Origin of the sequence: Lysinibacillus fusiformis (genome assembly GCF_016925635.1) — a bacterium.
Taxonomy (GTDB): Bacteria; Bacillota; Bacilli; order Bacillales_A; family Planococcaceae; genus Lysinibacillus; species Lysinibacillus fusiformis_F.
Genome location: NZ_CP070490.1, coordinates 2,133,843 through 2,249,185 on the forward strand (window position 1 = coordinate 2,133,843; position 115,343 = coordinate 2,249,185).

Here is a 115,343-nt window from a genome sequence, read left to right on the forward strand (position 1 = left end):
TATGCTTAACATTAATCGATCGAAACAATACAGAAGTTGATATTATCTATGATAAAATGTCTCCAATTCAAGATTATGTTTGGTCTTTCCGCTATACTGGAGAAATTCCACGATCTGATTTAGTAGACAAAGTCAATGAAGCCTTGACCCAGGAACAACCTATAAATTCTTCTGCAGAATGGTTTTATAAAATGAGCAATTCAGATTATATAGATTGGTTTGACCAACTCCCGTGGATTGGAAGCAAAGAAATTCCGACCGTTGAACATCATATCTACTGCTATAATGACGGTGTCTTTGACATCATTAGTGACTACGAACCAAGATTTGTAATTAGAAATAACGCTTAAAAAGGCTGCCCTTAGACTGTTAGTTTTTAACTGTCTAGGGGCAGTTAATCGTTTGTCACCAAATGTAGTGGCATTGATTAAACTAGCTATATATTTACAAACATTCTTTTCTAAGATTATTCCTGTGCCAGAGGATGATTGTTACGCCATTTTTCGGGGTATAATCCTTAGCAAGAAAGCATTTTGTTATAGGAATTTATTAATCTTAATAAAACATACTTGAATTATAGGGATTATGGGTATATAATTCGATTACATTATTATAAAACATCTTAGGAGGCATTCCATTGTCGAATTTACAAATCATTCTTAACGTAGCAGTGTTGCTTGTGTTCGTTGGAATTTTATATGTTATGAATAAAAAGCACGTTAAGTTTTCTAATCGTGTTTTTGCCGGCTTAGGCTTAGGGATTGTACTTGGTCTTGGACTTCATTTTATTTATGGTCTTGATTCTGAAGTATTAGCCAAAACAACATCTTGGTACAATATTATCGGTACTGGGTATGTGAAACTGCTCCAAATGGTAGCAATGCCATTGATATTTATCTCCATTTTAATTGCCTTTACAAAAATGAAGATTGGCAAAAATTTCGGGAAAATGGCAGCACTTATTTTAGCCATTTTAATCGGTACAACAGCAGTTTCAGCAGCTGTAGGTATTTTTTCTGCAACAGTCTTTGATTTAGATGCAACACAAATTTTACAAGGTGATGCAGAAACTGCACGAGGTCAATACCTTGAAGAAAAAACTACGGGCTTAGCAGCTCCTGATCTACCAACACAAATTATTGAGTTATTCCCAGCAAATCCATTCCTTGATTTAACGGGTGCTCGTTCTACGTCAACAATTGCGGTTGTCATTTTCTCAGCATTCCTTGGTTTTGCTTATTTACGTGTGGCACGTAAGGATGAGGGAACAGCAGCTACAATTAAAAAAGGCTTAGATGCCATCTATGCCCTTGTAATGGGTGTTGTAACAATTGTATTACGCTTAACGCCATACGGAATTCTAGCGATTATGGCTCGTACTGTAGCAACATCAGATTTTGGAGCTATCTACAATTTAGGTAAGTTTGTCATTGCTTCTTATGTAGCACTATTTATTGTTTTAATCGTACACTTATTAATCATTACATTAAGTGGTTTAAATCCATTTACGTATTTGAAAAAATCGGCAGAAACATTATTATTCGCCTTTACATCTCGTTCTAGTGCGGGTACTTTACCGATGAATATTAAAACGCAAACAGGTCGTCTTGGGGTATCTGAGGGGATTGCAAACTTCTCAGGCTCATTCGGATTATCAATCGGTCAAAATGGTTGTGCAGGTGTATATCCTGCGATGTTAGCCATCATGATCGCACCAACAGTCGGCATTAATCCACTTGACCCTGTGTTCATTATTACAGTTATCGCAGTAGTAGCGGTTAGCTCGTTTGGTGTAGCAGGTGTTGGTGGTGGTGCAACATTTGCAGCTATCCTTGTATTATCCGCACTTGATTTACCGATTGCTCTTGCAGGTGTATTAATCTCTGTTGAACCTTTAATTGATATGGGTCGTACAGCGTTAAATGTAAGTGGTTCAATGACAGCTGGTGTTACAACAGCGCGTATTACTAAAGAATTAGATACAGAAATGTATAATAATAAAGAATTAGGTGCTCAAGTAGCAGACCTATAAGATCAACGAAGCCCCTTTAAAGGTAAAACTTTAAAGGGGCTTCATGTTGTTGAAAAAAGATGATGTCAACGGCAGAAAAAGCAACTTTGCAAGGCGAGGGGTTGATTTCCGTTCCGCCAGCGTCCTTTCCAGGGGGCGTCCGATGAGCCGCTTCACTCACTTACGTTCGCTCCAGGGTCTCCTCTGTGACGCTAAATCCCCTAGGAGTGACGCTGGCTCCACTCCAATCAACCATTCTGCAAAGTGTCTTTACTTTTTTCATACTAGCATAGCGATCAAATAGTCCATTATTTGTATTCTTAGAGGGGATAGGATTTTTATTTTCAATGTGGAAAAGTGATGCGTGACATAAAGAGTAGTAAACACCTTCACTTTATTTGAAAACATTTGCTAAAAAGATTACGTTTTCTGGGTTGGAGTGGAAGGCTACTTGACTCCCGTGGGATAGCGAGACACTAAACGGAGCGGTAGCAGAGGAAGCGGCTCGGCGCTCGCTCACAGGAAAGCAAGTAGCCAGCAACGGAAATCCATTTCTACCTTTCAATTGACTGTTTTGTTTTTTAACACTAAGAAGCCCCTTTAAAGGTAAAACTTTAAAGGGGCTTCAGCATTATACGATTTTTACATAAAAATCTTTACCGTTGATTAATTCGGATATCTCAATATTAAAATTTTGTTTATAGTAATCATAAATATTGTAGGCTAAACCGGAGTGTCCATTCAAATAGGTTCCCTTTTTAATCTCTTTACGTGGATTATGAAAATCAAAATATAAGCGTGAATCATGACTCATTGCGTTTAAAATAGCAAGAAATTCTTGTTCTTCAATATGAATTCCCCGTGTATACCGACATTCTCTACGATACGTATCATGTGATACATTTACGGGAGAAGCTTCAAGAATCATTTCAATATGTTTATTCAAATGATGACAGCTCCTTTCAAATTATAGGAAAAAACCATAAGAACAATCAGCTTTTATTAATTCTAGTATATAATTGTCAGAAAATTATATCAATATTTTTCTACCAGTCTTGCTGTTGAATTTCTTCTGCTACTAGTTGTAAGTCATAGGCGGTCACTATTAAAAGAGCATACTCATGGGATTCCATATATTTTTCTGCAAGCCGTTTGATATACTTCGGAGAACCCTCATTTTCTTCATCGTAAATTAATAAAAGTCCATCTGTATTTTGGATAATAAATTTGTCCTTCTCAATAAATTGCCATGGTGCTTCATACGGTTTTTTGGTCACGCTTGTGACAAAATCAGCTTGGGCAATTAATGCTTGATACTTTTCTTTTTTATGATCTTGCCAATTTTTCTCTTGTTCTAAGAAAGGTGTGATCACGGCGTATTTTAAATGCGGGAATTCTTTTTTTAACATTAAAACAACTTCAGCACTCCAAGATTCTACGCCCTGTTGACCGCTGATAATCACCCATTCGAGTCCTTCATCAAGCAGTGTACGTAGACGAGCTTCCAGTGCTTTTTTTATGATGACAATGCCGGGATGTTTATCATTAAAGATACCAAGCTCATGTGGTTTATAGCCAGTAATCATAATACGCTGTAACAACAAAATACCCCCTAAGCTGTCTAGTTGTACTACTAGTATACAGTAAGGGGGCAAATGAAAACGATATTGTTTATGAAAAGGCAAATAGTGTTAAAATTACTGCTACAGCTGCACAAATACCTAAAAACCACCATGAGTCAGTAAAGTCTTCTTTTGTGTCACTATTCATAAAAAATAATTCCTTTCTATTTTGCTTGTGTGATGGGCTTTACTTTACCTGCCCAGACCAAGACCAATTTGTCCATATGCGTAAGAGTGTTTCAAATGGACCACGTTTAAATTTCTTTAAATAGGCAAGGCTGAAAACACATTGCAAGCTATACACAACGATTCCGAAAAGGATTCCACCAAAGACGCCTAATTTACCGTATAAGCCAAGGCCATAGCCATAAAAAACAGTTGTACAAATGATGGTTTGTAGTAAATAATTGGTTAATGATAGTTTGCCAACGCTCTCAAATGCAGGAGCCAGTAGTTGAACTGGACGGGTGTTATAAAGGTATGCTGCGAGGCAAACATAGCCAATTGCTAGTAACTGGGAGCCGCCCGTTAATAAAATAGAAGAAAATGCACTTTTACTTTCTATAAAACTTACACTTTTACATATGAGTCCTATAGGTACAAGGAGAGCACCTAACTTATACCATTTCATTTCCTTGCTCATCTCCACAAATGCTTGCCTTTTAGCGAGCGCCATGCCAAAGAGGAAGAGAGGTGCATAGAACATCGGTGCAAAAATTAATATAATGAAGATGAAGGAAGATTCATCCACTCCTGGTATTTCGGCATTAGCTCGAAAATCAAAAATTTCTAAGTAGCTTCCGTTTGCATAAACATCGTCCGCTTGCTCGATGTATGTGTGTGTCTCCTTTTGTTCTTTTTTAGACGTTTCCATAGAGCCATATGTTAACGCTGTAGTTAAAACAAATAGGATACCAGCCCAAATAAATAAAGTTTTTGGTTTACGATTAATAAATGGGACTAAAAATAACGTCATACAGCCATAAGAAAATAGAATATCGCCTTCCCACAATAAAATAGAATGTAATAAGCCCAGGGCAATTAAACCTGTTGCACGACGCAAAATAGACCAGCGGCTTTTATTCTTTTTTCTGCGGATGGATTCAATTAATTTAATAAGTGAGAAGCCGAATAAAATAGTGAAGATGGGCATAAATGAGCCTTCAATCACAACTTTTACAAAATATAAAGCCCCGTTATCTAAGGTAGAAAGATTTTTTAATTCATCTTTGCCATACATCCCAAATTGGAAGATCAGCAAATTTGCCATTAAGATGCCAAATAAACTAAATCCACGCATTGTATCAATGAAGGTAACACGATTAGTTGTCATTGCGTTTTATCTCCTTAATTGGTTATCTTATACATATAATAATGAGGGAAGCTTATGGTGAAATAATGACTACCTTAAAGTAATCTTAAAAGTAGGTGAGGAAATGCAGGAAGCATCAATTTTAGTGTTAGAGGATGAACGTGCCATTGCTGAAATGATTGAAATCATTTTAAGAAAAGAAGGAATTACCAATATTACATTATGTAACACGATTGAAGAAGCAAAAGATGAAATGAATACTAAAACATTTGACTTTTATCTATTAGATATCATGCTTCCAGATGGAAGTGGGCTGGATATCGCGAATAGTATTCGGGAAAAAAGTGATGCGCCTATTTTTTATTTAACAGCCAAAAGCAGTGATGCAGATAAGCTTCGCGGTTTTATGAATGGCGCAGATGATTATATTACAAAACCATTTAACCCCTTAGAGCTTGTAGCGAGAGTAAAGGTGCAGTTAGTCCGTTATATGAAGAAAAAGAATGTATCAGAAAATCATGTATTTACTTGCAGCCGTTTTACATTTGACATTGACGCAGCAGAAATCGAGGTAGACGGTGTGAAGGAAATAATCAGTGGTCGCTTGTTTCATTTATTAAAATATTTATGTGACAATGCAGGTCAAGTATTATCTAAAGAACAAATATACGAGCGCGTATGGGGAGATTGCTTATTTGATGATAATACTGTGATGGTACATATACGAAAATTACGAGAAAAAATCGAAAAAAATCCTGGAAAGCCAACATGCATTATCACCGTCAGAGGCATTGGCTATAAGCTTGTTGGGGACATTTCTTCATGAAGCCTGCTGGAAAATTAACACTCCGTTTTGTTTCGTATTTCATCATATTCTATCTATTAATCATTTCAGGTTTTATTATAAGTCTGGTGTTTTTTGCTATCTTTATCAATGACCGTGTTGGTGACAACATTCATGTGATGAGCTCCTTTGAAATTGAAGATGATGCAGTTGTAGAGAAAGGGAAGACAATTAAAATTGCTGATTATTTAGTGGAGAGAGCTGAGGAAAATGTAGGACAGCTCTATTTATTTGATCCATCCATGAGGATCGTTGATTATACGGGAGAGACATGCGGACTATGTGGAAAGTCCGATAACGAAATATTGGCATTGAAGCAACCAGGCATGCATACATGGGAACTGCCGAATTACTACTTATTATTTATTCCGAATACGCCTGTCCAACCACTTTTTGAGGAGGCACTTGATAATTGGACGGCAACAGGGGACATTTCAGCTGTAACCCTGCAACGTCTAAAAGATAATAAAGCCAGTGTTGAAATTTATGATGAGCAATGGAATCGGATTGATGTTATAGGCGAGCGGTATGAGAAGCTAAATAAACCGCAATTACTAGAGGAAAAATACGATATTTTCGAGCATGAGGAGCTCAAGCAAAGCGCAGCCTTAGCCAATGATGTGACATTTGTTGTACGAATGCCTAACCCGTCTTATAAGCCATTTGAAGAGCCTTTTAATAAAGCAATGGTACTGTTTGTTTCTATCTTCTTTGGAGGGCATATTATTTTGCTGTTGGGTGTTATCTTTTTGTCTATTAGTATTTCACGTCAATTCGTGCGTCCACTAGTCTATGTTATATCGCGCATTGAGCGACTAACCCAATTCGATTACAGTGAAATTAGTGACAAAAAAATCCATCATAAAAAAACAGGAAAGTTGAAAAGGAAATTTAAATTATTCCAACCTGTTGAGGAGTCACTCAACCACTTATCGGAGAGACTTGATTCAAATGAAAGGCAAATTAAGCACGGAGAGCAATTACGTGAAGAGTGGATAACAGGTTTATCGCATGATTTAAAGACGCCGTTAAGCTCAATCTATGGCTATTCAACGATGCTAGCATCTGAAGATTATGAGTGGACAAAGGATGAGATGCGTATTTTTGCACAGACCATGCAGGAAAAGGCAACCTATATGGATGCACTTATTCAGGATTTAACGTATACGTATCAGTTAAAAAATAAAGCTATACAGCTTGATAAAGTGTTACTTCCGCTAGCAACATGGTTACCACAATTTGCAGACGAACAGGTATGTGTGAAGGTATATGGTGATGTGTTGCTACAAGCAGATGAGCTTTTACTTAAGCGGATAATGGATAATTTAATTACTAATGCGAAAAAGTATACCCCTGAAGGCACCAAGGTGATTGTAGAAGCGCAACATACAGGTAAAGAAGTGATGCTTACCATTGCTGACCAAGGACCTGGCATTCCTCAGGGGGAGCTCGATAATCTATTCGAACGCTATTATCGAGGTACGAATACGACAGACGATATAACAGGTACAGGGCTAGGACTAGCCATCACGAAGCAGCTCATTGATTTACACAATGGCACAATTAGTGTTCGTTCAGGTCAGGACGGGACAATTTTTGTTCTAAAATTTCAATGTCATTAGTGTGGATCTCCTTGCTTTTTTAAGGACTCTGTCATAGAACTTAATCTCATTCAACATAGTAAAGAGGTATCAAAGTGTTCATTTGATACCTTTTTCTTAGTGTTGAAAAACAAAACAGTCAATTGAAAGGTAGAAATGGATTTCCGTTGCAGGCTACTTGCTTTCCTGTGGGCGAGCGTCGAATCGCTTCCTCCGCTACCGCTCCGTTTAGAGTTTTGCCTGTCTCGCAATCCCACGGGAGTCAAGTAGCCTTCCACTCCAATCAACAAAAGTGTTACCTTTTTAGCAAAGGTTTTCAAATAAAGTGAAGGTGTTCACTACTCCTTATGAAGAGGTGTTGTCACGCATCACTTCCCCAATAAGAGCTTATCCCCTCTAAGAATACAGATAATGGGCTATTTGATCGCTACTATGAAAAAAGTAAAGACACTTTGCAGAATGGTTGATTGGAGTGGAGCCAGCGTTACTCCTAAGGGATTTAGCGTCACAGAGGAGACCCTGGAGCGAACGTAAGTGAGTGAAGCGGCTCATCGGACGCCCCCTGGAAAGGACGCTGGCGGAACGGAAATCAACCCCTCACCTTGCAAAGTTGCTATTTCTGCCGTTGACATCATCTTTTTTCAACAACATGAAAGAGGTATCAAGCTGTTCATTTGATACCTCTTTTTTTATTTATTTTTCGTACAGCGTTCAGTTGGCTGTTCAATTTTTACGTAACGCCATAAGTTATTGGCGATGTCGCGGGCTTCTGCGATATGTTCTGTGCCGACAAATGCCTTACGGAAAGGGGTAAGAAGTGATTCGATGATAAAAAGCTTTGGTTTTTCGTTTTGTAATTCTTCTAATAAGAATTGGGCATATTCCAAACCTTCCATTGATTCATTGTTCGATAATCCCTTTGTAAAGCCTTGTAGTTGTTCAATGACCATTTCTTTTGTAACGGTTTTATAGTTCACGACATTTTGAATGGTATTGATCATTTCAACACTCACGATAATCTCTTTTGACTCAAGCATAGTGGGTATAATTACGCTAATATTGCGCAATGCTACACGTACAATCGCTTCTCGATTGATATATTTATAATCGGCAATAAAGACAGCACGTAGAGTGAGGTTAATCATCCCAAGTGTTTGAACAGCACATTCATAGCTAATAGGGCTAATCTCTTCGCCAAATACTTGTACTAGACGATTGGCGAGCCATTCTAATTCTTGTAAATGGTAATTAATAATAATTTTTTTTAGTTCTTTATCTCTTGATTGGAAGATGGATTCGAATATCTGTACTAAATTATGTTCACGATTAACATACATGAGAACAGCGACTTGCTGTGTCAATACTTCTAAATCTGTAGGGTCTTTACCATAGATGAGCTCATGGCGGCGATTACTAGCTTCTTCGCGCCCTTCATCCAAAATGGCGATTAAGCATTCATTTTTCGAAGGAAAGTGATTATAAAATGTACCTTTTGAAATTTTAGCCGCATTGATGATGTCATTAATCGATGTATCTAGAAAGCCTTTTTCAATAAAAAGTTCACGTGCTGCTGTTATAATTTGTCTTTTTCTTTTGTTCATGACCTCACCTTTTTTATAATATTATACTCTTATTCTACCTTCGAAACGTATTTATATCAACGTTTATAAAAAATATAAACTTATTTGTTGAAAAAAGTAGACTACGAGTATAAAATAAGTTTTATCGTAAAACACAAGAAAGAATTGAGGGATATAAATGAATAGTGAGCAAACAATGAAAAAGCCCCCTTATGGCATGATAGCTATTCTATTTGTGGGTGCTTTTGTTGCTTTTCTAAACAACACATTGTTGAATGTGGCATTACCAACAATCATGAAAGATTTTGGGATTACCTATTCAAAAGTACAATGGTTAGCAACAGGGTATATGCTTGTGAGCGGTATTTTAGTGCCAGCTTCAGCATTCTTTGTGACACGCTTTAAAAATAGACATTTATTTATAACAGCGATGTCCATCTTTACAATCGGTACAATTATGGCAGGCTTTGCACCTAACTTCGGTGTGCTATTAGCAGGTCGTATGGTGCAAGCAGCCGGGGCATCTAGTATGTCACCACTTTTAATGAACGTTATGCTAACAAGCTTCCCAAAAGAGAAGCGTGGAGCGGCGATGGGGATCTTTGGTTTAGTTATGATTATGGCGCCAGCAATCGGTCCTACATTATCAGGATATATTGTGGAACATCATGATTGGCGTATGCTTTTCCAAATGATTATTCCATTTGCTTTAATTAGTTTATTATTTGGTGTTTGGAAACTAAGAAACGTGATGGAGACACGTGAAGTTCACTTAGATTTCCTTTCAGTCCTTTTATCAACAGTTGCATTTGGTGGTATTTTATATGGCTTTAGTACAGCAGGAGATAAAGGTTGGTCAAGTCCATGGGTATATGGCACAATTACGATTGGCTTCATTGCTTTAGTTATTTTCGTTGTTAAACAGCTGAAAATGGATGAGCCATTACTGGAATTACGTATTTATAAGTATCCGATGTTTGCTTTAGGGTCAGTTATCTCAGTTATTGTCTCTATGGCAATGTTCTCAGGGATGATTTTAACACCAGCATATGTACAGTCTATCCGTGGTATCGAACCATTTGAAGCAGGTTTGATGATGCTTCCAGGGGCACTTGTCATGGGGATTATGTCACCAATCACTGGTAAGCTTTTTGATAAATTTGGTCCTCGTGTGTTGGCCATTATTGGATTAACGATTACAACAATCGCAACTTTCGGTTTAACGAAATTAGAAATTGATTCAAGCTACACATATATCGTATCGATGTATACAATTCGTATGTTCGGTATGTCGATGGTCATGATGCCTATTATGACAAACGGTTTAAATCAACTACCACAAATGATGAATCCACATGGTACAGCGATTAACAATACATTACAGCAGGTATCAGGAGCAATCGGTAGTGCGATCCTCGTAACATTTATGAATAACCGTACAAAAGTTAAAGCGGAAGAATTAATTGCAGAAGCAAAAGCGAATGCTGCACAATCAGGAGCAGCGCCTACAGCAGAGCAAATGCAGCAAATGCAAGATCAAATTATGCAAACTGCCTTATTAGATGGTATTACGCATTCCTTCTTAATTGCAGCTGCAATAACAGTGATTGCAGTGGTACTCGCATTCTTCTTGAAACGCGTAAAAGTTGAAAGCGCAGCAGCGTCAATGGATTTAAAAAAGCCAACTAAATAATCAAGTGAATCCCTAGCCAGTAAACATTTACTAGCTAGGGATTTTTTATTGAGCTTATATGAAAAAAAATTTTAGGATTATTGTTATTTTTCATCATTTTATTTTATATGATAATACTAATTTACAGAAAATTTAGATATTTAAGTAATGAGGTGCTTACTTGGTAGATGCATATATAAATGACTTAGTGAAAGAACAAGAAATTCCAGGTGCCGTGTTAATTGTTCAGCAGCAAGAAAGAAGGCTATTTTCAGGCAGCTATGGAGCCTATACAGCTGAGGATGGCAGCGAGCAAGCTATATTAAGCAATACGTTATTTGATTTAGCCTCTTTAACAAAAGTTGTTGCAACACTCCCGGCTATTTTACTACTGATGAGTCGAAATCAAGTTAATGTAACAGATTCAGTTCAAACCTATTTGCCTGATTTTAAATATCCCCTTGTGACAATCCAGCATTTATTGCAGCATTGCTCGGGTTTGCCAGCAGATTTAACACCAGTAGTTAAGAGGCATCATAAGCGTGACATCATGCAGGAAGTATTGGCAAGTGATGTAGTGTGTCAGCCAAATGAACAAGTGCTATATAGTGATTTAGGTATGATTATTCTAGGAAAGGTGATTGAAAAAGTTACTGGCAATTCATTAAAAAGTTTTGTAGAGCAAGAGGTTTTTAAGCCGTGGAGCATGCATCATACATGTTTTCAACTGCCTGAGCATACAAGAAGGCTTACGGCATCTACAGAAATGGTGGCAGATCAATTTGTGCAGGGAATTGTCCATGATGAGAAAGCTTTATTACTAGATGGGATTGCTGGTAGCGCAGGTTTATTTTCATGTGCAGAGGATTTAGCAAAGTATGCGGAAATTTGGTTGGGGATCAAGCAACAAACGGTGATTCCATACGATTGGTTAGAGCTTGCCTATACGAAAACATTTAAAACGAGGGGACTTGGATTTGAAGTATGGGGAGGGGATGACGCATCATTTTGTTTTGGTAGGAGGTGGAGCAAGGGCTCATTTGGTCATACAGGATTTACAGGTACGAGTATTTGGATGGACCCTGTACAAAAGGCATTTGTCATTTTACTAACGAATGCTGTGCATTATGGGAGAAATACAAACATGAGCAAGATTAGAGAGAAGCTTCATACGATGATTTATGAAAAATTACTGATATGAAGGGTGGATCTGCTGGTATGAGACAAAAGAGTAAATGGTTATTGCTGCTTCTTTTATTACTCGTTGTAGGTTTAGTAGGCTGTAACACGAGTGAGAAATCAACGAACTCAACATCACCTGATAAAGAAGAGGAACCGAAAACAGAAGAGGTTTCGCTAACAATAGGGAGTTGGCGTACAGAAGATGTTGCCAAGTATGAAAAAGTGATTGCTTTATTTAATGAACAACATCCTGATATACATGTGTCATTTAACCCAACTAAAAATACAGAATACAATACAGTCCTCAATACGGCATTACAGGCTGGGGAGGGTCCAGATATTTTCCACTTACGTCCTTATGCAGCTGGATTGAAGCTTGCAGAGGCAGGTTTTGTCGAGAAAATAAACGGCTTAAATGGATTGAGTGTATTTCCTGAAGAAGCATTAAAGGCTTCTCGCGATGACCAAGGAAATCAGTACGGTGTACCAATTAACTTAAGCTCTACACAATTTTTCTATAATAAAAAGATTTTTAAAGATAATAATCTTGAAATTCCTACTACATGGGATGAATTCATTGCATTAAACGACCAATTATTAGAAAAGGGCATTACACCAATTGCAATGGGTACAAAAGAAGGCTGGTTATTATCATTGCTGCACGGTATTGTCGGTCCTGCTGTTTATGAAGGCAATGACTTCTATCAAGCGGTGCTTGCGGGGGAAAGAGATTTTACAGATGCAAAGTTTATTGAATCGATACAAGTGATGAATGACTTGAAAAAGTATTTTCCAGCCAATTCTGAAGGCTTAGGAATGGATGATATTCGTACTTTGTTTGCGCTGGAAGATGCGGCTATGTTCCCGTTAGGTAGCTGGGAAATTCCTGTTGTATTAGAAATGAATCCAGACTTAGATTTAGGTTATTTCCCTATTCCATCTAAAGAGGGAAATAAAACAGTGACGACTTGGGTAGATGGCTCATTTGCGATCAATGCTAATTCGAAACATAAAGAAGCAGCTAAAATGTTTTTAGAGTTTTTAACAACAAAGGAGTTTGGTGAGTTATTTGTGAAGGAGTTTTCCATGATCAGCGCCATTCCTGGTATTACTTCTGACGATGCATTGCTCAATGATATTAGTCATTCGACTGCAAATGAAGCAACGCCATATATGTGGGTAACTAATTTTACTGGTGGGGACCCGACAACAAAGAGCTTGCTTGAAAGTGAGCTACAAGGCATGTATTTAGGTCAAGTAACGCCTGAAGAGGTGGCCACAAAAGTACAGGAAAACGCTAAAACTTGGTTTACACCATTTCAAAAATAATGAAAGCATCAAGCCAGCAGACCCCTGAAGCGCTATAAAGGAGTTTAGGGGTCTTGTTGTCTCATTATTAGTAAAGGAGGCTGCTCATGATGAGAGAATCTACAGCTTCATCAGTAAGAAAAAGGAGATTGTGGGCAAGATGGACTATTCATCTTTTCCCTATTCCTGCATTAATCGTATATGGAATGTTTGTGCTTTATCCGATAGTAGCGGCAATGTCCTATAGTTTTTTTGAATGGAAAGGGATGGCTCGTGGCGATTTTATCGGTCTCCAAAATTTTGTGACGCTTTTTACGACAGAACCCTATGGCTCTATGTTTTGGAACGCCTTTAAACATAATGTCCTGTATTTTGTTGTGCAAATGGTAGTTATGAATGGATTAGCCTTCTTTCTTGGCTTTATTATCTATCAAAAAATTAAAGGAGCAGCGTTTTTTAAGGCGGCTTTCTTTCTCCCACGGTTATTATCAGTGATTGTGGTAGGTTTCTTATGGAAGCTCATTCTAAATCCTAATTTTGGTACTTTAAATGTTATTTTAGAGAAATTAGGTCTAGAAACCTTACAAAAAGCTTGGTTGGGGGATCCTGGAACGGCGTTAATCGCCATTATTTTAGTCAATTGTTGGTTTGGACTAGGTTTTGGTGTCTTAATTTTCCTTGCTGGCTTTCAAGGGATTCCAAGTGAGTTAGTTGAAGCTGCAAAGTTAGATGGTGCTAAGGGCTTTACTTTACTGTGTACTATTTATTTGCCCCTAATGGTGCCATCTATTATGATCATGGGCATTTTAACGTTTATCCAGTCCTTTGAGGCATTTGAGCTTGTATATGCGATGCAGGGCTCTATGGGAGAGCCATATTATTCTACGGATACGTTAGCTGTGTTTTTCTATCGCTTGGCATTTGGTAGCTCTACAGCTTCTGGAGCGACAGCTATTGGGCTAGGCTCTGCGTTAGCGACGGTTCTGTTCCTATTTATATTAGTTTGTACCACGCTATTTTTACGCTTTGCCAATAAAAAGGACGTTCAAATGTAAGGGGTGCGTATAGTGAAGCAAGGTGTTATTTGGGTTCGACCATTTTATTATCTAGTGGTATTTACAGTAGCGACCATTAGTTTATATCCTATCGTATTAATGATTTTATCTTCATTTAAAAAGAGCGTGGACATCTACAAAAATCCATTGGGCTTACCGACTAGCTTTAGCTTAGATACTTACCGTACATTATTAGCAAAAATTCCATTTACAACGTATTTTCTAAACAGTTTGTTTGTCAGTATTGTATCTGTTGTACTGATTGTTGTTGTTTGTTCACTGGCTTCATTTTATATTGCCCGCTTTAAATTCTCTTGGAATCATGCATTATTCTTTATTTTTTTACTAGGCATGATGATTCCTATAAAGCTTGGGATTGTACCGCTCTTTATTTTAATGCGTGATTTAGGGCTGATGAACTCCTTATGGTCTTTAATTTTGATGAACACGGCGACAGGGATTCCATTATCCATGCTGATCTTAACGGGCTTTTTTAAAACGATGCCCTATGAGCTGGAGGAAGCGGCCCGTATAGATGGGGCGGGGAACTTAAGAGTCCTTTGGCATGTGGTGTTACCGTTAATGAGACCTGCACTTGGAACAGTGGTGATTATAAATTTTATTGCTGCATGGAATGATTTCTTCTTCCCACTTATTTTTATTACAGAAAAAATGAAACGGACGATACCTGTTGGAATGATGTCACTCTTTGGGGAGCATTCGGCAGATTGGGGCTCTCTTTTTGCAGGTTTAACATTAGCATCATTACCAATGATCCTATTATTCTTTATTGCGTCAAAGCAATTTATGGAGGGGCTGACGGCTGGTGCCATTAAATAGGCAATACATTATTGGGGTCGATGGTGGCGGGACGAGGACTCGTGCAGTGATTGGGACAAGAAAAGGGGAAGTGCTGGCCTTTGTTGAAGGAGCCGGAACGAATATGAAATCAACGCCACCAGACGAGGTAAGGCTACAAATCATTCAGCTACTTGCTCAGTTACTACAAAAGATAGATGCAACAAAGAATGATATTTCTGCGGTGTTCTTATGCGTGGCAGGGGGCGATCGCCAGGTAGATAAAGAACGCTGGGAGCAATGGATTAGCTTTCTTTTCCCTGCTAGCGCCTTTAAGATAACCATCACCAATGATGCGGTAGCGGGGCTTACTAGCGGTACATTTACACAGCAAGGGCTCGTTGTGATAGCAGGAACGGGTTCTATCGTATATGCTGTCGGAAAAAATTATCAAGCTAGTCGTGTTGGAGGATGGGGTTATTTATTAGGCGATGAGGGCAGTGGGTACTATATTGGGCAAGAGGCATTGCGATTTATTACGCGACATTATGATGCTTTTGGCGTGAATGAGGATCTATTTACAGCGACTATTTTAAATCAGCTAGCATTAAAAAATCCTACTGAAATTATTACGCATGTTTATGAGCATTTACAGCCGCGTGTACTCATAGCCTCCTTAGCTCGAGTGGTGTTACGTTTAGCCGAACAAAATAATGATAGGGCAAAGAAAATTATTGGGCAGGCTGCTCATCATTTAGTTCAATTCATCCAAATAATGTTGAAAAAAGAGCCGCAGCTAAAAGGTTACCCTATTGTCCTATGTGGAGGTTTGTTCGAAAATTTATATTTTGTTCAATGCTTTCGAGAAAAATTACACCTCGCTACAATACCTAATCGACTCATACAACCAGAGGTGCCACCTGTTATAGGAGCTTTCGTTAATGGACTTCTCAGTGAAGGAATTCCAATAACAGAGGCTTTACAACGAACGGTAAAAGAAACTTGGATGAGCATCCATGAAAAATAGCGTGGGAGGGATTTGATTTCAATGGAAAGAATGACAAAACTGACGACTGAAGGCTATCATCCAGATACGACAAGTCTAGATTTGATGTCCACTAGTGAAATTGTAAAGCTGATGAATGAAGAGGATAAAAAAGTACCGTTAGCCATAGCAAAGGTTTTACCTGAAATCGAACAAGCTATTACAGCTGTTGTGCATGCGTTAAAGAATGGCGGTAGATTATTTTATGTAGGTGCAGGGACGAGTGGTCGAATTGGTTTGCTAGATGCAGTAGAATGTCCACCTACATTTAGTACGTCACCAAAGCTTGTCCAGGCAATATTGGCTGGAGGGGCAGATGCAGTGATGATCGCCATAGAAGGTGCAGAAGATGATCTTTCATTAGGAGAGGTTGAACTACAGAAACAACAGCTAACAAACCGTGATGTAGTGATAGGGATTGCAGCAAGTGGGCGAACACCTTTTGTCAAAGGGGCATTAATTTATGCTCAACAATTAGGGGCGAAAACAATCAGCTTAGTCAGCAACGCTCATTCTGTCATTAGTCAGCATGCAGATATTGCAATAGAGGTGATTACAGGACCTGAAATTTTAACAGGTTCTACAAGACTAAAGGCTGCCACAGCTCATAAACAAATATTAAATATGATTACAACGACAACCATGATTAAGCTTGGAAAAGTCTATAAAAATTTAATGGTGGACGTTCATGCTAGTAACTTTAAATTGCGAGAGCGAGCCAAACAAATTGTCTGTGAAGTGACGGGTGTTTCTTATAGTCAGGCTGAAAGTGTTTTAGAACAAACTAATTTTCAAGTAAAACTCGCCATTGTGCTGTTACTGACAAATACAACAATAGAAGAAGCGGCAGAATTACTGGCTCAATCCGAAGGGCATGTACGTAGAGCAGTAGAATTAAAAAAGTATTGATAACAGAGATGAATGGAAGACCTTCTTTTAACTAGGGATGGGGATAGAAAAATGGAAAAAATAAATGCTGGCTTAATTATGCTCGCAGAAATGCGAAAAAAGCTACCACCTTCGGAAAAAAAGGTAGCAAGCTATATTTTAGAGAATCCAACACAGGCGATTAAAATGACTGCGGTTGAGTTGGGAGAAGCTAGTCATACAAGTAGTGCCGCGGTTATTCGGCTGTGTAAATCGTTAAATTTTAGTGGTGTTCAAGAGCTGAAATTGCGTATTGCTGGTGATTTACAACATGCTAAAACGGAAGATCGGGATATTGAGGCGAATGAAGCATTGCCATCGATTGTAGAGAAGGTGACGATGCAAAGTAGTGAAATTTTGACACAAACAGCTAATTTAATAGATATTGCTGAATTAGAGCGTGCCGTAACGGCCTTATCACAAGCCCGTAAAATTATATTTTTTGGAGTGGGTGCATCAGGTATAGCAGCAATGGATGCGGATCAAAAATTTTTACGAATCAATAAAAATAGTAGGGCATTTGTGGATTTGCATTTAGGAGCTACAGCCGTTGTCAATGCACAGAAAGGGGATGTGGTAGTAGGTATTTCCTTCTCTGGAGAAACGCATGAAGTGGCTAAAATCCTTGAAATAGCTAGCCAAACACCAGCCACTACAATTAGTTTAACGAGGTATGGAAGTTCACTTGTATCTAGCCTAGCAGACATTTGTTTATATGTATCTCCAAATGTTGAAGCAACCTTTAGAAGTGGTGCAACCTCCTCACGCCTTGCCCAGCTACTTGTCATTGATATTTTATTTATGGGGGTCGTGACGAGTGCCTATGAGCAGACAATAAACTATTTAGATGAAACACGTTCAGTTATTCAAGGATTGCATAAAAAAGTGGCTAAACAAAAAAATAAAATAAAGTAACGAAGACGATTCTATTAGCCATAGCATCGTCTTCGTTTTTTATCTTAATTCAGCAAAGCTTTTTGACGAGCCAGGTACAAAAGGCTCCCTTCTTTCATGTGGGAGCAATGCATGTTTTTTCAAAGACGCTCCTCTGTTTGAGGATTGAAAAAATGGATCTTTTCTTCCTTCATGACTAGGAAAACCTTATCGGATGGATGCAAATTGTTATCAGCCTGTACTCGTGCAATGAAATTTTGATTTGCTAAAGAACAATAGAGGTAAGTTTCTGCTCCTAGTAATTCTGCTACATCGATCGTTGCATTGAACCTATAAGGGGAAATAACATCAGTAATTTGTAAATCCTCAGGACGAATACCCATAACAATCTCTTTCCCTAAATAATTTTTTTCCTTTAACAATGGTAAGTATATGGATGGAATAGGGAAGCTTTGCTCACCTAACAGGATTTCCGTTTCTGTTAGACGACAATGGAAGAGATTCATGGATGGTGAACCAATAAAGCCTGCCACGAACATGTTATGTGGTGTATTGTATACTTCTTTAGGTGTCCCAATTTGTTGGATAAGTCCATCTTTCATCACTACTAGACGAGTAGCCATTGTCATAGCCTCTGTTTGATCATGGGTGACATAAATCGTTGTCGTTTGAATTCGTTGATGGAGCTTCTGAATTTCTGCACGCATTTGCACACGTAATTTTGCATCCAAATTCGAAAGAGGCTCATCCATTAAAAATACCTTAGCTTCTCTGACAATAGCTCGGCCAAGTGCTACACGCTGTCGTTGGCCACCAGATAGAGCTTTTGGCTTTCTTTTTAAATAATCCTCTAATCCTAAAATCTTAGCAGCTTCTTTAACGCGACGATCTATTTCCTTTTTATCGACTTTTCGTAGCTTTAAGCTAAATGCCATATTATCATAAACTGTCATATGCGGATATAATGCATAGCTTTGGAATACCATTGCGATGCTACGATCTTTTGATTCCACATCATTCATGAAGACATCGTCAATATATAGCTCTCCATTTGATATATCCTCTAAGCCAGCAATCATACGTAAAGTTGTTGTCTTACCACAGCCAGAAGGACCTACAAACACAATGAATTCTTTATCATGAATATGCAGATTAAAATCAGTTACGGCTTGTATATTTTTATCGTAAATCTTATAGATATGCTCTAACCGTAATTCCGCCATACACACTACACCCCTTTACAAGTCATATTTTCATTGTAAATGACTTTAGAGTAGAGTGATATGGAAAGCATGCACAGTATTGAGGTCATAAATTGTGCAGTTGGCCTTAAAGTGATTCTAAGAAAATAATTGCGAGATAAACTTCTAGTCGATGGGGAAATTGCCGAATATCCTTTTGCGTTATTTGTTGAAATTTTTCTAAGCGATTTTGTAAGGTATTGCGATGCATATACATTTTTTTAGAGGCTAATGTAATGTTTCCCTCGTATTCAATCAATTTCTTGATTGTATGGAGTAAATCTGGCTGAGAGGTGGCACTTTTTAGAATAGAGGAGATAAAAATCTCTTTCTCTTGATACGCTAGATGCTGCGTTACATATGGCACTAAAAGCTCTTGCTGTGTGAGTACATGCTTTGGTGTATAAGTCCAAATGGATGGTAGAAGGTGAACATACCAGTTAAATCGTTCCTTGGTCGTGGTGATGTCATGTATAACATCAGAAACAAAAATCCTAAAATGAACCTCTAAGTCCGCCATTATGGGATCAAGATAATGAGCCAAATTTAATAATTCATTGCTGTCGATACATTCGATAATGACAAATAATTGTGGATGAAGCGATAGCAGTATAATATCCTTCCCCAGTAAAGCTTCGAAGACGGAACGCAATAATGTAGGTGCTGTAAAGTCTTTGTCAAATTGAAGAAATAACAAACGATGCATAGGAAGGACAGCTGGGGAAACGTCTGTTTTCCCTGTTAGATAATCAAGCCAAACTATATTGTAGTTATGCGACAAGTCAATGGGTCCTGAGAATATCCGCAATAACTCATATTCACTTTGTGTCATTGTGTGTATTGGAATTTCATAAAGCTGGTTGTCAAAATTAAACACATAGTTTCCATCAGTTTTACCTGAAAAGGGGCTTAATAATGGGAAACGTTGCTGTAATTTTTGAAGATCCATGCATGCCACTCCTTTATTTGAATAGAAAGTAATAAGGTCAACTTACTATAATTATATGATGAAATGATTATAGTATTAATATAAAAACACGGATATTAGCGAGTATGACAATCATACTTAGCTAATGTCCGTGTTATCTATTTAGGCATCTTTTTTAAATAACTTACCTGGCCAAAAAGCATATTTACCTAGTACTGTCGTGATAGCTGGCACAAGCAATGGTCTTACAATAAATGTATCGAGCAACACACCAATGGCTGTCACAACACCAAATTGAACAAGCACCTGAATTGGTAATGTTGCCAGCACAGCAAATGTACCTGCTAGGATGAGTCCAGCAGATGTAATAACGCTTCCTGTTCGGACAACACCTTCTTCTACAGCTGTTAAATGGTCAGTGGTTTTACGCTTTTTCCAAATTTCTGAGATCATAAAGATATTATAATCCTCTCCGAGAGCTACTAAGAATACGAAGGCATACAATGGAATAGCTCCAGAAATAGCCTCGGCTCCCATGATGTGATGCAAGATTAACCATCCAGCGCCTAATGCTCCAAAGTAAGAAATAATAACAGTCGCTAATAAATAAACAGTTGCTGTAATAGAACGTAAATAAACAAATAATAATACTGCAATTAAGGCAATCATGGTTGGCATGATCACTGTTTCGTCACGCTTAGTTATTTGCTGTGTATCGTATTGACTAGCTGTTTCCCCGCCAATCCAAACTTGTTTCTCAGCATGATTGAGACCTTTTGCCTCCAGCATTTTTATAACCTCTGTTTGTAGTTCTGGAATATGGGCTAATGATTCTTTCGCATAAGGATTGGCATTGAAAGTGAGTTCGTACAAGTGAATGGACTTATTTTTTTCGCCAATTTGTACATCTGCCACACTATCAATATAAGAGATAGCTTCAAGTTGTTGCTGTAAATTAATATCAGTACCTTTTGTATCTATTACTAATTGAACAGGTGCTAGCTCTCCAGGCGAAAAATTCTCTTCAATTAAAGTAAATCCTTCTCTAGACGGCATATCTTTTGGGAAGGATGAAAGCAAATCAAACGTATATTGAATACGTGGAACAAATGCTGCCAATCCTCCAAGTAAGATAACAGTTACAGCAATTACGACCCAAGGTTTATGGGTAACAAAATGGCCGATTTTATGACTGACCTTATGTGAAGGCTTATGCTGTTTCTTGCCCTTTTTATTTGCCATTTCCTCCGTGCGTGGAGTGAAGGGGAAGAACGCTACACGACCAATAAGGACAAGAATAGCAGGTAGGACAACAAGTGCTGCGATTCCCATGACAAGCACGCCAAAGCTAAATGGCACGGCAAAGCGTTGAAATGCGCCATAATGGGCGAGACTAAGGGTAGCTAAACCTAAGACAACCGTTAGGGCACTCATTAAAATAGCACCACCCGATTCTTTGATAGCTAGCTTCATAGCGACCGCCTTATCTTCAACATTAAAGAGTATTTCTCTATATTTAGAAATTAAAAATAAACAATAGTCAGTACCTGCACCAAAAAGTAAAACAGTCATAATGGAGACTGCCTGTGAATCCTTATCTATCCATCCCTGATCAGCAAAAAAACCAAGTGTTGGACTAATTACACCATAGGCAAGCCCTACAACAATTAAAGGAATAATAGCTAGCAATGGAGAACGATAAATGATAATAAGTAGTACCAAAACGAGTAATACAGTTGCGATCAATAGCTTCACATCTGCTTGTGAAAATAAACTGACAGCATCAGTGGCAATCCCCACTGGTCCAGAATAGCGCACATGGAGTACATCACTAGATAATTTCTCATCTAATTGTACTTGATAGCCTTCCATTATCTTTGTCAAATTATCTAAACTATCCTGTAGCATATCTGTAGCGACACCCTTTTCAAAAAATACAGGTGTAACAATTGTTGTGCCATTTTTGGAAGCGGAAGCCATTAAAGCCTGCGGTGGCATTTGATCAAATGGTGGAACCATAGTTTGATGGGCTAAGGGCTTTGCTTGCAGCTCGCTGTAAACACCTTGTATGGCTGAAAAATCATCCGATGTTAAGCCGTTTTCACGATGCCAAACCAGCAATAGCGGTGTGCCAGCATCATTAGGAAATTGCTCTGCAATAATTGCTGCTGCTTGCTCAGACATTTCAGTGTCAGGTAAGTTTTTGCCTGATTCACTTTCTATGCTATTGATTTGTGGCCAAGCAAACGATAATACAACTACTAATAACACCCAAAAAGCTAGTGCTAATAAACGTCCCTTTTTACTTGCAACCATTGAGCCCCATTGCTCAAGTGGATGTTTTTTCATAAGAAGACCTCCATTCATGTAAGTGATTTAATTATATATACTAGAAGGTTAATTAATCAATCTATAAATATTAATATGTTATAATATGCGTAAAAAGAATGCTTAATTAAGGAGGCGAACTTGTTGAAACAATCACCGCGTGTTCTCGGGAGACCTCGCCATGATGAAAATGCGAAACCTACAAAAGATATTGTCCTTGAAACGGCCACAAGACTTTTTATTAAAGAAGGATACAAAAATATTTCGATGGATGATGTAGCAAAAGCTTGTAGCGTAACAAAGGCGACTATCTATTACTATTACCCAACAAAAGGGGAATTATATACATCTGCTTTAATCGCGATGATGGATCGTATCAAGCTATCGATTCTACAAATTTTAGAGCAGCCTAAACCATTTAAAGAACGACTCGAACAGCTTGTTGAGGTTCATTTATCAGCCACTATCGATATTGATATGAAAAATTTTATGAAAGAGGCGACTATCAATTTATCGGAATCACAGTTGAAACAAGTCCAAGCCTCCGAAAATGATATGTATCAAACAATAGAGCAGGCTATGCAAGTAGAGATGGAAAAGGGAACCATTCGAAAAGGAAATGCAAAGTTTTTCGCTCATAACTTTATGGCATTGATGACTGTAGGGTATTTTAAAGATGGCGATGGTAAAACTTTGCTAGGCTCAATAGATGTGACGGCAAAGGAAGTAACAAATTTCTTCTGGCTTTCTGTTGAAAAACGTTAACACACAATAGGTTTGTAAAAGGAGCTATCTCATTTATTTGGGATACTTCTTTTTTAGTGATGTAAGTCACAGACAATCAGAGCGATTCTTCATTATAGTGGGGGTGTGTCCTAGAAAGTAGTGGAACATCGTAAATCAATAATAGACTATATTAACCCTAAAACTAGGGACAACAGAGTAATGGAGGAATGACAATGACAATTATACCAATCCTAGCAATGCTAGAAGAAAAGACAAAACATATTGGTAAATTAGAGAGTATCGCTGGTGCAGATATTTTAAACATTCAATTGCGTGCAGGTGAAAAAATTCCTGAGCATCATGCGGACAATGAAGTGCTAATTATTGTTCAATTTGGTGAAGTTCGCTTTATTGTTGAAGGTGTGGAGGAAATTTTAACACAAGATACAATTTTAACTTTAAAACCATCCGAAAAGCACAGCTTAGAAGCAATTACAGACGTTCGTGTTATTGTCATTAAATTAAAATAAAGAAAAGCTCCTATATTCTAAAATCTGCTTTGTTGGCCAAGAGTGACACATTTCTATTGACACTAACAAAAAAAGATTTAGCTTCCTTATTGAATACTACAAGAGAAACTTTAAGTCGTCGTTTATCTGTATTCCAAAAAGAAGGGTATATAGAGATGACAGGAAAAAGAATTATCATTAAAAATTATGATGCTTTGGAAAATTTATTATAGCAAGACAGTTAATAGTTGATAAAATCAATGAATTTTGAAAAGATTGTCGAAATTGTGATATAGCTCATTGAAATAATGTACAAACAGTCTTATAATGAAGGTTGTAATGTCACCAAGACAAGATAAGGATGGTATTATGATGCGCTTTTTGCGATTTAAAGTAAACATTGTAATAACAAGTCATACGAATCGCTATCCAGCCCTTGTGACTGGTGATTGTGTAAGATATACGCTGTAACGACTGTTAAGTTTTACCTTAATGGTCTTTTTTACATGTAAGCAATAAAAAATAGTACTAGTGATGGCAAAGGAGAGTTCAAAATGTCAGAAACGAATAACCAAACACAGGCTGAACAAGTAACTGTGAGTAAAGAGCAATTAGATGTACTAGATCAATTATTAAAGCCTGAAGTTCAAGAATCACTTACAACTTTAGTTGAGCAATTACCAAAGTTAACTGAAATGATGACATTATTAACGAAATCATACGAGTTTGCTCAAGCTGTTGCAACAGACGAAGTGCTTAAAAACGATACTGTTGGAGCAGTAACAGAAATGGCTGGTCCTGTAGTTGGTTCTGCGAAAAACCTTGCAGCAACTGCAATTGAAGCGAAAGACCGTGCATCTGAAAGCCATGAAGTAATTGGCTTATTCGGTCTTGTGAAAATGTTAAAAGACCCTCAAGTTCAAAATGTTTTCCGTTTTGTTAATGCTTTCTTACAAGTAAGCTCAGAACGTAAAGCTAAATAAGACTCAAGGTAAATTCAATTCGTAAGGACGGAGGATTAATTAATCATGTCAAAAGAAATCGTCATCTTAGGTGCAGGTTACGCTGGCGTTTTAACTGCATTAACAGCACGTAAGTATCTATCAGCTGATGAAGCAAAAATTACTGTAGTAAACCAATTCCCAACACACCAAATTATCACTGAGCTTCACCGTTTAGCAGGTGGTACAATTGCAGAAGGTGCTGTTGCATTACCACTTAAAAAAATCTTTAAAGGTTTAGATATCGACCTACACATTGCAAAAGTATCAAAATTCAATGTGGATACTAAAAAAGTTGATCTAGATAATGGCTATACATTAACTTACGATACACTTGTAGTATCTTTAGGTAGCCAAACTGGATTCTTTGGTATCCCAGGATTAGAAGAAAACTCTATGGTTCTTAAATCAGTAAATGATGCCAATAAAATTAACAAACATATTGAAGACCGCATTAAAGCATATGCACAATCTAAAGATGAAGCAGATGCAACAATCGTTATTGGCGGTGGCGGTTTAACAGGTGTTGAGCTTGTTGGTGAAATCGTGGACAACTTCCCGAAAATCGCTGCAAAACACGGTGTTAATTTTGCTGATCTTAAAATTAAACTAGTTGAAGCTGGTCCAAAAATCTTGCCAGTGCTTCCGGATACACTTATCCAACGTGCTACTGAAAGCTTAGCAAAACGTGGTGTAGAATTTATTACAGGTACACCAGTAACAGGTGTTGACGGCAACGTTATTTCTTTAAAAGATCGTGAACCAATTGTTGCAAATACACTTGTTTGGACAGGTGGGGTAGCTCCACTTCCAATCGTAGGCGAATCAGGTCTAGCAGCTGATCGTGGTAAAGCAACGATTAATGAATTCTTACAATCTACATCTCACGAAGATGTATTTGTTATTGGTGACGCATCTGTTGCACTACCAGCTGATGGAGGTCGTCCACTATACGCTCCAACAGCACAAGTTGCATGGCAAATGGGTGAATGTGCTGGTTATAATGTATTTGCACAATACAAAAACCAAGACATGAAAGCATTCTCAGCTGTAAACTCTGGCACACTTGCAAGCTTAGGTCGTAAAGATGCTGTTGCTACAATTGGTGCGAGCAACACAGAGCTTAAAGGCCTTCCTGCAACATTAATGAAAGAAGCTTCTAATATTCGTTACTTAACACATATTAAAGCTTTGTTTGGTTTAGCCTATTAAAAAACAAAACACTCACTACTATCACGCTATGTCGTTGTTAGTAGTGAGTGTTTGTTTTTTCTAAAAATGTATATTAATTACTTTAAATCCAGTAAAATAAATACATATTCATATTCTATTTTCTGAGGTGATGGCTGTGTTAACAATGTTTCAATCAAAAAAAGTAGATATAGAGCAATTTAAGGCTAAAATTGATGAACTGAATGCAAAGCTGGATAAGAAAGATCATGAATTTCAAATTTTTTTAAATGAGTTACATAAGGAAATCATTGAAACGATTGAACAACATAACAAGGTAAATGATCAGCATACTATTTTAGGAGAAATGGTCGCCGATATTGTAGGAGAGTTTAATAAAGTTGAGGATAGTACTATTCAATCCAATAAAATTTCTGAAAATGCGCTTGATAAAGGCAATTTATTAATTTCTTCCTCGGATCAAATGATGACATTATCGGTTGAAAGCAAGCAGGCTGTCCAGGAGGTAGAGCAGCTAATTGATGCGTTAGGAGAGCAGTCTCAAAAAACATCTTTAAGCATGAGTAATTTAAGTGAGCGCTCAAAACAAATAGCAGAAATTGTAAATGTTATTGGCGAAATTTCAAATCAAACAAATTTACTAGCTTTGAATGCATCTATTGAGGCAGCAAGAGCAGGGGAGCATGGTAAGGGCTTTTCAGTTGTTGCTGAGGAAGTTCGCAAACTAGCTGAAAACACGAAAACTAGCACAGAAGATATTGCTAATTTAACAAAGAAAATTGAAGAACAAATTGGACTTGCTTACGAGGATAATAAAAATAACATGCAGCTTGTCACGGAAGGTATTGATAAAAGCGCTAAAACCTCAGTAAAAATTGATCAATTACTGCACATTATGACGAATGTTCAAACGGGAATTAATGAGCTATTAGCTTCAATCAAAGATCAAAAGCTATCAAACGAAGATGTTATGCATAAATTTAATACGACTACTGCCTTATTTGATGAAACAAATCGCGTACTAACAAGCCATATTGATGAATCAGAAATTGTGACGAAAAAATTATTAGAGGCAGTCGATCAAGTAAAGCATTTCCCAACAGAAAGATAAATAATCTAACTTCATTCAATGGAAGTTTAAAAAAGCAAGAACCCTGCATAGCACCTCCTCAACTTCTTAGTGACTACTACAGGGTTCATTTAATTATTTCAAATCGCCAACTTCAGTCATTTCATTCCACAATTACATCTTTCATACCGCATCTTTCAAAGGCTTGAACACCAGCCGCGGTCTTCCACAAAACTCTCCTGCGATTAAACCTGTGCTAACGCTGACTCGATGACCAATCCTAAACAAGGATAAGGTAAAGCATTACGCCATATAAAACCTCTTTCAATTCTGTTTTGTTCATCCTAGATTAGTAGGTAACAATTCAGATGGGAGGATGTGAAAGCAATTTTTGCATGAAGCTCCTCTTTACTTAAAATAAACTTTTAATCAATGTATCAATCATAACAGGCATTTCTTTAAACGCACTATCCACATGCAATCGTTCTGTTTTTTGATGGGCATCCTTACCAAATGGACCGACATTTAATACAGGACCTTGTAATGCCGCCATTTCTTTGAATGGAATATGATACGTGTCGCCCCATACTGGTGTGTTCCGCTCAAATGCTAGCCACTCATTGGATGCATCTGAATAGTTGACATAGCTTAAATCACAAATGCCGTTAAAGTAGTGAATCTGCTCCACCTCAATATCGAATGTCCGAGCTGTTTGCTTCATTAATTCAATCGACTGTTTCACTAATGGATGATTGGATGAATTAATGGCTGGGTAGTAAGGTGGCGCATATAACAGAACTGTGGCAGGTGCTAATTCCTGACAGCGAATCATGAGCTGATCCACAATGCGAATGGACTTTTCACGATCATCCCATGCACTATGTTGCAGAACCTGCTGCTTTATCGCTTGTACTTCCTCAGCCCCTAATTTATCGATGGCGTGCTCCAATAATGCCTCATAGCGTAAGACCTTTACTTTGCCCACACCCTGCACATTTTCTCGTGTACAAATGTCCTGATAGTGCGCATTGCAAGCAGCCATAGCCTGTAATGCAACTTCCTCAAAAATAGCCATCACTTCAGCCGCTGTCCGTTTTAACAAGAAGACATTGTAAAGTGCCGCCGCACGATATGGTGTTTGTGTAGAATACTCCATTTTTAAATCTTTTAATTGTAGAGAGACGGGTAGTGGCGTGCTTTCACCTAAATCTGTTTCACGGAAAAGCGGATTCCACTCCATATGCTGTGTCATATAGGAGGCGATAAAGGTAGCCGTCATCCCCTTTAATGGTTCACCCACATGTGTCTCTTTTCCATAGAACAAGGCAGCAGGCATGATTTTACCAATTGTGCCTGAATAAATATATTCATTCGTATCCGATGGTCCTTGTGAAAAGGAAGGCTCACTATTTAAAAATAATTGATAGGATAGACCATGCTGTTCACGCAGTCTCACCAGTTCCACAACAGCGGCTCTCATACCAGCAGAGTTGACTTCCTCATCAGGAACCGTCGTTAAAATCAAATTAATCGGCCATTGCTCAAAGCTTGCCTTTTCAATTAACTGCATGTGTAAGGCAAGACCCATTTTCATATCCATTGTGCCGCGACCAAATAAATAATTCCCTGACTCCAAATCAATGCGAGCTGCCTCTGGTAAGTCTTTTAGGTATTTAGGCTCCAGTAGCTTTTTCGTTAGTTCTTCCGGATAAAAGGCTAACGGCTCTAGTTCACCATATTCCTCCGTATGCACGGTATCAAAGTGGCTAATTAATACAACCGTTTCCGTTGCCGTTGGATGCTTATAGAAGGCTGTAACCGCGTTTCTGCCAAGTCCTGCATCATGTAATTCAATCAATTCCGGATGTTTATCAAAATATGGAAGCGTTAACAATTTATCTTTTAAGCGAAAGGCAAATTCATTTTCACCCTTCGTTAATGTTCTGCTTTCCCAGCTCACAAGTTCACATAAGAGGGCACGTAGTTTTTCGGGTGTATCCCACATAAAAGTATTCATTATTTTTTCTCCTTTTATAGTAAAATGTTTTATTTTCAAGATGATATAAATAGAAAATTAGAAGGGAATTAAATATTTTTATTGTCATTTATTTTTCGCTATATGAAATTAAATCTACATAGTGGAATATAAATTCATCGTAAATGGAAAACAACAAATTGTCAATTTTAATTTTTGTGAATACTCGTAATTTTCCTTACTAATTAAGTGGAACTATGTATATATTTCATGTAGCATCTATTTATATGCATAAAAATTAGTTAAAATAAAATGAAACTACATTCAAAAGTAAGGGCTACATGTAAAAATTTGAGGGTACATAAAAATTTGATAAGTTGCATGAATATTATTTTCATAATGATTCCACTTAGTGCTAACTGGATCTATAAAAACCTTAAGATAGTGATCATATGGGGAAATGAAAGGGAGTAATTGTAATGATTCAATCAATCGAAAGAGCTATGTTAGTTATAAATATACTGGCGAAGCATCCGAAACGTTTTTTTACTGTGCAGGAAATTTTTAATGAAACAGACTTGCCAACGAGCACAATTTACAGATTATTATATACATTAGAAAGTTTTGATTTAGTAGAGAGAAATGAGAATAAAAAGGAATTTCGACTGGGCTATACATGGTTGCAACTTGGCATGAAAATGTATCACGAGACGGATATTAGAGAAAAAGCGCATCCTCTGTTAGAAAACCTTGCATATAATGTTCGCGAAACAATCTATTTAAGTATCGCCAAACAGTTTGCATCCATTATTATTGATCGAATTGATAGTCCTAAAAATGTCCGTATTATTGATATGATTGGCGAAAAAATCCCTTATCCTATCGGAGCTCCTAATAAAGTGTTGCTTGCGTTTTCTAAAAGCGATGTACAGCAACAATTTTTCCAACAACTTGAGGAGCCTGAGAAAGAAAACTTGATAGAGAGCCTCAATGATGTAAGAGAAAAAGGCTTTGCCATAAGCGTTGGAGAAAAAACAAAAGGGACAGTATCCATAGCAGCACCTATATTTGATTCAAATAAACAAATAATTGCAGCCATTAGTGCAGAGTGCTTTGAATATGATACAGATGAGGAAAAATTAGAGAGTATAACACAGGAAGTCATTAAAACGGCACAGCAGCTATCCTATGAATTAGGGTATGTATAATAATTTCTTCCTTAGATAAAAACCATCTAGTGTCAATATTATGTTGACGTTAGATGGTTAATTTTTTTCATGAAAAGGGGTTACTTTAGTTTTTCAATTATTGTTGCCTGCTATTCACAATCCTTTGATAATAGTGACCTTTCGTAGGTTTTACATTTAGCAATAGTAGAATAACAGCTACAACCAACAACATAAAGGATGCACTAACGACAACGGAGCGTATTGTTATCCATTCAGCAAAAATCCCAAAAATAGCAGTAAGTATAATAATAAAAAGTGCTTCAAAAAATCCATAAATACTTCCTATTCGACCCATGCTCTTAGAGGGGATATTATTTTGATAAAATGTATAAAATCCTGTATTCGCAAAGGCGGTTGCAAAGGATAAAACAAAGCAACCTAAAGCAGCTATAAAAAAAGAAAATGATGATGTAAATATTAAATAACCTAATGCTGTTATGAGAGATCCCATGCCTATTAACCAAGAAGTTGGTATTTTTTCAACAATAACGGAATTAGTTAGGGAGCCAATTAATACACCCACTCCCGCAATACTGACTAGAATACCATATTCTCCTTCAGATAAAGCTAATATTTGTGTTGCAAAGGCAGCCTCTAAAGAATCAGTAGCTGTCATCAAGACAATAGTGATGCTAAACAATAAATAAATGACCATTACATAGGAATTTTTTAAGCTAAAGCGTATGACCATTTGCCAATCTTGAAGCAATACGCGATAAAGCGATGTTTTTTCGGTATTACGATCAAACTTTTCAAAGGCTTCAACATTAGGCGTTTTGAACGTTATACAGGCTGATAGAAATAAAGCAATCGCGTTTAAATATATAGCCATATGAGGTGTTCCGACTGTAAATAGCAAGCCTGCAATAGCTGGTCCAGTTAGAAATGCACCAGAGTCGAGCAAGCTGCGTAATGAATTAAAACGTTTCCTTTGTTCGATAGGTATTAACTTAGTGATATAAGTCATAGATGTTGGATGATACATAGAGCTAGCAACTGTAATGATAAAGACAAAGACATACATCCACACTAGGCTAGAAAAGAAGGGGAGTATGACAATGAGTATAGATTGAAAAATATTTAAAATAATCATTAGCTTTTTCTTATTAAAACGATCGATTAGGCTTCCTGACCAAAAATTAGTGAACAAGGATGAGATTGCTCTTACTATATACAAGCCAGAAACAGCCAGAGCAGATTGTGTAAGATTTAATACAAGAAGATTTAAGGCAATAAAATAGATCCATCCACCAATACTGGAAACACCAATACTACATAATAGAATGGCAGGATACCGCCAGCTCTCTAAAGATTTTCTCATATAAATTCCTCCTTAAGCAAAATGATGATTTGCAAAATAAAAAATCCCACCCCCAAGACGATTAGTCTTAGGGACGAGATTGTGGAATTTATATACTCACGTGGTGCCACCCTAGTTCACTATTATGTCACCATAATAGCCTTTCAGTACGGCATAGTGCCTATGCTTATACTGTAACTCTATAACGGGAGTTCCCGTCGCACCATCATTCAAACAAAATCCAATGCGCTACTCCGAGACTTGTTTCAATAATTCGTTCTTACTCGTTTTCAGCAATCCGAGCTCTCTGGGAAGAACAGCCTTATTTACTCTTCTCTTCAATGTATTTTTGCTAGTGTAGCATATGTACATGATTCTGGTAAATAGTACTATAAAAATATTACTAATAATTTTGTAGAAAGATTTTTAATTGTGTCATCAGCGATTGGCAGTGCTGTATGGATAAATCAACATTCAAAGGAATTTCAAGGGAATGATCGAGGTCCTCAAAAACAGCAAGCTGAAGAGTAGTAAGTTGCGCCAGTTTTTCCTGTGAATAATAAGGATCCGCAGTACCAATTGCCAAAAATGCATGTTTGTCTAATAGATTTGCCATTGTATGTTGAAGAGATAGTAATGGGGTGAAGAGAATATAACGAGCAGGAATAAAAGGAGTCTGCTGCATATAAAAGTCGATAATAGGCATAGTACCTAAAGATTTTCCTAGGTAGACGACTTCTCTATAAGGTTTTGATTGCAAGCTGTTTTCTACAATAGGGTTGGCAACATGATAGACCATTTTTGATATGGCTTGTGAGTCCTGTTCGAATTGCTGCTGCTCAAACGTATAATTGATTTGAATGACATCATAGCCAAGTTCTAGCATTAATGCCGTAGAATAATAAAGTATAGGTTTATCATAGGTATAGCCCGTGCCGGAGAACATAAAGCATAACTTATCGCTTTTTCTATCAAAAAAGTTGTAGGATATACCGTTATACATGGCTTGCTTAGGTTTGATTTTCATGAAGATTCCTCCATTTATAGTAACGATAGTTTATAATTGTACTATAGCAAAGGGGGAGAAATTTATGAAGGCTATTATTATCAATGAGTTTGGTGCACCTGATGTTTTAACATCTATTGATTGTCCAAAGCCTACTATTTCTGAGGGTGAAATCTTAATACGGACAACCTATACAAGCGTCAATTTTGCAGATATTAAAAACCGTACAGGTAATAAAGCTAAAGCAAAATTTCCGATGGTTCTTGGTTTAGATGTTGCAGGGGTGATAGAAGAGGTTTTTGATGATAACAGTGGTTTTCAAAAGGGTGATCAAGTTATCGCCTTCCCGAAAAACGGTGCGTATGCAGAATTTGTTGTAGCAAAGGAACAACTGGTTTTTAAAGTTCCTAGTGATGTACCAATCGAGAAGGTGGCAGCTGTACCAACTGTTTCATTTTTATCGTATATGTTAACACATCAAATAGCAGCAATTGGTCAGCAGGATGCCGTCTTAATTCATGCTGCTTCTGGTGGAGTCGGGACAATGCTTATCCAAATGGCAAAAAGGCTAGGAGCTAAACTGATTATTGGTACGGTGAGTAATTTGGAGAAGGCCTCAATCGTATATCAGCTCGGCGCAGATCACGTACTTACATATGATCAATTCAGTACACATGTCAATGAACTAACAAAGGGTCGTGGCGTTGATATCGTGTATGATTCCATTGCAGGAGCTGTCACAGAGGAAAGTTTAACTTGTTTAGTGCCCTATGGCACGCTTGTTCAATTCGGGAATAGTGGAGGCAGAGCAGGCAATATAAAAACATCAGATTTACACAGTAGCTGCCGCAATATAAAAGGATTTAGCTTAGGTACGACAAGAGCATTGAAGCCAGAACTGTTACAGCAGGTTGCACAGGATATTTTTTCTTTATTAAAAAATGATAGTTTCCAGGTGCCAATTGCTAAAATATTTCCCTTAGAGGAAATGCAAAAGGCCCATGAGTTTATGGAAAGTCGCCAGCATCAAGGGAAAATACTTATTAAAATATAAAAATACAAAAAGATGACGCTCCAAAATGGGTGTCATCTTTTCAACGTCTATCAGCGATCTAGTTCAGTAAGCTTTTCATAAATACGTCTTTTTCGGTACAGCATCATACCGGTTTCGGCTACATCCTGAATCATGCCTTTATTGGCATAGGCTCCAAAAACCATCCCTGCAATAGGAATCATTTGAAACAGCTTTTTCCAGCCTAGTTGATCTCGATACGTGTAAAATACTTCCTGCCATCCTTGAAGCTGAGAAATCATGTTATCTGAAGCCTTTTTCGAGCTGTTCATAGTAGAAAGCTCCTGTAAGATTGCTTCTTTACCAACAATATCAGCAGAAGTAAATTGTAGACATTTTACAATAAAAATACGTTCCAATTTATCATTCGGATCATAGCCATGAATGATCGCTATTTCTTGCAATGTTTTGAGTGCAGTTCCTAAAATCATTGGAATATCAATAGCTAAAGTAAAGATGCCACCAAAGCCAGTAGAGGCTCCTTGTACAGTAGCAAATTTTACTCGGTCATCTTGTAATTGATCACTGAGAGTGATCATGTCCTCTAAAGGAATCTGACCAATATCAGATATAGTTAAAATATGCTGTGCGGAAGAATAGTCACGGATTTTTTGTATCATGGCTTGTTCATTGATTAAATACTTTCCACCTGACTGAATATAATTGCCTAGTTCATCGACCAATAAAGCAATTTTATTTTGAAGAAAGGCGGGTGTCACTTTATCTAATAATTTAAATGGTATTCTCCCTAATTTCTCCCAAAACCATAAATCCTTTTGATCTTTTTCCCACACTTGAATCTCTTGTAAATGCTGCTCTAATAACTCTCGGTTCTCCATGATTGTCTTATCCCCTTATGTGTCCATTTAACTTTAAATACGAAAAATACTATATAAAGTTTCGCTTTATTTAAATGAGATTTCGACAAACTAATGAATCACATGCTATTGCCAAACGGACGCAAGGAGTGCAATTCCTTCCTTTATTTGCTGAAGCGTCAGTCCACCATATCCTATAATGACCATCGTTTCATTCGTACCATCCTGATAGGAGGTAGAGCATGGATATACTTGAACTCCTACCTCTTGAGCAAGCTGGATCGCTCTACTCTCGGTGAGATGTTGGGGTAGCTTGATGACAATATGTAGTCCAGATTTTTCACCGATTACTTGAAATTCATTTGAAAAATGTGTAGAGATGGCGGTCAATAATGCTTGCTGCTTTTTACGATAGATTGTTCGCATTTTTGCTAAATGCTTATCGAATAGACCTTGTGCAAGAAAGTCCGCCAAGACAAGCTGGTCTACTTTGGAGACAACTGATTTTTGCTCATCATGAAAAGTCATAAACGGTCCTACTAGAGACTTTGGAAGGATCATATAACTAATGCGTAATGATGGGAGCAATGTTTTTGAGAATGTTCCGAAATAGATGACATGCTGAAGTTGATCCATTTTGGCTAAAGAGGGAATTGGCAGCCCCTTATAACGAAATTCGGAATCATAATCATCTTCTATAATAAGAGCCTCGTTCAAGTTGGCCCATTGTAACAATGCTGCTCTTCTTTCCATGGTCATAATCATGCCTAAAGGAAATTGATGAGCGGGTGTTGTGTATAACATGTGAATTATTTTTCGAGGTAGGGTAATTCCTGAATAATCCACAGGAATCGCCTCTGTGGACAATCCACATTGTTGGAAAACGGCACGTACTCGTTTAAAGCCTGGCTCCTCTAATCCAACACGTGTCGCTGGACCAAGAAAATGACAAAGAGCCTGAAGCTGGCTTTGTGTACCACTATAAACAAATACCTGTGAAGCATCACAACTAACCCCACGAGAACGTTCTACATAGCGAGCAATCTCTGTGCGTAAAATTGTCTCTCCTGCCCAAGGGCTTGTTGATAAGTTGTTACTATTAAAATGCTTTTTTATAAGCTTGTGCCAAGCAGTATAGGGAAAAGCCTCGTTATCCACATGCCCATTAGTAAAATCAAATTGTATATTGTTAGGGATACTATTACTTGTAGCAGACACATGCTGGGGTACTTGCTGTAGCCAATCAAATTCAAAGGGAGCAATAAAATAGCCAGATCGCTCTTTGCTATAAATATAGCCTTCTGCAAGTAATTGCTCATAGGCTTCTTTTATAGTGTGTACACTCACATCCAATGTTAGGGCGAGAGCTCGCTTAGAAGGCAATTGTTCGTGAGCAAGTAATTTTTTAGTGATAATAGCATGCTTTATTTCTTCATAGATTTGAATGTATTTCGCCAAATCTCCTCTAAATATAATGGCTAGCTCCACGTAGATGCCTCCTTTGGTATGGTTGATTTTTTAGTAATTGGTTATATCTATCATATCAATTTTACCGTTAAATAAGTAAAAAAGGAGTGAAGTGTAATGGAATTTATAACATTAGAAAATGAAGTGGTTAAACTAAAACCTTTAGAATTGAGCGATTTACAAGAAATTTTAGAGACAGGGAGTTATCCAGAAATTTGGTCACATATGTCCACAACGATAGAAAAAAAGGAGGATGTGAATAACTTTGTGGAAAACGCATTAAGAGCCAAAGACGGAAAAACAGAATTTCCATTTGTGATTGTGGATAAACAATCAGGGGACATTATTGGTTCTACTCGTTTTATGGATATTGATGACAAGCATCAGCGATTAGAAATTGGCTATACATGGCTAACACCCGCATACTGGCGTACAGCTATTAATACTAACTGTAAGTATTTGCTCTTACAACACTGTTTTGAGCACCTTCATTTACAACGCGTGCAAATAAAAACGGATCATGATAATATCCGTTCCCAAAAGGCAATTGAGCGAATTGGTGCCACAAAAGAGGGGATATTGCGTAATCATATGATTCGCAAGGATGGTACAACAAGGCATACCGTTATGTATAGTATTACAATTGAAGAATGGTCACAGGTGAAAAAACATTTAGAAAAGCTCTTAGTGCAATTTGGATAGTTATAGGTATAAAATGGTACTTATTTAATTCATAAAACCGTTTTTTCTTATAAAAAGTGTCAAAAAATAAAGGGAAGGGTAGAGTAGAGTACCGAAAAATTGAAAGAGGGTAATCTACTTGAAACCAAAATATACTTTAAGACAAATTTATGGTGATAATGCTGTGTATACACCAAGAACACCGTATAGTGATAATCCGTGGATGATGGATGATCCTCATAAGCTGGATGCTTTAACCTCAAGAGAAGTTGCTATTGCTGATATCCCGGTGCTAGTACATCGAGCCACACAAACAGAAAAAGCGCAAGAGCTTCATCAATTAGCAGGATTACCATGGATTGAACAGCCCTATAGCTATGAGACACAGGAGGAATACTTGGCACTGATCCAAGCTTGGTGTGAGGAAGGGAAGACCATTGTATGCCAATATATACATGACCTGGAGCATATGGATCGTCAATGTTATTGGATGGATGCAGAGAAATTTAATGAGTTGAATACAAAAGCATATATCGATCATTTAATCGATAGCAAATTTGTGCCAAGTCGTCTAAATGTGGAGACATATAGACTTTCAGATGCCATTAAAAATTGGCAGCCACCTGTAGTACTAAAGCCTGGCGATGATTCTCCAACATCGGGAGGATATGGCGTAACCATTTGTCATAACAAAGAGGAACTGACAGAAGGTTTACGTCAATTTCGGATGACGGGAACTGAAAGTATAATCATTGAGGAGCTTTTACAGACAAAGGACAACTATAGTTGTCAATTTGTTTACTCGGAGGAGCTTGGCATTCAATACTTAGGAGCTTCCCAGCAAATTACGGATGACAACGGCATTTACGAGGGGAATATCATTGTAGATAAAGTACCCGAAAAAGTAATTGAAGTAGGAAAACATATTATGGAACGCGGTGTTGAGGAGGGCTTTGTTGGTGTGGCAGGCTTTGATTTAATTGTCACTGAAGCTGGTGATGTTCAAGCGATAGACTTAAATTTCCGTCAAAATGGATCAACCTCTATGCTGATGTTTCATGAGGCTTTAGGAAAGCCCATCAATAAATTTAGCTCCTATTCAGCACAAAGCCCACAACAGAATGATTACTTCTATCAAACAATCAAAAAATTTATAGAACAGGGAATGTTATTTCCCTTATCTTTCTATGATGGAGATTATTTTGAGGAGCCCGTAGCTTCTAGATTTGTCGGTGTATGGTACGCAGATACGCTAAAAGAGATTGAAAAGCTGGAAAAGGAGTTATTATAGGAAGAAAAGAATGGTCTTTAATCTTATATGTACTAAATGCAATAGAACCCCTTTGGATAAAGGGTTTAAGTTTTAGTATATATACTAAAACTTTTGCAAAAGTTAGCGTCAGAAAAATGCGGATTTACAACGTTAAGAAATATGCATAATTTTATTTATTAAAGTCGATAGTGCAGCAGTGTTCCAAATACCACTAAAGCATTGCTATGGCCTAATTTAGTAGAACGTGCATAAAAGCATGTATAAATAATGTTCACAAGGAAAGGCACGAACGTTGATGGTACAACATTCGTGGCTTTTTTTGGCGTGTTCAAATTTATATTTGGGAACGTTATTAGGTTAATTTTTGTATGCATTATTAATCATTGTTGCACCAAATTTCTTATACGTTTCCTTCTCAGTTATTTCCTTAATAGTTTTAATAAATGGTTCTTTCTTATATATATGTAGACCTATAGAACTTATATTTAGAAGCAAGGAAACATATTCTTTAGCTAAATTTGGATGTAATCTAAGTTAATCTCGAAATAATAATTTTTCGTACCTTTTCATTGCTGTTAATTTCACAAATATGTAGATAACAAATCTCCTGCCCCTATCCACCAATTAATACTAAAAAAATTTCCCATTTTAAATGAACTTTTCAAATCACTCATTTGTATAGTAAGTGAATATCCAAAAAGGAGGAAATATACAATGAGGGAAATCAATAATTGCAAAGTCTGCGGTAAAGATTTATTCGCTGTAGGTGAGCTAGGTCATGGTTATGCCAATGTAAGGCCTGCTAATAAAATCTTTTCTACGGGAACACCTTTGCTCGTTACGTATTGTCAAGGTTGTGGCGAAGTCGCTTCTCTTAAAGTAAAAGAGCTTGGAAAGCTGAAAGTTTGGTAAGATTTATCATTTCAATTCAAAATAAAAAGGGAGAGAATTTAAATGTTAATTTTACAAGACCTAAAAAAATCGTACACAAATAAGACAATATTAAAAAGTGTTTCTGCTACCTTCCAGCTTGGCCAATGCTATCTAATCCTAGGTGAAAATGGTGCAGGTAAATCTACACTTTTTAGATGTATTACAGGAGATGAAAAATTCGAGCGTGGTACAATTCACTCCAAGCTAGCAGGGGATGTAGCCGATTTATGTGCATTACAGTACCAAAGTTTTGAAAGCTATTCATTTTTAAAAATCAAAGAAGTCATTCAATTATTTTCAACACTCATCAAACAACCAGCCAAGCTCGATTTACTCCATGAGCTACTTGAATTTAAAAAATATGAGAATACGCTCATAAAAAATGCATCTGGTGGACAACGAAAAGCACTTTCGCTCTATTTGACATTTTTGATGAACAAACCATTCATTTTACTAGATGAGCCGTTTGCGGACTTAGATTTAAAGAAAAAAAGCCTTTTACTCGATTTTTTAAAGGATCAGGTACAAAAGTACAAAAAATGCTTAATTATCATTAGCCATGAGGTAAGTGGCGTAGAATCTTTATTTGATTTTGTTTATTTCATGAAAGATGGTGCATTTATTGAAGGGGATACATCAACAGCCTTACAAGAAAAGTATAAAAATCCATTATTTTCAGGATTAGAGGGCGTTTATTTTGAAGTGACTGGACAAATGTTAGGAGGAAACTAATGATGAAAATAGCAGTAACAAAGAGTTTTATACTCGAGACAATTCGCAACTATGGTGTATTTATTGGAAACTTACTACCGGCCTTTCTCTTTATCTTCGTCTCCTGGGTTTGTACCCTAGGTATGAAAAGTGATGCTACATCAGTAGATTTTATCATTAAAGGGCAGTTTTTTCCGATTTCAATTATGCTATTAACCTTCTCTTTTGCTTTTTCAAGTGCTACCATTTATTTGGCAGATTTAAAAACAACAAAGACTTTACAATGGCTTAAGCGTACTGATATTTCGCCCCTGAATTATTTTATCGGCATGGGACTGGGTGTATTTTTATTAATGAATTTGGCACTTTTACTTGTTCTACTCGGTTATCGACTATTAATTGAAATGACATTTGAATCAGCTATTGCAATTATTTTTATTTGTAATTTCGTATTACTCGCACTCTATCCATTATGCTTTATCATTGCAGGTATGGTTAAAAATGGAAAAGTAGCACAAAGCATGCTCGTACCAATTATGCTCATACTCATGTTTTCCATTACGATGCCATCTTTATTTATTACATTAGCTGGCAATGAGCCTCAAGAATATTATGCCTTTCTATCTTGGAATCCAATGCTCTATTTAAATGATACAATGCAATTTCAGCTAAATTTAATTGAGCAAACATGGTTACCGATGTACCAATACTTCATCATTTTAACGTTTGCAGGCCTGTTCTTCATTATGCTAGCGAGAAAAATTTACATGCGATAGGACTGAAAAAAATGGATATCGGTTTTATAATTTCGTTATTTGTTGGAGGAATCATGATGGTACTGCTATTTGCCATCCTCATTCCTTTCTTTCGAAAATATATTGTACGTGAAAATGGCAAAATAAATTATGCAAAAACAGTAATTTATTTACGTTGGAACGTTTTTGATACGATTACGCTTCTTCTAGCGATTTACACAATTGTCTGTGTGCAAGGTTTAAATATTTTATTGTCCTCTGGTGAAACAATCGACAATCCATATGTGCAATTTTTCACGAATCAGGCACAGGCTTGGATCATAGTGATAGTTGTTTATTTTGTTATGCGCATATCTGCAACGATTAAAAGTATTCAAGCACGACTAGATGATATTGATGATGAGTAATGAGGAGATCATGCAAGCCTACTTAGCAGGAGAAAAAGAGGCATTAGGCATTCTTTACGAGCGTCTAAACGAACCTCTTTATTGCTTTCTTTATCGGTATACGCGAGAGGAACAGTTGAGCATCGATATTGTACATGACACTTTCGAAATCATCCAATCAAAAAAGCTGCACTTTGATGCAAATATTGGCACGGTGAAATCTTTTCTCTTTCAAATCGCATATCGTCGTATGCTGAATAAATTAAACCGTCGAAAAAGGTGGCAAACGCTCTTGCCTTTTCTAGTACCTACACCAAATATGACGTTACAAAATGAGGAAACACTCGTTATTCAGCAGGCCGTTTCCAAACTACCTGAAAAACAGCGTGCGGTCATTTTGCTCGCTTATTATGAGGATTTACCACAGGAAGAAATAGCGCAAATTTTAAATATCCCAGTGGGTACGGTGAAATCACGTTTACATAATGCCATGAAAGCTTTAAAGCTCGTACTAAAGGAGGACTTCCAGCATGAAAGAAGAGTTTAGAAAAGAAAAAGCACTTTCAAAGCAACTCGAACAATATAAAATTGAAATACCAACGCATCAATTAAACAAAAAGTTAACGCTGTACGAGCGCTTTATTCGCTACTTAGCATCGCCAACTAAGGACCCTTTAGAACACGTAACTGCCAGCTCCTCTGGCTTACTTTCATTAAAGATACTTCCTTTGCCATTCGTTATTTTACTCGCTTTTTTACAAGGGCTGTTACTTTAGATAAATCGATAGCCTACTCTAGAGATGAGTAGGCTAATTTTAAGTATAAACAATATTCCCAAAGCTTTGTTTGGAGACTTTATTTTGCTTACCGTTGTAAATTCGTATGAACCCGAATAAGTAATTATTTTTTATTATTTAGTTCTAAAGGTATAGGTGCTATCTTTAGTAAGATAGAAAAATTTGTGAAAAAACTATAATGCTCTTTCCATACAAGGTACTACATCTTCTAAAGCTGCCCAATCTTCCACTTATACCCACTGAATGCTGTAAATGATAACCCCATTGCCATCGCAAATTTATAATTTTTACCTGTGGAATACATATAAAGATTTATAAAAGTTGCTACTATTGCAATAAGACCTAATATTAACCATATAATTATACCTCTATTATAGTTTTATTTAATAAGTTTTAGTTTGGTTTCTTACCTGTAATAATTTAATCGACCATTCTTTTTTTATAAATAATTGCTGCGATTAACCAAGAAATAAGGGACCATACTATAAACGTTACCATTGGAATGATTATATCTGTCGTGGAGTGCTTCCCTTCTAATGCCTCTGCTAAAAGTAATAATTGAGAGCTAGGTAGCCACTCCGCTATTTTTAAAATAGGGTAAGTAGATGCAAAAGTCAGGGCAAGAGGACCAAATGAGAAAAGAAAGATTACAGGTAAAACAATTATTGAGCCTTCCATAATAGACTTAGCAAATAATCCACATATTGTTCCAAGTGCAATATAGAATACAGTAGATACTAGTAATGCTACAGATAAGATAGCTAGATTTGCAGGTGTATATCCAACTAGAAAGATAGACAGTGCCAGTACAACAACGGTCACGATGAGCACAAATAAACTTTTACCAATTAGAATATCTCCAAGTGAAGCAGGGGAAAGCATAAGGCTACGTAAAGTATTTTTTTCTTTTTCCTCTGCGATTAAACAGCATTGTATATAAGTTGTTACCATAGAAAACGTTATATTGATGGGTAGGAAATAAGCATTGATAGTAGACGCTCCTGTTTTGTTGTATAAAAATGCCAAAATTAGAGGCAGAAGTATCATCGTTGATACGGCATAGTTACGAGAAAATTCCTTATAATCTTTCACTAATATTGCTTGAATACGTGTCATTGAAATGTTCATACCAAATCACTCCCTGTTATTTGCATAAAAATATCACCCAATGTCGGCTCGTTTGTATTAATTCTTGTCACTTCATTGGAATGCATCCATTGATACAGCTTCTCTGCATCTTGTGCACCGTTTTGTATAATCTCTTGTAAACCATTTTTGAGTTCAACTGTTATGGAATCAGTGCCAAATTCCTTTTTCAAGTCCTTTGGTGCACCTATTGCTCGAATTTTCCCCCTATGAAGGAAGGCTACACGGTCACAAAGTATCTCTGCTTCGCTCATATCATGAGTAGTTAAAAAAATCGTCGTACCCATGTCATTTAATCTTCGTAAGCCATTATAAATATGCTGGGTATTCACAGGGTCCAAAGCAGAAGTAGGCTCATCTAAAAATAATAATTCGGGCTTATGCATAATTGCACGAGCAAGTGTGACACGTTGAATCATTCCCTTTGAAAGCTGACTGATTTTCTTTTTACGTTCTGTATATAAGTTTACAAAGTCCAAAGCTTCTTTTACAGCAGAGTGAGATAGCTGATATAAATTACTATAAAGTAATAAATTCTCTTCAATAGTTAGTCTTGTATACAAGCCACTATTATCTGTTAAAATACCAAAACGTTTACGATTTTGACTTTTCTTCATTTCAGAAGCTGGTTGCCCAAATAACAGAACATTGCCTGCCGATTTATCTGTTTGTGCCGTTAATATTTTAATAGTAGTTGTTTTACCAGAACCACTGGGCCCAAGAAAGCCGAATATTTCCCCTTTCTTAATCATAAAAGAAACATCCTGTAATGCTGTTTCATTATTAAATGTCTTTTTCAAGTTTTGTACATCAATCACTGCATTCATGTGTAAACCTCCTGTTTGTTGTTGATATCTACACTATAAATAACAAGCAAAAGGAACACAGTAAAAAATGGGTGAACAGCAGAAAATTGAGCATAGGAAGAACAATATCGAAGGTGACAGGAGTCGTTTATTTCCTGGGAAATCTACTAAATTCCGAGTATTTCCTTTAAATTAGCAAGTTTATTTTTCGACAGTGGAACCACAGTTTTTTCTGTACTGTTGAGTGCTAGGCTATAGCTATTGCGTGTCCAAGTAATGATCTCTCGAACCTTTTGTAGGTTAACAATATAAGAACGATGGCTTCTAAAAAAGCCGAATGGTGTCAATTTTTGTTCTAGTTCATTTAGCGATAGAGTACACGGATATGCTTCACCCGCTACATAAATAGATACGTCTCCTTCAACACTTTCAATATAATCAATTTCTGGTGGATTAAATAAAATAATCTTATCATTTTTCTTTGTTGGGATTTTATCCAGTCGAATGGGTGCATTTTTAAGGGGCTGAGGCGTTTGCTCTATGTCAACCTCTTTTATGTCTAAAGCATGTAAGTCAGTTCCATCTAATCGATGTATAGATGTACTTGCAACCATTAAATCTTCTAGATTATTTGATAATAAAATGATAATTTTATGCTCTTTCACGAGGTTTTTTAATAACTGTTGGACAGTTTGTTTCGAAAATTCATCTATATTTTGAAAGGGTTCTTCTAAAATTTGAATAGATGCCGGATGTAGGTACGTATTCAATAATTTTAATCGCTGCTTTTCACTATTAGAAAGCTTACTAATTCTATTGTTTTTTTGTTCAGTAAGCTTAAAAAGCTTCAATAAATTCTCTGTTTCATTAGTTGGGCGATTAAAAAGTTTCAAAAAGAACTGGATGTACTCGCGAGCTGTGAGTCGTTCATATAATGCACTTTCACGAAAATAAGTACTAGTATCATTTTGTTTCATAAACCATTGCATTAAAGTATGTATTTTGGAAACGTCTGTGTAGATGCCGATAATCGTGCCAGGTTGTAGAGAAAGATGAAAGCTTGGATAAATAACATTGCCAGCTTCAATATATGGATCAACCTGAATATCAATATTTTGTTCCACGTTCATTCCTCCTAAATTTTGCTAGCTTGTAAAAAGTATTTGATATCAGTGTGTGCTTGTGAGTGGCTCATTTGACAATAATTTGAGTTAGAGGTATCCATAAAGCCATGTAAGCCTTGATATTGTTTGATTTGAACATTCGGTATGCCAGCAAGTGTCTTCTTTAATAATTGAACATCAAAGCTACTTTCATGGCTAGATAAAATGACCAAAGTTGGGCAAGATGGTATGTTATCAAGGTATTGACGGATCCGTGATCCATATACACAAATGACACGGTGTAGGGGGAGTGTAGTTAATCGCCAGGCTAAAGTTGCACCTACACTATAGCCAATTAATATTACCTCATCGTAATTTTCACAAGCCTCCAATAATTTTTGTGAAAGGAACTCAAGAGGAGCATCGAAGCCAACTGTCTGTACGAAAAAATCATAGGCTTGTTTTTCCTGTTCATATGGAAAGGAAAGTCCCTCAGGATAGAGTGGAATAAGGGAAACGGTAGTGTCTTCATCACAATATACTTGCACCTGTTCTTCAATAAAATGATTAACCCCATAGATTTCATGTAATATAAAAACTTTTCTTTTCATTACGACCTCTATTATCTTTTTTCCAATAGTGTATCAAAAAGTAAGTATAACGTATATTTAGCTTTCAAAAAGTGCAACGATGGACATTTTTACGTTTATGCACAAAAAAACACAAATTTGTTGATCAGGTATTATATGTACTCCGAAAAACGGATTTGCTATTATCTTTTTGATAATGATTCTCATTATTGCATTGGAAAACTAAAGGAGGATATACAATGAAGAAGCCATGGATAATGGTATTATTCACTTTGTTACTATCAGTGTTGCTAGTAGCATGTAATAATGCCGAAGAGAAAGTAGCGAATCAACCCGAAAAAGAAAAAGAGGAGATGAAGGGGGAATCTTCCATTTATCCTCTGACATATACAGATGCTCTAGGAAAAGAAGTAATCATTGAGAAAGAGCCGAAGCGTGTTATTTCTTTGATGCATGTATTATACCCAGATGTTTTATTAGCATTAGATACGAAGCCAGTAGGTATTGCAAATGCTGATACTATGTTTAATTTATGGGAATCCTATCAATCTTTTGTGAAAGAACAAAAATTTAAAGATATTGGTGATGTTAGAAGTCCAAGTCTTGAAAAAATAGTAGAACTAAAACCGGATTTAATTTTGGCTGCTTCAGGCGTGCATGATCAGCTATATGACCAATTATCAGCAATAGCACCTGTTGTATATTTAAATCAAAGAGCGATGTCTACTGATCAAGAGTTAGCCGTGACAGAAATTTCAAAGGTATTAGGGAAAGAAGAACAAGGAAAGGCGCTATTAGAAGAAGTCAGCGGAAAAATTACAGACGGCCGTGAAGCTTTAAAGAATTTTACAGCCAAAGGAGAAACGGTAGTTTTTACATCCGTAAATACGAAAGAAGGGTTTTGGATATATGGTAAAAATATTGCGCCAACGAATCCTGAACATGGTTTAGGTATTAAAGTTCCAGAAAATTACCCAGAAGATATAACAAAGGAAGTAAGTATGGAGGGAATGTCGGTCTTAAACCCAGATCACTTATTTATTTTCCTTGATAAGAGTGGTATTACCATGAGTGAAGAGGAATTTTTAAAATCCTATGAAGAGAGTGCAGTTTGGAATAACATCAATGCAGTGAAAAATAAAAATGTTTATATTGTGGATCGTTCCTTATTTGCACAGGATGCCCCAATTGCAACCATGTATGGAATAGATATAGTTGTAGATTTATTAAAAGATAAATAAGATTATGCTAAAAAAGAAATAGTATGCCTAATGCATACTATTTCTTCCTTTATAAAGAAGAATGTTAATAAATGGTGACGGAATATGTATTATTATCATGTTTTGTAATAATTTCATTTGATAATGATTATCATTATCGTATAATGGTATTAAGGAGGAAGTTCAAAGTAATTTATACAAGTAGAAATATACAGTAGGGCTGTCATGCAGTATTAGTCCAATTGTTTAGATAGGTAATGACAAAAAGAAAGGTGTGTTAAGTATTGTTAGAACAAGAATTGTATGATGTAACCATTATTGGTGGTGGACCAGCAGGTTTATATTCTAGCTTTTATTGTGGTTTACGTGAAATGAAAACCAAGCTAATTGAATCACAGCCACAGCTAGGCGGTAAAATTCATGTTTATCCAGAGAAAATGATTTGGGATGTTGGTGGTGTAACGCCTATTTCAGGGGGGCAACTAATTAAACAATTAGTTGAGCAAGCCTTAACCTTTAATCCTTCTATATATACAAATGAAAAAGTGCTGTCCATTGCTAAAAATGAAGATGGTATTTTTGTCATCGCAGCGGAGTCAGGAAATATTCATTATTCCAAAACGGTTATCGTTGCTATTGGTGGTGGCATCCTAAATCCTCAAAAAATTGAGATTGAGGGCGCAGAACGCTTTGAAGTATCTAATTTAAATTACACAATTAAATCCTATGAAAAATTTAAAGATAAGGCAGTTATTATTTCAGGTGGTGGTAATACAGCGGTAGACTGGGCGTTAGAATTAATGGAGATAGCATCCAAGGTCTATTTAACTTATCGAAAAGATACTTTGTCTGCACATGAGGCTCAAATTACAGAGCTTACAAATAGTTCGATTGAATGCCATTTCAATTCTGAAATTACGAAGCTGATTGCAGACGATCAAGCAGGAATGATTAAAGCAATTGCTTTAACAAATCATGAAACAGGTACTGTAACGGAAATTCCTATTGATGAAGTGGTCATCAGTCATGGATATGTACGTGATAAAGAATTGTTAGATAATAGTCCGTTAGCCATTGATCGCAAAAATGATTATTTTATTGCTGGTACGATTAATAGTGAATCATCCATTCCAGGCCTTTATGCTGCTGGTGATATTTTGAGCCATGATGGTAAAATTCATTTAATTGCAGCAGCATTTCATGATGCACTTCATGCAGTGAATAGTGCGAAGAAGTATATTCAACCTGATGCTTCTGAGGGCGGTATCGTTTCCTCCCATAATGATATTTTCAAACAACGTAATCGTAAGCTATTACAGGAAAGTTTAAAATAATCGATTTTAGGAGCACTAATGTATTATTAGTGTTCCTTTCTTTTTGTCTTGATGTAACAATATGAAAAGAAGGGAGGCGTTCAACATAGACACACAAGAAATAATAGAATTCTATACAACTGCTCCATTAACATTTATAGATGTCATTACGGAGAAGATTTCTTCCGAAACAGTCGTTACGAATTACAAGACGATGACCAACGCAGCAGGTTTAATTTTTCCGATCAAGGGAGTAGCTGATGTACAAATTGAAGGTGAAAATTACCACTTAGAAAAAGGGCAGATTGTCCATGTGGGTCCCAATTTACCTATAAATCGTATAATTGCGAGCGATACTAAATTCGAGTATGCAGTCATTCATTTTCAACTAGCAGAAGGAGATAATGCAAAGTTCCCTCTCTATAATCGTCACTTTACTTTACAGGTAGGAGAACAAATCAAATTAATGAATATGCTGCAGCAATTAATACAAAATTATCTTATGCGTAGTCATTTATCTTATCTTCAATCTAAGGCTCTTTTTTTAAACATTTTAGAGGAAATGCTTTTAACCATTAAAATGATGGACTATCAATATAAAAAAGAAAACATAACGTTAATTATGGAGTATATACAAGAAAATTATACAAAGAATATGACTGTCATGGATATCGCAAAACATTTTAATATGGAACGAAGAAAACTGGCCTATCTATTTGAGAAAAAAATGGGTGTTAGTCCAAATGTTTATCTCACTGATTTGCGTATTCAAAAATCTAAAATTTTACTGAGAACTTCCCATTTATCTGTTAAAGAAATTGCAGAAAAAGTGGGCTATACAGACTATTTTTATTTTAGTCGTGTATTTAAAAAAATCACAGGGTTATCGCCAAGTCTGTTCCGTAAATATATGAATTAACAAACACCTAGTGGAAAAATAACTTTCATTAGGTGTTTTTCGTATAGAAAGAACATAGCTTTTCCTTTTTTGGACATCCTAAGATAGAAAAAATGACATGAGGTGATGATCATGAAAATAGAAAGGTCGTCCGAGTGGGAAGAAGGCTTTATCAACAGATTAAATCATCTTGAAAACTGGCATAGCTGGACATTGTATAAGATGAACTATGATATTGTGAAAATGAAATTAATACCTGATTTTACAGGATTGCAGGCTACGAAGTATTTACCTAATTTACAACCTTTGGCGCACCAGCTACAAGCAGCTGAAACAGTTATTGAACGTATGAATGGAAAAGCTATTTTAGCCGATGAAGTAGGACTAGGTAAAACGATTGAAGCAGGGCTAATCTTAAAGGAATACCTTATTAGAGGCCTTGTGAAAAGAGCATTGATTTTGGCTCCAGCTTCTCTAATAAATCAGTGGATTGAAGAGTTAAATATAAAATTTCATATTCCTGCCGTTGCATATAAAAAAAATTGTCCGATAGAGCGCTATGATGTCCTCATTATGAGTATGGATACGGCAAAAAAGAGTCCACATAGAGAGCGCATTTATGAGCAGGATTATGACATGATAATTATTGATGAGGCACATAAATTAAAAAATAATAAAACACAAATTTACGAGTTTGTACAAGGCTTAAAGAAAAAGTTCTGCTTATTATTAACTGCCACACCTATTCAAAATGATATCTTTGAATTGTATTATTTAATCTCCTTATTAAAGCCTGGACATCTAGGTAACTATGACGCCTTCCAATCGGCTTTCTCTGCTAGCAAGCATGATTTAGAGCATGATGATTATTTAAAAGAGTTGGTTAATCAGGTAATGGTCAGAAATCGTAGGGAAGATACGGGGATTGATTGGACAAATCGTCGTGTTCAAATTGTGCCGATTACATTTACGAACGAAGAAAGAGAAGTTTACGAAATGCTTGGCAACCTTCAAAACACAGGGTCATTTTCATTAATTACGTTGCAAAAAGAAATGTGTAGTAGCAAGGAAGCTACAGCCTTAACATTAACGAATATGCTAGAGGATCATGTGCAACCACAAGAAATTGAAGCGATTATTACTAAATTAATGACCTTGGAAGTGAATTCAAAGGCGGAAAAGACATTGGAAATTGTTAAGCAAGCGAATGACAAGGTTATTATTTTTACAGAATATCGTGCTACGCAAATATATTTGCAATGGTACTTACATTCTAATGGCATATCAAGTGTGCTGTTTAATGGGAAATTTAATAAAAGTAAACGAGATTATATGAAGCACCTATTTAAAGAAAGAGCCCAGGTGCTCATCGCTACCGAGGCAGGAGGAGAGGGGATAAACCTTCAATTTTGTCATCATGTAATCAACTATGATTTACCTTGGAATCCAATGAAGCTAGAGCAACGTATTGGCCGTGTCCATCGTTTGGGACAGGAGCATGATGTCCATATTTATAACCTTGCCATTGAACATACAATTGAAGAGAAAATCTTGGAATTGCTTCATACAAAGATTGATGTGTTCGAGAAGGTGGTTGGCGATTTAGATGCTATTTTAACAAACTTTAAAGAATCTGTATAAGGGTAGGGAGGTGCAGCTATGTATCCGCAGCAAGTTCACCACTATTTAAAGGAATTTTTTATGGAGAATGACTGTGCAATTTTAGGAGAAGAGAATCATTATCTAACCGTTCAATTAACGATAGACATAGATAAAAGAATTATGAATAGGCCATTTTATTGGCAATATGTTGAAGCAACAAATAGTGAACCAAACCCAGCGCAAGTAACCTTCATTACAAATCAAACGGCAATGGTTGGTAACCTATTTGGGGAAGCTATTCATTACGGCTCACCACGTTTAAATCAGATATTTTTAGCTACAAGAGAACTAGGAGCCTATGTTCAATTGTTTGAAAAAGTGGATCGTGATATGGGGCAGGTTATTTTAACACCTTGGTTAGGTGTTAACTTTAAAGTTTCTTATTGCTGTGATCGTACAAAAGAAATGCTTTACTCATTTGGCATCAATTTATTCACTGGTGTTATCAAGGAAGATTTTCATGAAACGATTTGTTCATCGGACTTTGACACAGAACCCGAAGAGAATGTATTTCATGTGCAATATATTATTAAGCCTGCCCGAGCAATTGAAAGATTAAAGGCAACAATTGAGTCAATTATTGAGCAGGATGATCATTCTTGGGCAACGGAAGCACAAAAACGATGGCAACGTGATCAACGTGTATTAGATTATTTTTATGAAGATGTAGAGGATAAACCAGAATGTTATGAAATTGAAAGAAAAGCATTAGAAGAGCAATATGAAGCAAAAATTAAAATTGAAGTCATTAATGGTGGATTATTTTATCTCTTTTAAATGAGGAGCTGTCTGAGAAAAAGACAGCTCCTTCTTGCTTTAATGATCTTCAACCAGGCTTTGAAGCTGAGCCAATTTATTGTCCCAAAATAAATGGAAGTATTGGAGCCAATCTTCAATCTCCTTTAGGCGCTCACTATGCAACGTATAGATTTTTTCGCGCCCTTTTTTTTGAGCAGAGATCAGCTCCGCTTGTTCCAATATTTTCAAGTGCTTCACAACAGCCGTTCGACTAATTTCAAAATGCTCAGAAATATTGGAAATGGGTCTATCACTTGCTACAAGGAGCTGTAAAATATTTCTTCTTGTCGGATCAGCAATTGCTTGAAAAACATCATACTTTATTGCTGGTTGTGTCATTAGGATTCAGCAGCCTCTTTTAATTTATGATTAATAATCATTGTCCAGCCGCCATCCATATTAGTACGTACGGCTTCAGTGGTAGTGTTCGCTTTAGGAATAATATGTGAAGCTTCCTTCCAGCCACCATGTGTTAAAGTAAATTCAGTTTGCTCGCCTACTTCTTTTAGCTCAAAAGTTACGAACCAGCCATCTTGATCCCAAGCAAATCGCAAAAAGTGTGGTGCATCTACACGTTCTACCTTACAGGGTGATGGGCCAAACGGTGATTGAATTGTGAATTCGTGGCCTTCAATCGGTTGAAAATCATTTGGCATAAACCAAGAAGCAATTTTGTCAGCCGTAGCGACAGTCTCCCAAACTTTTTCGATAGGGGCATCCAATGTAATTGTTTTGACAATATCCTGTAATTTTTCAGTCATGTTCTATTACTCCTTTTTGATTGATGAGTGATACCTTGGCGTAATGGTGTTCAACGTTATTCGAGTCCACTATAGCAAAGGGGTTGGCAACAAATATAACCATAAGGTGTTATGAATATATAACACCTTATGGTTATATGTCAATGAAAACAATTTGTATCTTTCTGTTAGTCTTTACGTATGTTACAATTACTTTTATAATTTTCTGACAGAAAGAGGGCGTAATATGGTTAATATATCTGTGTTCTTAGTTATGTGCATTTTACTTATTATTTTACCTGGCCCTGATACAGCGATTGCTACAAAGAACACGCTGACTGTAAGCAGAAAGGGCGGTTTACAAACAATCCTAGGTTCTTGCTGCGGTTTATTAATTCATACTTGTGCGGCTGTTATTGGACTTTCGGCGATTATTGTGAAATCTGCCTATATATTCGCTGTTCTAAAATATGTTGGTGCGGTTTATTTATGTTATTTAGGTATCAAAACCTTGTGGACACTTCGAACAATTCGGACACAATCTCCAGTTGTACAAGATGAAGCAAGTATAGAACACAAATATTCTCAACAGTCTTGCTTTAAACAGGGATTTCTCACAAATGTGACAAATCCAAAGGTCGCAGTATTTTTCCTAACATTTCTCCCTCAATTTGTAGATGGAAATAATGGAACATTTCTCCCCTTTTTAATAATGGGTCTCATTTATACAGCATTAACAATGCTATGGTTTATCTTCTACGTTTACCTTTTAGATCGAATTAGTGCATTTATGAAAAAGCCATCAACCAAGGCAGTAATTGAAGGATTAACAGGTGCAATATTAATCGCATTTGGCATTAAATTAGCATTAGAAAAAGCGCACTAAAAAATACACCACCTTATTAGAGTTATTTTTTACTATAAAGGTGGTGTATTTTTTGTTGGCACTTATTAAGATAGGATCGTTTCTCTTTGAAAAAATTCTATTTAGGTTGGCTTATATTTGTCAGTAGAAGATTTTTAAGTCTTTCTTGTAAAAATTTTTTCTTTTCTGCACGCTTTTTATAGAGAGAAAAAGATTTTATAACAAATAAAGCAACTAGTATGATGACAATCAATGAAATAAATGAAAATAACATCGTAAAATCCTCTATCCGATTAGTTACATAGAAAGTTCGTTAGTAACAAAAATTTTATTCGTAATAACAAACGTTAATAATATATTTAAAGCAATTAATTTTGGTCTGCCTTGTTGCTGAATAATAATGTGAGAAAACTTTAAATTAGCTATACGGTTAGCTAATGTATACTCCTCGGCTCCTGTTACCTGTCTACCATCGGGGGTACATCCTAAAACAAAATGCCCAGCGTAAGAATTCTTGAGCACATAGGGATGCATGGATTGATAATGAACTTCCATGATCGTATCTGCTTCAATCATATAATGATGAGTTACTAGAAATTTTTTTAACGCGCCTTTTAGGTCAATGGCGATGGCTGTATCAGCTAGAATTGTGCGGAAATAAACAGGCACGATGTTGGCATGTTTAATATAAGGCTTTACTTCAATGCAAATTTCACCAGAATGTTGTACAAATAGCTGAACAATTGCTTGATGAATTCCATCTGTTAAAGTGACCATGGTATTTCCGAAATGAGCACTTTTAAAGAAAATACTGTCATCAGCAATATAGCCAACAGCAATATGACGATTCTCAATATGTAGCGATTTAGCTTTCACTCCTAAAACTTCCTCACAGTTCTTTAATTCATAAACATGTTGCTGAAATGTAAGACCTAAATAATGCCTATTAACTATTCGATTTTCAAGCAATTGCTTCAACATCTGTTACATCTCCAATCTTTGATAAATTATGACAATATTCATAATTGATTGTAGGTCATATAACTCTCAAAAAACTCTCCAAAAGTCGAAAAGATACGTATAATGGCAGGGGTGAATATATCTAAATTTTATAGTTCAACACATTGCAAAGGATTAAAAAGAAAGGATGGAGAATTTATTGCTAAAGGGTAGTACTTGTAGATGCTTTTATAACAAATACGAATAAATGGAGAAGATAGTGATGGAATTAAGAGATTTAAAAGCCTTTATGGCTGTTGTTGAGCATAGGAGTTTTACAAAGGCTGCACATTATTCCTTTGTATCTCAGCCTTCATTAAGCAAAAGTATTAAAAAATTAGAAGAATCATTACAAGTTGAATTGTTGAACAGATCAACGCGTAATGTAGAACTTACTGATGCAGGTAGCATTGTTTATAATCAAGGACAAAAAATAATGCATGCTGTCCAAGAACTACATATTTTGCTAGACGATTTATTAAATATTAAAACAGGTGCTATCAAGTTAGGGATTCCACCTTTAATTGGAACATTATTTTTCCCTGAAATCGCTAGGGGATTTCATCAGCTATATCCTGAAGTACATTTAGCACTTATCGAACGTGGTGCAAAAATGGTAGAAATGCTAGTTGAAAATGGTGATGTTGATATGGGCATCGTTGTATTACCAGTAGATGAAAGGAAGTTTGCTGTTCAATCCTTTATAGAAGACCAGTTTTATGTCTTTATGAATGAATCTCACCCCTATGCAAACCAGGAATCCATAGCTTTACAAGATTTAAAAAATGAAACGTTCATTATCTTTGCAGAGGAGTTCACGCTTCACGACTATATAATTAAATCCTGTGAAAGTGTTGGTTTTACACCTACAATCGGCTATAAAAGTTCACAGTGGGACCTGATTGTAGAGTTAGTATCCTCCAATTTAGGGGTTACATTGTTACCTCATTCCATTGCAGCTAAGCAAACAAATACTAATGTGAAAATAATTCCATTAGATGATTTTGAAATGCCGTGGCGTTTAGGGATTATTACGAAGAAAAATACCTATCAATCTTATGCATTAAAACAGTTACTTGAAATGATAGGTAGGAATAGGGAAAATAGATTTATTCCTTATAGGAATAAGTAGTATTCTAATTAATTCCTTTACTTGTAAAATAGCAATGATGTAGAATTTTCCTTAATAAACGAGCAATTCAGGGAGGTTTCGAGATGGGGAATGGCAAGGTATGGAGTTCTTTTGAAGAGGCGATTGCGGATATTAAGGATGGAGATACATTAGCTGTAGGAGGCTTCGGGCTATGTGGTATACCCGAAAAATCAATCGCAGCATTAGTGCAACAGGGAACAAAGGATTTAACCGTTGTCAGTAACAACTGTGGTGTAGATGACTGGGGATTGGGTCTACTATTAGCAAACAAGCAAATACAAAAAATGGTTGCTTCATATGTAGGTGAAAATAAGATTTTTGAACAACAATTTTTAAGTGGTGAGCTAGAAGTAGAGTTGACACCGCAAGGAACTCTTGCAGAACGTTTGCGTGCAGGTGGAGCGGGAATTCCTGGTTTTTACACATCTACAGGGGTTGGAACGCCAATTGCTGAAGGAAAAGAAGTGAAGGTTTTTGATGGCAAAGAATATATTTTGGAAGAAGGTATTGTTGCTGACTTTGCTCTGGTCAAAGCATGGAAAGCCGATAAACTAGGAAATTTAGTTTATAGAAAAACATCACGCAATTTTAATCCATTAGCTGCTATGTCAGGGAAAATTACAATAGCTGAAGTGGAGGAAATTGTAGAAGTAGGCGAGCTAGATCCTGATCACATTCATACACCAGGAGTTTTTGTACAACGTGTATTATTAGGTGAAAATTACGAGAAACGTATTGAGCGTTTAACGGTGAAAAAGGGGGAAGCATGATGGATACAAGACAAAAAATTGTTAACCGTGCAGTAAAAGAAATAGCCAACGGTATGAACGTCAATTTAGGCATAGGTATTCCAACACTTGTTGCGAACGCGATCCCAACCGATTATGACGTACTCTTACAATCCGAAAACGGACTTCTCGGTATTGGTCCTTATCCAGTAGAAGATGCAGTAGATCCTGATTTAATCAATGCAGGTAAAGAAACAGTTACGGCAGTTCCAGGGGCATCCTTTTTTGACAGTGCAGAATCATTTGCGATGATTCGAGGTGGACATATTGACCTTGCTATCTTAGGAGGTATGGAGGTATCTGAAACAGGAGACCTTGCTAACTGGATGATTCCGGGGAAAATGGTGAAGGGCATGGGTGGCGCAATGGACCTCGTCGTTGGTGCCAAGAGAGTGATTGTCGTCATGGAGCATGTAAATAAAAATGGTGAATCTAAAATTAAAAAACAATGTGAACTCCCACTAACGGGTAAAGGTGTCGTACATCGATTAATTACAGATTTGGCTGTATTTGATTTTACGAAAGATGGCATGCAACTGATAGAATTAGCAGATGGTGTATCTTTAGAGGAAGTAAAAGAGAAAACAGCTGCTTCTTTTAGCGTTGCTCTTATACAATAACTTCAGACCTAGGACTGTTTCTAGCGTTATGGTCTCATTTTACAATAGTCTAAAAGGAGATTTCATAACAATGGAACAACAATGGACAAATGAATTAGCAGTCGCACAGGTGCGTGTGGCAAGACCAACCGATCAGCTAAAGGAAGTAGAACGGTTTTACTGTGAAGGTGTCGGATTAAAGAAAATTGGTTCGTTTACAGAACATTGTGGCTATAATGGTTTAATGATTGGTCTTCCAAATGCAGGTTATCACTTAGAATTTACTGAGCATATTGACGGTAGCCCTTGTCCAGCACCAAGTAAGGACAATCTTCTCGTACTTTATATTCCAAACAGAGATACGATTCGCCATATTGCTGAACGTCTTGCTGTCATGGGATATCCCGAAGTTGAGCCTGAAAATCCATATTGGGCTGAGAAAGGGGTAACCATTGAAGACCCTGATGGCTGGCGTCTAGTATTCATGAATACGGAAGGTATTTAAATAGAAAATTTTAAGCACGAGCACGTATGTAGTCTCGTGTTTTTTTGTAACCTAAAATACCCCTTGTAGTATATAATCTGTTTAGGGGGTTACTAAATGCAACGAATAACGACATTGAACAAATGGTGCGAGGTTTTGGAGCAATCGAAGCTCAAACCTTGTCTTGTATTAAAAATTAGCATGACATGTATAAGTAGTATTTCAGCATTAAAGGAATACAAAGCATTACAAAGGAAATTGCCTAAATACCTTGTCATCGTACAAATGGATCGTGTGGTTTCCAATGCTATTGCCTGTGATCTTCAAGTGAAGCACGAATCACCACAGCTAATAATCCTGCAGGGTAAGAAAGGCATTTGGCAAGCAACGCACTATAAAATAAAGCAACCTCTTTTAGTAGCCGCTATAGAACAGTATGTAAAAAAAGATACGCCACAATAGGTTGTGGGGTATCTTTGTGTGGTTAATCCTCCAAAGCCTCATCTTCATGATAATTTGTTGCGCTAGACTCGATATCAACTTGTAGATAATTGGCCCAGTCTACTTTGTGAAAATCCTCTTCACTGAAATAAATATTCAAAACCTCAGTCATCGTTTTGTCCCCATCAGGTTCCGTGAGAGGAGCAAACCAAGTAATAGCAGGTGTCTTCACGCTTTTTAATTTGGACAAATCAGCGAAAATTTTAGTAGAATCCTTCAACATCTGACTTTTCGATCCTTCTGTCACATCTGTATCTTGAATGGAAATTGTGACAACACCGTCTTTCGATTCTTCCACAGAGAATTCATTTTTCACAATCGCACCCACAATATCTTCAACATTCGTATTTTGATCGACTGCTACTTCCTTTGGTTCCGCGTTCTTTCCACAAGCTACTAACAGTAGTGAAGTAAAAACCAATAGATAAATTAATTTCTTCAATGTCATAACCTCCCTTGTTACTCCATCTATGTGCAAAATAGAAGGGAATTATACAGAATACAAGAAGGTTGTCCACACTTTTTATGAATGGTTCGGTACTTGATTGGATAGAGAAGAAGGGGAACTAGGAGCGATCAGGTTATGTGAAAATTAATGATATTAATTTTGTAAATACTGAAATTTTTAGGAGGGGAGAACATGTATAAAAAGCACCTTAACCAAAATGGCTAAGGTGCTGTATAAATAATGTAATGTAAAAAGCCGCGTATGCCGTAGTTATTATAGAAAGTTTTAAACCACCACTCCTCAAATGTGGTGACAGCACTTGATTGTAATTGAATGAATTGTGATGAATGTTGATATATCAATGTTTTCGATGTTCTGCTTTTGTTCGTATATAATCTTTTTTAATTGCTTTAATTGAATTTTTGCACACGATTTGCACACGTTTAGCACATGTTAGTTTGAATTGCTTTTCGAAAACAGCATTTCAAACTTATCAGCAGCTGCACGATCTGCTGATTTTAAAGCGTGTCCATAAGTGTTCATTGTAATTGAAATGTCTGAATGTCCTAAACGCTCAGATATAATTTTTGCGTGTACTCCTTGGGCAATTAAAAGACTTGCAGATGTATGGCGTAGATCATGCAGTCGGATATATCGAAATTCATGCTTCTTCACAAACTTACTCCACCAATTGGAAGGGCTAGAAGGGTAGAGGTGCTGTCCATGTTCATTACAGAAAATCCACTCTCTTTCTTTCTCTGTCCATTTATCAGCCAGTCGCAATTTATCTTTTCTCCATTGAAGGTGATACTCTTTCAATTCCTTCATCATGCTCCCAGGTAAGGAAACAACACGTTCTGATGAATCTGATTTCGTACCTTTTATTAGAGGTCCACTTCCTGTTAATACAATCGTTTGTTCTATTAGTATTTGTTGATTATCAAAGTCCACGTGTTTCCACTCAAGACCAAGTAATTCTCCTCTACGTAAGCCGGCAGTTACCGCTAATGTGAATAGAAGTCTCCAGTGTGAAGGCTCACTTTGCACTAGCTGTAATAGTTGAGCTATTTCATCCTCATTATAAACCTGTAACTTTTCCTTCACTGCATCTTTAGGTGGTTTCGGCTTTTTAATGCCGTCCATGGGATTCTTTTCGATTACTTTCCATTCTGTGGCATATTTAAATACGCTTTGAAGCGTGCGGTATATGTCTTGTTTGGAATGGTAAGTTAACTCTCCCTTATTACCATCTTTTCGTGTAAGGTTTTGTATTAGATTCAGTAGCATGAGCTGGTTTATTTTATCCATGTGCATGTGACCGATCACTGGCAAGATATGATTTTTAAGTTTTAATCGATGGTTACTTATTGCTGTTTGTGATAGTTCAGTAAGAGCAAATTTATTCTCCCATTCTTTTGCGAAGTCGGAAAATATCATATTGGATGGCGCAATGTATTCTCCAGATAGTACCTCTTTTTTAAACTTCATGTACTCATTAAGGACATACTCTTCTTTTTGTTTAGGTGTGTATTTACCTTCTACATAAAAAACCTTTGTTGCTCGTTTGTAATTGCCTTGTGCATCTTTTCCTAGACTAACAGTGAATCTGTACTTATTATCATCGTTTTCGTACTTCTTTATATTAGCCATTTTGGTTTATTCCTCCTCATTTTGGTATTCAGGAAATAAGACTTCCAGCAACGTTAGTATTCTTTTGCGATCTTGTTCAGTAAGTAAATGACCTTTGTAGATGGGTTGTACGCTTTCAGATTGTAAGAGGTGTGATTCTTGGCGAAGGAAATTATCGATGTCTATCGCTTCCTCTAATGCTGATAATCGCAGATACGTATCTGTCACATTAATTTCATCTTTAAATTCATCAAAGGTTTGAGCCAGTCGTGCAGCCTTAGATAGATCCCTATAACCAGCTTCATGAAGCAATTCAGAGTAATCCAATTCAAGTGTTTCTGATAATTTCTTTAATACTTCGGGTGAAGGATTTCTATTTCCATTTTCAATATTAGAAAGATATCCCTGCGACACATCTAACACGTTAGCAAGCTGTACAAGTGTTAGATTTTTTATTTTCCTTTGTTCTTTTATTATCATGCCTAATGATTTCAATTATTATCAACTCCATTAAGTTTTATTATGTCTATTATAAAATAAAATATGCCAATTGGATATAATTAATTGACTTTTATTCCTTTTAGTGATAAATTATCCAACAAAATATAAAAATATTAAGAATATATCTTGTTGGATAATATGGATAGGGAGGTATAAGATTATGACAAAAATCACTTTGACGGTTAATGAAGTGGCAGAGATGCTAGGCACTTCTACGGCTACTATCTATTCTGCAGTTAGAAAGTCTGAAATTCCTCACTTTAAAGTACGTGGGAAAATCCTTTTCAATCGTGAAGTTGTTGAAGCTTGGACTAAAGGTGAAGTTAAGCAAGTGCAACATATTTAGCTAAATCACAAGCTTTGGTGGCACGCAGAGGGAGGTGAGTAAGATGAATATTGAAAATGTACAGTCATTAGCAGCGCTCGTTAATATGATTGACTCACTGGCGAAATCAGGTGAGGAAGCCCAGTTTTTATCAGTAAGTATCAACAGGTTTGATTCACCTACAATCCTGTTAACACACAAGGTCTTTATAGAGCTTTTCGATGAGTATGAAATTCAAGAGACACACGATTCTTCGAAAGTTTTTGTTAGCGCATTTGTAAATAGTGTTGAGTTTTATGCTCTGATACCTAAGTCTTTGTGTAATGAATCAACACAGAAAAAATAATATTCGTAGGAGGGATATTTAATGAGTAACACAATCATTCAAAGCAAAATGAAACCTATAGAAAATCTAGTTTGTGAATTTGAAAATACAATTGTTGAGCTTCAAGCCTTACTTGTTGATGCTACACCAATGCTCAAGGCAATTAAGGATATCAATGAGTTATATGAAAGTGAATTGGATGCTGAGGATATTCAGAGATTAAGAATGATGCAGTTTCGTCTTACGTTCGACCACTCACATAATGCTGCTCACATTCTAAATGAGCTAGGCCGTATTACTGCCGAAGGCAGCGCCTTATTATATGTGTTGGATAATCAGACTGCATGAAGGCTATTGAAGGAAAAAACCACTGTCCAGTATTGGGTAGTGGATAGTGGTTTGAGGTGATATAGTCTTGGATTTTAAGTTCAACATACAGAAACGATGTGATAACAATGCTTAATAATCTTATTATAACGGAATTTAAGAAGGGGCGTTTCGATAGTGGCGTGGTAAAAAAAGTCTCATGGGAACAGCTCGCTAAAAAGTTACAAGATGCTGTTATTACGAATGAAAGCGTAGCTGAGTACCATAAGATGTCCAAAACGAAACAGAACGAAATAAAGCACCAGGGTGGCTTGGTAGCCGGGGAATCTAGCAACGGTAACAAAAAGGCTACAGACATAATAAACCGTTCAATTGTTACCTTGGATGCAGACAAGTTAAAAGAGAGCGTAACAGATTTTTGGGACAACCTAACCTTCATGTATCCGGACGTGAGTATGGTACTGCATACAACTCATTCTCACACGAAAAATAGTGCTAGGGTGCGAGTATTCATACCTTTGAATAGGAGCGTGCAACCAGAAGAATATGAAGCTATCTCAAGGAAAGTGGCAGACAACATTACTATAGATGATTTTGACAAAGTGAGTTTCACTGTCAATCAAATGATGTTCTATCCTTCTGTTTCTAAAGATGGTGAATTTATAGCTCTGGAACAAAAAGGTCTTGCACTCGATGCAGATAGAATATTGGCTGAATATACGGATTGGACCGATCGTAGCACTTGGCCAAAACATTTAGGTGACAACGTAGAGAAGCTAAGTAGTAAGAAGGGTCACCCTCATGAAATAGAAGGTCTTGTAGGCGCTTTTAATCGCCAATACGACATTCACAAAGCTATTGAAACATTTCTTCCTGATATCTATGAACCAACAGCGCATGATGAAAGATACACGTACACCCATGGTTCTACTTCAGGTGGGTTAGTGGTTTACGATGATGGATTATTTTGTATATCCAATCACTCAACGGATCCAGCAAGTAACGAAAAATCTTTAAACAGCTTTGACTTGGTGAGGGTTCATAAATTTGGACATTTAGATGCTGCTGCAAAACTAAACACACCAATTCACAAGTTACCTAGTTCTAAGGCATTTTCGGATTGGTTACTAGAAGCCAAACCTTCAAGTAAAAGAGAAGCTGAAGCGCTAGAAGATATTCGCATAGAACTTAAAAAGTCCTCTTTACAATCAGCACTAGAGGATTTTGAGGACATATTAGGGGGTGAAACGGAAAGTGAAATGCCTAACCTTGATAAGGTTCTTTCAGAAGTGACATGCAATAAAAATGGAAGAATTGAACCTACTTCAGCAAATCTTGAAATTATTATCAATGGCCTGTTTGGGCACACATTTAAGTACGATACATTCGCTAAGAAGGATATTCGCGTAGCGAATGTACCTTGGCGTAGACATGAGCAATTAGCGCGCGATGAAACGACACAATGGGAAGATTCGGATACTGACAGGATGCTCCTTGAAATTGAGAAGCTATTTAATATGAACATTCAATTCTCTAAGGCTGTAAAAATAGTTGATAAGGCAATTCAGGACCGTCAGTTTCATCCAGTACAAGATTTTATAAATAGTAAGAAATGGGATGGTGTTGAACGAGCTGAAACGCTTCTGATTGATTTCATGGGGGCTGAAGACACTGATTACACCAGGTTGGCAACTATACATTGGTTAACAGGTGCGGCCGCTCGCATATTTAGTCCTGGTATTAAATTCGATGAATGTTTGACCCTCATAGGTAGTCAAGGGTTAGGGAAATCTCTACTTGCTTCAAGGTTGGCTGGGGACGGAGCTTGGTCCAGTGATTCCCAAGAATCTTTTGAAGCAAAAAAAGGTGCTGAAACGCTTCAAGGTAAGTGGATCATTGAACTTGGAGAATTAGCAGCCATGCGTAGAAGTGAAGTCGAAGACGTAAAACGTTTCTTGTCAGCACAGGAGGACACCTATCGTCCAGCCTATGCAAGAAAGGCAGTGTCGATAAAGCGTAGTTGTGCTTTCATAGGTACAACGAATGAGGTCGAGTTTTTAACGGACGGTACAGGAAACAGGCGGTTTCTTCCAATCGAATGTGATGCTAAAAAGCGTAAGAGGCACCCCAGCGAGCTTTCAAAAGGAGAAGTGCAACAAATATGGGCTGAGATAAAAGAACGCTTCTACGTGAAAGGAAAATCTGTTTTTATGAGCGATAAGCTAAGTGCTTTAGCTCATGACAAACAAAGTGAGCATTTACAGACGGATATTAGATCAGCGATAGTCGCCGAATATCTTAATAAACCTATCCCTTACGATTTTGATAAATGGGAACGAGACAAACGTTTAGCATGGATCAAACACATTAAGCCAGCACCTGACGATTTTATGAAGTGGTCCAGTGGAGAGCGCTACGAATGGTATTCGTTCAATCAAAGTGAAAATTTTATACCTAATATAGATTTTAGTGATGTAACCGAACTCAAGTTACCTACAAAAATTTCTGTAATTGAAGTAGTTTCGGAGGGGCTTCAGTTGGATACGAAAGCTAAATACACAACAGGTGAGATGCGAGCATTCGCCAATATCATTAAACAGTTGGGATGGGAACACGAAGGGACTAAAAAATCAATGGTTGCATACGGCAGACAACGAGCCTTTGAAAGGCCAAATTGATTGGCCCAATACAAGCCTTGTGTGATTTAAGTGGAACGGTGGAAAGTGGAACGAAAAAATCACTGTCTCGATGAGAAATTTTTATCGTACCACACTTAAACATTAGAGCCACAAGGCAATGACCAATAGTATCAATAGGAACAATATAAACTTAAATATATATATATAAGAGGTTAAAGGGGATTTACACCTATATATTCCCCTTTACACACTATATATAGAAAGTTGTAAATATACCGTACTTATTGTCCAGTCGTGACAATTGAAAATAAGGTGAGCATCTAACTAGTGAAGGAGTGAGTCACATGCGAATAAGAAACAACCGATTTGCCCGAGGTTTAGATATTACAAAAGTACAAGTCGAAAAAGTAGAAACGAATCTAAAAGCCAAGGTGTTCCGATATGAGTTTTTTAATGTGTTTAATTGCCCTTATTGCGGAATTGAAATTAAAGAACGATGGGGGTTTGAATATCGGCCTAGATGTGCGCGTAAAACGCCTTGTTGTAAAAAGAACTATGCAATGTTCCCCAAATCAGAAAATTACACACAAGAATCATATGAAAATGATCAATTACATCTTCAAATGAGGGAATTTATATCCTTATACGATCAATCTGTAAAAAGCTTAAAAGATTGGCATAGAAGTGATAGCTAATGAAACGTAGATCAGTGGCCATTAAACCTTTTGAAAGGCAGCTTCATGTATTAGAACGTGAATTTAAGAAGCTGAGCTATGGTAGTCCGTTCTATGAAGCTAAACTATATGAAATTCAGGACTTAGCCGCATTTATTAATAGAATCAAAAAAAAAGAAATTACGTTGAATATTAAGGAGAGATTATAGATGAATTGGGTAGAAGAAGCAAAGAAAATCAGAAAACAATATGATGATGCAAAAGGCATTTATAACGAGAGCATGTTAAAGATAAAGCGTAAGGAGTACCAAAAGAAAGCGAGGAGTCTATTAGATCAATATAACAACAAAGCGAGTCAACGAAAAGCTGAAGTACAAGCACGATTAAAGGAACTGGATGAATTAATCTCAGCAGCTAAACCATTACCGATTTTTAATTTTGAACACTACTTCAAAAATGAAGATATTAAAAGTGAATACGGTACAAAATTAGGCACGAAAAAGGTGATAGATGTTGAATACATCACAGGGATTAAGTATCTAAGTGAATATGTAGAAAATACGCTGTCACGTCTCAATAATTATGACGATTATTTACGTGCTATTACCGAAATTACTGAAAGCGATAATAAACAGGCTATTGAGGTCTTGTACAGTATTACTGCAAATGGTTTCAAACCTTCATTCATAAAAGCTGAAGCCTGGGACAAAAGCCAAATTAGCCTAGGTGCCCATATTTCTGAGGGAAGGAAGTCAACTGATTACACTGTACAAAATGTACGAGCGCTACATGATGTTGTTCATGAGCGATATAAAGATGTGACATATCCAGAAGGGCTACGTGATCTGGAAAAAGAGCAAAAAGCTCTTATTAATGAAAACTTAATGTTGGCAGGTTCTACGCCAGATGCTGATCGAGCATTCTTATACGAAACAGTCACATATATAGACGGCAGTCAAATATTTAACGGACCTGCATCAAAATGGTGGCCTTAATTAACCACGTAAAGTGATGAAACGACACGTTGAGCGCTACAAAATGTAATTATAAAATAGCGCTCAACCTATGGGATATAGCTATTTTTATACAGGGGGTAGGGGTATGAGTAATCTTGAAAAACGTATAGCCCGTATTGAACAAATGATGAAGGAGAAGCGAGAACCTTCTACAGAAACGAAATTAAGAAAGTATTTCACGCATTTAACAGCTTATTTCCAAAATAACGCTTCAGCAACAGACAAAGTGTTTCATATAGGTGAAATCTTTAAATGGAAAAAACGATTAGATGACAGGAAGTGATTTAGATGAATGAAGCAGTAGAAATAAAGAATAAGCGATTAACTACACAAACCCATGTGCGCCAGCTTTTAACGGAAACAATCAACAATTTACGAAGAGTAGAAACGAGGGCGCCGAAAGATGAAATTGAAAAGGCACGTGTTCTCGGTTATCTTGCCAGCCTTATGCAGATGAACCTACGCGACTGTGAGCTGGAGAAGCGTATTGAGAAAGCTGAAAAGTTCATGAAGTATTTGAGCGACAAGGGAGTTGAGGTGTTCGGAGATGAGTAACATTGAAAAACGCCTCAATCGCCTAGAGGAGCTAATAGAAGCCGTAAGTGGAGTGAATACTTTTCAAGTGGCTGTTTACCGCGGATACGCAGCGTATAACAATCGAAGCGATCGCATGAAACGAAATAAGCAATTACACGCCATCATCATAGTGCAAAAGGGGGTATAACTTTGAGCCGTAAAGTAAAGTCAATTGAGATTGAAGTGGTTGAGCGTAAAGGCGAACAGGTGAATGTTATTGTTTTGACTAATGGTGCGCCTATACCGACTGATTTAAGCGAAGACAGTAACCATGTGATTATACGTATTAAATAGAAAACTTAGGTGCTTCCCCACAAATGGAGAAAACAATAATCAGCAAGAAATCAGGTAATCCCCTTTGAATGATTTACTAAAAGAATACAGAGAAACCCGCAAACGTTTGAAGGCCGAACGTGCTGCACTTCATGAAGATGATCCGGAACAAAAAATATATACTGGAATGATATCTGATTTGGAGCTAGCAATTGAATGGATGAGTAAAGGCTTCAACCCAAATGAAACAAGGAAAGGTATCCATAAAAGTGCGAAAAAGCGATACGGCTATGACAAACGCAAAGTGAATATGGATTTACGATGGTTTGGAGTTAATGATGAAATGCCATCTTTGCGAGAACCAGATATAAACCAGCTAGAACGAACATTAGCTGATGACGATAAACGAGCAATCATGTTTGTACTTCAGCACATGGCGCCAATGCAACGTACCTGTTACATGCTGCATTATGGGTATCTACAACCCTATGAATCTATCGGCAAAGAACTTGGGATTACGAAAAGTACTGTACAAAGGCATATCGAAGCTGCACGAAAGAAAGTGGTAAAGCTTAATGCCTAAAAGGTAGTGAGTTTTCAGGTACTTGTAAACTGCAAGGAACTACCATCAAGTTGGAGGTAGAAATAGTTTGGTGGCTGATTAATCAGCTGTGAGAACAATCGAGAAGGGTAGTACTAAAAGGTACGCTGGTTCGATTGCTCTCACACAATGAGGTTTTCATAAATAAAAGGGACGGAATTTTGACCCTCCTTACTCACTATCAGTGCTGCTTTGTGTATTCAAGTTGTGAGTCTGACGGTGCTTTGTATAGAGTCGTACCTGGACCACAAAATAATTCTATTTAAAAAGCATGATAGCGATAATTCCGCTTAGCACTAGAAATTTGAACAGATTCTCCCTAAGAATCGACGTAACCCTAGTAATCTCGTTATCAAACATTTTTAGGAATAAGCCCACCACTAAAGCGAGCACAAGACTAATAATTATTTCTGTTGTTGTCATAGTGTCGACCTCCTTCGATTTAATTGTGGCATATATCGAGGGCAATAGAACTTAAGTTCAATATGCCCTATATTGATTCATTACGCGCCACAAATCGCTATTTAACTAATGTTATCAATTTTTTTAAGATCGAATAAAATGTTTCATGATGTTTCACAATGAAAAATTTTTAGGGAGGTCATAACTTATTGCTTAGATAACTGTTGGGGAAACATACGAATTAGGTAGTTCATCAAGGTATAAAGTTTCGAATACTCTTACGAAGTTTGGAATTATCAAGAAACATACATTTTAAAATAAACTACACATGAAAAGAGGAAATTAACAATGTCAGAGACTATGAATATCCACGAATATAGCGAAATTAGATTAGAGGCAGTTGATGTACAGTTTACAGAATGGAAAGCTTCACAAACACATCCGTGTACTTATGATAAAGCAGCACAATATCTGGACAAAATCTTTTATACTGAAGTGCAAGATGTCATGATTCGTTCTGAGCTTGAAGTGAAACAATTTGTAGAATATTTCAATCTTTATCGTAATGACTGTTTAGCTGATATAGCTATAAAGATGGAGAAAATAGCTGTATGTTTCATAATTCGAGTAAGTGGAGAAATTCTATTCGATAGTGATAACGAGGAAATGTTAATGTTTAAAACAGCAGCAGAAGCTTATGAGCACGTTGAGGTTTTAAAGCTTAATGGGGCTTTAAAGGATTACTTCTTAACTGATGTTGAAGTCGATTATATGGTTTACGCTAATGAATAAATTTAGGGGACTCTCCGTATTTGGAGAGTCCTTTTGTTTGCCGTATTAGCTCTACTCCAAATATATGTCGTATAAACATGCCCTTAAAGAGCAAAATAAAAAAGAGTTAAAAGGAGGCGAGCGCCAGCGTGTTACCTATCGATATGGAAATTGTAATGATAATCGCAAATTTGCCTGAAAAACTTAGTGCATTGTCTAAAGTAGATCCTGATAAAGCGATTCAGCTAATGCAAGCCTGGGGTGATGGTAAAAAAGATGTTGAGACGATTTGGAATGACGCAAACGATCATTTGAGTAAACATGTCTAGCAATAATAGTAAGGGAGAGGAACATCATATTTAAAAAAGACTTAGCAAGAATGTATGCATATCTACCAGTAGCATTGAGTCAACTTGCTAAGGTAAACCCTGAAGCAACGCTTGAGATAATTCAAGATTGGGGAGATGGAAGAAAAGACATTCGAAAACTATGGGAGACAACGATCAATGCTTTGGAGGATGCTGGTACTGATTCTGATAGAGTGAGCGACTTAGATGTAAGAGTAAGGGGGCTGAAGGATGAATAGATGCATAAACAATAGTAAAGGAGTAGGGCTATGCATAAAAAAGAATTGATTCAAATGTATGCTTCCCTTCCTGTAAAGTTGAGTGAGCTTTCTAAAGTAAATCCAGAAGCCGCAATAGAAATATTACAAGATTGGGGCGCAGGGAGAAAGAGTATACGTAAACTATGGGGTGCTACATCGACGCTTTAGTTGAGTCTGATACAAAATCTAATAGTGATCATGAATAAGGTAGAAATTAAAAGGAAGTATTTTAGTTAATCGAGGAAATTGAATAGAGGATGTGAGGAAGTTGCAATTTAAAGAATTAGTTAGAATATATGCTTACCTTCCTGTAAAGTTGAGTGAACTTTCAAAAGTAGATCCTGAAGCAGCAATTAATTTGTTACAGGATTGGGGTGAAGGGAAGGAGACCATTCGTAAGATTTGGGAGGAAACTCATAAAGCGATAGAAGAAAATAATAATAGTTAATACGATTTTTCGTAAAATATCGCTTTTAGAAGGATTCGCCTCTTTTGTGACGAAATATGTCATAAGGAGGATGGTGTATGTCAATTGCTAATTTTGAAGTTAATGAACTTAGTAGAAGTTATCTAATTGATCGTAAAAGTAAAGTAATTTTCATAAACAGTGAAACTTCTAAGCAAGAACCTTTTTTGTATGAATTTGTAGAGAGAAATGTCTATTCAAGTGCTGAAGAGATTGATGGACAGATACAAAATCTTTCAGAAGAACAAATTACAATTATAAACGATTTGCTCCCTGGCGTTCTTAAAATGTGTAAAGATGAATGGAAAGGTGATGAAACCCCAGTAAAGGTTATCCTAGAGGAAGAGGATAGGGTTAATTGTTCTTTGTGTAATGCGAAGAATAGAGATGTTTTCTTTATATTAAACAAGTTAAATGGGACGAAACTTAACGTTGGAAGTACTTGTATACAAGAGTTTAGCACAATTTCCCTACAAGAAGGTAAATCAAGAAAGGCTTTATTAAAAGAGGCAATGAAGGTTGCCTTACTTAAACAATTAACTCTTAAATTCCCAGGGATAAAAAAAGAATTGGAAGATTGGAATGAGAAACTAGAACAATATGAAATCCTAATCCCGAGGAATTTGGAGGAAAGGTATTTAGCATTGGGACTAAAATTCCTGCAGCTATTCAATGAATATCTAAATGGCAATGAATCATCATTTGAAAAATTCGATGAGATTTATAAGGAGAAGGCTAGTATTCTTCATTTAATTAATGGATTTGTTCAAGAAAATAAAAATGAAAAATGGATTGCCACTAAAGCTATTGTAGATTGGCTACGAATAAATAAAAAACTACATGTAATTGAATTGCTAAAAGAAACTGGTTATGTAACATCTGAAACTGCTGGAGAAATTGAAGAAAAGTCGTTTTTAGAGTGCATTAGACTCGAGTTCAATAAGCATCTGGGTACAATAGGTTTTGAAATAACAGAGATTGAAGCAACAAACAACAATGAGTTTATTATTTACTCCAAGCAAAACCATATTATGTTAGAATGTAGAACAAATAAATTTATTGGATATTTTGGGTCAGTTATTTTTAATGATGCGGATCAAAGACTTTTCAAACCAATTAATGTTTTGAAAGTTTCCTCGCTTCATAAGGAAACTGATATTAAAAAGGTATTAGATCAAGTTAATAGTGTACTTATCAGTGCAAAATCTAATTATGAAATTTATGACGAGTTACCAGGTTATGATTACTTTGAAAAAAATGAATTAGACATTTTTGATACACGTACAAAGAAAATTACTGTCATTGAGTTAAAAATGTTCGTTAATTATGTAAAGCACTTACTTTTTGATTTGAAACTACATGAACGACTGATAAAAGATATTAATGAGCTTATGGGAACCTACACTCAAAAAAGAAAGTACACAGTCCAAGAACTTAAAGAAATTAGAAGCACTTATTAAGCATCCTTCGGGATGTTTTTATTTTTTTTTGATAATTTCTCTCCTAATTTTACAATATAGGTTTGAGAGGGTGTAAAACAAATAGATGTGTAGAAGATGGGAAATATAAATTGTAACCCAGTTATGTTAATATATTCAAAAGGAGATGCTGTGATGAATAATTATCTTGTTAGGTCTACTTTATCATTTATAATAATTAATGATCAATATTTTCTATATAAATTGGTAGGTGAAAGAACGAGTGAGTACTGTTGATGTTAGTGAAACAATATTGGATCGAATAAAATCCATAAAGGACGAATATAATAAATACAGTTGGGAAGGGAATTTAGATAAGGATTTAGAGATAAACTATTCAGAAGATCGTATAGACTATATACTACATACTCCTAAAATATTTTTTTCTGAAAATGATGGGTTTCAAATGAAATTAAAAGAAAAAGCGTTTTCAATGTTGAATGACTTCTTAATCACTAAAATATCTGAATATTCATATCATGGTTTTCATATAGAAAACCCAAAAAACTACTTTATCAGATTTGATTTCGAGCCCTTCAAGGAAAACTATGCACCAGTGCATATTAACGCACCTAAACATATTTGGGGAGATCATTTAACTTATCCAGACTCAACAAATTTAGATATCTCAAAAATGAATTGTAAAATTGCTCTAACGGTTTTTTCTAGGTTCTCGGCAGATAAGAATGATTATCCTACAAATCCGTTGACGAATAAACCTTATGTAGAAATATTTGCGAAAGGAGAGTAATAGAGTGAATAATTTAAAAGTAGAGTTGAAGGAAAAAATTGAATACGCTATAGAAAATAAAATAGGCAAAGTGCTAATGTTTATAAAAGATGAACATAATATTTTAGCTGTGAAAGAATATTTAAATGAAAAAGGGGGAGGAATTGAGCTTATAGGAGTAACTTTCCCGGCGAATGAAAAGATGTATGAATATAATAAAGAAGATGATAAAGTTGTACCGTTTGTGCCGGATGCATCTAACGGAGATAAAGTAAGGGATCTATTAGAAAAGAAAAATGTGAAATTGATAAGTGGAACTATGCCATTTGAAGGTATAGTTATACCAGGAGAAAATTATAATCCATATAAAATCGTTGAACAGACATTAAGTTTGGTACATCCTGCTTTACCAAACCTAGTACAAACTGTTTTAACTGCAACGGATTTTGGAGTTGTGTTACCTAAAGAAAGAGTGTTGGTCATTAATGCGGTGCTAGGTATTGAAACCATTGGAACTAATAGTAGACTGTTGTTCCACCCAGAAGAGGGTTTAGAAATACACAATATATTGACATAAAAAACAATGAGCAAGGAATCCAAGATGACTCCTTGCTCATTGTTGTGTATTCGGTTTGATTTGAAGATAGAGTATCCTGCTGCGAAAAAGTATTCTTAGATTTTAAATAAGAATGGTAGAGACCGTTAGAAGTTAAACGGTTTAGTGAAGAAACATCACCGTTGTATTCCAAAAATGTTTGAAAAGCGTCTAACCACTTTTCTTGGACTTCTTGAGGAATGTGACCAATAGCAACGGTCTGATCTAAAAAGTTTTTAGTATTCACCATATAGATGTTCTCAAAACCTAATAATTCCTTTTGGGCAGTTTCTGGCTGTTTCTTATAAGTAGCATTAGGGACCATTTCTTGGAGCTGTTTTAAAATATCGTTGATATTCATATTAAACACCCTTTTTTAATGGATTAAAATAACTACAGTGTTATTTTAATTTATCTTACCCCATTTATTAAATAATTAAAAGCGAAAGACTGTAAAAAAAATCAAGTTTTTTAAAATTAATTTTAGTATTAATTTAAATTCGAATTAATTCAAACAATTAGTTTATTTACAATATATTATTTTAAATTTTTGCACACGATTTGCACACGATAGAAAATTGCATAAAAAAATCACCCTCCAATAATGAAGGATGATTTGCTTCAAAGCCTTGTGGCTGTAAGATCATATTAAAAAGCCGCGTATGCCGTAGTTATTATAGAAAGTTTTAAACCACCACTCCTCAAAGTGGGTGTTCGCAGAAGTTTTCCTGCTTATCCTCATGCACCGTAGTGTGAGGCCCGTCATTCCAACTCCAATAATAAAACTCCCTTTTACAGCTTAAAGGTTAAAACTTAATATTATACGAACAATGCAGCCTTTATGGATATAATAAAGCATGATCAACAAACATGCAAGTAAGATGATAATGGCAAATTAGTCAATGGGCAAGTGTTTCAAATAGCGTGATGAACATCTAGAAATACGTTCAAAAAGATGCTGATGTTTCATATTTTTTTCACAAATGCGAACGGAAAATACGAACAACCTTTGCTAAATAAGGTCGACTATGTAAAGATAGGAGCATAAAGAGGATTTTCCTAGCAAAAATGTAAAAGGAGGAAGTGGAAATGGCAGCTTATCCAAATTGTCCAAAATGTCATTCAGAATATACGTATGAGGATGGAGCAAACTATGTATGTCCAGAATGTGCGCATGAATGGAGTATGGATGCAACTGAACAGGAATCAGATGCATTTATTGTAAAAGATGCAAATGGTAATCTGTTAGCTGACGGCGATTCAGTTACCGTTATTAAAGATTTAAAGGTGAAGGGTAGTTCTTCCACTTTAAAAATTGGTACAAAGGTAAAAAGTATCCGTCTTGTAGAAGGTGATCATAACATCGACTGTAAAATTGATGGCTTTGGTGCTATGAAATTAAAGTCAGAATTTGTGAAAAAGGCCTAATAAACAAAATGCACCTCAACTTTGGTAACAAAGTTTAAGGTGCATTTTTGTTTATTGAAAAATCCTACGTAATAGAATGGCAAAAGCTGCGCCAATTAAGGCAAAAATGGTATGTAAAAGTGCGATGTAGCCAGCCCCAATTACTAGTGCTCCTAGTTCTGTTAAAGAAAAGGTTGTAATATAGAGCTCATTATTAAGATTATTAATGATAGCCCAAACGAATACAGGCACAGAGCTTATGATAAAGACAATCCAGATGTTTTTATAGAAAAGATAAGAAAGACAGCCGAAAAGTGCATACGAGATGACGAAGCCCTTTTGATTGCCGAGTAAGGATGAGTTAATGGCGAACATAAAGGATAAGACAATAAATATGATGTGAAAAAAGGATACTGTTCTTTTCATGGGTAAGTATTCGTTTTGAGTTGATGAATTGGCTGCTAGCTGCTGACATTGCTGACAAGTCGTTAGGTGTTGTTCAACAAATTCGATTGTTGATGCTTGAAGCATTTTTTTTTTATAAAGAGGTATTAAATCTTCTACAATTGAGCATTCCTGTGACAATACTTTCCCTCCATTCAATCTCTCCCTATTATACGACTTTTTGTAGAAAATAAAAAAAGCCTTCCGTGAATTTTTCAATCGGAAAACTTGTACATGCACCCTATTAATTTGCTGTTAGTACTTCATTTGTTAATGCTTGAATATCGATATGTGTTTTTTCCTTTACTGCGTCTTTTAAAATTTCTGTGCGGAAATAATGAACTGTCGCTTCAAGTGGAATGGCCAAAAGTTTTGAAAGGGCTGATTGGTACATATAGACAAATTCTTTGTCAGTATTGCCACGCTTTAATTCTGCGAAAGCTTCATAAAACTGATCGAGTTTATCTGCAAATTCAAGTAGCCGACCCTCTATAGTAGTATCCTTTCCTTCTTTCATCCGTTCAAAGAAAATAGCCTGAAATTCTTGTGGGATTTCATTGATAATAAATTTTTCCATCATCTTTTCTTCCACATGTGCTAGCATTTGCTTCAACTCTGGACTAGCATGTTTCACAGGCGTCTTAATGTCCCCAATAAAAACTTCAGCAAAGTCATGATTGATCGTTTTTTCATATAAAGACTTCCAATCAACTGTTGCACCGTGCATTTCTTCTAACGTTGCAAAGAACATCGCATATTGTGATACTTTCCATGAATGGGCTGCCACGTTGTGCTCTTCAAATTTGAAGCGACCTGGGCAACGAATAATACGCTCTAAATCATTAAGGCTTGTAAAAAATTGATGAATTCCTATAAAAATCACTCCTTTTTGTTCTATAAGTGCATGTTACTATAAACAATACCCTCTTTATACGGTTTTCAAACAATTTAACAATGATTCAAGCTGTGTTTACAAAGGATTCACAATTGCTGATAAAGTAGATTCAGGTTGAATGCTATAATGTAGGGGACTGATGAAAAGGGGCGTACACATCATGTTTTCCATTTATACACTTCTTCTTTATATACATATTTTAAGTGCGATTCTTTCGATTGGGCCTTTGTTCGTTGTGCTAACTATTGTAAAAAAAATGCGCACAGCTTCCAATGATGAAATGCCCCCATATATAGAAGCCTTTAAGGGTGCCATTGCGCTTGTCAAACATTCAGGGCATGTGCTGGTAGTATCGGGTATTTTGTTAATGTGGCATGCAGGCTATCATTGGAGTACTTCGTGGATTGTATTAACCTTCCTCGTGATGCTTGCATCGATCGTATTTTTAGCAAGAGCGTTTAAACCGACGTTGCGCACATTTAACACGCCTGCGTATAATCAACAACAATTTGTTTCACTTTTGCATCGTAAAACATGGATGTATATTTTATTATTGCTCATCATGCTTTGGTTGATGGTAGCAAAGCCCGTTCTTTGGTAAAAAAAGATATGTCACCTGCAGAAAAAGACTTTTTGACAAGGGAAGGTTCCGCCAGCAGGGGCGTCCGAGGAGCCGCTTCACTCACTAGCGTTCGCTCCAGGGTCTCCTCTGTGACGCTAAATCCCCTAGGAGTGACGCTGGCTCCACTCCAATCAAGCAAGTGCATAAGTGTCTTTTTCTTTCATACTAACAGTAGTGAAAAATGTGATGAAGCGATGAGTAACAACACCTCTCCATAAAATGAGCAGTGTAAACCTTTGCTAAAAAGTAAGTAGGTTCAAGTGGAAGGCTACTTGATTCCCGTGAAATCGTGAGACAGGCAAGCCTCTAAACAGAATGATAGCGGAAAAATAGGCTCATCGTTTGCCCACAGAAAAGCAAGTAGCCTGCAACGTAAACCCATTTCTAATTCTATTGATGGACTTGTTTTTCAACACCATAAAAAAATCGCACCCCTTGAGGAGTGCGATTTTTTTAGCTTACTAAACGTTTAAAATAACTTTTACGAATTAATAGATAGCTGATGAGGAAGAGTACAAAGAAACAGAAAGAGCTAGCCATGGAAACTTGTAAAAATGCTGTAGAAACCATTGTTCGCATAGACAAGAGCGTAATTAGTAAGAGTGTAATGGCTATGGAGAATGGTACAAATATAAGAATCGCCAATTCTTTAGCAATAACGGTAGCTAATTCTTTTTTAGATAGACCCAACTTACGGATACCAATATACTTTTCCTTCTCTTGTTGTAATGTTGTTTGTAAATAGAAGTACAGTATACTCATGGCAGCACTTAAGAAAATTAGGCTTAGCATGGAGCCGATAAAAAACATAACGCTTTTGACAAACATCTCTGTGTCATATAAATCAATTTTAGATGTTACATAACGTTCTCCAGGTAAAGACGGTATGTCGCTGGTAATAGTATTCGCCAATACTGTATGGGCTGTCCAATCGTCTAATTCATAGATATAGGTTTTATAAACAGGGTAGTCAATGGCATCGTAAATGTCATCAGGAATAATGAAATAACTTTGTTGAAAACCAGTAGATAGCAGGTTTTGTTCTTGGGTTCTGGCTAGTTTGAAAGAGTTTATATACAGATCGTTGGCAGTGTTTATTATTGGCGCTACATCACGACTGCCAGCAACGGCAATAAACTCATCTTTACCTAGATCAGTTTCCTGCTGTTGTAACAGGTTATAATCCGATAATGCCATATAGCCGATACGTTGGTCCTCGTTTGATTTAAATTCAATATAATACTTGTGAGCTTGAACCGTTGATAAAGTTTTTTCAAGATAATCAAGATCAGCCTTTACCATATTATAATCAGCCTTTGGATCAGCAATATATTGAAAGCTATATGGATAATTTTCTTCACTAGCCTTTTTTACATTGTAATAAGAGCTAAATAAAATACTTGTACATAGAAAGACACCGCTTAATAGGATAGTAATGAGAAACAGCATATTTGCATGCGATTTCATTTTTGCATTTAAATTAGATGCCAAAAGCATATTTGTTTTTTGAAGATAGGCAGGAGACTTTTCATATATTTTCAAAAACAAACGAAATCCTTGTGCAATGACTAAATAAATCGTACTAAGAATGCTAATAAAAAATAACAGATAATAAAGAACACTTAAAGTGTCTACAATAGAATGCTCGATTTTTAGCAAGTAGGCTAATGTGACAGTCATCATAATACTTAGTACTAATAACACATAATGTGGCTTAATGGGTTTTTCGATAACTGTATCACTTTTTAAGAGCTGGATAGAAGCTTCTTTATTAATGAATCTCGTTACGACTGTTGATATCACCACAAATAAAATTAGAAATAAGCCTATGGTTAAGCCCATTGCTTGAAGAGGCATGTACATCCCAAATGTATCTGCCTTTAAAACGACTTTTGCCCCCATTAAGAAAAGAGGCGTAATGACAAGTCCAAGAACGATAGCTGTCAAAATTGCTATGATGCCAATCAATAGATTTTCTCGGAAGACAAGCTTACGAATTTGCTTCATGGAAGCCCCAGTAATCATAAATATCCCTAAAGTTTTAGTCTTCTTACGTAAAAATGCCCTGATTGAATAGATGATGTAGATAAAAGAAAATAAATAAACGAGCATACTAGCTAACATCAAAGAAATTCCAAGTGTTGAGTCTGGATCAAGGCTTTTCAGATTGGGATGAAAGACGATAACAGAAAATAGAAAGAAAATAATAATGGAAAACATACTACTCAAGAAATAAGAAACGTATGTCCATTTGTCACGTAAAATATTTTGGATAACAATATGGTTAAAGCTCATGCTGTCCACCACCTAGAAAAGCAAGCGTGTCCATAATTTCCTGATAAAATTGCTTGCGGTTGTTGCCCCGATGTATTTCGTTATATAACTTACCGTCTTTAATAAAAATAATGCGATTGGCAAAGCTTGCTACATAAGGATCATGTGTCACCATGAGAATAGCTGTTTTAAGCCCTTGATTAATAGCAGAAAATAAATTCATGACATCATTGACTGCCTTGGAATCCAGATTTCCAGTAGGTTCGTCTGCTAACAATAAACTCGGCTCATGAATAACAGCACGAGCGATGGCTACTCGTTGTTTCTGTCCACCTGAAATTTCATAAATACGTTTAGGCAATAGTTCCTCGATACCGAGAAATTGAGCGACATCCTTTAAACGTTGATGCATTTTTGAAGCAGGTAGGCTATCTAACGTTAATGGCAATAAAATATTTTCCTTCACTGTTAATGTATGCACAAGATTAAAATCCTGAAATACAAAACCTAATTCAGAGCGTCTGAATTTGGCGAGCTCTTCATCATTTAATGCATAAGGATTATGATTGTTTATGACAATATCACCAGCGGTAGGACGATCAATAGTGGATACACTATTTAAAAATGTTGTTTTCCCACTACCTGAAGGTCCCATGATAGCTACAAATTCTTGTTGACGTAGCTGAAAATCGATACCGTTTAACGCCTTATAGGTGATCTCTCCGATGTATTCCTTTTGCAAATTGGTTACTTGTAGTATTGTGTTGCCCAAATTGAAACAACTCCTTTATGGTCATTAGATACCTTTAGTATAGAAAAGGAGCGGTACATAACCTATTTCACTTGATGACGTGAAGATGACAAAGTTGTCATCTTCATTTTTTTAGACTATTTGAAAAACGAATAGAAAAAGTAGTGACATGGTCAGAGGATTGTAAAGTGAAGGGATGCTCTAGTGTAGTTAAAATCTTTTTCACTAAATATAATCCGATACCTGTTGCTTCGCCATTCGTTCGTCCCTTCATGCCTGTATAAAATAAATCAAAGACTCGTGCTATTTCGCTAGTAGGGATCGTCTCACCCCGATTTTTTATGTGTAAAGCAGCATTATCATAATGGATATTGATTGTGCTTGCCGTTTCACTATATTTAATGGCGTTATTTAACACTTGATAAAGTACAATTTTTAACCACTTTCGATCAGAATAAATGATTTGGTCTTCAGCAAGCATCAGCTTTGGGAAAACTTCCTTTGTGATAAAGTAATCCTTCAAATCATTGATGACTTCTTGCACGAGTCCTTTTAAAACAATAGGTTCAATTTTTAAATCAGCTACTAAATGAGAGGTGCGTTCATACGTTAATAACTGATTGAGGGTAAATGTCAACTTATCGCACTCTTTATTAATAATATGCCATTGCTGCAATGCGTCAGGGGTCTTGTTGGATGTAGATTGAACAATTAATTGAATAACAGATAAAGGCGTCTTCATTTGATGTGCAAAATGTGATAGAACTAGTTGCTTTTCATGCGCTTGTTCCTCTAATCTTTGTTGTTGGGTTAAAAATAAATACTGCATTTGTCTTAGCTTTTCGCTATAGTATTGCTCAATAGATGCACGTGGTTCAAATAGATGGAGGTCATCCTGTGTGTGGATCTTTTTTTGTAAATGATGATAAAACTTTCTTCTACGATAATAACGACCAAGTAGCCACAGAATAAACAGAAAGCTGACAAGAAAGATAAAGTAGGCATAGTGTGATGATAGGTCATCTAATACATGAATAATCAAAGGTAATAGTAGAAAGCTTATGCTATAGAGAATGATGATACTAAGATGATCCCGAAAGAATAACTTCATTTACCTTCCTCCACCAATTGATAACCAAGACCACGAATGGTTTTAATCTCAAGTTGAGAGTGAACAGCTTCCAATTTTCTACGTAGCCGACCAATATTCACAGACAAAGTATTTTCCTCAACAAACGTTTCATCATCCCAAATAGCACTTAAAAGCTTTTGACGAGGCACTACATTAGGGTAGGCTTCGAATAATAACTTACTAAGCTGCATTTCTTTTAGCGTTAACAGGATCTCATTGCCTTTCGTTTGAAGACGAACTGTATCTGGATTAAGTGTAGTATTGGCTATGGTCATGGTAGTTGTCTCGGTTAAAGCATATTCTCCATAGGTACGTCGAAGTAGCCCATTAACTTTTGCCATAAAGACATCTAATGAAAATGGTTTCGTGATAAAGTCATCCGCACCATTTTCAATTCCATATACTTGATCAATATCATTTACTCTGGCGGAGACAATGATGATGGGACATGTTGAGAGTTGACGGATTTTTCGTGACCAAAAATAGCCATCATAAGTTGGGAGATTAATATCCATAATAACTAGATGTGGTTGTATAGCGCTAAATTCTTCTATAATGTGTGGGAATTGTTGTACAGTATAGCATTCAAACTGATATTTGGAAAAATGCTCGACAATCAGTGAAGCTATATTTGCATCATCTTCTATTATGTAAATTTTGTACATACCTATCGACCCTTCCTTTATCCTATATGTATAATGTACCCTGATTTCCAAAAATCTATAGAAGAATTGTAACTTGAAACTTGGTGGAAGAGCCACTACAAAACAGAATAGAGAATGTTATGACTATTTTTAGTAACAACACTTTTAAATTATAAAAGTAAAGCTGAAATGAGGGGGGATTGTGTAGTAAAAGGTTGTGAGGAAGAGCTTTAAATTGCTGATTGTTCTTCATATAGAAAAAAACTTTAAGACTAAATAAATTGAACTATATGGATATTATAGTTCGATTTATTTTTTTATTGTATTCAGAATAGAGGGAGAATTAATTAGTTTTTAAGTATTCTTTAAGAGATATGACGTATGATGATTGAATAAATATATCGAAGTTTGAGTTGAAACATAGATAAAGTTTAACGAAAAAATCATCTCAATGGGAGAAATGATCTATTGTGGGTAAATTCAAGTTAAAGTTATCGTTTCTTATTGTTAGTATGACGATAATAGTTGTACTTGCGGCATCTAGTATTAGTATTTGGAGTAGCTATCTAAATTTTAATGAAATTTTGCAGGAAAATAAAAAAGATATGAAAGAAACCTATGTAAAGGAAGTTTCAACACTTACAGAAGACTATTTACAAGGCTCTATGACAGATGAACGTTCATTAGAACCATATGTGGAGCAGGTCGTTGATACTTTACTTGATGAAAGAGTTGTTTCTTTTAGTTTGCTTTTTAAGAAAACCATTGTCCCTATCATTATAGTAGTAGTTATTGTATCGGGACTAGCTATATGGTTAGCCCTAAAAATTACGCAACCACTAAAGGATCTTGCAACAAGAATAGAGATAGGGGAGACATTACAGGGAACAGAGGGTATTGCTGATTGGTATTACGAAGTAAAATTATTGAAAAATAATGTGCAAAATATGATGATTTGTTCCGAAAGTAAAATCACTGATTTAACAGAGCAATTGAACCTAGATTCATTGACGGGAATTCCTAATCGAAGAAGAATGGATCAAACTTTACAAGAGTTGATTGTACATAAAGTGCCACATGCAATCATCTTAATTGATTTAGATGATTTTAAAAGTATAAACGATACATATGGTCATACAGTAGGGGATGAGGTTCTAAAGGCTTTTGCTAATCATATGCAAAGTAGTATAAAGGACCCGGGTTTATGCTTTAGATATGGCGGAGAAGAGTTTATGGTCATCTTGCCTTCAATGAACATAGATGCTGCTGTACAATTAGCAGAAAACTTACGGATTAAACAGGCTTTACAGGAAACAGTGTGTGGTAGACCAGTAACCATGTCTGCTGGAATTACGGCTTTTACACCAAATGTCCAGAGTCCAAATCAATTAATAGAAATTGCAGATCATGCTTTGTATAAGGCTAAACAATCAGGAAGAAACTGTTTATGTGTCGTTAGGAATATGAGACAAATGATTATTAAATAATGTAGGAAAGCATGCTAGTGTACGGTACTAGCATGCTTTTTCGTGTCCCCAATTAAAATGAAAGAATTAAAAGCTTGCTGCCCGTTTTGTAAGAATATGGATTTGTAATGGACGTTCTCTATTTTATATACCTAGCTCCAAGAATAGTTCGATGTAGACATACACTCACCATAATAACTTCGAAAATGAATAGCATTTTCATTATAAGAAACGGCAAATTCTCCACAACATCTTATCATAAGTAAATTTTTTGATGAGATTAAGTTCACAGCGGTTTTATCTTAGTTTGGAACTTCTCTTCTATTTTGTTAATCGTCTTCTCTAAATGAGTTTTTGAAATCGGTTTTAATAAATACTCGAAAGGTTGTACATCAACTGCCTGAACAACATAATCTCGATAGGCAGTTACAAAAATAATACAAATATTTTTGTCCCAAGTTTTTAATAATTGAGCAACTTCTATGCCGTTCATTTCTGGCATTTCAATATCTAAAAATGCTACTTGAAAATCCAAAGTTGGCCCTTCTAAAAGTAGGTCTTTAGCTGTAGTAAAAGTTTGAATGACCTCGATATTATCAAATTTGTTTAAATGTTTTTTCATGCTTACAAGAGCTAATGGCTCATCGTCCACCACAATTACCCGAATCACTTAAGGAACCACCTTTCGATAAATATGACTATAGGATCAGATTGAGATGTCTACTTTAGATCCTTTATATGGGTGTGTAGGAGCTTGCTGCTGAGGTAGTTCTTGTAGTAATTCAATAGCTGTAGATGTGTTTAAATTAAGTGCTTTTTGCATGACGCTCATCTGTACGGTTTGTTGAAGCTCCATCAGCTGGGAAGACATAAGTGAATTTATTTCCATTTCTACATTCCCTCCTTTTCTTTTTTATCGGCTAAAAATAGCAAATATCTAATATAAAAAAGTCCTAAATGGCCCTACTAAATTATAGATTTATTAGAAACAAATTGATTAAATTACTAAAAAAATAATTGAAATTGTATATTTTTCCGTTTTTATAGTAATAATTCCTAATATCAGGCAGCTAGTCCTGAGTTATTAATTTGCAAACTTATTGTTGTTTACATATATAGAGCGTTCAACTCTAGTGTGCTAGCAACAGATTTGCAACAAATAATAAAATGATGGAGGTATTACTAAACATGAAGAAAAGAGCATTAGCTTTAGCGGTAGTATTGACATTTGGTGTGAGTCTCTATGCTAGTCCTTCCTTTGCTAAGGACAAATCGCCAGGCAATATACTATGGGCACTCCCGCAAATTTATAATTTAACTGTAGGTGAGTTCCAGCAACTAAATGAGATGGAGTCGTTATGGTTTTATCCAGAGCAAGACTTAGTAAAAGACACGACAAAAGCTGAAGAACCATTGGGTGATGAATATGTCATCAAAGGTGGTGACACATTGTTTTCGATTGCCCGTATTAATAATGTAACAGTAGATGAATTAAAGACATGGAATAACCTAGCTTCAGATTTGATTTTAGCTGGCGAATCATTAGCTATTAAGGCTTCGGCTGCAAAACCGAAACCAAAAGCTTCTGCGGGAATTGCATCTGCAAAGCCTGCAACATCAGCGCAAACAAAACCTGCAAGTGCACCAGCGACAGGTTCTGGTAAAACGTTAACAATGCGTGCTACTGCCTATACAGCCTATTGTGAAGGTTGTTCAGGAATTACAGCAAATGGTACAGATATAAGATCTAATCCTAATTTAAAAGTAATTGCAGTAGATCCACGAGTAATTCCTCTTGGTACGAGGGTTTGGGTGGAAGGCTATGGTGAAGCAGTAGCGGCTGATACAGGTGGAGCTATTAAAGGTAATAAAATCGATGTATTTATTCCTACTGAAGGACAAGCACTTCAATGGGGTGTTAAAACAGTAACGGTAAAAATTTTAAATTAGATATAGAAAGGGGGTTTCTCTAACTTTGAGAAATCCCTTTTCTCTTGATTGAATGGCTATTCAAACAGCCAATGAAATAGAATCATTGCCGAAGCGTAATTGATTAATTGTGCATAAGTACTGGATAAGTTGGAAATCATCAGAAAGAGAGGAGGTATTTTTATGAAAAAACTAAGTTTAATTGGCCTTTCATTACTATTTTTTGTTGCTGGTTGTAGTTTTTTTGATAAGAAAGAAGAAAAGGTAACGGTAAATGCGTCGTCCCCTTTAACAGCTACTGCAAAAGTGATTGGTGCTAATAATGAAAGCTATGGGAATGCATATTTTCAAGAAGAAGATAATGGCGTTATGATGACGCTCGCGTTAACAGGCTTACCACCAGGCACACATGGTATCCATATTCATGAAGTAGGAAAATGTGAACCACCTAAATTTGAATCGGCAGGTGCCCATTTTAATCCAACAAAAAAGGAACATGGTAAATTAAATCCTAATGGCTATCATTTAGGGGACTTACCAAATTTGGAGATTGGTGACGATGGCAATGTGGATCTTAATTTTTTAGCTGAGGGATTAACTTTACAAAAAGATCAACCTAATTCTTTATTAGATAGTGATGGAAGTGCCATTGTTATTCATGAATCAGCGGATGACTATAAAACAGATCCTGCTGGTAATTCTGGTGCGAGAATAGCTTGCGGTGCCATTCAATAGAAAAAAATTTGAAACTGTATCTGAACGACATAAGATGCAGTTTTTTTGTGCTGTTTTCAAAAAAATGGAAAAATAATAAGGTTTGATCTAATTATGCGATAGGTTTTATATTTATAATGCATAATGTGTATAATTTATTGCATTTTGCTAAAATTCTATTGTATAATTCTTTTATCAGAAAATTCAATTAAATAAGGAGTGGTAAAATGGGTAAGTTGTTAAATTCAAAGTTTGAAACGTATTTAATGGATCAAGAGTTTGATTTACGTGAAGAGGAAGTGAAAAATGAGGAGCAAATGGTGAACATTCAGTATGAAGAGTATCCAGAAGGGTTTTTTACAAGTTTATAATGAAAATTTGATGGGCTATGTTGAAAGTATACTAACTTTTAGCATAGCCCATTGTGTTTATACCTCTATTGATAAATGGCTTTTTCAGTGCATATGAATGTAATATATGATTTAAATAAGTGAATTAGGTCTGAAGACGTATGTACTTTTCTGAAAAAGATTCATGTATAATGGGAAACAAAAATGCGTATAGAGGTGTAGTTATGTCGAAAGCTTTAACAGTAGAAGAAACGATTTATCAATGGTTTGATCATTTTCATCAATATCCCGAAGTAAGTTGGAAAGAGTTTGAGACTACTAAAAAAATTGCTTCCATACTGGATGAATTGCATGTTAGTTATCGTTTATTAGGTGATATACCAGGATTAATAGCTGAAATTGGGACTGGTAATGAAATTGTTGCAGTACGTGCTGATATTGATGCTTTATGGCAGGAAGTTGATGGGAAATGGCAAGCTAATCATTCGTGTGGACATGATGCGAATATCTCAATGGTTCTGGGTGCATTATTACTACTAAAAGATCGCGCCTTCCAACATCGTGTTCGTTTCATCTTCCAACCTGCTGAAGAACTAGGAAATGGCGCATGTGCAACGTTTGATAGAGGAGCAGTTGATGGAGTATCACATTTATTTGGTGTTCATTTAAGACCGATAGAAGAACTACCTCTTGGCAAAGTTTCACCTGCGATTCATCATGGTGCTGCTTATTTTTTAGAGGGATCTATTCAAGGTATAGATGCCCATGGTGCTAGACCACATCAAGGTAAAAATGCCATTGATGTTATTATGGCCGTGCAGCAAATGCTACACAGCATTCATTTATCACCATTTGAGCCACATTCTGCTAAATTAACAAAAATTATTGCGGATGGTGGTAGTACAAATATTATTCCTGGTAATGCTAGTTTCTCTATGGATGTTCGCGCACAACATAATCAACAACTTGAATTGCTGCGCAGTAAAATTGAATCTGGCTTGAAATCGATACAGCAACAATTTGAAATTGATATGAGTTGGAATTGGATAGATTTCACACCAGGTGCTGAAGTTTCCCCAACTGCTGCCAACATGGCAAAGAATTCCATTATTGAAGTTTTGGGGGAAGAGCATTTAGCAGATGAAATAACTACACCGGGTAGTGATGATTTCCATTTCTATACAGTTAAAAAGCCGGAATTAAAAGCAGCAATGATTGGAATTGGTGCAAATTTAACACCAGGATTACACCACCCTAAAATGACATTTGATCGTAGTGCCTTAGTTGATGCTGCGAAAGTGCTTGCATGTGTATTAGAAAAAAAGCCTGAATAAAAAAATTTTAAAAGCTATATGAAAAAATGTAACTATTTTTTCATATAGCTTTTTTGCATGAACACTTTTAATAATGTATGGATATTCAAGGGTTTGCATTGTTTTTAATTGCTACTTGAAAGCGTTTTATTACGCTAAAATAAAGGGATTTGCTAGGGAGGCATAAATTTTTTGCGTTGACTTTTAATTTTTTGAATATTAAGCTAAAAAACGTAAAAAATTATTTGCGTCTTGAAAAAACCGATAAGGGATTTGGTGCAAAAAAAGGGGATGGAAAAATGAAAAAGGATATTAATGCGGGCTGGGCACTACTAACTTTTGCAATTATGATTATTACTATGTTGATTACAGTAGTTGTTTTAGAGCAAAGTCCTCACGTACCTCTTCTTGTTGGCACAACTGTAGCAGCAATTGTTGCCAAAATGCATGGATATAAATGGGCAGAAATTGAAGAGATGATGTATAAAGGGATACGTCTGGCATTACCTGCCATTGTTATTATTATTTTAGTAGGTTTGACAATTGGGGCATGGATTGGCGGCGGTGTCGTAGCAACAATGATTTTCTACGGTCTAAAGTTAATTTCTCCAGCGTGGTTTCTAGTGACAATCATGCTGTTATGTTCAATCGTGTCATTAGCTATTGGTAGTTCATGGTCTACAATGGCGACAATTGGTGTCGCAGGTATGGGTATTGGTTTAAGTATGGGTATTCCAGCGGCTATGATTGCTGGTGCTGTTATTTCGGGTTCATACTTTGGAGATAAGATGTCACCCCTATCAGATACAACGAATCTAGCGGCAGGATTAACAGGTACTAATTTATTTGATCATATAAAGCATATGCTTTATACAACAATTCCAGCGTTGATTATTTCACTTGTTGTTTTTGGATTTTTGGGTAGAAAATTTGCAGAAGTTTCAATGCAATCTGAAGAAATTTTAACAACTTTAAAAGTGATGGAAGAAAGCTTTGTTATTTCTCCTTTACTATTACTAGTTCCAGTCGGAGTTATTGTATTAGTAGCTAAGAAAGTGCCAGCAATTCCAGCTTTAATTATAGGGATTGTTTCAGGTTTCTTACTACAAATTTTTGTACAAGGTGGTTCAGCAGCTAGTGCAGTACATGCATTACAGGCTGGCTTTGAAATCTCTACAGGTAATCAAATGGTAGACGAGCTATTTAACCGCGGTGGTTTAGATTCTATGATGAATACGGTTTCAATGACGATTGTAGCGATGACATTTGGTGGTATTTTAGAGTATTCAGGAATGTTAAAGGCATTAATGAATGTAATTGTGAAGTTTGCCAAATCTACAGGAAGTCTTATTGCTTCAACGATTGCAGCTTGTGTAACGACTAACGCAACATGTTCTGAGCAATATATTTCAATTGTTGTTCCTTCACGTATGTTCGCAGGTGTCTATCAACAACGTGGTTTACATTCTAAAAATCTATCACGTGCATTAGAGGATGGGGGAACATTAACATCTGTTTTCTTCCCTTGGAATACTTGTGGTGTGTTTATTTTAGCAACGCTAGGTGTAGGTGCTATGGAATATGCGCCATATGCAATCCTTAATTTTGTAGTACCGATTATATCTATTATTTATGGCTATATTGGATTTGCCATTGTGAAATTAACACCAGAAGAAATAGCAGAAGCTGAGAAGCGTAAAAAGGCGCTAGAAGCAGAAAATACGGATAATATGGTAATTGCTGACTAAAATAAAAATTCTCGTAGATCCATGTGTATCTACGAGAATTCTTTTATAGGGCAGCTTAGTAGGTTGCAAAATTCAATTGATAAATTTTACGAGGACGTCCTTGTTGATGGGTCATTTCTTCGCCCACAATTTTTACATAACCATTATCAACTAATTTTTTAATAATACGCTCTGTAGTACGTCGTGTTACTTGGAGGTATTCAGAAAGATTTTGAGATGTAAATTGAGCTGATTGTCGTTCATTGCTAAAATTAATTAATTTAGAAATATTTAATGGACTTAAACTTGTGAGCTTCGCCATTTGTAAAATATAAGGATCATCTGTTTTTAAAGAAACTTTACCTTCTGTATTGGGGAAAGGTCCTAATAAATTTTTATGTTCATCAAGAATATAAATCTCGAACGGTTTAGTAAATGTTAAAGCATGCTGAGCATTTTGTGTGGCTTCTAAAATGGAATAACCATAGCCGAATGCTAACTTAAATGGTTGTTCAACTTGCTGTATTAGCTGCTCTAAGTTTTCCTTTTCTAGGGCGTTTTGGAGATGTCCAGCCGTTGTATATAACTCATAGGAATGCGCTGAAATTTGCTTATAAGTTGAAAAGGTAGCTTTCACAATTTGATTTAAAACAGTTGATTCAATTGAAGAATCTTTAGGGATTTCTAATAGTCCCACTACAGCCTTAAAAGATTCTGATTTCGTTAATAATGATTTGGATTTTGTTTCTTCAAGACATTGAATAATAGACTTGGTAGCATCTAACATACGCATTGCTGGTATTTGAAGTGCTTGTAATTTGTCAAATACACTATGAATACTTGTAATGACAAAATCAATACTTTTAGAATTCCACAAGGCGATATGGCGTTTTAAGATATTCTCAGTTGGTTCAGTAATCGAAATATGCTGAACATGAGGTTTTTGACCATGATATTCTATTTCTGCTAAAACATGATCAACGAATGCGGGATTCATTACATCAATGGATATCCTGTCGATCGCTACAGCATGCTTGGCTACTAGTGATAACAGTGTTGTAGTAATGGTTGTTTCATCTTGTTTAATATAATTCCAAGGTATTGGTATCTCTGAAAGTAATGATTGAGTGTGCAAATAAGGTAATGTTCCTCCGAATAATATTGCATCACATGGTTTTATTTGCTTCATTAAAGTAGGTGCTTCAGAGGGGTGGCTGTAAAGATAAAATTCTAATTGAATATCAGCTATGTTTTGTGCGATACTAATAATACGAGTCATAAATGCTTTTGAACAAATAATCGCTATTTTGGTAGACATGGGCATCGATCCTTTTCTATTTTTTTAAACATTTAGCGACGTATTAGCGACAACTTTAACGACTAAGGAGACTGATTACGATGAAAATTAAACAAGTAGAAATTTTTGCTATACATTTACCGCTAATTGATCCATTCATCATTAGTTATGCTACATATGATACAATGCCTTCCATTATTTTAAAAGTAACTACCGATACAGGTATTGTGGGGTATGGTGAAGCAGTTCCTGATGAACATGTAACAGGTGAGTCATGGGAAAGCACATATGCTGTGTTAAAACATCAACTTGTCCCGGCGGTTATTGGAGAAAATCCAATGGCCTTTGAAAAACTGCACGATAAAATGAATAAAGTTGTGAAAGATGTACCAGCAGCAAAAGCAGCTATCGATATTGCTTGCTTCGATATTGCTGGGAAAGCGTTAGGGGTTCCTGTATACCAACTTTTAGGTGGACGTTATCATGAAAAATTCCCAATCACACATGTACTCAGTATTGGAACACCTGAAGCAATGGCAGAAGAGGCAGCAAATCGAGTAGAAATGGGCTATCGTTCGTTTAAAATGAAGGTAGGTACAGAGGTTATTCGTGATGTTGCCCGTATTAAAGCGGTACGTGAGCGAGTAGGTGAAAACATTGCCATTCGAGTTGATGTAAATCAAGGATGGGGTAATGCAGCCACTACGTTACAAGGCTTACGTGCCATGAAAGAATTAAATATCGATTGGTTAGAGCAACCTGTTGATAGCGAAGACATTGATGGAATGGTGGAAATTAAATCAAAGTCTGATGTAGCATTAATGATTGATGAAGGACTACGAGGTGTACGTGAAATGCGTGAAATTATAGCTAAGCGTGCAGCAGATAAAGTAAATATTAAATTAATGAAGTGTGGAGGCATCTATCCTGCTATGAAGCTTGCTGTTATGGCGGAAATGGCAGGTATTGAATGTCAAGTTGGTTCCATGGTAGAGTCGTCAGTTGGTTCTGCTGCTGGTTTCCATGTAGCATTCTCTAAGAAGATTATGACGAGTGTAGAACTAACGGGTCCATTAAAATTCTCAAAAGATGTTGGGAACTTACACTATGACGTACCATTTATTTGCTTAAATGAAAAACCAGGATTAGGTGTAGATGTAGATGAAGATGTAATCCAGGAATTATGTAAGTTTTCAACTGTTGTCACAGCCTAAGGAGGCGCAATATGGAAATTATCTATGATGGTATGCTTGGTGAGACACCGTTTTTTGTCATCAAATTAACGCCCCAGCATTTACAGCAAATCGAGGGGCTACAAGTTGAGGTTTATGAAGCATTAGCAGACCAAAGTATCCTACAACCCTTGAGCACAGAGGAATTTGAATATATTTTAACTGGTCATGGAATGATGATAGGTGCTTATGTAGGGGAAGAATTGATTGCCTTTCGTGCACTGTTAAATCCGCCTATTGATGAAGAACATCTTGGTTATGATTGTGGAATTGCAGAAAACGAATTTCACCGTGTTTTATATCAGGAAATATCGAATGTTTCACCGAAATATCGAGGTTACGGATTACAGAGAACATTAGCTACAGTAGTGATGGAAAATATCGATTTAGAAAAATACGATTATGTTTGCTCCACTGTAAAGCCATATAATATTCCGAGCTTAAAGGATAAATTCTCGCAAGATCTCGTTATTAAAGGCTTGAAAATTAAATATGTAGATAAGCTTCGTTATATCTTCTATAAAGACCTAAGGCAAGAGATGCCCTCCATCTTCACTGAAAAACAAGTGATATCAATGGGAGACACGACTGCGCAACAGCAACTTTTAAAACAAGGTTTCCTTGGCACGACTATGTACGAAGAAAACAACGATTGGTTTGTTGTATACGAAAAATAAAGCATAAAGCCTTACCCTTTCACATGAATTTGTGGAGAGTAAGGCTTTTTTATAGGGTTCTATTATTTCTTCATTGGACAAAAACCACAAGCCATTAAACCTGGGATATCTTTAGAGAAACAGCATGATTTTCTTACAGGAACATTGACTAAATTAGTCGGACTAAGGCCACCTGTATATTGTGCCCACCAAGATTTATTGGAGAAGCGTGCCCATGTTTTAGGATCTTCTAAAGCTTCAATATCCTCCATGGCTTGATCGGCTAAGCCAGGATTAGATAATAATATATGATAATGCCATAGCAAATAACCAAAGAAATTTTCCCAAATGGTAAGAGGGGAGATGGATGTTACTTTACGAAGCTGTTGGACAATGATATGGCCATCGTAAAGAATTTTTTCAATAACAGCTTGACGTTCATCTTCATCAACGTAGCGCCAGTCATTAGGGTTAGCGAACATGGCAACAGTAAAGCTGTTAAATTCCTTTGCAGCATCAAAACGCAATTCAAGCGGTTTACCATCCCATACTTCGTCATAAGCGGCAAGCATATAAAACTGCATAGCAAAAAACATACCATAGCGGCGTGCAAAGTGAGAAATAGCGGCCGTTTCTGTTGCTGCATCTGTTATACCCATCATGAGGTTTAAAAAATCAGGATGGTAAAAGTCTTTATGTATATCAGCTAAGGTAAATAAAGTTCGCTTAGGTTCAGTTGTATAAATACTATATGAGTTTAATTGTTGAACTTGATCCATTGTTAAAGCTGGCATGGTCATCCTCTTTTCCTTTGAACTTCTGTTAATTTCATTATAAAGTAATCATTTTTGCTTCACAAATGGAATATCATGTAGTAAAATACATTAAACATATCTGAAAGGTAGGTTTTAGGATGTCACTGCTTCATACAATTCCAAGGCCACTAATTAGACTGAACCAGTGGACTATTCTTTTAAGTGTTATTTTATCATGGATAACAGGGTTGACATGGATATTGGTTATACCACTAGCTGCAAATTTACTAGGTATTTTATGTAACTATAACCCAATACTTCGTGTAGGGAAGCTCTTTTTAACAAAGCCCCCATCAGCGTATATACCAGAGGATGCTCAGCAACAAAAATTTAATTCCAGTATTGCCAGCCTTTGTTTAGCAGCGGGTCTATTAGGTTATCTATTACATTGGCAGGTTGTTGGTCATATCTTTACTGGCATGGTTGCTATTGCATCTTCCATCGCAATAGCAGGCTTTTGTATAGGCTGTTTTCTCCATTTTCAGTTGAAGCAATGGCAGTACCGACGCTCATTAAAAAAATCTTTTTAAAAAAGTAAAAAAATTATTAGATTATGATTGACATTTTAATTGATAATGATTATCATTATCGTATAAAGATTATTCCTCCTCTACAATACAGTGTAGAGAGGATGAACTTTAGCTACTTTTCTCCAGAAGTTTGCTAGTTCATGATTACGCTCCTAAAACCCCCCTCATTTTTTGGGAACGTGAAAATCTCAGACGACTCATTCTAATTTTAGAATAGAGTCGTCTTTTTTGTGCTAGCTAAAAAACAGCCCATAAAATGAGCTGTTAGGAAGTTGTATTTTGTTGTACAGCATTCTTTTTTCCAATGATCATTGTATAGTAGCTATGTAATAGCATACCAACAATGATGACGCCAAGACCTGCAAGTGCGATAGGGCTAGGGAAGGCAATTCCTAATAGTAATACCTCACCAATAATAACAAAAAGAATTTCTGTTGACTGAGTTGCTTCCACAGCAGCTAGTCTACCCTGATGGTCTCTTACGCGATCCGTTGCTATGAAAAATAGAACCGTTGCAATAACGCCTGAACTAATCCCGACAAGTAATGATTGGAACATCTGACTTGCTGAGGGAAGTCCTACTGTAAGGATGGCATAAAAAGCCATGATGATCCATGCTGGCATCGAAGCGATCGTCATACCTAATACTCGCTGAAAAGTATCGATTCGTCCTCCGCAAACTTCCATCATTTTGCGATTGCCAAGAGGGTAAGCAAAGGCTGCTACGATAACAGGTAAAATACCAAGCATTAAACTTCTAAACGACACTGATTGTGCATGAGGTATTTGTATAAGCAGAATACCTACTAAGATGACACATGAAATAAGAAGAGATATGAAAGGTATTTTTTGACGAACTGTTTTACCAGCAATGACCGAAACAAAAAGGGGAGCTAATAATACACCAGCAACAATTGTAAATTGCCATGTACCAGAAACCAACCAACCTGGACCAAAAGCTGCAGCAAATGTTAATGGTGCATAAAATAAAACAAATCCAACAAAGCTCCACAGCAGCCACGAAATGGGTTGTGCTTTTATTTCACCAGAAAGCTGTGAAAAGCCTTTACGATAAAAGACAATGATGAGCAAGAAGGGGAGCATAAAAAAATAGCGTAATGATGCACTCCATAGCCAACTACCACCTTGCATTTCCATTGCGTGATTTAAAATAAATGTCACGGCAAAGAAAAGTGAAGCTAAAATACCTAATGCAATTTCTTTCATAAAGATCACCTCAATTTGAGTTTATAACCTCAAACCCTTTATGTAATTTGAAAATTCAGTAATTATTACTGAAAAAGTTACGAAGAGAGAAAAAAGCCTCTCTTCGTAACTATGAAAATTTTCATTATTCCTTACGTGAATGCTTATCGAAATAAACGAGTTCACTCCAAAAAACTATTTTGCTTGCTGTTCAAAAAGCTGAACGATTTCAATAATTACCTGAGTTGCCTTTTCCATTGTTTCAGCAGATACATATTCAAATTTACCATGCATGTTTTCGCCACCAGCGAAAATATTTGGTGTTGGTAAGCCCATATATGATAATTGTGAGCCATCTGTACCACCACGAATTGGCAGGGTATTCGGCGTAATATCTAATTTTTCCATTGCAGTACGTGCAATGTCAACAATTTCTTTTACAGGCTCAATTTTTTCACCCATATTGTAGTATTGATCTTCAATGGTAATACTCAGTGCATGCTCGCCAAATTGTGCTTGAATTTTAGCTGCAGCATCACGCATTAATTGTTTTTTCTCTTCAAATTTTGGGCGATCATGGTCACGCACGATATAAGATAGCTCAGTATGCTCAAGAGCCCCTTTGAAGCCCATTAAATGAATGAAACCTTCATAACCTTCAGTCTTTTCAGGAACTGCGTCAGCAGGCATTTCATTTTGGAAAGCGATAGCCATTGTAATAGCATTCACCATTTTATTTTTCGCAGAACCAGGATGGACGCTCGTTCCTTTTGTAACTACTTTTACGCCAGCAGCATTGAAGCTCTCGTATTGCAGCTCACCGAGTGGTCCACCATCCATTGTATAGGCATAGTCTGCTCCAAAAGCAGCAACATCAAATTTATGTGGCCCACGACCAATTTCTTCATCTGGTGTGAAAGCTACACGAATTTTACCATGCTTAATAGTAGGGTTTTTAATGAGGTATTCCATTGCCGTCATAATTTCAGCAATTCCAGCCTTATCATCAGCCCCTAATAATGTAGTGCCATCTGTTGTGATAAGTGTTTGGCCCACATAATTTTTAAGCTCAGGGAAGTCAGTTGGAGACATAACTAAGTTTTCATTTAACTGAATATCTCCGCCATCATAATTATCTACGCGCTGTGGCTTTACATTTGTGCCCGTGTAGTCAGTGGCTGTATCAACGTGGGCTAAAAAGCCGATAGTTGGTACTTCTTTATCTGTATTAGCTTCTAATGAAGCAAATAAATAGCCATTTTCATCTAATGTAATGTCTGTTAAACCAATTTCGACAAGTTCGTCTTTTAAAACATGCAATAGGTCAAATTGTTTTTGTGTAGAAGGAGTTGTTTCGCTTGTGAAGTCTGATTGTGTATCAATTTTTGCATAGCGTATTAATCGCTCAATTACTTGTTCTTTCATAAGTATGGCCTCCTAATGTGTATATGTTAAAATTCTTTGTGCATTCACAAAGCCGATTCCAGACGCAATTATGCCTTGGCATAATTGATATTATTGTAACACTTTACTTCGGATTTCGGAATATTGAAGGATACTTAAAGCAATAAGTAATTGGGCGCTATAATAAGTTAGCATGATAACTTCATGTGACAATGCTAGTGGCATGACAAATTTATTAATAGCTAAATAGGAGTCAGATGCAATAAATAATAGTGCGCCACTTGTTGCCAAAGTAGAACCGGTTTTAATAGCCGTCCATCCCATCGTGAGAATCACCGAGATATAGGCGATCACTGCGATACCGAGTATGATTTCACCTGTTTTAAAGACGGACCCTGCAATCCAGATGGTCATGCTTGCTCCGTAAAGCAGTAAGAGTATTTTTGCCCACGTGGGTATTTGCCGCTCGTTTGCGGTAGAAAAAGCAAAAATATAAAAGATATGCCCGATAAGAAAGCTAGTTAGACCAATTAAAAACCACTGCAATGTATAGTCTCCAATCATGCAAAATAGAAGCCCAGCAATAATTAAAAGTTGGTATTTTTTAATATGTAATGGCTTCTGAATCGCAGCTAGAATAATGATGAGCAACATGGGAATCACTTTAAAAATGAGTTTTAAACTTTCCGCAATATGGGAAAAGAAAAAAATATAATAAAGACCAGATAAAATAATGACACCTATTAATATTTTTTTTAACAAAATTTTCAGCTCCTTTCCTTTTGAAATTCAATATTTATGGTAGAATTCCTTTCTGTACAACGTATGTATGAAACTTTTTTAGTATGTAACCGTAAAGTAAGTAGAGAGAAAGATGAAGAGAGGATGAACCAAATGACTAAGCTACTGATAGCTTCTGCAGTCATTGCATTGATCGCGAGTGTGTTAGTGACGCCGCTTATTACGAAGAAGCGAGAAGATGGACAATCGAAAAAGGTAATTGGATACTTTTTTATTGGTGTCTTTGTATTAGGATTTCTAGCCACAGGAATCACGTTATATGTAACAAAAATTGATGTAAACTGGCTTGTTTTTTGGCCTGCTATTATTTTATTAACGTTAGCTGGTGCCCTGCTTGCAAGTGGTATCGAACGGAAAATAAAAGGTGTTTTATTTTTAGCTAGTTTAGGTGTAGCTGTGTATGTATTATCAGCACCTTTATGGAATGCTAATGAAAAATTTAAGTCATCGGAAATGAAGGAAGAAGTTGAGATAAAACCATTCGATGAGACACAAACACCTGCAAGTGTTCCACCGAAATTTGCTCGCAATAAAATGAAAAAGGCTTTCGGACAAGTGCCAAACACGAGCTACTATGAATTAGGGCGCTTACAAATCCAAAAAGTGAAAGGCGAATATGTTTATATCGCACCAGTTGAATTTTCAGGATTCTTTAAATGGATGAATGGTGGTACAACACCTGGTTACTTCATAATGAGTGCTACCGATTCAGCAGATAATCCTAAATTTATCAAAGAGGAAATGAAGTATGTTCCTTCGGCATATTTAAATGCTAATTTAGAACGTCATATGCGTTTACAAAATCCATTCCTTATTTTTTATGGTGACGTACAGCTTGAGGTAGATGATGAAGGAAAGCCATATTACATTCGCTCATATGGGGAATTTATTTCTGCACGAAATGGCTTTGATGTGAAAGGAATTGTCTTGGTTGATGCGCTGACGGGGAAATCAGAGGTAATTAAACTGGATCAAATACCTGAATTTATTGATGGTGCTGTATCACCAGAGACAGTAAGTTTACAAAACAGTTATTTCGGTAATTATGTACATGGTTTTTGGAATAGTATGTTTGGTAAAAAGGATGTAAAGATTCCTTCTGATGAAGGAACAGAATCGAATGTTAGCCCAATTTTCGATGAGAAGGGTGATATGTATTACTTTACGGATTTTACAAGTCCTAAAGAAGGTGTCGATTCAATGTTAGGCTATTCTCTAACTAACGCACGAACAGGGAATGCAACATACTATACAGGGAATCAAGATTCAAGCTATATGGATTCCCAAGGTAATTTACAAATAATCGAGAAGAAATTTATTGAGAAAAAGTGGAATGGTGAAATGCCAGTGTTGTATAACTTTTATGGAGAGGCAAGCTGGCTGACAGCGGTGCTAGATTCCAATGGTTTCTTACAAAACTATTTTATCGTGTCTGCAGCCAATCCTGAAATTTCCGTTTACGCTACTACTCCTAAGGAGGCATTGAAATTATATAAAACTGCCTTAAGTCGAGGAGGAAACACAGTAGATGGTAGCTCAAACGCGGAAGAGAAACAAGTAAGTGGTAAGGTATTGCGCGTATATAAAGAACGTCTAGGCGATTTTACAACTGTATCTTTCTTATTAAACAATGGCGAAAATTATTTAGTGAGTGCTGAAACAGAACCTTTGGTAATTTATTTACAAGAGGGTGATGAGGTAATTCTCACTTATGGAGATACAGGAGAGCAGTTCCTACCAGTTCGCTCTCTCATTATTAAAGGACTACAATAACAGAACAAAAGACGATCTTGAAATAATTAAGATCGTCTTTTTTATGTAGATTGTTCTTGAACATAGGTAAGCATTTTTTCTTTATGGTTCATAAATAGTTTTTTTGCATGATCATTTAGTGTGAAAATTTCCTGTAAATATCCTTTTAGCAATCTATCTTCGTATTCAAAAGTATGGCCAGGATTGGTTTCTAAAATATAGGATAATAAAAGAGCATGCAAGACAACTACTTCTAAATTTTGCGTATTCGTAACGAATTTTAAATTGAGAATAGTAGTATGGGAGACGAACTGATTGACATAATCAATGGATTTTTTATATACATTCATATCAATATGTGGTTCTAGTCGTTTTCTTAATTGGGTGCATTCATTATTTAAGTCTTCTATTTTTAAAAATAAACCTCTTACACTTCTCTTATGCTGTTGTTCTAAGGTACGAGCAAGATGTTTATTGATATTGGACATTGTCTGTATGACTCCTTTCTTTGTTAGGTATCATTTATTAATATGAATGGAATAGCTGGAAAAGGGAAGAGTCTTTTCGTTTAATTTAGGGTTATAGTTAAACTAGGTAATATGGCGATATACCTAGAATGAATATAAATAGGTAATATTTTTATGTAAAAAATGGGATTAGTATCATACGATAGTAACCCCATTTTCATTAAGCTATTGCCAATTAAATCCTTTGGTTGCTAAAAACTCTTTAATATGAGGGCGGCGTTGTTCGATTAAAAAATCAGCCATCTGTTTTGTCCAGTTATCAATTTTTCTGTTTGATGAACGACTATTATAATATATTTCCATTGTCTCATTATAAGCTGGTAAAAGCTCTTCATATTTTTCAACATTGTATTCATTTTCATGTAATACAGCAGACACAGGTAAACGTGGTTTTACATCATTGCGACGTGCAGGAACGCCGATTGTTAGCCCGAATAATGGGAAAACGTAATCGGGTAGATTGAATAATTCACTGATTTCAGAAGTTTTATTGCGGACTCCTCCAATATAGCAAATGCCATAACCCATTGATTCTGCTGCAATAACAAAATTCTGTGCAAACAATGATACATCAGCTACGCCGACAAGGACATTTTCAGCTGAATCAGCCACAATATCTACTCCTTCTAGCTTCCCAGCCATTTGAAGTCGCTTGAAATCTACGCAAAAAACAAATGCTCCGCCTGAAGTTTCATATTGGCGTGGATTACCAGAGAGTAAGCCTAATTTTTCTTTTTTATCTGCATCTGTTACCCAGATCACACTATAGGCTTGCACAAAATGTGATGTTGCAGCCATTTGTGCTGTTCCAATTAAATCTTCGATGATTTCTTTTGAAATCGGTTCTCCATCATAGATGCGTACCGAGGAATGGTTGCGTAATAATTCTTTAACCATTAAAACTCTCTCCTTTGTGTCTGTTCTATACCATGAGCATAGCACGCTTTTCCGTCAAAATCGAATAGTGAGGTATAAAAAGTTATATATACATAATTTAAAAATGTAGAAATTATCTCGCAAAGTAAAATATTTCATTTGATATAGATTAAATATTCTAAATAGTATAAAATTATAGAAGCGACTGTTTATTTGGTTGTACTACCAAAAATTACATTATCTTTATTCGCAAATGTTTATACAGCATTAGCTATTAGGTGATGAAATCCTCCTAGAATAAAGATATAGCCTCTGATGGACGTCACAGATTTACTGGAACCAAATATGCGAGTTGAACAAAATGAAGTGGAATGGAGGAATAGGGAATGGAAGAAAAATTGGCGAAAAAGCTTCGCCATGAACAATTGCGAAGCAAGGTTGTAACAGCAGAAGAAGCAGCATCTTGGATTAAGGATGGCATGGTATTAGGGATGAGCGGATTCACACGTGCTGGCGATGTAAAGGTTGTACCTCTTGCACTTGTAGAGAAAGCGAAAAAAGAGGATTTCCAAGTAGATGTCTTTACAGGTGCATCACTTGGCCCTGAGGTAGACCAATACTTAGCAGAAGCAGGGGTCATTCGTAAACGCGGTCCTTTCCAAGCAGATGCTGGCATTCGTAATAAAATCAATAGTGGTGACATCACATTTGTGGATGCCCATCTTTCTCATAATGCTGAGCTTGTCCGCCAAGGTATTATAGGACCAATTGATTTTGCGATTATTGAAGCGGCTGCAATTACAGAAGAAGGCTTATTAATTCCTACAACTTCAGTTGGTAACTCTCCGATTTTTGTGCAAGAAGCAGACCAAGTCATCATTGAATTAAACGTAGCACAACTTGATGCATTAGAAGGTATACATGATATTTACGTACCTGCACCACAAGGAAAACGTGATCCAATTCCTTTACAGAATGTTTCTGATCGTCTTGGTATAGTTGGAATTCCACTAGATTTAGATAAAGTAAAAGGCATCGTTATTTCGGATATATTAGATGCACCATCAACGATTGTCCCAGCTGATGAAGAGACAGATGTTATGGCTAATCACTTATTAAATTTCCTACGTGAAGAGATTAAAGTAGGTCGCTTAACAACAAGTTTACGACCAATTCAATCTGGGGTAGGCTCAGTAGCGAATGCTGTATTGCTCGGCTTTAAAGATTCTGAGTTCGAGAACTTAGAAGTTTATTCAGAAGTTCTCCAGGATGCAGTATTTGAATTAATTGATGCAGGGAAAGTAAAATTTGCATCTGCTACTTCTATTACCCTTTCTGAGCAAGTAGGAAACCGTGTTTATGGGAATTTTGAAAAATATGCGGATAAATTAGTGCTGCGCCCTCAAGAAATTTCAAATCAGCCTGAAATTATTCGTCGACTCGGATTAATTTCAGTGAATACGGCGTTGGAATTAGATATTTACGGCAATGTGAATTCCACACACGTTTCTGGTACAAAGATGATGAATGGTATCGGAGGGTCTGGTGACTTTGCTCGTAATGCACGTTTAGGAATTTTTGTGACAAAGTCTTATGCTAAGGGTGGAGATATTTCAAGTATTGTCCCAATGGTCTCACATGTGGATCATACGGAGCATGATGTTGATGTCATTGTAACTGAACAGGGCGTAGCAGATTTACGAGGACTTGCTCCAAAAGAACGAGTGGGACTTATCATTGATAATTGTGCACATCCTGATTATAGGGAGCAGCTGTGGCAGTACTTTAATGATGCCAATGAGGCAACGGGTGGACATCACACACCACATGACCTAGAAAAAGCACTATCATGGCACGTTAACTATGCGAAAAACGGTACGATGAAAGACCCTGCTTTTACGAAACAATAGTCTTATCTTAAAAGCCTTGAAGGACAGATAGTCTGTTTCTTCAAGGCTTTTACGTTTTAATTTAATGAAAGTCTATAATAATCCAATCCATTTCCAATAAGTTGCAGAGAACAAAAGTACGAGAAGGAAACCGATAATGGTTAATGGAATTCCAGATTTCAAGAAATCCTTTGTTGTAAAGGAGCCTGTACCATAGGCAAGCATGTTTTGTGGTGCACTAATTGGTAATAAGAAGCCAAAGCTTATGACGAATTGTTGCACAATAACAAAACCAACTTGATCAACATTAGCCGTTAATGTGGAGGCTAAAACGATAAACACAGGTATAAGTGCTGAGGCTAAGCTAGTTGCGCTTGCAAAGCCTAAATGAATCAAAATGTTAAATAAAGTTACGAGTGCGATGGTTGCTAGTAAAGGCATAGTATCTAGCCCGAGTGAACCAAAAACTTTATCTGATAACCATGCAGCACCTTGCGTATTTAGTAAAATGGTTCCTAACATAATGCCTACCGCAAAGACGATAATTGTTCCCCATGGAATATGAGGCTCAACTTCCTTCCACGAATACACACCGATTTTAGGCATTAATAGAATAGCGATAGCAATAATTGTGACTGTTGTCGTATCAAATGGATGTAGCTTTCCTTCAGTTGCCCAGAAAAATAGTAAAACTACGGATGTAATGATTAAACGAATTTCAGGAGCCTTTAATGGGCCAAGCTCTGCAAGCTGTTTTTTGATGACCTCTTTACCACCTTCGATATTGCTAGTCTCAGGTTTAATTAAAGCAATCATAATGAAAAATAAAAAGATAGACATAATAATTGAGAAGGGGGCGGCATAAAGTAGCCAAGCACCCCATGAAATATCCACATTAAATTGCTCTTGGATAAAGTTTAAAGCCACCATATTTTGAGCTGCTGCAGTCTTAATACCGATATTCCAAATGGAAACTGCTTGTACCGAAGTAATAACTAATAAGGCAGCAAGCCGACTATCACGTGGTAAACCAAAAGCTGCCACCATTCCAAGCAATATCGGTACTACTGCGCCAGCACGTGCTGTAGCAGAAGGTACAAAAAATGCGAGGACGATAGAGACTAAAATAGCGCCAAATACGATAGCTTTTGTTTTCGTTCCTACCAATGAAAGAATCCAAAGAGCAAGTCGTTTATGTAGATTAGTAATTTGCATTGCTGCCGCTAGAAAAAGAGCTGCTGCTACTAAAGCAACGGCAGAATTACTAAAGCCGCTTAAAGATAATTTTAATGCGCTAGCTGTTCCTAGCTCTGTAGTTGGATCCTCCATTGACGGAGCGAGTCCTAGTAAAACAGTTACTAGCGCAATGATCATGGCCGAGCTCACAGGATATGAAACGGCCTCTGTAACCCAAAGGATGACTGCAAAAGCTAAAATGGCTAAAGCTCGTTGCCCAGCTATAGGTAAATCACCGTTATTAGGTAAAAAAGTAATAATAATCAGTAAAGCGAAGGCCAAGCCAATCCATAGTGGCTTTAAATTACGTTTTGAAGCTTCTTGATTTGGTGAAGACATATTTTCTCATCCTTTCTACGATAAAAATGACGATTATTATCCATAACATCGGCCTAGATAATGTTTTATTAAGATAAGAATATATCTTTTTTATTGTAGAAAAAAAACTACGCAGAATAGGTGTTTTTTACAGCAATATGAGTAGATAAAGAGAAAATACATGATCACAAAAAATACAAAAATATCCATAAAAATATTATTTCTTTTTCTTAAAGGCAGAAGTTACTTTAGGCTCTGTACCATTGACTAAACGTTTAATATTTTCTATGTGCAGGATGATGGCTATGCCAAAAAGAAGAACAGCTATAATGGTTGGGCCAATGCCAGGAATCCATAAATAAGTGGCTGTACAAAAAACGAGATAAAACTCTAGAACACCAACAATTAAATAATTTGTTGCAAAGGATAAAATAACAAATAAAATAAGTGCAAATAAACCAATCTTCCAATCGACAGCAAGTAAAATTCCGATAATGGAGGCAGTTCCTTTTCCGCCATTGAAGCCCATATAGAAAGGGAAATTATGACCTAAAATGACCCCAGCAGCCATAATGTAGGTAAGCAGCCATATTTGTTCTTCTGTTAAATGAGTGAAGTCCGCTAGATAAAAATGTGCACCGATAATAGCTACAACGCCTTTGCCAATATCGATGAGGGCTACTAAAACGCCATATTTCCAGCCGAGGGAAAGAGTAGCATTAGAGGCACCGGCATTGCCGTGGCCCGCTTTTTTTAAATCAACCCCCGATAAAAACTGTGCCACTTTAGAGCCGTGAATACAGCCAATTAAATAGCCAATAATAAGAAAAGTGATCACGGCCTTTACCATAAAAATCCTCCTCTCAAAATTTTTTCTAAAATAGTGTATGCGTTCATATTACGTATAAGAGCAGACAGAAGTTTCGGAAAAAATAAAATTTACATGTTGACAGAAAAAAACTCTATGTTTATACTGTGTAACAACGATGGAAATTGAATCTCATACTCTTATCAAGAGCGGCGGAGGGATAGGCCCTATGATGCCCGGCAACCAGTAAGTAACGAGCTTACTAAGGTGCTAATTCCTACAGATTCTTACTTGGATCTGGCAGATAAGGGGAGGAAAACTTGCAACCGCAACCCTCTTCTTAGCTGAAGAGGGTTTTTGTTTTCTACAGAAAAATCCTCCTCATCTCCGGTACCATCGTAAAAAAAATAACCATTTGGAGGTACACAATGACAAATTTTAAACCAGAAACATTGCTGTTACATGGCGGTCAAGAGCCAGACCCAGTGACGGGTTCTCGAACAGTTCCTGTCTATCGCTCAACTGCTTTCGTATTTAAAGACACTGCTCATGCGCAACGTCTTTTTGCCTTAGAGGAAGCAGGGAACATTTACACAAGGATTACCAATCCAACTGTTGATGTGTTTGAAAAACGTGTGGCTTTATTGGAAGGTGGAACAGCAGCAGTAGCACTTTCATCTGGTGCAGCAGCTATCGCATTTTCCATTTTAAATCTAGCTGGAGCTGGTGATGAGATAGTAGCAGCTAGTTCTTTATATGGTGGTACTTATAATTTATTTGCTAACACATTACCAAACTATGGTATTAAAACAATTTTTGTAGATGAAACAAACCCAGAGAATTTCAAGGCGGCGATTACTGATAAAACAAAAGCAGTCTTTGCTGAAGTGTATGGTAATCCAAGCTTAAAGGTTTTAGATATTGAAGCAGTAGCTAAAATTGCACATGATAATGGTCTACCATTAATTATTGACAGTACGTTTGCTTCTCCTTACGGTTCTACACCTATTGAATACGGTGCAGATGTTGTAGTACATTCAGCAACTAAATGGATAGGTGGTCATGGTACAACTTTAGGGGGCGTTGTTGTAGACGCTGGTAAGTTTGATTGGACTAGTGGTCGATTCCCAGGTTTTACTGAACCAGATGCTTCTTACCATGGTTTACGTTATGGAATTGATACAGCTTCTGCGGCCTTTGCTACGAAGCTACGCGTACAATTATTACGTGATTTTGGTCCAACATTAAGTGCAGATGCTGCCTTTAATTTATTACAAGGTTTAGAAACGCTTCATTTGCGTATCCCTAAACACAATGAAAATGCATTGGCAGTGGCTGAATATTTACGAAACCACCCATCTGTGGAGTATGTAAATTATAATGGCCTGGAAGATTTTCCAACACATGAATTGGCAAAGAAATATTTAAGAAATGGCTTCGGTTCAGTGCTTACATTTGGCATTAAAGGTGGACGTGAAGCTGGGCGAAAGCTTATTGATAGCGTAAAGCTATTTTCACATGTAGCAAATGTAGGTGATGCTAAGTCATTAATTATTCATCCTGCTTCCACTACACATCAGCAACTATCAGCAGACGAATTAGTTCAAGCTGGTGTAACCGAGTCGCTCATTCGCTTATCCATCGGTTTAGAGGCAATAGAGGATATTATTGCTGATTTAGATCAAGCCATTACACAGGCAACAACTACTGAACAAACAGTAGAAGCCTAAGCTTTAGAACATAGGGAAGAATGTTGTAGCGTTTACGTATTTTCTCATTCGATTGGCCTCATTTGGTAATGCGTTAAACGTTGCTACATCAACCAATTGCTACATCCGTTAATTATCAGAACCTTATAAAAAATAATACCAAGTAATTTTATATGTATTATTGACTTAATTAAATCCTTGTTATATACTAGGAAATAAGTTAAGGGTACGAAAATTCTTGTTAAAAAAGGTAAATGTTTTCATAAGTGCTCCCCCACTTTTGAATATATAGAAGAGCAGTTGCCTAGCCAGTAACTGCTCTTCCCAAAAAAACTGATGATAAAGGAGTGTTTAAAATGGGTAATATCTATAGTGCACAAAACATTGTATCCTATCTAATATATGAGCTAAATGAAGGGCATGTCTTTGTCAACAATAAGTCCATTCAACACCTTCTTACATCAGTCGAAAGAAAATGGCAGCAAGTCTTTGGTCATACAGCATTTCAAGAACATGTTTTTGCTGAAGAGGAAGACTATACTGTTAAGGAAGTATTTGAGGCATATGAACAGTACGGTGTGAGCCATATCTCACTTCCTGCGACAGAGATTTACTTAAAATATGGTACATTTCAATTAGTGGAACGTACGTATGCAATACCAAATTTTACAGAAGAAGAAATTAGTCTTGTTCAACAAGCTTTAGCACAATATCGTTATCAATTGCTTTCAAAAGCAAGTTAAAACCCCCTCATATATTTAAGCTCATTCTCTGCTGCTACAGGGAATGAGTTTTTTCTTTAAAGGGATTGTTATGAATGTCCGAGCATACATATATATAATAGAAGAAAGACATTCGTATATTGAAATGTAAATAGTCAATATTTGTTCAAATCTTATAGAATGATTAATAAAACGTATAATAAAGGGAATGAAACCGATTTCTTTTGCACATCTAGAGAAAACAAATGTCCTTCCTAGAAAGATTTTTCTTGTGCAATGTATGTATTTGCGTTACAATTTTCTTTAAGTTAAATTTTGAATTATTTGAATTTGTATGTGTTCCAACACATATAGAAATAGCGAAACTCATACAAAGAAGAGTTGTTGGCTAAAGACTGCGGTGGGTGTCAAATAGTCATGACACAACCCCATGGAGAATTAGCTTTAATGAAACTGCGGAATGTAAGTTGGAGGGAATAACAAGAATGGCAACTATAAAGGCAGCGATTTTAGGATTTGGAACGGTAGGTCAGGGGATCTACCATATTTTAAATGAAAAACGAGAAGAGCTAAAAAATAAATTAGGTATTGAATTAGAGGTAGCGAAGATTTTAGTGACAGATGCTAGTCGCGAACGTGTGCCAGGAACAGCACATTTAATGACAACAAGCATGGATGAAGTCTTAGCAGAACCAGGTATGCAGGTTGTGTTTGAAGCAATTGTTAACGAAGAGCCTGCATACAGTTATTTAAAGCGAGCAGTTGAACATAAATGTCATGTTATTACAGCCAATAAAGTGATGTTTGCCAAACGAGGTTTAGAGTTGCAGGATCTTGCAAAAGCTAATGGCGTTTTTGTAGGCTATGAGGCTACTACTGCTGGTGGTGTACCTGTTATTAAAACAATGAAAAATATTTTACTTGTAAATGATGTAAGTCGTATACAAGGCGTCTTAAATGGCACATGTAACTATATTTTAACAAAAATGCGTGCACAGGGCTGGTCTTTCGAAACAGCTTTAAAAGAGGCACAAGGCTTAGGTTATGCTGAAGCAGATCCATATAATGATATATCTGGGCAGGATGCATTTAAAAAATTAATGATTTTAAGTGCCTTAGCTTTTGGAGAGCAACCAGATTGGTCAGATGTAGAAGTGATTGGGATCGATAGTATCTCTGCTGAACAAGTTCGTGAAGCGTGTGAAAATGGTCTGCGTTACCGCCATGTAGCTGAAGTGGAGAAACGGGCTGACGGTAAAATTATTGCTAAAGTCGGTCCACAACTAGTTGATAAAGAGCATCCACTTTATCCAGTCGATGATGTGTTTAATGCGGTGGCATTAGAGACTAACTATATTGGTACATTAACATTAGTTGGTCCTGGAGCAGGGATGTACCCAACTGCGAGTGTCATGGTAGAGGATTATGCTGAAATCATTGGGAAAAGAGCAGGATTTGTTGTCACAATCTAATAAAAGCTTTAAAAAAGCCCACCATTCAACAATGTTTAATTGTATGAATGGTGGGTTTTTAGTCTTCATCTTTGACGTCAATATCCTCTGGAATAGGAGTAGAACGCCAAATTTCAATTTCCTCTTTAATACGTTCCAATTGTTTAAAATAAGTGCTGAATTGGCCACTATTGATTAGAATTTGTTGTCCATCGTAAACAGAACGGATGCGTCCTTCGTAAACTAGACGCATTACTTGATCCTCAGGCATACCGAGATCAAAAGCTGTCTCTTCAATTGTTTTATACATACGATTCGCTCCTTTTACTGTTTTTATTATAACGTCCATTATTGAGAAAGCATACTGTGGTAATGAAAAGAAAAGTAAAAATGATAATTGTTTGATTTTGGATAAATATGTATGATTAGTATTGAGAACGTAGTGAAGCGGGGATGAGTTGATAAATGTTAAATCCATTGTTTGTATTACTAGCAGCTATTCTATGGGGGATGACTGGAACTGCCCAAACCTATTTGGACCAAGGGGTATCTCCAATAGCAGTGGCCACAATTCGTTCTGCAATTGGTGGCGGTTTATTATTAGCCATTACGATTTTATTGCGGAAAATTAACTTTTTAAGGTGGTCGTGGAAATGGACGATTTTAGCTGCGGCTAGTATAGCTCTTTTCCAAGGTCTTTTCTTCTCATCCATTCGTCTAACAGGTATAGCCATTGGAACTGTTGCTACTATTGGCAGTGCACCGGTGTTTTCTGGTGTTTTAGAGTGGCTATTATGGAAAACACGCCCCACAGCGGTATGGGGACTTGCTACATTGATGGCCATTATCGGATGTCTTTTATTATTTATGAATAATGGAGAAGAGTCTGTTCACATTGGCGGATTCACACTAGCACTTTGTGCAGGTCTAGCCTTCGCATTTTATACAAACATAAGTAAAAAATTAATGGCACAGGAAGATGCATTACCAGCAGTTGCTATGACGTTTTCCATTTGCACGTTGTTTTTACTGCCGTTTTCCCTAGAAAATGGATTTTTTTGGTTAGGAAATGTGCACAACTTATGGACAATGCTGTTTATGGGGATTATGTGTACAAGCGTAGCGTATTTATTGTTTTTAAATGGACTACAAAAAATTAGTTCATCCACAGCTGTAACACTTTCATTAGCAGAACCATTGACTGCAGCAATTCTTGGTGTGTTTTTAATTGGAGAACATTTAAGTATAGTATCTTGGCTTGGGGTAGCAATGTTATTAGGAGGCATTGTTGTTTTAACACTAGGTGGAAGAAAAAAGCTAAAACCTTAAGAAATTCTTCATTTTTATAATAGCTGGTTTTTAAGATTTGAGAGATACACTTATATTTGAGAGCGAGGTGTATATCATGACGAAATTAACAGTTCTTGTTACAGATGACGATCAAGATATTCGTGATGGTATTGAAATCTATTTAAAAAATGAAGGCTATCATGTCATTAAAGCAGCAGATGGCTTAGATGCATTAAAAAAGCTAGAGAACAATGAAGTACATTTAATTATTTTAGATATCATGATGCCAAACATGGATGGAATTACAGCAACCTTTAAAATTAGGGAAGAGCGCAATATTCCAATTATCATGCTGAGTGCAAAGGCGGAGGATGGCGATAAGATTCATGGATTATCGGTTGGAGCAGATGATTATGTGACAAAGCCATTCCATCCATTAGAGCTATTGGCACGTGTAAAATCTCAGCTACGACGCTATGTTCAGCTAGGGACGTATAGTGAGGGTGCTGCAAAGGTGGAAATCGACGGACTTGTTCTTGATGAAGAGGCAAAAGAGGTTGTATTAGAAGGAGAGGCTGTTCGACTAACCCCGATAGAATATAAAATTACGGAATTATTAATGAAAAATGCAGGGCGTGTGTTTTCGATTCGTGAAATTTATGAACGTGTTTGGAATGAGGAAGCTTATAATGCTGAAAATATTGTAGCTGTTCACATTCGGAAAATACGTGAGAAAATTGAAGCTGATCCGAAAAATCCACGCTATCTAAAGGTGGTATGGGGCGTTGGCTATAAAATGGAAAAATAAACTAGAGAAGTATATGACAATTGCAGGATTTGTAGCAGGCGTTGTTGGACTCATTTATTTTGGTGTTTATGCCTATCAAATTGTCAATTCTCGCTCCTCAGAAGTTTTACAGTTACTAGAAAGAATTTTTTAGAGGAGTGTAAAGACTTATGGTGAAAAAATGGAAATCCCTTCTCGTATTAATGTGTTTAATCTGGACGGTTTTCGGTGTACTTACTTTTTATCATGTGGGTTATCAGTATATTGGAAAATCATATTTCGAATCGGAAAATTTCCAGCATGAAATCGATAATTTCACTGCAGAACTAGGACCGTTATTAATCAACGTTCCGAATGCACAGGAATTAAAAAATAAAATAGAGATTACCCAAACTGAAATAGAGGATCATCGTAATTACTACGGTACATTAGGACAGCAAATCGATAATATTAAAGCACAATATGAACAGCGCATTCAGGAAGCTGTAGATGCCAATGCAACAGAATTAAAGACAAAGCTAGAGACTGAACGCGATACTAAAATTAAAGATATTACAGCAAATTTTGAAAATGATGAACATGTACGAAAGAAGATTCTTGCAGAAAAAGAAGCGCTTATTGATAAATATATCAAAGCCGCACAAAGTGAATCCAAAAGCTTTAGTAAGACCTACGACTATTGGTCTTATGAGTTGACAAATACAGAAACAGGTAAAATTTACCGTTCTGGTGATGTTTCTGAAAGTAGTGCCTATAAAATAAAGTATACTGATCGAAAACCGCTATATGCATGGAATATTAGTGATAATTTAAGAGATATTTTTTACCGTACAGAAACGTATGTGAATGTAGATGACCTTTACGAAACGACAGAATATACAGGTGTAGTAGCTATCTCTAAAAAAGCAGTAATGTCAGAAGATGTGATACAAGGAGGATACCAACAATTTCAACAGTTTCAACGCAATCAATATACCCATTACTTTATTTGGATTACAAGTATTATAATGGCCGTCTTTGTTTGGAGGGGGCGTAAGGACGTATTACAGATTGTTAGGAGCATGAAGGAAAAAGATCTTTTATCAAAGTATAAAATTGATGTGCAAATTATTCTTTTGTTAATAACGGGCCTTATGTATTTCATTTCAGCACAAGTTGTTTTTGAATCGATTGAATATAATTCAATATATAATTATAATTATGTGCGTTTTATACTTGATATTGCCTTTAAAATAGCTGTTTTAATGGTAATTGGCAGTGCCTTCTTTGTGCAATTAATATGGTTGTATACAAGAGTAGATACTTTGAAAAAGCTAGAGGGAAATGTGAAATCGAGCTATTTATGGTCACTTGGGGATTCCCTTACTGATTTATTTATTAATCGTTCGATTGCATTGCATTCCATTGTGATGCTAGCTGCAGCATTCTTTGGAGGAGGTAGCCTTGTCGCTTTCATGGCTGGAGTAGGAGGTTTCGCAGTCCTTGTGCTTGGTATTTGTATGCTTATAGGATTCCCTGCTATGATTGTTTTCCTATCAAGAATGGGTTATTTAAATCGCATTATGAAAGATACGAAGGATATGGCTGAAGGTCGTTTAAACCGCGATGTAAAGATAAAAGGGAAATCACCGCTTGCAGGTCATGCAGAAAACCTCAATCATTTACGAGAAGGCGTGCGTACGTCTATGCATGAACAGGCGAAAAGTGAGCGTTTAAAAACAGAGCTAATTACAAATGTGAGTCATGATTTACGGACTCCTTTAACCTCTATAATAACGTATACCGATTTACTGAAGAAACCAAATATTACAGAAGAAGAACGTCAACAATACATTCATATTCTCGATAAAAAATCTGAACGTTTAAAGGTGCTAATTGAAGATCTATTTGAAGTATCGAAAATGGCAAGCGGTAATATTGAACTTCATCGCAGTCGAGTTGATTTGACACAGCTTATCCAGCAAGCAGTAGGAGAGCATAAGGAGGATCTAGCACAATCTAATTTAGATTTACGAATGACGATGCCAAATGATCTAATTTATGCATATGTGGATGGTCAAAAGTGGTGGAGACTCATTGATAATTTAATTGTCAATGTCTTGAAATATGCGCTTGAGGGAACTCGTGTCTATGTGACATTAAAGCGTACGGCTGATGGCGATGCTGAATTTACAGTGAAAAATGTAGCGAAGTATGAAATTAGTGAGGATGCTGAGGAATTATTTGAACGCTTTAAACGTGCAGATGCTTCTCGTCATACAGAGGGCTCGGGGCTTGGATTAGCCATTGCACAATCCATTGTCGATTTACATGGAGCAAGGATGACCATTGATGTAGATGGAGATTTATTTAAAGTAATTGTTCGAATTCCAGCAGTTTAATGGTAAAAAGGCGGCAAACTTCTGCCGCCTTTTTTATTATAGACCTAAATTTTTGGCGATAATAACCTTCATGACTTCATTGGTTCCTGCATAGATGGACATAACAGGTATATCTCTATACCTTCTAGCAATCTTATATTCCTCCATATAGCCATAGCCACCATGCAATTGCATGCATTGCGTAGCAAGGTCACGTGCATTTTCAGTAATCCAGTATTTTGCCATAGATACTTTAGTCACAACATCATTCCCTGCGATATGCTCTTCAATCAAGGATTCTAAAAATGATTTACCAAGCTCAATTTTAGTAGCCATTTCAGCTAATTTAAATTGTGTATTTTGGAAGTCACCAATTGTTTTACCAAAAGCTTGGCGTGATTTCACATAGTCTAGCGTTAATGCAAGCATATCCTCAGCGGCTGTTTGTGCGGCAATCGCTACGGCTAATCGCTCTTGTTGTAGTTTTTCCATCATATAATGAAAGCCCTTGCCCTCTTCTCCAAGTAGGTTTTGCACAGGCACTCGACAATCTTCAAAATAGAGTTCAGCAGTATCTTGGGCATGCATACCCACTTTTTCGAGCTGCCTTCCTTTTGTAAAGCCAGGTGTACCTTCTTCAATAACAAGTAGGCTGATGCCACGATGCTTTTTTTCAGCCTGTGGATTTGTTTTCACTGCGACAACCGCTAAGTTTGTGTGGATACCATTTGTGATAAAGGTTTTTTGACCATTTACAATATAATGGTCACCATCGCGAATAGCCGATGTTTGGATATTCGCCAAATCTGAACCTGTACCAGGCTCGGTCATTGCAATAGCGGTTATATAGTCGCCTGTAACACACTTAGGTAGCCAGCGTGATTTTTGTTCGTGTGTACCATATGCCTCAATATAAGGTACGACAATATCATTATGCAAGCCGACCCCAATAAGGCTGGAGCCTATACGTTCAAGTTCTTCTTGAATAATGACACCAAAGCTGAAATCCAGGCCCAGTCCACCATATTGTTCTTCTACTTGTGGACAAAGATAGCCCATATCACCAAGCTTACGCCAAAAAGAAGGCGGAATAAGATGATTCTTTTCCCATTGTGCATAATGCGGTTCAGCTTCTTCAGCTAAAAACTTACGAAAGGTTTTACGAAATAACTCATGCTCTGTTGTTTCAAATTTATAACGTGTCATTTGAAATAGCACCCCTTTTTCCTCGTAAATGCGTAAATTTGCTCGTTCATCTACTATGTTACTGGAAGATTTGTGAAAATCAAAGTAACTTTTCAGGTAGAATGACAAAAATGTCATCTATATACAATGAAATGTCATGTAAAACGAGAGTAACTAATGAAATGAAAAGGTAAACTTATATTTGTCATTGAATAAAGTGACAAGTTCCTATTTTCTCTAGAAGATTATTCAAGTGCTTCAAGCAATATGATTGTTAAGTATAATGATATAATCAATTAAATTATAGAAAGAAAGTAGAGGACTTGGTTATGCCAAAAGTAATCGGCGGTGTTCTTTTAATTAGTATTTATAGTGCGTTGACTTTCTATTTAGGGTGGGGAGTAAAGCAGTGGCTTGTGGCAATGGGATGGTTCCGTTTCCCGGTTCTATTTTGGTTGGTGCTGTACATTGTTGCTTTTAGTATTATAATCGGAAGATTACACGAGTCTTTACGAGTGTTTTCTGTAATCAGTAATTACTGGATGTTTATCTTTGAGTATGGCTTATTGCTATGTTTAGCTGCTCAGTTCATTATTTGGTTAACACCTTTTAAAAATGTACAAATAATTGGTAGTGTAGCAGTTGCAGTCTTATTTTTGCTAAGTATCATTGGCTCTTATTTAGCCTATTCTCCAGTTGTTCGTCATTTAGAAATAACAGTTGATAAAAAAGACAGTGAGTTAAACACACTAAGAGCTGTTGTGGCGTCTGATTTTCACTTAGGTGTTTTATCACATAAAAGACATTTACAACGTTTTGTAAGTTTAGCTAATGAAGCACAACCAGATATCGTGTTGTTAGCTGGGGATATCGTGGATGATGACCCGAAATGGTTTGTTCAAGAGGGCATGGCAGATGTCATGAAACAATTAGCATCTACATATGGAACATATGGTATATTAGGTAACCATGAATATTATGGCAAAAAAATTACTGAATTTATCAAGGAAATGGAAAACGCCAATGTAAAAATGCTACTAGATGAAACAATTCTTATAGAAGATGCGTTTATATTAACAGGGCAAGAAGACAGGACGAATAAAGAAAGAAAACCACTTGAAGTATTAAAGCATTCTGCTAACTTACCATGGCTTGTGATGAACCATACACCTGATGACTTGATCACACCTTCGAAAATGGGTGTTGATTTACATATGTCTGGTCATACACACAAGGGACAACTGTGGCCAAATCAATATATAACAGCTCGTGTATTTGAACTGGATTATGGTTATAAGTTGAAGGAACAGATGCATACACTTGTTTCATCAGGCTATGGCTTCTGGGGCCCGCCGATGCGAATTGGCAGTAGATCAGAGCTTTGGGTAGTAGATATAAAATTTCAGTAGTATGTGATAATCTGGAAATAGGCTTCTTAGGTGAAATGGCAGTAGTATATGAAAACATAGTATTTTATAATAAGTGGGTATTTGATTAAAAAAGGTAAGGTGACATGGTGGAAATTATAGAGTTATTAAAAGCGTTGATATTAGGCTTTGTCGAAGGTATGACAGAATTTGCACCAGTATCTTCTACGGGTCATATGATTATCGTGGATGATATGTGGTTAAAGACAGAGGAGTTTTTGGGAAAATATCCTGCCAACACATTTAAAATTGTTGTACAACTTGGATCCATATTAGCGGTTATCGTAGTTATGTGGAAACGCATGCTAAGCTTAGTTGGTTTATATAATATTGAAGGTCAAGCTAAGTCCATAAATGGTCGCTTTAACTTATTGCATGTTATTGTTGGGATGCTACCGGCAGTTGTCTTAGGCTTTGCATTCAAGGATTTTATTGATGACCATCTTTTTAAAGTAGAACATGTTATTTATGCGCTAGTGGCAGGAGCAATTCTAATGATTGCGGCAGATAAATTGGCACCGAGAAAACCAAAGGTAGATTCTTTAGATAAGATTTCCTATGGTTTAGCATTTAAGGTAGGGCTAGTACAATGTCTATCTCTATGGCCAGGATTTTCTCGTTCAGGTGCAACTATTTCTGGTGGGGTACTCTTTGGTATGAGTCACCGTGTTGCAGCTGATTTTACATTTATTATGGCTGTTCCGATTATGGCAGGAGCTAGCCTCGTATCCGTTTTGAAAAACTGGGATACTTTATCTATGGACTATTTTGGATTCTACGCTGTCGGATTTATTAGTTCATTCATCTTTGCATTACTGTCCATAAAGTTTTTCTTAGCACTTATTTCAAAGGTAAAATTAATGCCTTTTGCCATTTATCGTTTAGTTTTAGCCGCAGTTCTTTGCGTTATCATTTTCATGTAAACAATAAGTCACGCTTCTTCTCGAAGAAGCAGTGGCTTTTTTTGCGTTAAAATTATTGAATCATTCATCCATTTTTTCATTAAAGTGAAGGTAAATGAGTATAAAGAATCATATTTAAATATAGAATAATAGCAAATTATAATAATATTAGACATCATTTACCTATATATTGTTCATTTGGTTGATTTGAGATTATAATTGATACATAAAGTATCTAATTATTTGTTGTTTTTTTATGGATTATAGGAGTATAGACTTAGTGAAGTATATGATTAAAATATGAGGTGGAGAAAATGTTTCAACTTATCAATAGATCCAAGAAAAATACAATTGAAATAAGCAATGAAACAACTATCGGTATTTTTATTGAAGATTCAGACCGTCTACTACAATTAAATCTTGTAGGGTTAAGTGTGCATGATCTTCAACTGATTAATAGTTTAAAACCATATGTAGAAAGAAATGTAGTAGAAGTGGTAGGGGCATTTTATCATGCAATAGAAAGTGTTCCTTCTTTACAGGAGGTTATTCAATCACATAGTTCCAGCGAGCGTTTACGTCAAACATTACGTCACCATATTATTGAAATGTTTGAAGGGCGAATAGATGAAGCCTTTTTAGAAAAGCGAAGACGTGTGGCAAAAATGCATGTGAAGATTAATTTATATCCGAAGTGGTATCTAGCAGCTTTTCAAATTCTAGAGAAATCACTCCGGAAAATAATTTATGAGCTTCGATTACCTAAAGGTGAGGAAGAGAAGTTTTGTGATGCTATCAGTAAAATATGTAATTTTGAACAACAAATTGTTTTAGAAGAATACGATAGCTATGCAAGTATATTAATTGAGGAACAACGCAATAATGTTAGGGACCATGTAAAGGAAGTCATAGGTGGAATTTCTACACAATTAGAGGTTCAATCACAAACTACGACTGAAACAGTAGCAGAACTTGTATATAGCGCACAGCGTGTCAACACTTCTTTGAAGGATAGTATGCATGAGGCTGAATCTATGCAAAAAGTGTCTAGTGAAGGTTATAGTAAAATAATATCTATTAATGAACAAACAGGGAAGATTCATCATAAAACCGTTGAAATGGCAAATATGGTGGAGCAATTAGATGCGTCTTCTTCGAAGATTAATGCCGTTGTAGAAATTGTCAAAAGTATTTCAGGGC

At 36.4% G+C, this 115,343-nt stretch carries 126 protein-coding genes, 1 other RNA gene, 1 pseudogene, 1 riboswitch and 1 other annotated feature (2 of these 130 cut by a window edge); of the genes and pseudogenes, 83 read left to right on the forward strand and 45 right to left on the reverse strand.

The window, feature by feature from the left end; genetic code table 11:
• Together JTI58_RS10490 and JTI58_RS10495 are read left to right on the forward strand one after the other, a co-directional pair.
• On the forward strand, positions 1-350 hold the 3' portion of the coding sequence (locus JTI58_RS10490; RefSeq protein WP_205446536.1) for a hypothetical protein. The gene continues 94 nt to the left of window position 1, outside the view; the window shows 350 of its 444 coding nt (coding positions 95-444); its start codon lies beyond the left edge, outside the window; it ends in the stop codon at positions 348-350.
• Between the two features lie 287 nt (positions 351-637).
• A complete protein-coding gene (locus JTI58_RS10495) occupies positions 638-2,032 on the forward strand; it encodes an L-cystine transporter (RefSeq protein WP_205446537.1) in 1,395 nt (464 codons plus the stop codon).
• 610 nt (positions 2,033-2,642) lie between these two features.
• Here the strand turns inward: JTI58_RS10495 and JTI58_RS10500 are convergent.
• The 3 genes from JTI58_RS10500 to JTI58_RS10510 form a co-directional block, all read right to left on the reverse strand.
• Entirely contained in the window at positions 2,643-2,957 is a 315-nt protein-coding gene (locus JTI58_RS10500; RefSeq protein WP_205446538.1) for a hypothetical protein, read from the reverse strand.
• A 100-nt stretch (positions 2,958-3,057) separates the two neighbouring features.
• The gene (locus JTI58_RS10505; protein ID WP_431844409.1) at positions 3,058-3,597 is read right to left on the reverse strand and encodes an SLOG family protein; all 540 of its coding nucleotides are present in this window, start codon (positions 3,595-3,597) and stop codon (positions 3,058-3,060) included.
• A gap of 223 nt (positions 3,598-3,820) precedes the next feature.
• On the reverse strand, positions 3,821-4,966 hold the full coding sequence (locus JTI58_RS10510) for a DUF418 domain-containing protein (RefSeq protein WP_205446540.1): 1,146 nt from the start codon (positions 4,964-4,966) through the stop codon (positions 3,821-3,823).
• 103 nt (positions 4,967-5,069) lie between these two features.
• Here JTI58_RS10510 and JTI58_RS10515 point away from each other — a divergent pair, with 103 nt between their 5' ends.
• Entirely contained in the window at positions 5,070-5,771 is a 702-nt protein-coding gene (locus tag JTI58_RS10515; protein WP_205446541.1) for a response regulator transcription factor, read from the forward strand.
• On the forward strand, positions 5,768-7,411 hold the full coding sequence (locus tag JTI58_RS10520) for a sensor histidine kinase (RefSeq protein WP_205446542.1): 1,644 nt from the start codon (positions 5,768-5,770) through the stop codon (positions 7,409-7,411). Before JTI58_RS10515 ends, JTI58_RS10520 begins: the two co-directional genes overlap by 4 nt.
• A gap of 668 nt (positions 7,412-8,079) precedes the next feature.
• Here the strand turns inward: JTI58_RS10520 and JTI58_RS10525 are convergent.
• Positions 8,080-8,991, reverse strand: a complete 912-nt coding sequence (locus JTI58_RS10525) for a TetR/AcrR family transcriptional regulator (protein ID WP_205446543.1) — start codon at positions 8,989-8,991, stop codon at positions 8,080-8,082.
• A gap of 157 nt (positions 8,992-9,148) precedes the next feature.
• Between JTI58_RS10525 and JTI58_RS10530 the strand changes: the two genes are divergently transcribed.
• From JTI58_RS10530 to JTI58_RS10565, 8 genes are all read left to right on the forward strand, one after another.
• Positions 9,149-10,663, forward strand: coding sequence for a DHA2 family efflux MFS transporter permease subunit (locus JTI58_RS10530; protein ID WP_205446544.1), 1,515 nt, complete (start codon positions 9,149-9,151; stop codon positions 10,661-10,663).
• A 160-nt stretch (positions 10,664-10,823) separates the two neighbouring features.
• On the forward strand, positions 10,824-11,843 hold the full coding sequence (locus JTI58_RS10535; RefSeq protein WP_205446545.1) for a serine hydrolase domain-containing protein: 1,020 nt from the start codon (positions 10,824-10,826) through the stop codon (positions 11,841-11,843).
• A 17-nt stretch (positions 11,844-11,860) separates the two neighbouring features.
• Positions 11,861-13,153, forward strand: a complete 1,293-nt coding sequence (locus JTI58_RS10540) for an ABC transporter substrate-binding protein (RefSeq protein ID WP_243456373.1) — start codon at positions 11,861-11,863, stop codon at positions 13,151-13,153.
• Positions 13,154-13,239: 86 nt separating this feature from the next.
• Positions 13,240-14,187 carry a carbohydrate ABC transporter permease gene (locus JTI58_RS10545; protein ID WP_205446547.1) on the forward strand — a complete coding sequence of 316 codons (948 nt, stop codon included), beginning with the start codon at positions 13,240-13,242 and terminating at the stop codon, positions 14,185-14,187.
• Between the two features lie 12 nt (positions 14,188-14,199).
• Positions 14,200-15,027 (forward strand): carbohydrate ABC transporter permease, encoded by an 828-nt coding sequence (locus tag JTI58_RS10550; protein WP_205446548.1) that lies wholly within the window; start codon positions 14,200-14,202, stop codon positions 15,025-15,027.
• Positions 15,014-16,012, forward strand: coding sequence for an N-acetylglucosamine kinase (locus tag JTI58_RS10555; RefSeq protein ID WP_205446549.1), 999 nt, complete (start codon positions 15,014-15,016; stop codon positions 16,010-16,012). Before JTI58_RS10550 ends, JTI58_RS10555 begins: the two co-directional genes overlap by 14 nt.
• A 21-nt stretch (positions 16,013-16,033) precedes the next feature.
• Positions 16,034-16,939, forward strand: coding sequence for an N-acetylmuramic acid 6-phosphate etherase (gene murQ, locus JTI58_RS10560; RefSeq protein WP_205446550.1), 906 nt, complete (start codon positions 16,034-16,036; stop codon positions 16,937-16,939).
• Positions 16,940-16,990: 51 nt separating this feature from the next.
• Positions 16,991-17,872 (forward strand): MurR/RpiR family transcriptional regulator, encoded by an 882-nt coding sequence (locus tag JTI58_RS10565; protein WP_205446551.1) that lies wholly within the window; start codon positions 16,991-16,993, stop codon positions 17,870-17,872.
• Between the two features lie 119 nt (positions 17,873-17,991).
• On the opposite strand, the gene JTI58_RS10570 is transcribed toward JTI58_RS10565, so the two are convergent.
• From JTI58_RS10570 to JTI58_RS10580, 3 genes are all read right to left on the reverse strand, one after another.
• Positions 17,992-19,074 (reverse strand): ABC transporter ATP-binding protein, encoded by a 1,083-nt coding sequence (locus JTI58_RS10570; RefSeq protein WP_205446552.1) that lies wholly within the window; start codon positions 19,072-19,074, stop codon positions 17,992-17,994.
• Positions 19,075-19,180: 106 nt separating this feature from the next.
• Complete coding sequence (locus JTI58_RS10575; protein WP_205446553.1) at positions 19,181-20,041, reverse strand: PucR family transcriptional regulator; 861 nt, start codon at positions 20,039-20,041, stop codon at positions 19,181-19,183.
• 141 nt (positions 20,042-20,182) lie between these two features.
• Entirely contained in the window at positions 20,183-22,369 is a 2,187-nt protein-coding gene (locus JTI58_RS10580; RefSeq protein WP_205446554.1) for an MMPL family transporter, read from the reverse strand.
• A gap of 123 nt (positions 22,370-22,492) precedes the next feature.
• On the opposite strand from JTI58_RS10580, the gene JTI58_RS10585 reads away from it, so the two are divergent.
• The 7 genes from JTI58_RS10585 (at position 22,493) to JTI58_RS10610 (ending at position 26,886) form a co-directional block, all read left to right on the forward strand.
• Positions 22,493-23,113: a TetR/AcrR family transcriptional regulator gene (locus JTI58_RS10585; protein WP_205446555.1), complete on the forward strand. Its 621-nt coding sequence runs from the start codon at positions 22,493-22,495 to the stop codon at positions 23,111-23,113.
• 194 nt (positions 23,114-23,307) lie between these two features.
• Complete coding sequence (locus JTI58_RS10590; protein WP_205446556.1) at positions 23,308-23,604, forward strand: cupin domain-containing protein; 297 nt, start codon at positions 23,308-23,310, stop codon at positions 23,602-23,604.
• Between the two features lie 32 nt (positions 23,605-23,636).
• Positions 23,637-23,816, forward strand: a complete 180-nt coding sequence (locus JTI58_RS10595; protein WP_279381323.1) for a Crp/Fnr family transcriptional regulator — start codon at positions 23,637-23,639, stop codon at positions 23,814-23,816.
• 106 nt (positions 23,817-23,922) lie between these two features.
• Positions 23,923-24,054, forward strand: coding sequence for a hypothetical protein (locus JTI58_RS25070; protein WP_255349861.1), 132 nt, complete (start codon positions 23,923-23,925; stop codon positions 24,052-24,054).
• Between the two features lie 83 nt (positions 24,055-24,137).
• Entirely contained in the window at positions 24,138-24,566 is a 429-nt protein-coding gene (locus tag JTI58_RS10600) for a helical membrane plugin domain-containing protein (RefSeq protein WP_205446557.1), read from the forward strand.
• A 45-nt stretch (positions 24,567-24,611) separates the two neighbouring features.
• Positions 24,612-25,796 (forward strand): NAD(P)/FAD-dependent oxidoreductase, encoded by a 1,185-nt coding sequence (locus JTI58_RS10605; RefSeq protein WP_205446558.1) that lies wholly within the window; start codon positions 24,612-24,614, stop codon positions 25,794-25,796.
• Positions 25,797-25,926: 130 nt separating this feature from the next.
• A complete protein-coding gene (locus JTI58_RS10610) occupies positions 25,927-26,886 on the forward strand; it encodes a methyl-accepting chemotaxis protein (RefSeq protein ID WP_243456376.1) in 960 nt (319 codons plus the stop codon).
• A gap of 370 nt (positions 26,887-27,256) precedes the next feature.
• On the opposite strand, the gene JTI58_RS10615 is transcribed toward JTI58_RS10610, so the two are convergent.
• Complete coding sequence (locus JTI58_RS10615; RefSeq protein WP_205446560.1) at positions 27,257-28,861, reverse strand: M20/M25/M40 family metallo-hydrolase; 1,605 nt, start codon at positions 28,859-28,861, stop codon at positions 27,257-27,259.
• A 437-nt stretch (positions 28,862-29,298) separates the two neighbouring features.
• Here JTI58_RS10615 and JTI58_RS10620 point away from each other — a divergent pair, with 437 nt between their 5' ends.
• On the forward strand, positions 29,299-30,027 hold the full coding sequence (locus JTI58_RS10620) for an IclR family transcriptional regulator (RefSeq protein ID WP_205446561.1): 729 nt from the start codon (positions 29,299-29,301) through the stop codon (positions 30,025-30,027).
• A gap of 97 nt (positions 30,028-30,124) precedes the next feature.
• Here the strand turns inward: JTI58_RS10620 and JTI58_RS10625 are convergent, their stop codons facing one another.
• Together JTI58_RS10625 and JTI58_RS10630 are read right to left on the reverse strand one after the other, a co-directional pair.
• A complete protein-coding gene (locus JTI58_RS10625) occupies positions 30,125-31,369 on the reverse strand; it encodes an MFS transporter (RefSeq protein ID WP_205446562.1) in 1,245 nt (414 codons plus the stop codon).
• Between the two features lie 66 nt (positions 31,370-31,435).
• Positions 31,436-31,699: a binding site (T-box leader), on the reverse strand.
• Positions 31,700-31,751: 52 nt separating this feature from the next.
• Positions 31,752-32,375: a hypothetical protein gene (locus tag JTI58_RS10630; protein ID WP_205446563.1), complete on the reverse strand. Its 624-nt coding sequence runs from the start codon at positions 32,373-32,375 to the stop codon at positions 31,752-31,754.
• A 64-nt stretch (positions 32,376-32,439) separates the two neighbouring features.
• Here JTI58_RS10630 and JTI58_RS10635 point away from each other — a divergent pair, with 64 nt between their 5' ends.
• On the forward strand, positions 32,440-33,408 hold the full coding sequence (locus JTI58_RS10635; RefSeq protein ID WP_205446564.1) for a quinone oxidoreductase family protein: 969 nt from the start codon (positions 32,440-32,442) through the stop codon (positions 33,406-33,408).
• Positions 33,409-33,458: 50 nt separating this feature from the next.
• Here the strand turns inward: JTI58_RS10635 and JTI58_RS10640 are convergent, their stop codons facing one another.
• Positions 33,459-34,265, reverse strand: coding sequence for an EcsC family protein (locus JTI58_RS10640; RefSeq protein WP_205446565.1), 807 nt, complete (start codon positions 34,263-34,265; stop codon positions 33,459-33,461).
• A 105-nt stretch (positions 34,266-34,370) separates the two neighbouring features.
• Positions 34,371-35,732 carry a MocR-like pyridoxine biosynthesis transcription factor PdxR gene (locus JTI58_RS10645; RefSeq protein ID WP_205446566.1) on the reverse strand — a complete coding sequence of 454 codons (1,362 nt, stop codon included), beginning with the start codon at positions 35,730-35,732 and terminating at the stop codon, positions 34,371-34,373.
• Positions 35,733-35,828: 96 nt separating this feature from the next.
• Here JTI58_RS10645 and JTI58_RS10650 point away from each other — a divergent pair, with 96 nt between their 5' ends.
• The 8 genes from JTI58_RS10650 to JTI58_RS10685 all read left to right on the forward strand — a co-directional run bounded on the left by JTI58_RS10650 (position 35,829) and on the right by JTI58_RS10685 (position 41,226).
• On the forward strand, positions 35,829-36,413 hold the full coding sequence (locus JTI58_RS10650; RefSeq protein WP_205446567.1) for a GNAT family N-acetyltransferase: 585 nt from the start codon (positions 35,829-35,831) through the stop codon (positions 36,411-36,413).
• 118 nt (positions 36,414-36,531) lie between these two features.
• Positions 36,532-37,683, forward strand: a complete 1,152-nt coding sequence (gene ldmS / locus JTI58_RS10655) for an L-aspartate--L-methionine ligase LdmS (RefSeq protein WP_205446568.1) — start codon at positions 36,532-36,534, stop codon at positions 37,681-37,683.
• Between the two features lie 696 nt (positions 37,684-38,379).
• The gene (locus JTI58_RS10660; protein ID WP_205446569.1) at positions 38,380-38,577 is read left to right on the forward strand and encodes a hypothetical protein; all 198 of its coding nucleotides are present in this window, start codon (positions 38,380-38,382) and stop codon (positions 38,575-38,577) included.
• Positions 38,578-38,619: 42 nt separating this feature from the next.
• Positions 38,620-39,330 (forward strand): ATP-binding cassette domain-containing protein, encoded by a 711-nt coding sequence (locus JTI58_RS10665; protein WP_205446570.1) that lies wholly within the window; start codon positions 38,620-38,622, stop codon positions 39,328-39,330.
• Positions 39,330-40,085 carry an ABC transporter permease gene (locus JTI58_RS10670; RefSeq protein ID WP_205446571.1) on the forward strand — a complete coding sequence of 252 codons (756 nt, stop codon included), beginning with the start codon at positions 39,330-39,332 and terminating at the stop codon, positions 40,083-40,085. The genes JTI58_RS10665 and JTI58_RS10670 overlap by 1 nt, the downstream gene beginning before the upstream one ends.
• A gap of 11 nt (positions 40,086-40,096) precedes the next feature.
• Positions 40,097-40,471, forward strand: a complete 375-nt coding sequence (locus JTI58_RS10675) for a group-specific protein (protein ID WP_205446572.1) — start codon at positions 40,097-40,099, stop codon at positions 40,469-40,471.
• A gap of 10 nt (positions 40,472-40,481) precedes the next feature.
• The gene (locus JTI58_RS10680) at positions 40,482-40,997 is read left to right on the forward strand and encodes an RNA polymerase sigma factor (protein WP_205446573.1); all 516 of its coding nucleotides are present in this window, start codon (positions 40,482-40,484) and stop codon (positions 40,995-40,997) included.
• Positions 40,981-41,226 carry a hypothetical protein gene (locus JTI58_RS10685; protein ID WP_205446574.1) on the forward strand — a complete coding sequence of 82 codons (246 nt, stop codon included), beginning with the start codon at positions 40,981-40,983 and terminating at the stop codon, positions 41,224-41,226. Before JTI58_RS10680 ends, JTI58_RS10685 begins: the two co-directional genes overlap by 17 nt.
• A gap of 124 nt (positions 41,227-41,350) precedes the next feature.
• Here the strand turns inward: JTI58_RS10685 and JTI58_RS24855 are convergent.
• The 5 genes and pseudogenes from JTI58_RS24855 to JTI58_RS10705 all read right to left on the reverse strand — a co-directional run bounded on the left by JTI58_RS24855 (position 41,351) and on the right by JTI58_RS10705 (position 44,913).
• Positions 41,351-41,605 (reverse strand): annotated as a pseudogene (locus JTI58_RS24855) (hypothetical protein).
• Between the two features lie 62 nt (positions 41,606-41,667).
• A complete protein-coding gene (locus JTI58_RS10690; RefSeq protein WP_205446575.1) occupies positions 41,668-42,375 on the reverse strand; it encodes an ABC transporter permease in 708 nt (235 codons plus the stop codon).
• The gene (locus tag JTI58_RS10695) at positions 42,372-43,220 is read right to left on the reverse strand and encodes an ABC transporter ATP-binding protein (RefSeq protein WP_205446576.1); all 849 of its coding nucleotides are present in this window, start codon (positions 43,218-43,220) and stop codon (positions 42,372-42,374) included. Before JTI58_RS10695 ends, JTI58_RS10690 begins: the two co-directional genes overlap by 4 nt.
• A gap of 146 nt (positions 43,221-43,366) precedes the next feature.
• The gene (locus JTI58_RS10700; protein ID WP_205446577.1) at positions 43,367-44,323 is read right to left on the reverse strand and encodes a LytTR family transcriptional regulator DNA-binding domain-containing protein; all 957 of its coding nucleotides are present in this window, start codon (positions 44,321-44,323) and stop codon (positions 43,367-43,369) included.
• A gap of 11 nt (positions 44,324-44,334) precedes the next feature.
• Positions 44,335-44,913: a dienelactone hydrolase family protein gene (locus JTI58_RS10705; RefSeq protein WP_205446578.1), complete on the reverse strand. Its 579-nt coding sequence runs from the start codon at positions 44,911-44,913 to the stop codon at positions 44,335-44,337.
• A 218-nt stretch (positions 44,914-45,131) separates the two neighbouring features.
• Here JTI58_RS10705 and JTI58_RS10710 point away from each other — a divergent pair, with 218 nt between their 5' ends.
• From JTI58_RS10710 to JTI58_RS10730, 5 genes are all read left to right on the forward strand, one after another.
• Complete coding sequence (locus tag JTI58_RS10710) at positions 45,132-46,133, forward strand: iron-siderophore ABC transporter substrate-binding protein (protein WP_205446579.1); 1,002 nt, start codon at positions 45,132-45,134, stop codon at positions 46,131-46,133.
• Between the two features lie 263 nt (positions 46,134-46,396).
• The gene (locus JTI58_RS10715; protein ID WP_205446580.1) at positions 46,397-47,446 is read left to right on the forward strand and encodes an NAD(P)/FAD-dependent oxidoreductase; all 1,050 of its coding nucleotides are present in this window, start codon (positions 46,397-46,399) and stop codon (positions 47,444-47,446) included.
• Between the two features lie 61 nt (positions 47,447-47,507).
• The gene (locus JTI58_RS10720) at positions 47,508-48,344 is read left to right on the forward strand and encodes an AraC family transcriptional regulator (protein ID WP_205446581.1); all 837 of its coding nucleotides are present in this window, start codon (positions 47,508-47,510) and stop codon (positions 48,342-48,344) included.
• 105 nt (positions 48,345-48,449) lie between these two features.
• Entirely contained in the window at positions 48,450-49,964 is a 1,515-nt protein-coding gene (locus JTI58_RS10725) for a DEAD/DEAH box helicase (protein ID WP_243456378.1), read from the forward strand.
• An 18-nt stretch (positions 49,965-49,982) separates the two neighbouring features.
• A complete protein-coding gene (locus JTI58_RS10730; protein WP_205446583.1) occupies positions 49,983-50,762 on the forward strand; it encodes a YqhG family protein in 780 nt (259 codons plus the stop codon).
• Between the two features lie 39 nt (positions 50,763-50,801).
• Here JTI58_RS10730 and JTI58_RS10735 read toward each other — a convergent pair whose 3' ends face one another.
• Complete coding sequence (locus JTI58_RS10735) at positions 50,802-51,122, reverse strand: ArsR/SmtB family transcription factor (protein WP_205446584.1); 321 nt, start codon at positions 51,120-51,122, stop codon at positions 50,802-50,804.
• Entirely contained in the window at positions 51,122-51,544 is a 423-nt protein-coding gene (locus tag JTI58_RS10740; protein WP_205446585.1) for an SRPBCC family protein, read from the reverse strand. Before JTI58_RS10740 ends, JTI58_RS10735 begins: the two co-directional genes overlap by 1 nt.
• 226 nt (positions 51,545-51,770) lie before the next feature.
• On the opposite strand from JTI58_RS10740, the gene JTI58_RS10745 reads away from it, so the two are divergent.
• The gene (locus tag JTI58_RS10745; RefSeq protein WP_205446586.1) at positions 51,771-52,409 is read left to right on the forward strand and encodes a LysE family translocator; all 639 of its coding nucleotides are present in this window, start codon (positions 51,771-51,773) and stop codon (positions 52,407-52,409) included.
• A gap of 276 nt (positions 52,410-52,685) precedes the next feature.
• Here the strand turns inward: JTI58_RS10745 and JTI58_RS10750 are convergent, their stop codons facing one another.
• On the reverse strand, positions 52,686-53,369 hold the full coding sequence (locus tag JTI58_RS10750) for a hypothetical protein (RefSeq protein ID WP_205446587.1): 684 nt from the start codon (positions 53,367-53,369) through the stop codon (positions 52,686-52,688).
• A 241-nt stretch (positions 53,370-53,610) separates the two neighbouring features.
• Here JTI58_RS10750 and JTI58_RS10755 point away from each other — a divergent pair, with 241 nt between their 5' ends.
• The 5 genes from JTI58_RS10755 to ytxJ all read left to right on the forward strand — a co-directional run bounded on the left by JTI58_RS10755 (position 53,611) and on the right by ytxJ (position 56,873).
• Positions 53,611-54,519 carry a LysR family transcriptional regulator gene (locus tag JTI58_RS10755; protein ID WP_205446588.1) on the forward strand — a complete coding sequence of 303 codons (909 nt, stop codon included), beginning with the start codon at positions 53,611-53,613 and terminating at the stop codon, positions 54,517-54,519.
• 83 nt (positions 54,520-54,602) lie between these two features.
• Positions 54,603-55,310, forward strand: coding sequence for a CoA transferase subunit A (locus tag JTI58_RS10760; RefSeq protein ID WP_205446589.1), 708 nt, complete (start codon positions 54,603-54,605; stop codon positions 55,308-55,310).
• Entirely contained in the window at positions 55,307-55,948 is a 642-nt protein-coding gene (locus tag JTI58_RS10765; RefSeq protein ID WP_279381324.1) for a 3-oxoacid CoA-transferase subunit B, read from the forward strand. Before JTI58_RS10760 ends, JTI58_RS10765 begins: the two co-directional genes overlap by 4 nt.
• 70 nt (positions 55,949-56,018) lie before the next feature.
• Entirely contained in the window at positions 56,019-56,432 is a 414-nt protein-coding gene (locus tag JTI58_RS10770) for a VOC family protein (RefSeq protein WP_205446591.1), read from the forward strand.
• Between the two features lie 96 nt (positions 56,433-56,528).
• Complete coding sequence (gene ytxJ / locus JTI58_RS10775) at positions 56,529-56,873, forward strand: bacillithiol system redox-active protein YtxJ (protein WP_205446592.1); 345 nt, start codon at positions 56,529-56,531, stop codon at positions 56,871-56,873.
• Positions 56,874-56,895: 22 nt separating this feature from the next.
• Here ytxJ and JTI58_RS10780 read toward each other — a convergent pair whose 3' ends face one another.
• The 3 genes from JTI58_RS10780 to JTI58_RS10790 all read right to left on the reverse strand — a co-directional run bounded on the left by JTI58_RS10780 (position 56,896) and on the right by JTI58_RS10790 (position 59,484).
• Positions 56,896-57,360: a hypothetical protein gene (locus JTI58_RS10780; RefSeq protein ID WP_243456380.1), complete on the reverse strand. Its 465-nt coding sequence runs from the start codon at positions 57,358-57,360 to the stop codon at positions 56,896-56,898.
• Between the two features lie 453 nt (positions 57,361-57,813).
• Positions 57,814-59,010 carry a tyrosine-type recombinase/integrase gene (locus JTI58_RS10785; RefSeq protein ID WP_205446594.1) on the reverse strand — a complete coding sequence of 399 codons (1,197 nt, stop codon included), beginning with the start codon at positions 59,008-59,010 and terminating at the stop codon, positions 57,814-57,816.
• Positions 59,011-59,016: 6 nt separating this feature from the next.
• Positions 59,017-59,484, reverse strand: a complete 468-nt coding sequence (locus tag JTI58_RS10790) for a helix-turn-helix domain-containing protein (RefSeq protein WP_205446595.1) — start codon at positions 59,482-59,484, stop codon at positions 59,017-59,019.
• A gap of 166 nt (positions 59,485-59,650) precedes the next feature.
• Here JTI58_RS10790 and JTI58_RS10795 point away from each other — a divergent pair, with 166 nt between their 5' ends.
• From JTI58_RS10795 to JTI58_RS10850, 12 genes are all read left to right on the forward strand, one after another.
• Positions 59,651-59,836: a helix-turn-helix domain-containing protein gene (locus JTI58_RS10795; protein ID WP_205446596.1), complete on the forward strand. Its 186-nt coding sequence runs from the start codon at positions 59,651-59,653 to the stop codon at positions 59,834-59,836.
• A 43-nt stretch (positions 59,837-59,879) separates the two neighbouring features.
• Positions 59,880-60,161: a hypothetical protein gene (locus JTI58_RS10800; RefSeq protein ID WP_205446597.1), complete on the forward strand. Its 282-nt coding sequence runs from the start codon at positions 59,880-59,882 to the stop codon at positions 60,159-60,161.
• A 21-nt stretch (positions 60,162-60,182) separates the two neighbouring features.
• The gene (locus tag JTI58_RS10805; RefSeq protein WP_205446598.1) at positions 60,183-60,488 is read left to right on the forward strand and encodes a hypothetical protein; all 306 of its coding nucleotides are present in this window, start codon (positions 60,183-60,185) and stop codon (positions 60,486-60,488) included.
• Positions 60,489-60,595: 107 nt separating this feature from the next.
• The gene (locus JTI58_RS10810; RefSeq protein WP_205446599.1) at positions 60,596-63,145 is read left to right on the forward strand and encodes a virulence-associated E family protein; all 2,550 of its coding nucleotides are present in this window, start codon (positions 60,596-60,598) and stop codon (positions 63,143-63,145) included.
• A gap of 305 nt (positions 63,146-63,450) precedes the next feature.
• Entirely contained in the window at positions 63,451-63,801 is a 351-nt protein-coding gene (locus tag JTI58_RS10815) for a hypothetical protein (RefSeq protein WP_205446600.1), read from the forward strand.
• Positions 63,801-63,989, forward strand: coding sequence for a hypothetical protein (locus JTI58_RS10820; protein WP_205446601.1), 189 nt, complete (start codon positions 63,801-63,803; stop codon positions 63,987-63,989). Before JTI58_RS10815 ends, JTI58_RS10820 begins: the two co-directional genes overlap by 1 nt.
• A complete protein-coding gene (locus JTI58_RS10825) occupies positions 63,990-64,775 on the forward strand; it encodes a hypothetical protein (protein ID WP_205446602.1) in 786 nt (261 codons plus the stop codon).
• A 106-nt stretch (positions 64,776-64,881) separates the two neighbouring features.
• The gene (locus tag JTI58_RS10830) at positions 64,882-65,079 is read left to right on the forward strand and encodes a hypothetical protein (RefSeq protein ID WP_205446603.1); all 198 of its coding nucleotides are present in this window, start codon (positions 64,882-64,884) and stop codon (positions 65,077-65,079) included.
• Positions 65,080-65,084: 5 nt separating this feature from the next.
• Entirely contained in the window at positions 65,085-65,351 is a 267-nt protein-coding gene (locus JTI58_RS10835; protein WP_205446604.1) for a hypothetical protein, read from the forward strand.
• On the forward strand, positions 65,344-65,520 hold the full coding sequence (locus JTI58_RS10840; RefSeq protein ID WP_205446605.1) for a hypothetical protein: 177 nt from the start codon (positions 65,344-65,346) through the stop codon (positions 65,518-65,520). The genes JTI58_RS10835 and JTI58_RS10840 overlap by 8 nt, the downstream gene beginning before the upstream one ends.
• Before the next feature lie 2 nt (positions 65,521-65,522).
• Entirely contained in the window at positions 65,523-65,666 is a 144-nt protein-coding gene (locus JTI58_RS10845) for a hypothetical protein (protein WP_205446606.1), read from the forward strand.
• Between the two features lie 64 nt (positions 65,667-65,730).
• A complete protein-coding gene (locus JTI58_RS10850) occupies positions 65,731-66,228 on the forward strand; it encodes a sigma factor-like helix-turn-helix DNA-binding protein (RefSeq protein ID WP_205446607.1) in 498 nt (165 codons plus the stop codon).
• A gap of 276 nt (positions 66,229-66,504) precedes the next feature.
• On the opposite strand, the gene JTI58_RS10855 is transcribed toward JTI58_RS10850, so the two are convergent.
• Positions 66,505-66,669 carry a hypothetical protein gene (locus tag JTI58_RS10855; protein ID WP_205446608.1) on the reverse strand — a complete coding sequence of 55 codons (165 nt, stop codon included), beginning with the start codon at positions 66,667-66,669 and terminating at the stop codon, positions 66,505-66,507.
• A 327-nt stretch (positions 66,670-66,996) separates the two neighbouring features.
• Here JTI58_RS10855 and JTI58_RS10860 point away from each other — a divergent pair, with 327 nt between their 5' ends.
• From JTI58_RS10860 to JTI58_RS10895, 8 genes are all read left to right on the forward strand, one after another.
• Positions 66,997-67,440, forward strand: a complete 444-nt coding sequence (locus JTI58_RS10860; protein WP_205446609.1) for a hypothetical protein — start codon at positions 66,997-66,999, stop codon at positions 67,438-67,440.
• Between the two features lie 128 nt (positions 67,441-67,568).
• Entirely contained in the window at positions 67,569-67,748 is a 180-nt protein-coding gene (locus JTI58_RS10865; protein ID WP_205446610.1) for a hypothetical protein, read from the forward strand.
• A gap of 50 nt (positions 67,749-67,798) precedes the next feature.
• Positions 67,799-68,005 carry a hypothetical protein gene (locus JTI58_RS10870; protein WP_205446611.1) on the forward strand — a complete coding sequence of 69 codons (207 nt, stop codon included), beginning with the start codon at positions 67,799-67,801 and terminating at the stop codon, positions 68,003-68,005.
• A gap of 30 nt (positions 68,006-68,035) precedes the next feature.
• Positions 68,036-68,194, forward strand: a complete 159-nt coding sequence (locus JTI58_RS10875; RefSeq protein ID WP_205446612.1) for a hypothetical protein — start codon at positions 68,036-68,038, stop codon at positions 68,192-68,194.
• A 100-nt stretch (positions 68,195-68,294) separates the two neighbouring features.
• Entirely contained in the window at positions 68,295-68,474 is a 180-nt protein-coding gene (locus JTI58_RS10880) for a hypothetical protein (protein ID WP_205446613.1), read from the forward strand.
• Positions 68,475-68,551: 77 nt separating this feature from the next.
• Positions 68,552-69,952: a hypothetical protein gene (locus tag JTI58_RS10885; RefSeq protein ID WP_205446614.1), complete on the forward strand. Its 1,401-nt coding sequence runs from the start codon at positions 68,552-68,554 to the stop codon at positions 69,950-69,952.
• Between the two features lie 241 nt (positions 69,953-70,193).
• Complete coding sequence (locus JTI58_RS10890) at positions 70,194-70,721, forward strand: hypothetical protein (protein WP_205446615.1); 528 nt, start codon at positions 70,194-70,196, stop codon at positions 70,719-70,721.
• Between the two features lie 4 nt (positions 70,722-70,725).
• The gene (locus tag JTI58_RS10895) at positions 70,726-71,277 is read left to right on the forward strand and encodes a hypothetical protein (RefSeq protein ID WP_205446616.1); all 552 of its coding nucleotides are present in this window, start codon (positions 70,726-70,728) and stop codon (positions 71,275-71,277) included.
• On the opposite strand, the gene JTI58_RS10900 is transcribed toward JTI58_RS10895, so the two are convergent.
• Both JTI58_RS10900 and ssrS read right to left on the reverse strand, forming a co-directional pair.
• Positions 71,216-71,656, reverse strand: a complete 441-nt coding sequence (locus JTI58_RS10900) for a hypothetical protein (protein ID WP_205446617.1) — start codon at positions 71,654-71,656, stop codon at positions 71,216-71,218. The genes JTI58_RS10895 and JTI58_RS10900 overlap by 62 nt on opposite strands.
• 288 nt (positions 71,657-71,944) lie before the next feature.
• Positions 71,945-72,137: non-coding RNA, 6S RNA (ssrS, locus tag JTI58_RS10905), on the reverse strand.
• A gap of 247 nt (positions 72,138-72,384) precedes the next feature.
• Here ssrS and JTI58_RS10910 point away from each other — a divergent pair.
• Positions 72,385-72,723, forward strand: coding sequence for a zinc ribbon domain-containing protein YjdM (locus JTI58_RS10910; protein WP_205446618.1), 339 nt, complete (start codon positions 72,385-72,387; stop codon positions 72,721-72,723).
• Between the two features lie 51 nt (positions 72,724-72,774).
• On the opposite strand, the gene JTI58_RS10915 is transcribed toward JTI58_RS10910, so the two are convergent.
• Together JTI58_RS10915 and JTI58_RS10920 are read right to left on the reverse strand one after the other, a co-directional pair.
• A complete protein-coding gene (locus JTI58_RS10915; protein WP_205446619.1) occupies positions 72,775-73,287 on the reverse strand; it encodes a zf-HC2 domain-containing protein in 513 nt (170 codons plus the stop codon).
• Positions 73,288-73,390: 103 nt separating this feature from the next.
• Positions 73,391-74,029, reverse strand: coding sequence for a YfbR-like 5'-deoxynucleotidase (locus JTI58_RS10920; protein WP_205446620.1), 639 nt, complete (start codon positions 74,027-74,029; stop codon positions 73,391-73,393).
• A gap of 172 nt (positions 74,030-74,201) precedes the next feature.
• Here JTI58_RS10920 and JTI58_RS10925 point away from each other — a divergent pair, with 172 nt between their 5' ends.
• Positions 74,202-74,642, forward strand: coding sequence for a DUF2269 family protein (locus JTI58_RS10925; RefSeq protein ID WP_205446621.1), 441 nt, complete (start codon positions 74,202-74,204; stop codon positions 74,640-74,642).
• 474 nt (positions 74,643-75,116) lie between these two features.
• Here JTI58_RS10925 and JTI58_RS10930 read toward each other — a convergent pair whose 3' ends face one another.
• The 4 genes from JTI58_RS10930 to JTI58_RS10945 all read right to left on the reverse strand — a co-directional run bounded on the left by JTI58_RS10930 (position 75,117) and on the right by JTI58_RS10945 (position 79,485).
• Positions 75,117-76,958 carry an FtsX-like permease family protein gene (locus tag JTI58_RS10930; protein WP_205446622.1) on the reverse strand — a complete coding sequence of 614 codons (1,842 nt, stop codon included), beginning with the start codon at positions 76,956-76,958 and terminating at the stop codon, positions 75,117-75,119.
• Positions 76,948-77,709: an ABC transporter ATP-binding protein gene (locus tag JTI58_RS10935; protein WP_205446623.1), complete on the reverse strand. Its 762-nt coding sequence runs from the start codon at positions 77,707-77,709 to the stop codon at positions 76,948-76,950. The genes JTI58_RS10930 and JTI58_RS10935 overlap by 11 nt, the downstream gene beginning before the upstream one ends.
• Positions 77,710-77,812: 103 nt before the next feature.
• Positions 77,813-78,799: a sensor histidine kinase gene (locus JTI58_RS10940; protein ID WP_205446624.1), complete on the reverse strand. Its 987-nt coding sequence runs from the start codon at positions 78,797-78,799 to the stop codon at positions 77,813-77,815.
• The gene (locus JTI58_RS10945) at positions 78,796-79,485 is read right to left on the reverse strand and encodes a response regulator transcription factor (protein WP_205446625.1); all 690 of its coding nucleotides are present in this window, start codon (positions 79,483-79,485) and stop codon (positions 78,796-78,798) included. Before JTI58_RS10945 ends, JTI58_RS10940 begins: the two co-directional genes overlap by 4 nt.
• Before the next feature lie 449 nt (positions 79,486-79,934).
• On the opposite strand from JTI58_RS10945, the gene JTI58_RS10950 reads away from it, so the two are divergent.
• A complete protein-coding gene (locus tag JTI58_RS10950) occupies positions 79,935-80,951 on the forward strand; it encodes a GGDEF domain-containing protein (RefSeq protein ID WP_205446626.1) in 1,017 nt (338 codons plus the stop codon).
• A gap of 265 nt (positions 80,952-81,216) precedes the next feature.
• Here JTI58_RS10950 and JTI58_RS10955 read toward each other — a convergent pair whose 3' ends face one another.
• Both JTI58_RS10955 and JTI58_RS10960 read right to left on the reverse strand, forming a co-directional pair.
• Positions 81,217-81,600, reverse strand: coding sequence for a LytR/AlgR family response regulator transcription factor (locus JTI58_RS10955; RefSeq protein ID WP_243456382.1), 384 nt, complete (start codon positions 81,598-81,600; stop codon positions 81,217-81,219).
• Positions 81,601-81,636: 36 nt separating this feature from the next.
• Entirely contained in the window at positions 81,637-81,819 is a 183-nt protein-coding gene (locus JTI58_RS10960; RefSeq protein WP_205446627.1) for a putative motility protein, read from the reverse strand.
• A 299-nt stretch (positions 81,820-82,118) separates the two neighbouring features.
• Between JTI58_RS10960 and JTI58_RS10965 the strand changes: the two genes are divergently transcribed.
• The 5 genes from JTI58_RS10965 (at position 82,119) to nhaC (ending at position 86,984) form a co-directional block, all read left to right on the forward strand.
• Positions 82,119-82,880 (forward strand): LysM peptidoglycan-binding and 3D domain-containing protein, encoded by a 762-nt coding sequence (locus JTI58_RS10965; RefSeq protein ID WP_205446628.1) that lies wholly within the window; start codon positions 82,119-82,121, stop codon positions 82,878-82,880.
• Between the two features lie 162 nt (positions 82,881-83,042).
• Positions 83,043-83,594, forward strand: coding sequence for a superoxide dismutase family protein (locus tag JTI58_RS10970; RefSeq protein ID WP_205446629.1), 552 nt, complete (start codon positions 83,043-83,045; stop codon positions 83,592-83,594).
• A 206-nt stretch (positions 83,595-83,800) separates the two neighbouring features.
• The gene (locus tag JTI58_RS10975; RefSeq protein WP_205446630.1) at positions 83,801-83,944 is read left to right on the forward strand and encodes a hypothetical protein; all 144 of its coding nucleotides are present in this window, start codon (positions 83,801-83,803) and stop codon (positions 83,942-83,944) included.
• Between the two features lie 203 nt (positions 83,945-84,147).
• Positions 84,148-85,257, forward strand: a complete 1,110-nt coding sequence (locus JTI58_RS10980) for an amidohydrolase (RefSeq protein WP_205446631.1) — start codon at positions 84,148-84,150, stop codon at positions 85,255-85,257.
• Between the two features lie 278 nt (positions 85,258-85,535).
• Positions 85,536-86,984: a Na+/H+ antiporter NhaC gene (gene nhaC / locus JTI58_RS10985; RefSeq protein WP_205446632.1), complete on the forward strand. Its 1,449-nt coding sequence runs from the start codon at positions 85,536-85,538 to the stop codon at positions 86,982-86,984.
• 55 nt (positions 86,985-87,039) lie between these two features.
• On the opposite strand, the gene JTI58_RS10990 is transcribed toward nhaC, so the two are convergent.
• On the reverse strand, positions 87,040-88,281 hold the full coding sequence (locus JTI58_RS10990) for a helix-turn-helix domain-containing protein (RefSeq protein ID WP_205446633.1): 1,242 nt from the start codon (positions 88,279-88,281) through the stop codon (positions 87,040-87,042).
• A gap of 80 nt (positions 88,282-88,361) precedes the next feature.
• On the opposite strand from JTI58_RS10990, the gene JTI58_RS10995 reads away from it, so the two are divergent.
• Positions 88,362-89,474, forward strand: a complete 1,113-nt coding sequence (locus JTI58_RS10995; RefSeq protein WP_205446634.1) for a mandelate racemase/muconate lactonizing enzyme family protein — start codon at positions 88,362-88,364, stop codon at positions 89,472-89,474.
• A gap of 11 nt (positions 89,475-89,485) precedes the next feature.
• Entirely contained in the window at positions 89,486-90,169 is a 684-nt protein-coding gene (locus JTI58_RS11000) for a GNAT family N-acetyltransferase (protein ID WP_205446635.1), read from the forward strand.
• A gap of 62 nt (positions 90,170-90,231) precedes the next feature.
• On the opposite strand, the gene JTI58_RS11005 is transcribed toward JTI58_RS11000, so the two are convergent.
• Positions 90,232-90,942: a Fe-S oxidoreductase gene (locus JTI58_RS11005; RefSeq protein WP_205446636.1), complete on the reverse strand. Its 711-nt coding sequence runs from the start codon at positions 90,940-90,942 to the stop codon at positions 90,232-90,234.
• A gap of 119 nt (positions 90,943-91,061) precedes the next feature.
• Between JTI58_RS11005 and JTI58_RS11010 the strand changes: the two genes are divergently transcribed.
• Positions 91,062-91,493, forward strand: a complete 432-nt coding sequence (locus JTI58_RS11010) for a DUF4395 domain-containing protein (protein WP_205446637.1) — start codon at positions 91,062-91,064, stop codon at positions 91,491-91,493.
• Between the two features lie 264 nt (positions 91,494-91,757).
• Here the strand turns inward: JTI58_RS11010 and JTI58_RS11015 are convergent, their stop codons facing one another.
• The 3 genes from JTI58_RS11015 to JTI58_RS11025 form a co-directional block, all read right to left on the reverse strand.
• A complete protein-coding gene (locus tag JTI58_RS11015; protein WP_205446638.1) occupies positions 91,758-92,720 on the reverse strand; it encodes a DMT family transporter in 963 nt (320 codons plus the stop codon).
• Between the two features lie 174 nt (positions 92,721-92,894).
• The gene (gene pepT / locus JTI58_RS11020) at positions 92,895-94,124 is read right to left on the reverse strand and encodes a peptidase T (protein WP_205446639.1); all 1,230 of its coding nucleotides are present in this window, start codon (positions 94,122-94,124) and stop codon (positions 92,895-92,897) included.
• A 90-nt stretch (positions 94,125-94,214) separates the two neighbouring features.
• Positions 94,215-94,865: a lysoplasmalogenase gene (locus JTI58_RS11025; RefSeq protein ID WP_205446640.1), complete on the reverse strand. Its 651-nt coding sequence runs from the start codon at positions 94,863-94,865 to the stop codon at positions 94,215-94,217.
• 132 nt (positions 94,866-94,997) lie between these two features.
• Between JTI58_RS11025 and JTI58_RS11030 the strand changes: the two genes are divergently transcribed.
• Positions 94,998-96,677, forward strand: coding sequence for a hypothetical protein (locus tag JTI58_RS11030; protein WP_205446641.1), 1,680 nt, complete (start codon positions 94,998-95,000; stop codon positions 96,675-96,677).
• A 41-nt stretch (positions 96,678-96,718) separates the two neighbouring features.
• Here the strand turns inward: JTI58_RS11030 and JTI58_RS11035 are convergent, their stop codons facing one another.
• Entirely contained in the window at positions 96,719-97,144 is a 426-nt protein-coding gene (locus tag JTI58_RS11035) for a hypothetical protein (RefSeq protein ID WP_205446642.1), read from the reverse strand.
• Between the two features lie 204 nt (positions 97,145-97,348).
• The gene (chrR, locus tag JTI58_RS11040) at positions 97,349-98,080 is read right to left on the reverse strand and encodes an oxygen-insensitive NADPH nitroreductase (RefSeq protein ID WP_205446643.1); all 732 of its coding nucleotides are present in this window, start codon (positions 98,078-98,080) and stop codon (positions 97,349-97,351) included.
• A gap of 365 nt (positions 98,081-98,445) precedes the next feature.
• On the opposite strand from chrR, the gene JTI58_RS11045 reads away from it, so the two are divergent.
• The gene (locus JTI58_RS11045) at positions 98,446-99,969 is read left to right on the forward strand and encodes a succinyl-CoA:acetate CoA-transferase ScpC (protein WP_205446644.1); all 1,524 of its coding nucleotides are present in this window, start codon (positions 98,446-98,448) and stop codon (positions 99,967-99,969) included.
• Positions 99,970-100,041: 72 nt separating this feature from the next.
• Here the strand turns inward: JTI58_RS11045 and JTI58_RS11050 are convergent, their stop codons facing one another.
• Both JTI58_RS11050 and JTI58_RS11055 read right to left on the reverse strand, forming a co-directional pair.
• The gene (locus JTI58_RS11050; RefSeq protein WP_205446645.1) at positions 100,042-101,523 is read right to left on the reverse strand and encodes an SLC13 family permease; all 1,482 of its coding nucleotides are present in this window, start codon (positions 101,521-101,523) and stop codon (positions 100,042-100,044) included.
• A 196-nt stretch (positions 101,524-101,719) separates the two neighbouring features.
• Positions 101,720-102,352 (reverse strand): glycerol-3-phosphate acyltransferase, encoded by a 633-nt coding sequence (locus JTI58_RS11055; protein WP_205446646.1) that lies wholly within the window; start codon positions 102,350-102,352, stop codon positions 101,720-101,722.
• Between the two features lie 155 nt (positions 102,353-102,507).
• A riboswitch (SAM riboswitch) is annotated at positions 102,508-102,621 on the forward strand.
• A 117-nt stretch (positions 102,622-102,738) separates the two neighbouring features.
• Between JTI58_RS11055 and JTI58_RS11060 the strand changes: the two genes are divergently transcribed.
• The 3 genes from JTI58_RS11060 (at position 102,739) to JTI58_RS11070 (ending at position 106,213) form a co-directional block, all read left to right on the forward strand.
• Complete coding sequence (locus tag JTI58_RS11060) at positions 102,739-104,040, forward strand: O-acetylhomoserine aminocarboxypropyltransferase/cysteine synthase family protein (RefSeq protein ID WP_205446647.1); 1,302 nt, start codon at positions 102,739-102,741, stop codon at positions 104,038-104,040.
• 335 nt (positions 104,041-104,375) lie between these two features.
• Entirely contained in the window at positions 104,376-104,762 is a 387-nt protein-coding gene (locus JTI58_RS11065) for a hypothetical protein (RefSeq protein ID WP_205446648.1), read from the forward strand.
• Between the two features lie 464 nt (positions 104,763-105,226).
• Entirely contained in the window at positions 105,227-106,213 is a 987-nt protein-coding gene (locus tag JTI58_RS11070) for a homoserine dehydrogenase (RefSeq protein WP_205446649.1), read from the forward strand.
• Positions 106,214-106,271: 58 nt separating this feature from the next.
• Here the strand turns inward: JTI58_RS11070 and JTI58_RS11075 are convergent, their stop codons facing one another.
• On the reverse strand, positions 106,272-106,502 hold the full coding sequence (locus tag JTI58_RS11075) for a MerR family transcriptional regulator (protein WP_205446650.1): 231 nt from the start codon (positions 106,500-106,502) through the stop codon (positions 106,272-106,274).
• A 155-nt stretch (positions 106,503-106,657) separates the two neighbouring features.
• Between JTI58_RS11075 and JTI58_RS11080 the strand changes: the two genes are divergently transcribed.
• The 4 genes from JTI58_RS11080 to JTI58_RS11095 all read left to right on the forward strand — a co-directional run bounded on the left by JTI58_RS11080 (position 106,658) and on the right by JTI58_RS11095 (position 110,650).
• Entirely contained in the window at positions 106,658-107,521 is an 864-nt protein-coding gene (locus JTI58_RS11080) for a DMT family transporter (protein WP_205446651.1), read from the forward strand.
• A gap of 76 nt (positions 107,522-107,597) precedes the next feature.
• Complete coding sequence (locus tag JTI58_RS11085) at positions 107,598-108,290, forward strand: response regulator transcription factor (protein WP_205446652.1); 693 nt, start codon at positions 107,598-107,600, stop codon at positions 108,288-108,290.
• On the forward strand, positions 108,268-108,423 hold the full coding sequence (locus JTI58_RS11090) for a hypothetical protein (RefSeq protein ID WP_016994457.1): 156 nt from the start codon (positions 108,268-108,270) through the stop codon (positions 108,421-108,423). The genes JTI58_RS11085 and JTI58_RS11090 overlap by 23 nt, the downstream gene beginning before the upstream one ends.
• Before the next feature lie 16 nt (positions 108,424-108,439).
• Positions 108,440-110,650 (forward strand): sensor histidine kinase, encoded by a 2,211-nt coding sequence (locus JTI58_RS11095; RefSeq protein ID WP_205446653.1) that lies wholly within the window; start codon positions 108,440-108,442, stop codon positions 110,648-110,650.
• A gap of 36 nt (positions 110,651-110,686) precedes the next feature.
• Here JTI58_RS11095 and JTI58_RS11100 read toward each other — a convergent pair whose 3' ends face one another.
• Complete coding sequence (locus JTI58_RS11100) at positions 110,687-111,835, reverse strand: acyl-CoA dehydrogenase family protein (RefSeq protein WP_205446654.1); 1,149 nt, start codon at positions 111,833-111,835, stop codon at positions 110,687-110,689.
• Between the two features lie 308 nt (positions 111,836-112,143).
• Here JTI58_RS11100 and JTI58_RS11105 point away from each other — a divergent pair, with 308 nt between their 5' ends.
• The 3 genes from JTI58_RS11105 to JTI58_RS11115 form a co-directional block, all read left to right on the forward strand.
• Positions 112,144-113,223 carry a metallophosphoesterase gene (locus JTI58_RS11105; RefSeq protein ID WP_205446655.1) on the forward strand — a complete coding sequence of 360 codons (1,080 nt, stop codon included), beginning with the start codon at positions 112,144-112,146 and terminating at the stop codon, positions 113,221-113,223.
• Between the two features lie 104 nt (positions 113,224-113,327).
• Complete coding sequence (locus JTI58_RS11110; RefSeq protein ID WP_205446656.1) at positions 113,328-114,164, forward strand: undecaprenyl-diphosphate phosphatase; 837 nt, start codon at positions 113,328-113,330, stop codon at positions 114,162-114,164.
• A 293-nt stretch (positions 114,165-114,457) separates the two neighbouring features.
• On the forward strand, positions 114,458-115,343 hold the 5' portion of the coding sequence (locus tag JTI58_RS11115; RefSeq protein ID WP_205446657.1) for a globin-coupled sensor protein. The gene runs 407 nt beyond the window's last position; only the first 886 of its 1,293 coding nucleotides appear in the window; it begins with the start codon at positions 114,458-114,460; its stop codon lies beyond the right edge, outside the window.

Coding starts and splice junctions, on each gene's coding strand:
- JTI58_RS10750 (WP_205446587.1), bottom strand. CDS start 53,369: ATGTTGAAGCAATTGCTTGAAAATCGAATAGTTAATAGGCATTATTTA.
- JTI58_RS10710 (WP_205446579.1), top strand. CDS start 45,132: ATGAAGAAGCCATGGATAATGGTATTATTCACTTTGTTACTATCAGTG.
- JTI58_RS10940 (WP_205446624.1), bottom strand. CDS start 78,799: ATGAAGTTATTCTTTCGGGATCATCTTAGTATCATCATTCTCTATAGC.
- JTI58_RS11010 (WP_205446637.1), top strand. CDS start 91,062: ATGTCACTGCTTCATACAATTCCAAGGCCACTAATTAGACTGAACCAG.
- JTI58_RS10825 (WP_205446602.1), top strand. CDS start 63,990: ATGAATTGGGTAGAAGAAGCAAAGAAAATCAGAAAACAATATGATGAT.
- JTI58_RS10900 (WP_205446617.1), bottom strand. CDS start 71,656: ATGAATATCAACGATATTTTAAAACAGCTCCAAGAAATGGTCCCTAAT.
- JTI58_RS10615 (WP_205446560.1), bottom strand. CDS start 28,861: ATGAATACTTTTATGTGGGATACACCCGAAAAACTACGTGCCCTCTTA.
- JTI58_RS10885 (WP_205446614.1), top strand. CDS start 68,552: ATGTCAATTGCTAATTTTGAAGTTAATGAACTTAGTAGAAGTTATCTA.
- JTI58_RS10785 (WP_205446594.1), bottom strand. CDS start 59,010: ATGGCTAATATAAAGAAGTACGAAAACGATGATAATAAGTACAGATTC.
- JTI58_RS10805 (WP_205446598.1), top strand. CDS start 60,183: ATGAGTAACACAATCATTCAAAGCAAAATGAAACCTATAGAAAATCTA.
- JTI58_RS10820 (WP_205446601.1), top strand. CDS start 63,801: ATGAAACGTAGATCAGTGGCCATTAAACCTTTTGAAAGGCAGCTTCAT.
- JTI58_RS10925 (WP_205446621.1), top strand. CDS start 74,202: ATGTTTTCCATTTATACACTTCTTCTTTATATACATATTTTAAGTGCG.
- JTI58_RS11105 (WP_205446655.1), top strand. CDS start 112,144: ATGCCAAAAGTAATCGGCGGTGTTCTTTTAATTAGTATTTATAGTGCG.
- JTI58_RS10755 (WP_205446588.1), top strand. CDS start 53,611: ATGGAATTAAGAGATTTAAAAGCCTTTATGGCTGTTGTTGAGCATAGG.
- JTI58_RS10705 (WP_205446578.1), bottom strand. CDS start 44,913: ATGAAAAGAAAAGTTTTTATATTACATGAAATCTATGGGGTTAATCAT.
- JTI58_RS10650 (WP_205446567.1), top strand. CDS start 35,829: ATGGAATTTATAACATTAGAAAATGAAGTGGTTAAACTAAAACCTTTA.
- JTI58_RS11030 (WP_205446641.1), top strand. CDS start 94,998: ATGACTAAGCTACTGATAGCTTCTGCAGTCATTGCATTGATCGCGAGT.
- JTI58_RS10520 (WP_205446542.1), top strand. CDS start 5,768: ATGAAGCCTGCTGGAAAATTAACACTCCGTTTTGTTTCGTATTTCATC.
- JTI58_RS10665 (WP_205446570.1), top strand. CDS start 38,620: ATGTTAATTTTACAAGACCTAAAAAAATCGTACACAAATAAGACAATA.
- JTI58_RS10695 (WP_205446576.1), bottom strand. CDS start 43,220: ATGAATGCAGTGATTGATGTACAAAACTTGAAAAAGACATTTAATAAT.
- JTI58_RS10975 (WP_205446630.1), top strand. CDS start 83,801: ATGGGTAAGTTGTTAAATTCAAAGTTTGAAACGTATTTAATGGATCAA.
- JTI58_RS10590 (WP_205446556.1), top strand. CDS start 23,308: ATGACAATTATACCAATCCTAGCAATGCTAGAAGAAAAGACAAAACAT.
- JTI58_RS10675 (WP_205446572.1), top strand. CDS start 40,097: ATGGATATCGGTTTTATAATTTCGTTATTTGTTGGAGGAATCATGATG.
- JTI58_RS10855 (WP_205446608.1), bottom strand. CDS start 66,669: ATGACAACAACAGAAATAATTATTAGTCTTGTGCTCGCTTTAGTGGTG.
- JTI58_RS11095 (WP_205446653.1), top strand. CDS start 108,440: ATGGTGAAAAAATGGAAATCCCTTCTCGTATTAATGTGTTTAATCTGG.
- JTI58_RS10575 (WP_205446553.1), bottom strand. CDS start 20,041: ATGGATCTTCAAAAATTACAGCAACGTTTCCCATTATTAAGCCCCTTT.
- JTI58_RS11110 (WP_205446656.1), top strand. CDS start 113,328: ATGGTGGAAATTATAGAGTTATTAAAAGCGTTGATATTAGGCTTTGTC.
- JTI58_RS10835 (WP_205446604.1), top strand. CDS start 65,085: ATGAATGAAGCAGTAGAAATAAAGAATAAGCGATTAACTACACAAACC.
- JTI58_RS10685 (WP_205446574.1), top strand. CDS start 40,981: ATGAAAGAAGAGTTTAGAAAAGAAAAAGCACTTTCAAAGCAACTCGAA.
- JTI58_RS10620 (WP_205446561.1), top strand. CDS start 29,299: ATGATTCAATCAATCGAAAGAGCTATGTTAGTTATAAATATACTGGCG.
- JTI58_RS10760 (WP_205446589.1), top strand. CDS start 54,603: ATGGGGAATGGCAAGGTATGGAGTTCTTTTGAAGAGGCGATTGCGGAT.
- JTI58_RS10910 (WP_205446618.1), top strand. CDS start 72,385: ATGGCAGCTTATCCAAATTGTCCAAAATGTCATTCAGAATATACGTAT.
- JTI58_RS10815 (WP_205446600.1), top strand. CDS start 63,451: ATGCGAATAAGAAACAACCGATTTGCCCGAGGTTTAGATATTACAAAA.
- JTI58_RS10505 (WP_431844409.1), bottom strand. CDS start 3,597: ATGATTACTGGCTATAAACCACATGAGCTTGGTATCTTTAATGATAAA.
- JTI58_RS11055 (WP_205446646.1), bottom strand. CDS start 102,352: ATGGTAAAGGCCGTGATCACTTTTCTTATTATTGGCTATTTAATTGGC.
- JTI58_RS10970 (WP_205446629.1), top strand. CDS start 83,043: ATGAAAAAACTAAGTTTAATTGGCCTTTCATTACTATTTTTTGTTGCT.
- JTI58_RS10660 (WP_205446569.1), top strand. CDS start 38,380: ATGAGGGAAATCAATAATTGCAAAGTCTGCGGTAAAGATTTATTCGCT.
- JTI58_RS10690 (WP_205446575.1), bottom strand. CDS start 42,375: ATGAACATTTCAATGACACGTATTCAAGCAATATTAGTGAAAGATTAT.
- JTI58_RS11005 (WP_205446636.1), bottom strand. CDS start 90,942: ATGCCAGCTTTAACAATGGATCAAGTTCAACAATTAAACTCATATAGT.
- JTI58_RS10730 (WP_205446583.1), top strand. CDS start 49,983: ATGTATCCGCAGCAAGTTCACCACTATTTAAAGGAATTTTTTATGGAG.
- JTI58_RS10860 (WP_205446609.1), top strand. CDS start 66,997: ATGTCAGAGACTATGAATATCCACGAATATAGCGAAATTAGATTAGAG.
- JTI58_RS10965 (WP_205446628.1), top strand. CDS start 82,119: ATGAAGAAAAGAGCATTAGCTTTAGCGGTAGTATTGACATTTGGTGTG.
- JTI58_RS10625 (WP_205446562.1), bottom strand. CDS start 31,369: ATGAGAAAATCTTTAGAGAGCTGGCGGTATCCTGCCATTCTATTATGT.
- JTI58_RS10610 (WP_243456376.1), top strand. CDS start 25,927: ATGGCTGTGTTAACAATGTTTCAATCAAAAAAAGTAGATATAGAGCAA.
- JTI58_RS11015 (WP_205446638.1), bottom strand. CDS start 92,720: ATGAAAGAAATTGCATTAGGTATTTTAGCTTCACTTTTCTTTGCCGTG.
- JTI58_RS10640 (WP_205446565.1), bottom strand. CDS start 34,265: ATGGAGAACCGAGAGTTATTAGAGCAGCATTTACAAGAGATTCAAGTG.
- JTI58_RS10670 (WP_205446571.1), top strand. CDS start 39,330: ATGATGAAAATAGCAGTAACAAAGAGTTTTATACTCGAGACAATTCGC.
- JTI58_RS11050 (WP_205446645.1), bottom strand. CDS start 101,523: ATGTCTTCACCAAATCAAGAAGCTTCAAAACGTAATTTAAAGCCACTA.
- JTI58_RS10830 (WP_205446603.1), top strand. CDS start 64,882: ATGAGTAATCTTGAAAAACGTATAGCCCGTATTGAACAAATGATGAAG.
- JTI58_RS10725 (WP_243456378.1), top strand. CDS start 48,450: ATGATCATGAAAATAGAAAGGTCGTCCGAGTGGGAAGAAGGCTTTATC.
- JTI58_RS10580 (WP_205446554.1), bottom strand. CDS start 22,369: ATGAAAAAACATCCACTTGAGCAATGGGGCTCAATGGTTGCAAGTAAA.
- JTI58_RS10530 (WP_205446544.1), top strand. CDS start 9,149: ATGAATAGTGAGCAAACAATGAAAAAGCCCCCTTATGGCATGATAGCT.
- JTI58_RS10635 (WP_205446564.1), top strand. CDS start 32,440: ATGAAGGCTATTATTATCAATGAGTTTGGTGCACCTGATGTTTTAACA.
- JTI58_RS10930 (WP_205446622.1), bottom strand. CDS start 76,958: ATGAGCTTTAACCATATTGTTATCCAAAATATTTTACGTGACAAATGG.
- JTI58_RS11035 (WP_205446642.1), bottom strand. CDS start 97,144: ATGTCCAATATCAATAAACATCTTGCTCGTACCTTAGAACAACAGCAT.
- JTI58_RS10875 (WP_205446612.1), top strand. CDS start 68,036: ATGCATAAAAAAGAATTGATTCAAATGTATGCTTCCCTTCCTGTAAAG.
- JTI58_RS10960 (WP_205446627.1), bottom strand. CDS start 81,819: ATGGAAATAAATTCACTTATGTCTTCCCAGCTGATGGAGCTTCAACAA.
- JTI58_RS25070 (WP_255349861.1), top strand. CDS start 23,923: ATGTCACCAAGACAAGATAAGGATGGTATTATGATGCGCTTTTTGCGA.
- JTI58_RS10525 (WP_205446543.1), bottom strand. CDS start 8,991: ATGAACAAAAGAAAAAGACAAATTATAACAGCAGCACGTGAACTTTTT.
- murQ (WP_205446550.1), top strand. CDS start 16,034: ATGGAAAGAATGACAAAACTGACGACTGAAGGCTATCATCCAGATACG.
- JTI58_RS11065 (WP_205446648.1), top strand. CDS start 104,376: ATGGGTAATATCTATAGTGCACAAAACATTGTATCCTATCTAATATAT.
- JTI58_RS10545 (WP_205446547.1), top strand. CDS start 13,240: ATGATGAGAGAATCTACAGCTTCATCAGTAAGAAAAAGGAGATTGTGG.
- nhaC (WP_205446632.1), top strand. CDS start 85,536: ATGAAAAAGGATATTAATGCGGGCTGGGCACTACTAACTTTTGCAATT.
- JTI58_RS10680 (WP_205446573.1), top strand. CDS start 40,482: ATGCAAGCCTACTTAGCAGGAGAAAAAGAGGCATTAGGCATTCTTTAC.
- JTI58_RS11070 (WP_205446649.1), top strand. CDS start 105,227: ATGGCAACTATAAAGGCAGCGATTTTAGGATTTGGAACGGTAGGTCAG.
- JTI58_RS10995 (WP_205446634.1), top strand. CDS start 88,362: ATGAAAATTAAACAAGTAGAAATTTTTGCTATACATTTACCGCTAATT.
- JTI58_RS10600 (WP_205446557.1), top strand. CDS start 24,138: ATGTCAGAAACGAATAACCAAACACAGGCTGAACAAGTAACTGTGAGT.
- JTI58_RS10945 (WP_205446625.1), bottom strand. CDS start 79,485: ATGTACAAAATTTACATAATAGAAGATGATGCAAATATAGCTTCACTG.
- JTI58_RS10990 (WP_205446633.1), bottom strand. CDS start 88,281: ATGTCTACCAAAATAGCGATTATTTGTTCAAAAGCATTTATGACTCGT.
- JTI58_RS10745 (WP_205446586.1), top strand. CDS start 51,771: ATGGTTAATATATCTGTGTTCTTAGTTATGTGCATTTTACTTATTATT.
- JTI58_RS10570 (WP_205446552.1), bottom strand. CDS start 19,074: ATGGCGGAATTACGGTTAGAGCATATCTATAAGATTTACGATAAAAAT.
- JTI58_RS11080 (WP_205446651.1), top strand. CDS start 106,658: ATGTTAAATCCATTGTTTGTATTACTAGCAGCTATTCTATGGGGGATG.
- JTI58_RS10540 (WP_243456373.1), top strand. CDS start 11,861: ATGAGACAAAAGAGTAAATGGTTATTGCTGCTTCTTTTATTACTCGTT.
- JTI58_RS11100 (WP_205446654.1), bottom strand. CDS start 111,835: ATGACACGTTATAAATTTGAAACAACAGAGCATGAGTTATTTCGTAAA.
- JTI58_RS10565 (WP_205446551.1), top strand. CDS start 16,991: ATGGAAAAAATAAATGCTGGCTTAATTATGCTCGCAGAAATGCGAAAA.
- JTI58_RS10800 (WP_205446597.1), top strand. CDS start 59,880: ATGAATATTGAAAATGTACAGTCATTAGCAGCGCTCGTTAATATGATT.
- JTI58_RS10770 (WP_205446591.1), top strand. CDS start 56,019: ATGGAACAACAATGGACAAATGAATTAGCAGTCGCACAGGTGCGTGTG.
- JTI58_RS10980 (WP_205446631.1), top strand. CDS start 84,148: ATGTCGAAAGCTTTAACAGTAGAAGAAACGATTTATCAATGGTTTGAT.
- JTI58_RS10605 (WP_205446558.1), top strand. CDS start 24,612: ATGTCAAAAGAAATCGTCATCTTAGGTGCAGGTTACGCTGGCGTTTTA.
- JTI58_RS10740 (WP_205446585.1), bottom strand. CDS start 51,544: ATGACTGAAAAATTACAGGATATTGTCAAAACAATTACATTGGATGCC.
- JTI58_RS10510 (WP_205446540.1), bottom strand. CDS start 4,966: ATGACAACTAATCGTGTTACCTTCATTGATACAATGCGTGGATTTAGT.
- ytxJ (WP_205446592.1), top strand. CDS start 56,529: ATGCAACGAATAACGACATTGAACAAATGGTGCGAGGTTTTGGAGCAA.
- JTI58_RS11075 (WP_205446650.1), bottom strand. CDS start 106,502: ATGTATAAAACAATTGAAGAGACAGCTTTTGATCTCGGTATGCCTGAG.
- JTI58_RS10840 (WP_205446605.1), top strand. CDS start 65,344: ATGAGTAACATTGAAAAACGCCTCAATCGCCTAGAGGAGCTAATAGAA.
- JTI58_RS10765 (WP_279381324.1), top strand. CDS start 55,307: ATGATGGATACAAGACAAAAAATTGTTAACCGTGCAGTAAAAGAAATA.
- JTI58_RS10515 (WP_205446541.1), top strand. CDS start 5,070: ATGCAGGAAGCATCAATTTTAGTGTTAGAGGATGAACGTGCCATTGCT.
- chrR (WP_205446643.1), bottom strand. CDS start 98,080: ATGGTTAAAGAATTATTACGCAACCATTCCTCGGTACGCATCTATGAT.
- JTI58_RS10780 (WP_243456380.1), bottom strand. CDS start 57,360: ATGACATTGAAGAAATTAATTTATCTATTGGTTTTTACTTCACTACTG.
- JTI58_RS11060 (WP_205446647.1), top strand. CDS start 102,739: ATGACAAATTTTAAACCAGAAACATTGCTGTTACATGGCGGTCAAGAG.
- JTI58_RS11085 (WP_205446652.1), top strand. CDS start 107,598: ATGACGAAATTAACAGTTCTTGTTACAGATGACGATCAAGATATTCGT.
- JTI58_RS11045 (WP_205446644.1), top strand. CDS start 98,446: ATGGAAGAAAAATTGGCGAAAAAGCTTCGCCATGAACAATTGCGAAGC.
- JTI58_RS10735 (WP_205446584.1), bottom strand. CDS start 51,122: ATGACACAACCAGCAATAAAGTATGATGTTTTTCAAGCAATTGCTGAT.
- JTI58_RS11000 (WP_205446635.1), top strand. CDS start 89,486: ATGGAAATTATCTATGATGGTATGCTTGGTGAGACACCGTTTTTTGTC.
- JTI58_RS10630 (WP_205446563.1), bottom strand. CDS start 32,375: ATGAAAATCAAACCTAAGCAAGCCATGTATAACGGTATATCCTACAAC.
- JTI58_RS10810 (WP_205446599.1), top strand. CDS start 60,596: ATGCTTAATAATCTTATTATAACGGAATTTAAGAAGGGGCGTTTCGAT.
- JTI58_RS10795 (WP_205446596.1), top strand. CDS start 59,651: ATGACAAAAATCACTTTGACGGTTAATGAAGTGGCAGAGATGCTAGGC.
- JTI58_RS10720 (WP_205446581.1), top strand. CDS start 47,508: ATGAAAAGAAGGGAGGCGTTCAACATAGACACACAAGAAATAATAGAA.
- pepT (WP_205446639.1), bottom strand. CDS start 94,124: ATGAAAGAACAAGTAATTGAGCGATTAATACGCTATGCAAAAATTGAT.
- JTI58_RS10870 (WP_205446611.1), top strand. CDS start 67,799: ATGTATGCATATCTACCAGTAGCATTGAGTCAACTTGCTAAGGTAAAC.